Here is a 115,343-nt window from a genome sequence, read left to right as displayed (position 1 = left end):
ACTGGCTGCGATGTCTGTGGTGTCGGTTCTGCACGCTGTCCTTGACTCACTGGCTGCGATGTCTGTGGTATCGGTTCTGCACGCTGTCCTTGACTCACTGGCTGCGATGTCTGTGGTGTCGGTTCTGCACGCTGTCCTTGACTCACTGGCTGCGATGTCTGTGGTGTCGGTTCTACACGCTGTCCTTGACTCACTGGCTGCGATGTCTGTGGTGTCGGTTCTGCACGCTGTCCTTGACTCACTGGCTGCGATGTCTGTGGTGTCGGTTCTACACGCTGTCCTTGACTCACTGGCTGCGATGTCTGTGGTGTCGGTTCTACACGTTGCCCTTGACTCACTGGCTGCGATGTCTGTGGTGTCGGTTCTGCACGCTGTCCTTGACTCACTGGCTGCGATGTCTGTGGTGTCGGTTCTACACGCTGTCCTTGACTCACTGGCTGCGATGTCTGTGGTGTCGGTTCTACACGCTGTCCTTGACTCACTGGCTGCGATGTCTGTGGTGTCGGTTCTACACGTTGCCCTTGACTCACTGGCTGCGATGTCTGTGGTGTCGGTTCTACACGCTGTCCTTGACTCACTGGCTGCGATGTCGGCTCTACATTCTGGCCTTGGGCCTCCTGCTGCTGAGTTTGTGTTACCTGTTGCTGTACCTGTTGCTCACGGTTCTGCTGGCCGGCTTGCTGCTGGCGAACGGCTTCGGCGGCAACTTGCTGATCCCTGAGTTGCATCAGTGCCGATTGCTCGGCTGTTTCCTGCTCGCGAATCAGTTGCTCACCATTACGTCCAACGTGAACCGCTTCAGCTTTGCGTCGCTGACCACCCTGTCGTTCAGCCTCAACTTGCCGAGCCGCACCAGTCTGTTGCCTTGCAGCCAACGCCTCATCGCTTGCCATGATTTGTGCCGTTTTATCAGCTGTTTCGGCCTGAGTATATGCTGCCTGAGCCTGCACAGCTTGTGCCTGCTGCTTTTCTACTGACTGCTGTTCAGCGTCTTCAGAAGCAGTTTCAAGCAATCGACCGTCTTGTTCCAGCTCAGGGTCAACAACACCACTTGGCTGTTCCGACTCGATGACCGACGCATCCGGCAATTGCTCGCCCGTCGGTGGCAAGACTGTGCCAGCTTCGGCCTCAACCCTTGCCTCCTGATAGGCCTGTAGCGAACCGTTGAAATGAAAATGAAAACCGCCCCCCTTCATCGGGCTAACCGGAGCAACCGCCCCGCCAGCTGTTGGACTCAGCGATTGTCCAATGCCGCCCAGACCCAGTAACAGAGGGGATGAAGGAGATGGTTGTGTGATTGCCATGAGAGGTTCCTGCATACAAGGTTACAGGGAACAAGCAATTTAAATGCCAAAGTCAGATAAAGCGAGGACGACCATGTTGCGAGCGCTCATCAATATCCCGTTGCAGCTTGCGCTCCTGCTCCTGCTCCTCATCCTCACGCGCCTTTCGAATCAGCCGCTCAATCCCTTTCTGGCGAGCATAAACCTGCTGCCAGTAAGCACGCACCTGTTGCAGCTGTTCTCGCGCCTGTTTCAGCGCATGCTCCTGCTCGGAGATGGTCGTATTGATCTTATGCATGAACGCCTGCTGAGTATGCAATGCACCGATACTCAGGCCCTGCTGGCCACTGGTCGTAAACTGCTGCTGATATTCACGCAGGTAGGTTTGCAGCTGGGCGATACCGGCTTCCCCCTGACTCACCCGCTTCTGGGCATCCGCCAGAAAGCGGTCAGCTTCCTTGCGCTTGCGCTCGGCAACAGAAAGCACTACCTGTAATCGATCCGATCGTTTCGCTGCCATGCGTCACTGCCTCCTATGGGGTACGCCGCAGGGTTTGCGGCTGGCCAGGCTGATTCTTGGGCTGTGGCGGAGGCGACATCACCATCGCCAGTTCCTGTACGCTGCGCTGCATTGGCATCGGTTCATCCATTCCCTGCTGCAGGTAGGCACGAATGGCAGGCAGCATGTCGACCGCACGATCGGTTTCAGGATCACTGCCGCGCGCATAGGCCCCAACCGAGATCAGGTCCGCATTCTGCTGATAGCGCGAGTACAACCGCTTGAATTGCAATGCCAAGTTCAACTGACTGTTGTCCACGATCTGTGGCATGGCACGGCTGATCGAGGCCTCAATATCCAGCGCGGGATAATGCCCCTGCTCCGCCAGCGTACGAGACAGTACAAAGTGCCCGTCCAGTATGGCGCGCGCCGAATCAGCCACCGGGTCCTGCTGGTCATCACCCTCAGTCAGTACAGTGTAGAAGGCTGTGATGGAGCCCCCTCCTGTTTCACCGTTGCCCGCACGCTCTACCAACTTGGGCAACTTGGCAAATACCGATGGTGGATACCCTTTGGTGGCGGGAGGCTCACCCACAGCCAGCGCGATCTCTCGCTGCGCCTGGGCATAGCGGGTCAAAGAGTCCATCAGCAGTAATACGTTACACCCCTGTGCACGGAAATATTCGGCAATACGGGTGGTAAGCTGGGCCGCGCGCAGACGCATCAGTGGCGAGTCATCCGCTGGCGAGGCAACCACCACCGAACGTGCCATGCCTTCGGCACCCAGACTGTGATCAATGAATTCACGCACCTCACGACCACGCTCACCGATCAAACCCACAACAGTAATTTCTGCTTCGGTAAAGCGAGTCATCATGCCAAGCAGCACCGATTTGCCTACACCGCTGCCGGCGAACAAACCCAGACGCTGACCTCGACCCACCGTCAGCAAACCATTGATAGCACGTATCCCGACATCCAGAGTCTGTTCAATCGGGTGTCGATGCAACGGGTTGATGCTTTCGCCGGCCAACGTCACCATGTCGTCGGGCTTGAGTGGTCCCTTTCCGTCCAGCGGACGGCCAATACCGTCAATCACTCGGCCGAGCAGACCGAATCCCACCGGCACCAGACTGGCCCCTACACGCGGACGAACCGCTGCACCGGGGGCCAGTCCGTCCACACTATCCAGTGGCATGAGGTAGATACGATCACCGGCAAAGCCAACCACTTCAGCCTCGACACTGCCATCGCCCTGCAGATCCACCATACAATAGTCGCCCAGAGCCACTTTCAGCCCAACTGCTTCCAGAGTAAGGCCTATCAACCTCGTCACCTGCCCCTCAACACCGGGGCGAGGCGGCTCATAATCAACCTGCAGATAACGTTCAAGACGGTGATTCAGGTCCGGCAAGGCGGGCTCCGGTGATCAGTTGGAATTGGCGTCAGGTGTACTGATAAGGCGCGCCAGCAGCTGCTCGGCCACCTGTGCAAAACGTTCTTCAGTGCGATAGTCGACGCGACAACTGCCACTTTCAACGATACAGCTGCCTGCTGCAAGACCTTCGTCTGATTTGAGCTGAAGCCTACTGTCATCCAGCAGTGGCTCCAGGGCTGCAAGCTGGTCAGGATTAACCCGCACCAGGATTTCGCCACTGGCTCTTGGCAGCTGATCCAGCGCCTCATGGACGCTGCGAGCAAGCAGTTCAACTCGTTGACTCAGCTCAGCCTTAACCGCCGCCTCCGAAAGAGCCACCACCAGTTTCACAATGGTAGATTCAAGTTCTTCACGCTGCTGTTCGATCGGTTGCTGTAACTGCTCAAGCAAGGCGTCAAGCCTCTCCAGCCTAGCCTTAATCTCGACCTGACCCGCTTCCAGCCCCTGAGCAAGCCCCTGCTCATAGCCTTCCTTTTGCCCCTGTTCACGGCCTTCGCTCAACCCTTCGGCATGACCTTCCCGTCGCGCCTCCTCACAGATCTCTTCCCACTGTGACAGCGTCAATTTTTCGGCAAATATCTCCTCTTCAACCACGGAGACATCGACATCTTCAAGCGGAGCCTTCGGCTTACGGGCCAGCGCCTGAACAACCGGCGCTTCCACGCCAACATCGGGCGGCAGCCAACGTTCGAGGCTAGCCACATCAGCGGCACGAATACGGACAGGAGCATCCTGTTTCATCAGATCATCTCTTCGCCGGAGCCACCCAGCATGATTTCACCCTCATCGGCCAAACGACGAGCCACGTTGAGAATCTCCTTCTGAGCATCCTCAACTTCAGACACCCGCACCGGGCCCTTGGCCTCAAGGTCATCACGCAACAGCTCGGAGGCACGCTTGGACATGTTCTTGAAAATCTTTTCCTGCAGAGCAGTATCGGCCCCCTTGAGCGCCAACACCAGACTGTCGGTGGAAATTTCGCGCAGAATCACCTGAATGCCGCGATCGTCGACATCGATCAGATTCTCGAACACGAACATAAGATCCGAAATTTCACTTGCCAGCCCTTCATCATTCTCTTTAATGCCTTCCAGCAGTTCAGCTTCAAGACTGGTCTCGATGTAGTTCATGATATTCGCAGCTGAACGCACGCCGCCCAGAGTGCGCGACTGACTGGCCTTGCTGCCGGCAAACTGGGTTTCAAACATGTCGTTCAGTTCCTGCAGGGCCTGCGGCTGAATACGATCCAACGCCGCGATGCGCATGAGGATGTCCAACCGCACCTTTTCATCGAAGTAAGTCAACACGACTGCTGCCTGGTCCGGATCGAGGTAGGCAACCACCACCGCCTGAATCTGGGGATGCTCATAGCGCAGCACTTCGGCAACCTGACGCGGATCCATCCAGCGCAGGGTATCCAGCCCAGAAGTATTGGTGCTGAAAAGGATACGGTCGATCAATGTCTTGGCTTTTTCTTCGCCCAATGCTTGATTCAGCATGGCACGGATATAGCGATCGTTATTGATGCCGATGCCGGTCTGGTCACTGACGACATGCATGAAATCGGCAACGACCGACTCGACCCGCGATTGGGGCACATTATCCAGCTGGGTCATCGCCTCGCCGATACGCTGCACTTCCTTGGGGCCCAAGTGCTTAAGAATCTCGGCTGCATCTGACTCGCCCAGGCTGATCAGCAGAATGGCCGCTTTCTGGATGTCCGTGAGATCACTATCATCGCTCATGATCGATCACCCACTGCCGAACGGCCTGCGCCACTTTCTCCGGATCCTCTGCGACCATGCTCCTGATCGCATTGAGCTGATAGTCAAAGCTTTCATTGGGTGTCGGCATGACACCACGATCGGAGCTACCGAGTGTCACCTTGTCATCTGCCACTCCGGCGCCATCCAACCCTTCAAGATCTGCCGATATTTCACCGGCCGGTCCCAGCGTTGCCACTTCACGCCCCTTACCTGCATCCGCTAGGCTGCGCAGAATCGGGCGCAATACACCCAAAATCAGCAGCAGCACAAACAGCCCCGCCATCAGCTGCTTCATCAGATCCCAAAACCAGTCCTCCTGCCAAAAGGAAGACTCTTCAACTTCAAATTGCTCAGGGGGCACGAAGGGTGAGTTGACCACTGTGACGCTGTCACCGCGCAGTGCCGAGAAGCCCACGGCATTGCGTACCAGTACCTGCAGCCGCTCAAGTTCAGCCTCAGTCCATGGCGTGCGCACGGTTTCACCGGACTCGGGGTTGATAGTCTGAAGATCATCCACCACAACCGCAACACTCAGGCGTTTCACCACACCGGATTGATGTCGTGTATAACTGAGGGTACGGTCCAGCTCGTAGTTGCGCACGGCCTGCTCACGGCTTGAACCCGAGCGTGCGGCGCCACCACGTGCGGCAGCATTGGCATCCATCTCCTCGGGAACTGAGTTGGGTCCGGGCGGCTGGTTGGAGAGCGCCCCCGGAACCCCCTGAGCGAGATCACCACTGGCGCGGTTTTCTTCCAATGTCTGCTCGCTGCGCAACGCCGGCAGATCTGGATTGTATATCTCGTCTGCCTGTTCAACTTCGGTAAAATCGATATCGGTCGACACTTCAGCCCGGAAGTTGCCCAACCCAACAACCGGTTGGAGGATACTGTTGACCCGGTTAAGCAGGGTCTCTTCAATGCTGCGGGTGTACTCGAGCTGTTTTGCCGCCAGCACCACATCCTGGTCCTGGCTGCGTGTGTTGAGCAGACGCCCTTTCTGATCAACTACCGTGACATCATCCACCGCCAGCTCAGGAATACTGGACGCCACCAGATTGGCGATCGCGGCCACCTGATCCCGCTCCAGCGTGCGCCCGGAAAACATTTCGATAAATACAGAGGCACGCGGCTTGCGCTGATCACGTACAAAAACAGACTCTTTCGGCAACGCGAGATGAACACGGGCAGAACGTACCGCAAGCAGGCTGCTGATGGTACGCGCCAACTCGCCTTCCAGCCCACGGCGGAAGCGAGCATTCTCCATGAACTGACTGGTCCCCAGCCCCTGTTCCTGTTCCAGCAGCTCAAAGCCTACCGTCTTGTCAGCGGTAAAACCTTCAGCGGCCAGTTTTAGCCGCGCTTGATGCACATGCTCCTGCGGCACAAGAATTGCCCGGCCGTCAGCGTCAAACTTGTACGGCATGTTATACAGCCGTAACTGTTCAATCACTTCATTGGCATCGGAAAAGTTGAGATTGGAAAACAGCACCCGATAATCCGGCTTCTGTGACCAGAGCACAACGGCAAAGCCGATGGCGATGCTGGCAGCCAGCCCCACCATCAGACCCAGCTGGCGCAGGATTCCCAGGCTGTTAAAGCCGGTCATCAAACTGCCCTTGCTGTTAAGTTGTGCCGGTGTGTTATCCATTCAACCCTGACCGTGTAAAACCTGAAAACATTAAATCGGCATCTTCATGACATCTTCATACGCCGTTACCAAACGATTACGCACCTGAGTCATAGCCTGAAACGAGACCGAAGACTTCTGAGCCTGAATCATGACCTGCGGCAGATCCACGCCAGGATCGCCCCGCTCATACGCTTCACGCAGCCGTGATGCTTCCGACTGGTGTTCATTGACCTTATCCACAGCCCCTTTGAGCAGCGTCGCAAAACTGTTGCTTTCGGTCTTGCTGATCCCCGGCGCACCAATACCTTCGGCCCTAAGATCCAGCATTTCGACCGGACGCGGCCCCTGCTGCACCTCTGACTTGATCGCGCGCATCTGTGACAGAAGGCTGTTGATATCAGCTCGTTCAATCATGCAGAGCTTCCTCCCGGACGGCAATATTTTGACATTATAGAGACTAACCCTCCCGCTTCAAGCTGCAATCACGCCAGAGTTGACAATATCCTGACGCCAATTGAGCCTGACAAGGGTCATGCTGTTACTGCTTAACTCTATAATGCAAAAAGCGGGCCATATAGCCCGCCGGGGAACCTGACGTTAATGCATGCCCTAGTATCGTCCTTCTGGCGATTCACCGTAGCGCAGCCGTACATACATCAGCGCTACCGTGATGGCATCTCCCAAAGCTGTGTGCCGCTCAAGGATGGGAATATCCAGTTTGCCTGCAATGGTGTCAAAGCGCAGGTCGATATTACCCCCCACATGCTTCCACTTGATGATGTCGTGATAGACGTGGGAAAGCTCAACAGCCTTGTTGGGCAGGCCGAAACCGTACTTGGGGCGGATAAACTTGTCCAGCATGCGAATATCAAAATTGACGTAGTAACCGAGAATGGGACGATTGCCGACGAATTCGAGCACCTTTTCCAGAGCCTCGTCCAGCTCGATGCCATCCGCCAGATCGCTGGCTCTGATCTTGTGGATTTTGATGGAATCACCGCTGAGGCTGGCCGGAGGCTTCAATTTAAGGTCGAGACGCTCACTGGTAATCACTTTACGCCCTTTGATGCGCACAGCTCCGATCGACAGTATTTCGGCCTTTTTCACATCAAGACTGGTGGTTTCACAGTCAAGTGACACGACTTCGTCACCCTTGTAGGCTTCGAACAGATGCGCCCAGGGCCCTTCCCTGTGCTCACGTTTCTCTTTCAGACGCCGTATTGAGCGCGGAATGATCATCTACATCAGCCTCCCAGGTGGTAACGCATTGTCAGGTGCTTTTTGAACCCTTTCACCACATGCAAGGCATCACGCAGCAGTTCCCGCTCAAGCTTGTTCAGCTGCTGCAGGTCGATCATGTTTGGGGTTGGATCGGCTCCATCAGGACTTTCTTCGGCACGGCGGATCTGCTGCCGCAGACGCAGCTGAATAAACAGCGCCAGCGCTTCCGATAAATCACGGCCATGCTGTTCCTGCATCTGGCCACTTTCCATCAGCGCCTCAATGCGCTGGAAAGTATTCGTCTTGAGGATGCGCTGTTCAAGCGCGATGGTACGGACACCATGCACAATGGGGAAAATCCCGCCTTTCTTGATATCCAGCTGCCCCTTGTCCTTGAGGTTGCCGAAGAAGGTAAGTGGCGTATCAAACCCAATCGCGGCACGGGCAAAATGCGAGAAAAACACATCATTATTCCGCAGGTGACGCAGGAACCAGTTACGCGCCACCTTGAACAGCGCCTCGTTACCCGCTACCGGCTTGGCATCAACCGCAATGGCCAGGTTCATCTGTGCACTGCCTTCACAGGTGTCGGCCCAATCACTGAGCTTCTGAGTCCAGTCACCCACCGAATTGACCCATTCGGGATTGGACACCATGATGTTACCTGGACAAGGCGGAAAGCCGAATGAGATCAGAGTCTCGCTGAACTGCTGCATGCATTGCTGCATTTCAGGCCAGGCCAGATTGTCACGAAATATAAGCGCGTTATCCTGATCGGTTTTCATGATCTGCTCGGCACGCCCCTCCGACCCCATCACGATCAAGCAGACGTGCGGCTGCATGTCCGCAGGGACGATCAGATCGAACAGCTTGGCAATAATGCGCCCGTTCATGGCCGCCAGTAGATCCATGGTAAAACGAATCTTGACGCCGGTAGAGATCAACGCCTTGATCAGCTCATTCAGGCCCTGTGCGGCCTCACGCAACTGGTCGATGCTGGCTGCACGCTCGATGCGCAAGCCAATCACATGGGAATGGCTGGAGAAGTAGCTGAGCACATCGGTCAGCTCGACAATACCCACCATATCCTGACCATCCATCACGACTACACGCTCAATCTGCTGCTGAGTCATCATCACAAGCGCGTTAAACAGGTAGTCCTCATGGTCAATGGCGATCAATCGATAACTGGCGATATCGGACACATCCGTTTCCAGTGGCAGCTGCTTCAGCACGACTGCGTCCAGCAGATCAGTCCCGGTTACCATGCCATAACGACCACCCTTGCGTGCCAGTACACAGTCCGCTTTATGGCTTCGCATAAGCTCGGTTGCAGCACGAATGCTGGTCCCTTGCTCTACCACCAACGGCTCACGAACAGTGGCATCGGTGATTTTGGCCAGCATGAACTCAGCCATGTCCTGATTACTGCCATGCTGAGCGACAATCTCACGCTTTACCGCCAGGTTCTGCTGGAAGTAATCGGCAAACTGGGCATTGGTCGCCATCAAGTCCAGCAGTGTTCGTGTCGGCAGGATATGACAAATGGTTTCCTCTTCCGCCACGAAATTATGGATCGCCTTGCCTCTCAGTGCCGACCAGCCGCCGAAGTAGTCTTCGTTCTCATAGTGTACGAACACATGCTGAGTTCTTTTTTCGCCATCCTCGGCAACCGCTTCACTCTCGCTGACTCGGCCTTTCAGCACCACATGCAGGCCGTCTGGCACTTCACCTGCCTGGATGACGGTTTCGCCTTTCTGGAAATAGGCGATATCCAGGTTGGCACGCAGCAGCGTTTGCTCCTCCTCATTCAGCAGGCTGAAAGGGATGTTATCGATCTTGAACGAGTTGGGCATTTTTTACTCCTGCAGCTCGAGACAAAGGCGGGGCCGACTCATGCAAAACACATAAGCCCACATAAGCACAATCATGAGAAAAGCAGGGCCTTCCTGAGAAAACCAGAAGTCAGGTGGGGTGTTTGAAAGACGGGCTTGATGCTGCTCATCGATAAAGACAGTGCCACATCCATACAAGGCAGCAAGACAGATGACCACACCGGTAAGACTAATTCTGAGGTTCTCGCGCCAACTTGCCTTGGCGCCTTCTTTACCTGAATACATGACACCACTCTGTTGTTGTTATATCCGGTGAAAGCCTGTGGGCTTATCCACTGAATCTAACAAACACAGGTGGCTAAATATGCCCCGACTTTAGTCGGAGCGGTTCGTTGTGCCAAGGTCAGCTCAGGGCTGGCACAGCATCTGATATACCTGCTTCCCTCTGGCAATCTGCTCTGCAGGCGAAGCCATCGGCCGCCCCTCCTCATCCAGCTTAACCACTTCACGGTTATCACAGTTGAGCAGATACCCCTGAGGATGCGCCTGAGTTACATGGTGCTTCTCGAACCGATACAACACAAACCTGACCACCTGTTCACCCGTTTCAAGAGTTCGGCTGTCGGCATTGGTTACATCCAGTGCAGTAAAGGCGGTTTCCAGAGGAACCAGATAGGTCCACGGGCGCCACACCATACTGTCCGTTTCGGTTTCGATCACAGCAGTACCTTCAGGCAACCTGGACTTGATCAGATCCAGTGCGCTGTATTCAATATAAATCTGGTAGGCCAGCATACCAGCACCTGCAAAAGCAGGAATGATCCACTTGGGGAGTTTTTTTCGGCTCAGCATACGCAGGATGAGCGCTACCCCCGCGGCACCGAGACCGGCAAACGCTGTTGCAACCAGATTCCAGATCATACTTCTCACTTCCTGAAAAAAGTCGGGCTTCCAGTTGGAAGCCCGATTTGGATCAACCCTTGTCAGACATCTGCTGTCTGTACTCAGGCAGTATTATGCTCAGTGGTCAACCGCAGCGCCAGCACCTTTCGGGTAACGCACGCTTTCTACCAGTTCCTGAATCTCAACCGGCGGCTCTTCAGTCATGTGAGACACAGCGAAGGCAACCACGAAGTTGATCATCGCACCCACCGCACCGAAGGACAGCGGAGAGATGCCCAGAATCCAGTTATCCGGAGTGTTGGCCAGAGTGTTGGTTTCCGGGATGAAGAACCAGCCCAGGAAGGTGAAGATGTACACCAGAGTACTCAGCAGACCAGCCAGCATACCGGCAACTGCACCCTTGTTATTCACCCGCTTGGAGAAGATACCCATCATCAGGGCAGGGAAGATGGACGCAGCTGCGATACCGAACGCCAGTGCTACCGTCTGCGCCGCAAACCCTGGCGGGTTCAGACCCAGATAGGTTGCTACCAGAATCGCTACAGCCATGGAGATACGGGCAGCCATCAATTCACCCTTATCGGTGATATTCGGGTTGATCATGGTTTTGATCAGGTCGTGCGATACGGCAGAGGAGATCGCCAGCAGCAAGCCTGCTGCAGTCGACAGTGCCGCTGCAATACCACCGGCCGCAATCAGACCGATAACCCAACCCGGCAGCTGTGCAATTTCAGGGTTTGCCAGTACCAGGATGTCATTGTTTACGGTCAGCTCGTTACCGTTCCAGCCACGCGCCTGCTCAACGGGTGCAAAGTCATCGCCCGCTTTGGCATTGTAGAACTGGATGCGACCGTCACTGTTCTTGTCTTCAAACTTGATCAGACCGGTTTCTTCCCAGGTTTTCACCCAGTCAGGACGCTCTGCGTACTCGATGGCCGGTTCAGTCGGGCCACTCGGGTAAACGGTGTTGATCAGGTTCAGACGCGCCATGGAAGCAACCGCCGGAGCCGTCAGGTACAGCAGCGCGATGAAGATCAGTGCCCAGCCAGCAGACCAGCGTGCATCAGCCACCTTCGGTACAGTGAAGAAGCGGATGATAACGTGCGGTAGACCTGCAGTACCGATCATCAGAGACAGCGTGAACAGAACCATGTTCAGCTTGTTGTCCACATCAGCGGTGTAATCACGGAAGCCCAGTTCACGAACCACTTCGTCCAGCTTGGTCAGCAGCGGCATGCCGGACTCGACATGGTCACCGAACATACCGAACATCGGAATAGGGTTGCCGGTCAACTGCAGGGAGATGAACACGGCCGGAATGGTGTAGGCGATGATCAGTACCACGTACTGAGCCACCTGGGTGTAGGTGATACCCTTCATGCCACCGAATACGGCGTAGAAGAATACAACCGCCGCCGCAATCCAGATACCGGCTGTGCTGCTCACTTCCAGGAAGCGAGAGAAGGCAACACCGGCACCGGTCATCTGACCGATTACGTAGGTAACCGACGCCACGATCAGGCAGATTACCGCCACCAGGCGCGCACCACGACTGTAGAAGCGATCGCCAATGAAGTCAGGTACGGTGAACTTGCCGAATTTGCGCAGGTACGGGGCCAGCAGCATCGCCAGCAGTACATAACCACCAGTCCACCCCATCAGGAAGGAGGAGTTGACATAACCTGCAGACAGCAGACCCGCCATGGAGATAAAGGAGGCAGCTGACATCCAGTCAGCAGCGGTCGCCATACCGTTGGCAACCGGGTGAACACCCCCGCCTGCAACGTAGAACTCTTTGGTAGAACCGGCACGGGCCCAGATGGCGATGCCGAAGTAGAGTGCAAAGGATGCACCTACGAAGATCAAGTTAATTGCAAACTGACTCATACTGGCTTACTCCTCCAGACCCATCTCTTTATCGAGCTTGTTCATTCTCCAGGCGTAGTGGAAGATGATGCCGATAAAGGTAAGGATGGAGCCCTGCTGGGCAAACCAGAAGCCGAGGTCAGCGCCACCGACCGGAATGCCGGACAGCACGCCACGGAACAGGATGCCGCAGCCATAGGACACAAGGGCCCACACGACCAGGCTTCCCAGGATCAGACGAAGGTTCGTCGACCAGTATTGAGCAGCTTTGGATTTATCATCTGCCATGTTGTTTCTCCGTTTTCTTGTTATTGGAGCCGAGAGTAATTCCAGAGTGATCTTGCAGAAAGAACGCACGGAATAAAAGCCCCGACTTTAGTAGAACACTGTATTCCCTGCCGTACCCGAACAAAAATAACATCGAAGAATCAGCATGTTACAAAAACATTCAAAAAACATGATCCGTGGCATGTAATACAATGGTCACAGGCCTTTGGTCCGCTCTGGTGTCCGTAACGGTGCCGACACAAGACTTAGGCGCTACACTAGCCGCCTGATCCACTTGCAAGCGAGATTCGACATGCTATCCGGCTGGACCATCATCCTGATTTCATTGGCCTACTTGGGCCTGCTGTTTGCCATCGCCTACTTTGGTGACAAAAGCAGTGCCGGCAAACAGTGGGCCAGCAACCCGGTCATTTACTCGCTTTCCCTCGCCGTCTACTGCTCCAGTTGGACCTTTTACGGGGCGGTTGGCCGCGCCGTTTCTACCGGTTGGGAATTCGTCGCCACCTACCTGGGGCCAATTCTGGTATTTCTGCTGGCAATGCGTGTCATCGAAAAGGTGTTCACCGTCAGCAAGCAGCAAAACATCACCACCATCGCCGACTTCATCTCTTCACGCTATGGCAAAAGCCAAAGTCTCGCGGTACTGGTGACGCTGATCGCGGTCATGGGGACCATTCCCTATATCGCCCTGCAGTTGAAGGCGGTAGCGATCAGTTACAACGCACTGGCGCCGGGGGCTACCGAAGCCATGAGCAAGGGCAGTGACACCGCCCTGTTTGTTGCACTGTTGATGGCGGTGTTTGCCATTCTGTTCGGCACCCGGCACATCGACGCAACTGAACACCACGAAGGACTGGTGCTGGCGGTGGCGTTTGAATCACTGGTCAAACTTGCCGCGTTTGTCGCGGTCGGGCTGTTCGTGATCTTCGGCATTTTTGACGGTTTTCAGGACCTGGCCTGGCAGGTGCAGACACAGCTGCGCGACAACCAGAATTTCAGCAACCCGCTTACCACCGGTTTTCTCACCGAGGTGGTTCTGGCCTGCGCGGCAGCCATCTGCCTGCCGCGTCAATTTCATGTCAGCATTGTGGAAAACACCCGACGTCGCAACCTGTACACCGCCCGTTGGCTGTTCCCGCTCTATCTGTTGATACTGGGCCTGTTTGTACTGCCGATCGCCACCGGTGGCATGATCTTTTTCAACGGCAGTAATGTTGATGCCGACACCTATGTACTGATGCTGCCACTTGCAGAGGGCTCGGGCTACCTGGCCACCTTCGCCTTTATTGGTGGACTGTCGGCGGCCACCAGCATGGTGATCGTGGCCAGCATCACGCTGGCTACCATGGTATGTAACGATATCGTAATGCCGCTGCTGTTCCGCATCTCATGGCTGCGCCTGTCACAATCCCGTGATCTGGGCGCCCTGCTGCTGCGTGTGCGGCGCATCACCATCATCTGCCTGTTACTGATGGGCTACTTCTACTACCGCATCCTGGGCGAACAGGGGCCGCTGGCCTCCTTCGGCCTGCTGGCATTCGTGGCAGCGATCCAGTTCCTGCCAGCCATCATCGGCGGCATCTACTGGCGCAGCGGCAACCGCTACGGTGTGCTGGCAGGGCTCAGCGCCGGCTTTCTGCTTTGGGTCTACACTCTGGTGCTGCCGACCCTCAACTCGGCCCGATTGATTCCGGTTGAATGGCTGCCCCAGGTCAGTGACAGCAACGGTTTACTCAACCCAACCGCCCTGCTTGGCCTGAATGGACTCGACCCATTGACGCACGGTGTGATCTGGAGCCTGGGCGTCAACATCCTGCTGTTTGTGCTGGTCTCACGCTTCACCAGCATCCGCCTGGTTGACCGGATTCAGGCCAGCGCCTTCGTGAACACCTCTGCCAAGGGCATTGCCGACCCATCACGCCATTTCGGGCAAGTGACCGTTGGCGATTTGCAGATGTTGAGCGAGCGTTTTCTGGGCATGAGCCGCACCCGCCAAGCGTTCAGCAGTTTTGGGCAGGGCCGGGGGGAAGGGCCGCCAATGGCAGCCGAAAAGGCGACGCCCGAACTGATCCAGCATACTGAGCGCCTGCTGTCGGGTGCCATCGGTGCTTCATCGGCCCGTATCGTCATGGATTCAACCCTGCGCGGTCGCGAGATGGAGATCGGCGATGTCGTCACCATTGTGGATGAAGCCTCGCAGGCTCTGCGCTTCAACCGCTCGCTGCTGCAGTCCACCATCGAGAACATCAGCCTCGGTATCAGCGTAGTGGACCAGCAGATGCGACTGGTCGCCTGGAACCGCCCCTACGTGGAGATGTTCAGCTACCCGGAAGGGCTGATCTGTGTCGGCCGCCCGATTGAAGAGGTGTTCCGTTATAACGCCATCAAGGGTGAATACGGGCTGGGAGATGTTGAGCATCAGGTCAGAATGCGACTGGACTCAATCCGCTCCGGCGCACCCCACAGCTACGAGCGCTATCGCCCGGATGGCACGGTGCTCGAGGTGCGTGGCAACCCGATGCCCAATGGCGGTTACGTCAACACCTACATGGACATCACCGAGCACAAGCGGATCGAGGAGGCACTGCGCGAGAGCGAGCAGAATATCCGCATCTACACCGACAACGTGCCGGTATTGATCGCCTATCTCGACCCGGAATGCCGCTTTCTGTTTATAAACAAGGCCTATGCGGATGCCTTTGGCCTCGATCGGCACAATATTGCCGGCGTACATTGCCTTCAGGCCCTGCCGGAAGAGGAGTACATCAACCGGCGTCACTATATTGACGCTGCACTGCGAGGTGAGCGACAGCGCTTTGAAACCCGCCTGCCCACACAGGGCGACAGCATCCGTTTTGCCGAGGTGACCTACATCCCTCATATTGGTGAATACGGCGATGTTCTGGGCTACTTCACGCTGTATCAGGACATCACCGAGCGTCGCAAGGCAGAGCAGGCACTGCAAGAGACCAACGAGAACCTGGAACAGCGCGTGCGTGAGCGTACCCATGCACTGTCAGTCGTCAACAAGGAACTGCGCAAGGAGAACACCATCCGCGCCCTGATGGAAGATGAACTGCGCCAGGCCAAGTCCGATGCAGAAGCCGCCAACCTGGGCAAGACCCGCTTCCTGGCCGCCGCCAGCCATGACCTGCTGCAACCGCTCAATGCCGCACGCCTGTTCAGCTCTGCCCTGGCGCAGCAAAGTCACAGCCGCGAGACCAGCCAGCTGGTGGAAAATCTTGACGGCTCACTCAAGGCGGCGGAAGAACTGATCACCGCCATTCTGGATATATCCAAGCTGGATGCCGGTGCACTGGAACCGACACTGACCCACTTCTCACTGGAGTACCTGTTCCAGACTCTGAATACCGAGTTCAGCGTGCTGGCAAAGGAGAAAGGCTTTGCGTTCCACAGCGTCAATTGCCATCAGGTAGTGTATTCCGACCAGACTCTTCTTCGCCGCATCATGCAGAACTTTCTGTCCAACGCCATGCGCTACACCGCCAGCGGCAAGGTGCTGATGGGGGCACGACGCGAGGGCCAGCAGCTGCGGCTTGAAGTTTGGGATACCGGTGTTGGTATTCCCGATAATAAGCTGCGCGAGGTGTTTGAGGAGTTCAAGCGGATCGACAACCCCAAACACAGTCAGGTGAAGGGGCTGGGACTGGGGCTTGCAATTACCGACCGTATCGCCCGCATGTTGGGGCATCAGCTCAAGGTTCGTTCCTGGCCGGGTCAGGGCACAGTATTCAGCATTACTCTGCCACTGGGGGATGCCTCACTGGCACAGAAACCCAAGCCCGAGCAACGTGGCTGGATACGCAGTAAGGGACTCAACGGCATCAAGGTACTGGTGATCGACAACGAACCCAAAATTCTGGAAGGGATGAGTGCACTGCTGCAGGGTTGGTCCTGTGATGTAGTGACCGCTCTCTCAGGCGATGAAGCGGTTGCCGTCACACTGGAACGCAGCTGGGTACCGGATATCGTGCTGGCGGACTACCACTTGGGCGAGACCGAGACCGGGGTCATGGCACTGCGCCAACTGGCCGTACTTGAGGGCCAGCCTGCCGAGGCAGAATACTTCTCGCCTGCTATTGTGATCACCGCGGATCGCACTGACGAAGTGCGTGACGAGATCGACACGGCTCAGGCACAGCTTCTGACCAAGCCAATCAAGCCGGCGGCACTGCGTGCGATGATCAACAAGATCATCGCTACCCTGAGGGCGGAAAAGGACTGAAAAAAGAAGCATGACCCGGGCCGTTATGGCGCCCGGGAAAAGGTGGAATCAGACTTCGGTTTTGGGCGGCTCAACGCCCAGACGCTGGGCCGCAATAACCGCTTGAGTACGGCTATGCACTCCAAGCTTGCGTAGAATGGCAGTCACGTGTGCCTTGATGGTCGCTTCCGACACACTCAGCTCGTAGGCGATCTGCTTGTTCAAGAGCCCTTCGGTCAACATGGTCAGAACGCGGAACTGCTGCGGTGTCAGGGAGGCAAGCGCCGCCGCAAACTGCTGATCCTCTTCGCTCACATCGCCCATGTTCTCGGTCAGCTCCTGTGGCAACCACTCTTCACCTTCCAATACGGCAGTAATCGCCTCGGAAATGATTTCCAGTGGTGCGGACTTGGGGATAAATCCGGACGCACCGTAATCGATGGCACGTTTCATAACATGCGGCTGTTCACTGCCGGATACCACGACCACCGGCACGCCAGGGTGCTGGCCACGAAGAAACACCAGTCCGGAAAAGCCATGTGTACCCGGCATGTGGATATCCAGCAGCACCAAATCAGCATCGCCGTGTTGTTCGACCTTCTCCTGCACCGCCGCCAGACTGTCGGCTTCGACAATCTCGACACCGGGTACCGCCTGGGTCACCGCTTGTCGCAGCGCTGCGCGAAATAGCGGATGGTCGTCAGCAATAATGATCTTTTGTGCCAGTTGCATGCATCGTCTCCCTCGTTCCTTGGCCCGCTTAAGAGTAGCCGAAGTTGTCGAATGTTGTGCCAATCAGTCAAATAGGGGGCCTTTACTTGGGGGCAATAATACCACCTCATTGTCGACAGTGCTGCACCAAGCTGCGAGTTTGTCGCCAATCCCCAAACAAAAACGCCCGCCGGGTGAGCGGCGGGCGTTTCAATGGCTGTTACCCTGCCGGGCGTTGATCAGCCCTTACGGTTCATGCGGTGCTCAATCAGATCATCCACCACGGTCGGGTCGGCCAGGGTGGAGGTGTCACCGAGCGCACCGAAATCGTCCTCGGCGATCTTGCGCAGAATACGGCGCATGATCTTGCCTGAACGGGTCTTCGGCATGCCCGGCGCAAACTGGATCAGGTCCGGCGATGCGATCGGGCCGATCTCGGAACGAACCCAGTTGCGCAGCTCTTTCATCAGCTCGTCGCTCGCATCGAAGCCGCTCTGCAGGGTGACATACACATAGATACCCTGACCCTTAAGATCATGCGGGTAACCGACAACAGCGGCCTCGGCAACAGCCGGGTGAGCAACCAGTGCGGACTCGACTTCGGCAGTACCCATGCGGTGGCCGGAGACGTTGATAACGTCATCCACGCGACCGGTGATCCAGTAATAACCGTCTTCATCACGGCGAGCGCCGTCACCGGTGGTGTAGACACCCTTGAAGGTGCTGAAGTAGGTCTGAATGAAGCGCTCGTGATCACCCCAGATGGAGCGGCTCTGGCCCGGCCAGGAGTCCTTGATCACCAGGTTGCCTTCACCGGCACCCTCGATCTCCTTGCCTTCACCATCGACCAGCGCCGGCTGTACGCCGAAGAACGGACGGGTGGCGGAACCCGGCTTGGTCGGAGTCGCACCCGGCAGCGGCACGATCATGATGCCGCCGGTTTCGGTCTGCCACCAGGTATCCACGATCGGGCACTTGCCCTTGCCGAATACGCGGTGGTACCAGGTCCAGGCTTCGGGGTTGATCGGCTCGCCCACCGAGCCCAGCAGCTTCAGGCTGGACAGGTCGGAGTCGCCCAGTACGTCTTCACCCTGCTGCATCAGCGCACGGATGGCAGTCGGGGCGGTGTAGAACTGATTGACCTTGTGCTTTTCGATCACACGACCGAAACGGCTGTTGTCCGGGTAGCTCGGCACACCCTCGAACATCAGCGTGGTGGCACCGTTAGCCAGCGGGCCGTAGATGATGTAGCTGTGGCCGGTAACCCAACCCACGTCAGCGGTACACCAGTACACATCACCTTCGTGGTAGTCGAAGATGTACTGATGGGTCATGGAAGCATACACCATGTAACCGCCAGTCGTGTGCTTCAGGCCCTTGGGCGCACCGGTGGAGCCGGAGGTGTACAGGATGAACAGCGGTGCTTCGGCATTCATCGGCTCGGCCGGGCAGTCATCCGACTGTTCAGCAACAGCGCTTTCGTACCAAACGTCACGGCTGTCGTTCCAGGCTACATCCTTGTCGACACGCTTGACCACAAATACGGTTTCGATCAGGTTACCGGCTTCGTGGTGATCCAGTGCCTTGTCCACATTTTCTTTCAGCGGCACAACCTTGCCACCGCGCAGAGAGTAGTTGGAGGTGATCACAACCTTGGACTTGGCACCCTCAATACGGGCAGCAACGGCTTCCGGCGAGAAACCACCGAAGACGATGGAGTGCACCGCACCGATACGAGCACAGGCCAGCATGGCAACAGCCGCTTCCGGGATCATCGGCATGTACAGGGTCACCACGTCACCCTTCTGCACACCCTTGGCCTTCAGTGCGTTGGCAAAGCGGCAGACACGGGCATGCAGGTCGCGGTAGGTGATCTTTTCGTCTTCGCTCGGGTCGTCGCCTTCCCAGATGATCGCGACCTGATCGCCACGGGTTTCCAGGTGGCGGTCAAGGCAGTTGTAGGAGGCGTTCAGTTCGCCGTCTTCGTACCATTTGATATCGACAGTGTGCGGATCAAACGTGGTGTTTTTAACCTTGGTGTATGGTTTGAACCAGTCCAGGCGCTTGCCCTGCTCGCCCCAGAAGGCTTCCGGGTCGTTGATCGACTGCTCATACATCGCCTGATATTTATCGTCATCGGCATGCGCCTTGGCAGCAAAAGCCGGATCGACCGGATATACGTTCTGTTCACTCATCGTGATGCCCTTAGCTTGCGTTTTGTTTTTATAACGTGGAACGCCGCACTTATTTATAGTCGCTATTGTCGGCGCGATCGAGTTGATTAATGAGAGGTTATACCGAAGCCACTCGGGTCCCCTGAATTAGACATTGGTCTACTCGGATACCGACAAAAGTCATATACTACACAGTAAGCGTGCACTTACTTACCTGACAGCAATGACTCCAGATCAATTCCCTCTTCTCGCATTCGCGCCAGCTTGTATCGCAGCGTGCGTGGACTGATGCCCAATTTTTCAGCAGCATCCTTTCGGCTGCCTGAGGTGGCGCGCAGGGCCTCTACGATCAGTTGATACTCATGCTGTTTCAGGTCTTTGCCCAACAAGCCCTCGGCCAGGTCCATTTCAGGCTCGTCTGTCTCCGCGGGCAAACTGTCTGACGGGGCTGGCTGTGCAGCCCCATTACGCAACGGTATTGCAGCACTTCCCAGATGCAGATCAGCGGCCGTAATCCGGTTGCCGGCCTGAAGAATCAGCGCACGCTGGATTACATTATCCAGCTCACGCACATTGCCCGGCCAGTGATGCTCGCACAAACTGCTGGCGGCGGTCGGGTCCAGCGATGCCAGGTTGCGACCCATCTTGCGGCAGTGATGTTTGAGCAGGCGCTCGGCCAGCGGGCGGATATCTTCCGGTCGTTCACGCAGCGGCTGCCACTGCAGCGGGAACACGTTCAGACGGTAGTAGAGATCCTCACGGAACTTTCCCTCCGCCACGGTCTTTTCCAGCTGGCGGTTACTGGTGGCCAGCAGGCGCACATCCAGCGGGATTACCTTGCGCCCACCAATACGCTCCACCTCCTGCTCCTGCAACACTCGCAACAGCTTGGCCTGCAGCCCCAGATCCATTTCGCTGATCTCATCCAACAGCAGCGTACCGCCGTTGGCCTGTTCAAACTTGCCGGGCTGGCTGCTGATGGCACCGGTGAAAGCGCCCTTTTCATGGCCGAACAGAGTTGCTTCCAGCATGCTCTCGGGAATGGCGGCGCAGTTGATGGCGATAAACGGCTTGTCGGCACGGGGCGAGTGATTGTGGATATATCGTGCCAGCACCTCCTTGCCGGTACCGGACTCACCGGTGATCAGTACGGTAGAGTCGGTTGCGGCCACCCGTTGCGCCAGCTGCAGCAACTGGCGACTGCCCGGAGCTTCAGCCACGGGTTCGTCGTACTGCGCCGTCAGCAGGCCCTGCGCATGGGTGCGGATAAGATCAATCAGCTGTTGCGGCTCAAAGGGTTTCATCAGGTAGTCAGCGGCGCCGTTGCGGATCGCGTCCACCGCCCGCTCCACCTGACCATAGGCGGTAATAAGGGCCACCGGCAATGAGGGGGTCTGCTGCTTCAGATGGGCCAGCAGTTGATGGCCGTCCATACCGGGCATGTTCACATCAGAGATCACCATATCCACACTGTCCCGCTTCAGCAACGCCAGCGCGTCCTCACCACTGCCGGCTTCCAGATAGTGGATATCCGCCAGTGCCAGTGTATCGGTAATCGCCTCGCGCAGGTCGATATCATCCTCAACAATCAAGACTTTTACACTCATGCCGACTCCTGTGCGGTGGAATTGATCAGGGGCAGACGGAAGCTCGCACGGGTGCCGACACCCGGTGTCGAAGCCAAAGCAAACTCGCCATGATGCGCTCTTGCCATCACCTGAGCGATGGCAAGGCCAAGCCCCGTGCCATGTGATTTGGTAGTGTAGAAGGGCTCCTGCGCCCGCTTCAGTGTAGCGGCATCCATGCCCGGGCCAGCATCAATCACTTCAAGCAGTAGTCTGTCTCCCTCTTGGGCCAGACGCAGCGTGAGCTCAGAGCCCTCTTCGCAGGCCTGCAGGGCGTTGTTAACCAGATTGAGCACTGCCCCAAGCAGGGCTTCGAGATTGCACTGGATCACCGCATCAGGTGCTTCGTTGATGCAATCACAATCTGCATCGTGCTGGCTCAAAGGCTGATCCAGCAAGTCTTCCAACCTTGCCATCAAGGTACGGCCATCAACACGGTCTTCCAATCGGGTTTCACCGCGGGCGAAGATCAACATGTCACGCACCTGCTGCTCCAGGTGAGTCAGGCGCGATTTAACCTTGCCGGCAAAGCGGATCCGCTTGTCATCATCCAGCTGCGGTGCCATCAAGTGGCTGGCGTAGAGCAGTGCCGCCGACAGCGGTGTGCGCACTTGATGCGCCAGCGAGGCCATCATCCGTCCCATTTCCGACAGCCGCTGGTAATGGTGCAGCTGCTCCTGCAGCGTACGGGTGTGGGTCTGGTCGGTGATAAACACCAGCTGGCCCGGTTCGCCATCCAATGCCTGTGTCGACAGACTTACACGGCGGCCGTTCTTCAGCGATACCTCATGGCCATCGTCTGGCCTCGGTGCAAAACACTGATTGATCACCTCCAGCCAGGTTTTATTGGCCAACTCTATCCCCAGCAACAGCACCGCAGCCGGGTTGAATTCGATAATACGTCCGGTTTGACCGATAACCAGCACTCCGCCGGGCATGCGATCAATCAGGCGGCGCAGGCGCTCAAGGGCCACCCTGTCGGCCTGAAGTGCAGACACCTGACGTTCAAGTTCGGCGATCCGTTGTTGCAGCTGTTGGTGTTCAGTCACTGGCGTTCAATCCCGTATTTGCGCATTTTTTCCACCAGTGTGGTACGCCGAATCTGCAGCAGGCGCGCCGCTTTCGATACTACCTGATCGGTCGCATCAAGTGCCTGATGGATCAAGCGTTGCTCATGGGATTCCAGCCAGGCCTTGAGATCAACCCCCTCGGCAGGCAGTGCCTCAACAGCGGCAACTTCGGCGGATACGACAGGTTGCTCTGTATCGACCTGCAGCGGCAGCTCAGGTCGTGCATAACGTTCTGGGTCCGGCTCTTCAATATGGCGAAATTTGGGCGGCAGCTCCGACACCCCGATCACACCACCAGGGTGAATGATACTGAGCCGTTCAACCAGATTGGCCAGCTCCCTTACGTTGCCCGGCCAAGGGTGCAGGCGCAGGGACTCCAGCGCGGCCGGATGGAACTGCAGCCGGCCGGAGCCGGTCTCATCCAATTGCTGACTCAGATTATTGATCAGCAGTGGCAGATCCTCCAGTCGGTCGCGCAGTGCCGGCATTTCGATGGGGAATACATTGAGGCGGTAATACAGATCTTCGCGGAACTGCCCATCCTGAATCATCAGCTCCAGGTTCTTGTGGGTCGCGGTAACGATGCGCACATCCACTTCCAGTGTTTTGCTGCCCCCCACCCGCTCAAACTGCCTCTCCTGCAACACACGCAGCAGCTTGACCTGCATCGGCAGCGGCATGTCACCGATTTCGTCCAGAAACAGCGTACCGCCGTTGGCCAGCTCAAACCGACCGGGTCGGCTGGAGATAGCACCGGTAAACGCCCCTTTCTCATGACCGAACAGCTCACTTTCGAGCAGCTCGGATGGAATGGCGCCACAGTTGACCGGCACAAAAGGCCCGTCACGGCGCGGCGAATGCTCATGCAGGCAACGCGCCACCACCTCCTTGCCGGTACCGGACTCACCGGTAATCAGGACACTGATATCACGTGGTGCCACCTGAGCAATAAGGTGCCGGATTTCGCGAATGGGCGCACTCTGGCCGACAAAACCCGGCATATCCGGCAGTGCACGCGGCTCAGTTATGCCACGCTCACGCAGAAGGGCACATTGATGCAGCCAATCCAGTAACTGTGGATAACGATAAGGCTGCGCCAGCACACCCAGAATACCGGACTGCGCAAATGCAGCCTGATCCAGCTCCGGCCAGTCACAGGTCAACAGCTTAGGGATAACCGGCCCCCGATCCAGCTCGGCGACCAGCTTATTCAGCGCAATTGGCAGACTGCTCTCACCAATCAACACTACCCCCACCGAGTCCAGCGCAAATGCCCTGCTCTGCTGTAGCCAGCTTACAAAGTCAAAAACATGACACTCAAGCTCGATAAACTGCAAACAGGCACGCAAGGTCTCACGCCTGTCAGCATCGTCATCGATGATCAGAGCCTGGAAAGGAGGCTGGTCAGAAACTCCACTGTTGGTTATGCTCATGGGGGTGTCCGGGCATTGTCAGGATTCTGACAATCTACCGAATAGAGAGAGGATGTCAATAGATTGACGAAGCAGGTAAAAAGGATGACAGCTTCTAATTACCTCCGCGTTAGCTCATCACTGGCTGGCAAGTACCGCCAGTTCTTTTTCTACCCTTGTGGCCAGTTCCTGACAGAGGCGCTTCACTTCAGCACCATCCTCACCTTCAACCATAACCCTCACCACCGGCTCGGTACCCGATGGGCGCAGCAGTACACGCCCACGACTGCCCAGCTCGAACTCAGTGGCTGCTACAGCCTCCTGCACCGGCGCGACCTGACTCAGGTCAGGCCGACCCGGCATGGAAACATTGATCATGACTTGCGGCATTTTGTGCATACCGGCCTTTAATTCATGCAGAGACTGGCCGTGTTCCTGTATCGCTTTCAGAACCTGAAGCGCCGCAACCAGTCCATCGCCAGTAGTGGTCAGGTTGCCGCACACGATATGGCCCGAGCTTTCACCACCGAGGACCCAGCCATGCTGCTGCATCTGCTCGATCACGTAGCGATCACCGACCTTGGCTCTGACAAAAGGCACATCCAGCTGCGCGAGCGCCTGCTCCAGACCAAAATTCGACATCAGTGTGCCAACCACACCCCCACTCAAAGCCTGTTGCTGCAGCAGGCTCCGCGTGATAATAAACAGAATTTCATCACCATCAACCAGCTCACCGCGATGATCCACCAGCATCAGGCGGTCACCATCACCATCCAGTGCCACACCCAAGTCAGCCTCTTCGGCCATCACCACTTTTTGCAGCCGTGTCGTGTCGGTAGCACCACAGGCTTCATTGATATTGACCCCGTCAGGCGAAGACGCAATCTCAATCACCTCGGCACCAAGCTCCGCCAGCACTTTTGGTGCCACGTGATAGGTCGCGCCATTGGCACAATCGAGAATGATTTTGAGCCCCCTGAGATTCAGGTTGCCGCTGACAGTCCCTTTACAGAATTCTATGTAGCGCCCTGCCGCATCATCAACACGACGAACCTTGCCCAAGTCGACGGACGGCACTGTCGTCATGGACAGATCCATTTGTGCCTCAATCGCACGCTCAATGCTGTCCGGCAGTTTGGTGCCATCGCCGGAAAAGAACTTGATGCCGTTATCGGAATAGACATTGTGCGAGGCACTGATCACAATTCCGGCGTTTGCCCTGAAAGTTCGGGTGAGGTAGGCAATCGCAGGTGTAGGCATGGGACCGGTGAGCAGCACATCCACCCCCGCCGCTGACAACCCGGCCTCAAGTGCAGACTCGAACATGTAACCTGAAATACGCGTATCCTTCCCAATCAGGATTTTGCTTCGCCCTTCACGGGCAAAAACACAGCCCGCCGCCCAACCCAGTTTGAGAACAAAATCAGGCGTGATCGGGAACTGGCCTACCTCACCACGAATACCATCGGTTCCAAAATACTTCCTGCTCACCGGTCACACTCCTGCCGTTTCGTTAAGAACCGCTTCGGTCATTCGCACCACATCTACCGTAGGCGCCACATCATGAACGCGGATAATTTTTGCCCCCTTGCCAACCGCCAGTGCGACAGTAGCCAGACTGCCGTAGAGACGCTGATCCACCGGCCTGCCAAGTGCCTGCCCTACCATCGATTTACGGGAGGTCCCCACCAAAAGCGGTGCACCGAGCGCCTGCAGTCGCTGCATCCGATTCAACAGCTCAAGATTATGCTCAAGTGTCTTACCAAAACCAAATCCGGGGTCCAGCACTATCCGATCATCCGAGATGCCTGCCTCTCGACAACGCTGGAGCTGAAACTGTAAAAAATGCTCCACTTCCTCCGTCACATCACGATAATGTGGCCTCAGCTGCATGGTAGCCGGGCTGCTGCCCTGCATGTGCATGACGCAGAGTGCCAGATCAGACGCAACTGCCACCTCAAAAGCCCCCGGTCGCGAGAACGAACGCACATCATTGAGCAGATGCGCACCGGCACTTGCGGCAGCCTGCATCACTTCAGGCGCACTGGTATCGACTGAGAGCACCACATCCAACTCGCGTGACAGCCTCTCCACCACCGGTACGACTCTTTCCAGCTCTTCCTGAACCGGTACCGGTTCAGCGCCGGGACGAGTTGATTCACCCCCGATATCGATCAGGGTTGCGCCCTGATTTACCATCTGCGCAGCTTTCTGTAGCGCGCGTTCAACCGAGAGATGCTGTGCTTCATAGACGCTGCCACCATCCGAAAATGAGTCGGGTGTGACGTTAAGAATCCCCATCACCTGCGCCCGCGCCAGATCCAGCGTGCGACCGGCACATTTCAAAACCGCCATAGCTGTTAAATCCTGCAACTGAAACAAAAAAGGCCAGCGCGCACGCCAGCCTTTATATAATACCAGAGCCCCGACTTCAGCGATCATCCTCGCGGCGCGGCCTTTCCTGATCATCCTGATTCGGAGCCTGCGTGTCATCATCGACACCTGCATCCCCTGTGCCGACATCCGCCTCGTCGCTTGCCTCATCCAGCTGCGACTGCTCACGAGTCTTGCGCTCTTCCATATCACGCTCGGCCTGATCAGCTCGCTCCTGGGCCTCAACCCAGCCATCCGGCGGAGTTACCTCCTGCCGCGCCATCAACTGATCCAGCTGCACTGCACCGATGGTTTCGTACTTCATCAATGCCTGAGCCATGGCATCCAGAATATCGCGATTATCTTCAAGCGTCTTTTTCGCGCGGGCATAGCATTCATCGATGATCGTCTTCACTTCAGCATCGATGCGACGCTGAGTTTCTTCCGACATCGGTTTGGCACCCTGCCCCATGCCACGACCAAACGGATCATCATCTTCATCACCGTACAGCAGCGGGCCAAGATTTTCACTCAGACCCCAGCGAGTCACCATGTTACGTGCCAGAGAAGTGGCTTTCTGAATATCGTTGGAGGCACCGGTGGTCACACCCTCCTTGCCCAGCGTCATCTCCTCTGCCAGACGACCGCCATACAGCGAACAGATCTGGGAAATGATCCACTGCCGGCTGTGACTGTAACGATCCTCTTCCGGCAGGAACATGGTGACGCCCAGCGCACGTCCACGCGGAATGATCGACACTTTGTATACAGGATCGTGCTCCGGCATTACACGGCCAATAATGGCATGACCTGCCTCATGATAGGCCGTATTCAGGCGCTCCTTATAGGACATCACCATGGATTTGCGCTCAGCACCCATCATGATTTTGTCCTTAGCCTGCTCGAATTGCTCCATGCCGACCGTACGACGGTTGTTGCGCGCTGCAAACAACGCTGCCTCGTTGACCAGGTTGGCCAAGTCAGCACCAGAGAAGCCGGGCGTACCGCGCGCAATCAATTCAGGTTTAACGTCATCACCCAGCGGCACCTTGCGCATATGTACTTTCAAAATCTGTTCACGACCGCGGATATCCGGCAGACCTACATGCACCTGGCGGTCAAAACGGCCGGGGCGCAACAACGCAGGGTCAAGCACATCGGGGCGGTTAGTGGCTGCAATTACGATAATGCCTTCGGTACCCTCAAAGCCGTCCATCTCGACCAGCAACTGGTTCAACGTCTGCTCGCGCTCATCGTTGCCACCACCCATACCAACACCACGGTGACGACCTACGGCATCAATCTCATCGATGAATATGATGCAGGGGGCATGCTTTTTGGCCTGCTCGAACATGTCACGCACACGCGAGGCACCTACACCCACAAACATTTCCACAAAGTCAGAACCGGAAATACTGAAGAAAGGTACGCGCGCCTCACCTGCGATTGCCTTGGCCAACAGGGTTTTACCGGTACCAGGAGACCCTGCCATCAGCACACCGCGCGGGATATGCCCCCCCAGGCGCTGGAACTTGCCGGGATCACGCAGGTAATCGACAAGCTCTTTCACCTCTTCCTTAGCTTCCTCAACACCCGCCACATCATCAAACGTGGTCTTGACCTGATCTTCGCTCATCATGCGTGCCTTGGACTTGCCGAACGACATGGGCCCACCCTTGCCGCCACCGCCGCCCTGCATCTGGCGCATGAAAAACATGAATACGGCAATAATCACCAGGATCGGGAAAGAGGCGACCAACAACTGGGTCCAGATGCTCTGCCGCTCCGGCTGCTTGCCTTCGATCACCACATTATGTTGCAGCAGGTCATCGATAAGCTTGGGATCCTGTACAGCCGGCCGCACGGTCTCGAAACGCTCCCCATTACTGCGTTGCCCAATGATGGTATAGCCATCGATGGTGACCTTGGATACACGGTCAGCCTGAACCTCAGCAACAAAGTCTGAATAACTCAGCTTTCCGGCATCACTCTCGGCACTGAAATTGTTGAAGACTGTGAGCAGGACTGCTGCTATCACCAGCCACAACACCAGATTTTTTGCCATATCGTTCAATGGATCACCCTCTGTTCACTCAATTCTGTCGGCCATACTGATTGCCACTTTCAACCAATCGGTACCGCCCTGCAACCTGTTTATCGTTTTACGCGTGCAAACCCTGTTCCGAGCAGGCAGCAACATGAAATCCTATTAACTTCCTTCGATTCGCCAAATCGAAAAATGTTCCTTAGCGCCCTCTCGGCAACATCACCGTCAGGCGAGACCGAAGCGCTACTCAGGCCGGCATGACTCAGGTAAAATACCTCTTTATCTGATCAAACGGGATCCATCCCCGAATCAAGAGGCACCATATTCTAGTATGAGCTTGACGCCTGAGCAAAAGAAGCACTTCCGCACCCTGGGTCATAACCTGAACCCGATCGTTATGGTGGCCGGCAAGGGGCTGTCCGAAAACATTCAGCTTGAAGTGGATCGTGCCCTTGAAGACCACGAACTTATCAAGGTGAAGTTCTCCGTTGGAGATCGCGACATCAAGCGCCAACTGGTGCGCGAACTGTGCGATATCGTGGAAGCAGAACTGGTACAGCAGATCGGCAACATTGCCCTACTGTATCGACCTTCACGCGACCCCAACCCCAAACTGTCCAATTTACTGCGCTGAACCGCAGCCAAAAAAAACCGCCGACACCCGGCGGTTTTTTTATTTCAGCTGACTAGATATGCTCTACCGCTGCAATTTCATACTCGATCATGCTGGAAGGGGTCTGCACAGCTGCAATATCCCCCTCCATTTTACCCACCAGCGCTCGCGCGATGGGTGAGTTGACCGAAATCTTGCCATCCCTGATGCTGGCTTCGTCGTCACCTACAATCTGGTAACGCACTTCCTCTTCGGTTTCGATATTAATCAGCCCCACGGTGGTGCCGAAAATCACCTTACCTGTATGCGGAATGGCCGTAACATCAATCACCTGAGCCTGAGACAATTTGTACTCAAGCTCACGGATGCGACCTTCTATGAAGCCCTGCTGCTCGCGGGCGGCGTGGTACTCGGCATTTTCTTTCAGGTCGCCATGTTCACGCGCTTCAGCGATGGCCGCAATCACCGCGGGACGCTGGACCGACTTGAGGTCGGCCAGCTCTTCACGCAGTTTTTTTTCACCGGCAACCGTCATCGGAACCCGTTTCATTCTGCTACTCCTGCGTGCACGTCCTGCAGACGACGCACGGTTTTCTCTTCGCCATACTTCAGCGCTTCAGCGGTCGCTGCGGCCCCTGCCAGTGTTGTGGTATAGGGAACCTTGTGCTGCAGCGCCGAACGGCGAATTTCAGCGGAATCGGCAATCGCCTTGCGCCCCTCGGTCGTATTGATCACGTACACGACTTCGCCGTTCTTGATCATATCCACGATATTGGGACGACCTTCCGCCACCTTATTCACCCGCGCCACGGTCAGCCCCGCCTCTTCCAGAAGAGCAGCGGTACCCGCCGTTGCCACCAGGGAGAAGCCCAGTGCCGCCAGATCCTTGGCTACCGGCACGACTGCAGTCTTGTCCACGTCACGTACGGAAATGAACGCCTTGCCACTGGTTGATGGCATTTTCTCACCGGCACCAATCTGCGCTTTCATGAACGCTTCGCCGAAGGTGGCTCCGGTACCCATGACTTCACCGGTCGACTTCATCTCCGGGCCAAGGATCGGGTCCACGCCCGGGAACTTGTTGAACGGGAACACAGCTTCTTTCACGTTGAAGAACTTCGGTACGATCTCCTCGGTGAAACCCAGTTCCTGCAGGGTTCTGCCGGTCATCACCAGCGCCGCGATCTTGGCCAGCGATACTCCGATGCACTTGGAAACAAACGGTACGGTACGAGAAGCACGCGGATTCACCTCGATGACGTAAATTTCGCCATCCTGATAGGCCAACTGCACGTTCATCAGACCGACCACGCCCAGTTCCAGTGCCATCTTGCGGACCATCTCACGCATTTCGTCCTGCACATCGGCCGCCAGGCTGTACGGAGGCAGCGAACAAGCCGAGTCACCAGAGTGAACACCCGCCTGCTCGATATGCTGCATGATGGCACCGATGACGACGGTTTTGCCGTCGCTGACGGCATCGATATCGACCTCAACCGCGGCATTCAAGAAATGGTCCAGCAACACCGGAGCATCGTTGGAGACCTGCACCGCAGTGGTCATGTAGCGACGCAGCTCGTCCTCCTTGTAGACGATTTCCATGGCACGACCACCCAACACGTAGGAGGGACGCACCACCAGCGGGTAACCGATCTTGCCGGCGCCAACGATCGCCTCTTCCAGGCTACGCACGGTGGCGTTTTCCGGCTGTTTCAGACCCAGTCGCTTGAGCATCTGCTGGAACTGTTCACGGTCTTCGGCACGGTCGATCGCTTCCGGGCTGGTACCAATTATCGGTACACCGGCCTGCTCCAGCGCTACCGCCAGTTTCAGCGGCGTCTGACCACCGTACTGCACGATCACACCCTTGGGCTTCTCGACATGAACGATTTCAAGCACGTCTTCGAGGGTAATCGGCTCAAAGAACAGGCGATCGGAGGTATCATAGTCGGTGGAGACGGTTTCCGGGTTACAGTTGACCATAATGGTCTCATAACCGTCTTCACGCGCCGCCAGCGCTGCATGTACGCAGCAATAGTCAAACTCGATACCCTGGCCGATACGGTTCGGGCCACCACCGATCACCATGATCTTCTCACGGTCGGACGGGTTGGCTTCGCACTCTTCCTCATAGGTGGAGTACATGTAGGCGGTGTCGGTGGCAAACTCGGCGGCACAGGTATCCACGCGCTTGAACACCGGGCGTACACCCAGGCTTTGACGCTGCTTGCGGAACGACTTTTCACTCACACCCAACAGTTGCGCCAGGCGTGCATCGGAGAAGCCCTTGCGCTTGAGGCGGAAGATCTGACCCTTGTCCAGATCGCTCAGCGCGGTTTCGGACACGCGCTGCTCATCCTTGATGATGTCTTCGATCTGTACCAGGAACCAGGGATCCACGCCGCTCAGCTTGTAGATTTCATCCACGCTCATGCCGAGACGGAAAGCGTCACCGATGTACCAGATACGCTCAGCACCCGGCTGGGTCAGTTCACGCACGATATCGTCACGCGCGTCTTCGGCATTCAGATCCACGATCGGATCGAAGCCGGTAGCACCGACTTCAAGCCCGCGCAGGGCTTTCTGCAGTGACTCCTGCTGAGTACGGCCGATCGCCATCACCTCGCCCACGGACTTCATCTGAGTCGTCAGACGGCTGTTGGCCTGCGGGAACTTTTCAAAGGTGAAACGCGGAATCTTGGTGACAACATAATCGATGGACGGCTCGAACGATGCCGGGGTGCGGCCACCGGTAATATCATTCTGCAGCTCATCCAGGGTGTAACCTACCGCCAGCTTGGCCGCGATCTTGGCGATCGGGAAGCCGGTGGCCTTGGATGCCAGGGCGGAAGAGCGCGACACACGGGGGTTCATCTCGATCACAACGACACGGCCAGTTTCCGGGTCCACGCCGAACTGCACGTTGGAGCCACCGGTTTCGACACCGATCTCACGCAGTACCGCGATCGATGCGTTACGCATGATCTGGTACTCTTTGTCGGTCAGGGTCTGAGCCGGGGCCACGGTAATGGAGTCACCGGTATGCACGCCCATGGCGTCAAAGTTCTCGATCGAGCAGACGATGATGCAATTGTCGTTCTTGTCGCGAACAACCTCCATCTCGTACTCTTTCCAGCCGATCAGGGATTCGTCGATCAGCAGCTCTTTGGTCGGCGACAGATCCAGACCGCGCTCACAGATCTCGATGTACTCTTCGCGGTTGTAGGCGATACCGCCACCGGAGCCTCCCATGGTAAAGGAGGGACGGATGATGGCCGGGAAGCCGATGGAGTCCAGCACCTGCAACGCTTCTTCCATGCTGTGCGCGATGGCGGAGCGCGGGCACTCAAGGCCGATGTTCTTCATCGCCTTATCGAAACGCTCACGGTCTTCCGCCTTGTCGATGGCATCCTGGGTCGCACCGATCATCTCGACGCCGAATTCGGCCAGCACACCTTCGCGGTCCAGGTCCAGCGCACAGTTCAGTGCAGTCTGGCCGCCCATGGTCGGCAGCAGTGCATCCGGGCGCTCTTTTTCGATGATCTTGGCAACGGTCTTCCAGTTGATCGGCTCGATGTAGGTCGCATCCGCCATGGCCGGGTCGGTCATGATGGTCGCCGGGTTGGAGTTCACCAGAATGACACGGTAACCCTCTTCACGCAGCGCCTTGCACGCCTGGGCTCCGGAGTAGTCGAATTCGCAGGCCTGTCCGATCACGATCGGGCCCGCACCAAGGATGAGAATACTGTTTATGTCCGTACGTTTTGGCATCTGTCTTAACCGGTCGTCTCTGTTGCTGTCACTGACTTGTCAGGGCGGATTCAGGCCTGCTGGCGCGCTTGCATCTGCTCGATAAAACGATCGAACAGAGGCGCGACATCATGCGGGCCGGGACTGGCTTCAGGGTGCCCCTGGAAGCTGAACGCAGGCACGTCCGTGCGCTCGATCCCCTGCAGTGTACCGTCGAACAGGGATTTATGGGTTGCACGCAGATTGGCCGGCAGCGAGGCCTCGTCTACGGCAAAACCGTGGTTCTGGCTGGTGATCATCACACGGGCGCTGTCCAGATCCTGCACCGGGTGGTTGGCACCGTGGTGACCATGGTTCATTTTCAGCGTTTTGGCACCGGAGGCCAGCGCCAGCAGCTGATGCCCCAGGCAGATACCGAATACCGGCACGCCACTGCTCAGAATCTCGCCGATCGCCGTAATGGCGTAATCGCAGGGTTCAGGGTCGCCGGGGCCGTTGGACAGGAACACGCCATCCGGATTCAGCGCCAGCACCTCTGCAGCGGGAGTCTGGGCCGGAACAACGGTCAGGCGACAGCCACGCTCGACCAGCATCCGCAGGATGTTGAGTTTCACACCGAAGTCGTAGGCCACAACATGGAACGGCAGCTCGGCATCAGTTTTATCCTGATGGCCTTCGCCCAGCTTCCATGTAGTGGAGCTCCAGTCGTAACGCTCGGTCACGCTGACCTCTTTTGCCAGATCCATGCCCTTCAGACCCGGGAACGCACGTGCGGCTTCCAGGGCCTTATTTTCGTCCAGATTTTCACCGGCCATGACACAGCCGTTCTGCGAGCCCTTCTCACGCAGAATGCGGGTCAGGCGACGGGTATCGATATCGGCGATACCGACAATGTTATTGGCCTTAAGGTACTGGTCCAGCGACTGTTCCGAACGGAAGTTGCTCGCCACCAGCGGCAGATCACGGATCACCAGGCCGGCGGCCCATGTGCGATCGGATTCGGCATCTTCCGCGTTGGCACCGGTGTTTCCGATGTGTGGGTAGGTCAGGGTCACAATCTGGCGGCAGTAGGAAGGATCGGTCAGGATCTCCTGATATCCGGTCATGGAGGTGTTAAACACCACCTCACCACTGGACTCACCATCGGCGCCAATTGCTATTCCCCTGAAAATGCTGCCGTCTTCAAGGGCTAGAATGGCTGGTCGCGTCAATTGAACCTCCCCGCGCATGCGCTGCATAATCTGGACAGTTGGATAGGATACGTGCAAAAAAGCGAGGCAAAACACGATGTTTACCTCGCTTTCATATGTCTGGCTGTGTTCCGCCTGCATTCGTAGCAGGTTAAACGCCAGTATTCTAGACGATCAGCGCTCTGGAGTCCACGCGAAAAGCCCCTTAGAGGGCCTGTGTGGCGGGTCCGAATCACAACGAACAGGAGCAGACCTGCCCTGCCCCCCAATCGTGAGCCGACACTTTTGTGAATAAAAATCAGCAAGATACTTGACGCGTCAGTTACAGACTGGTTGAATAGGCGCCTCTTCTAGCCCAGATAGCTCAGTCGGTAGAGCAGGGGATTGAAAATCCCCGTGTCGGCGGTTCGATTCCGTCTCTGGGCACCAAATTCCGAAAGGCCTGCATGCAAATGCAGGCCTTTTTCGTTTACAGCCCTGCCTGCCGACCTATCAACTGCATGAATGCAGCCGTCGCTGCCGTATCCGGCCGCTGCCGATGGCGCAGAATATACAGTGGCCGACGGATACTGCGCTGCGGAACCAGCCTCACCAGCTCGCCACTTTGAAGCGAACGTCCCACCACCTGCAGCGATAGACAGCTTACACCCAAACCAGCCAGTACGGCGTGATGAATCGCCTCGGAGCTCCCCAGCTCCAGCCTGACACTGCTTGCCGTGAGTTCAGGGAACTCCCCCTCTACCACACTGCGCGTGCCCGAGCCTTTTTCTCGCATGATCCAGGGCATCTGCTCCAGCGTCACAGCGGCTTCAGTCCAACCGCCAGCGGCCGATGCCACCACAACCATCTCATCATCCTGCCAATGGGTCAGCTCCAGATCTGGATGCCGCGCCTGTCCTTCCACCAACCCAATATCCAGCTCACAACGCGCCACACGTCCTGCAATCACTTCGGTGTTAGCGACCTCAACTCGACGACAGGGTTGCTCAACACCACCCCGCCCCAATAATTGCGGCAGCATGTAGTTGCCGATAGTGGTACTGGCTCCGACTGCCAGCCGCCCCTGAGTACTGGAAAACAACTCATCCAGCTCACATGCCTGCGCCATCAGCAACTGTGCCCTTGGCTGCAGTCGTCGGCCCGCCTCATTCAGTACCAATCGCTTGCCGACACGGTCAAACAGCCGCACACCCAGGCGCTGCTCCAGCTCGGCCAGCGCATTACTGATGGCTGACTGTGACAGCGCCACCTGCGCCGCAGCTTGCGTAGTTGATCCCTTGGCAGCAATGGCCAGGAAAATTTCCAGCTGGCGAAGAGAGATCATCTTTTTTACCTATTTTTATGGTAGATATTATATAAATTACTCCTTTTACTAATACATTGCAGCTCTATAAGGTAGCCAGCCCAGCCAAGAGGTCTCGCTGCCATGTTTGTTACTCTGCTCAGTCGACATTATCTATTTACAGGCCTGGCACTGGCCTTTTTTCTAACATTGACCGCCCTGTCGCTGGTCCAAATGCCGCTGCCAATATTCCCCCTGCTGGGTCCACTGACACTGGCCATGTTACTGGGTATGGCAGCAGGCCACTGCAGCCGTTCGGATTTCACCCAGCAGGCCGAACGCGGCCTGCAATTTTCCCGTCACTACCTGCTGCGAGCTGGCATTATCCTCTATGGACTGCGCATCAGCCTGGATGACCTCAGCACTGCCGGTTGGGGGGCTCTGCTGATTGATGCAATTGTGGTCACGACCATCCTGCTCACGGCGGCCTGGGCCGGGGTGCGCTGGTTTCGACTCGACGTACCGACAGCCCTGCTGATCGGCGCCGGCAGCGCCATTTGTGGTGCTGCTGCCGTTCTGGCCACGGCGCCAGCCCTGCGCGCGCGCAACCAGGCCGTACCTGTCGCCATTGCAACGGTTGTATTGTTTGGGTCAGCGGCCATGCTGCTGTACCCCTGGCTGTTTACACAAACCTGGGTAATGACGCTGCTTGATGGTTCGGCACGGGACTTTGGCCGCCTTGTTGGGGCCACTACACATGAGGTCGCACAGGTTACCGCCATAGCCGCTACGTTACCTGCGGATGGCGCTCACACGGCTGTGGTTACCAAGCTGATGCGTGTGATGCTGCTGGTACCGGTTCTGCTGGTTCTGAGTCGTCTGTTTCAGCATCGGACAGAGAACAGCGAAACACCGAGCCTGACCATCCCCTGGTTTGCGCTGGTTTTCATGCTGCTGCCGCTGGTGAACAGTCTTGAGCTGATACCAGCCGCCATACTGACATGGCTCCACCAGCTGGACCAGCTGCTGCTGGGGATGGCGATGACCGCTCTGGGATTTGCAACCCGGATCAGTGCGATTCGGGCTGCCGGCTGGCGCCCACTGGCGCTGGGCGCTCTGCTGTTTGTGTTGCTGCTGACAGGGGGTGCCCTGCTGACGCTGTTGATCAGCTGAAGGCGCGGGCCGCTTCGATCCTGTTCTGTGCTCCCTGCAACTCACTCTGGGCACTTTCAGACCCCTCGGCGCAAAATTCAAGATCGGTCAGGCGACCGTTCTTAAGGCTGTAAATCCAGCCATGCACACTCAGCTCCTGACCACGATTCCATGCATCCTGCACCACAGTAGTGTTACAGACGTTATAGGCCTGCTCAATCACGTTCAGCTCGCACAACTGATCGATCTGCTGCGGCGTATCCTTCCAGACACCGACCAGCGCACGGTGCTTGTAGTACACATCGCGAATATTGCGCAGCCAGTTGTCAATCAGACCATGTGGCCGCTGCTCCATCGCGGCGCGCACACCACCACAACCATAGTGCCCCACCACCATTACATGCTTCACCTTCAGTACCTCCACTGCGTACTGCAGCACAGACAGGCAATTCATGTCGGTATGCACCACGATATTGGAGACATTACGGTGAACAAACAGCTCGCCGGGCAACAGATCAACGATCTCGTTGGCCGGAACACGACTGTCGGAGCAGCCGATCCAGAGGTACTCGGGCGCTTGCTGACTGGCCAGCGTGGGAAAGAACTGAGGGTCCTGCTCCCGGATGCGATCAGACCAGTTGCGGTTATTGGTAAAAAGCGTCGACAGTTTCTTCATGTTTTTTCAATCCGCAGATACAACACAGGCAACGGTGTATCACACCGCTGCCTGTCAGACTCGCACAACAGGGAGGTGGGTTAGCGGTGATACTGGGCACTCAACTCGTGCACCGCATCCACAAACACCTTGGCACTTTCCGGATCAACAAACTGATGAATGCCGTGCCCCAGGTTGAACACATGACCATTGCCAGAACCAAAGCGCTGCAAAATATCCGCCACCTCGGCGCGAATACGATCAGCCGGCGCATACAGCACGCTTGGGTCCATATTGCCCTGCAGCGCAATACGGTCACCAACGCGGCGACGGGCATCATCGATATTGGTGGTCCAATCCAGGCCCAAAGCATCGGCACCTGCTTCGGCCATCACTTCAAGCCACTGCCCGCCATTTTTGGTGAATAGAATCACCGGCACACGACGGCCTTCGTGTTCACGAATCAGGCCATCAACGATCTGCTTCATGTATTTGAGCGAAAATTCCTGATACATGGGGCCGCTGAGCACACCACCCCAGGTATCGAAGATCTGTACCGCCTGAGCGCCACTGCGGATCTGCTCATTCAAGTAGGTAGTTACCGACTGCGCCAGCTTGTCCAGCAGCGCATGCATCACCTCGGGCGTGGCATACATCATCTGCTTGATATGGCGGAAATCCTTGCTGGAACCGCCCTCAACCATGTAAGTCGCCAGCGTCCAGGGGCTGCCGGAAAAACCGATCAGCGGTACACGACCGGACAGAGCGCCACGAATCTCTTTCACGGCTGCCATGACGTAGTCCAGATCGGTGGCGGCATCGGGGATCGGCAGCTCGGCCACATCCTTCTCGGTTCGGATGATCTTCTTGAAACGCGGGCCTTCACCCTGCTCAAAGTAGAGCCCCAGACCCATGGCATCGGGGATAGTGAGGATATCGGAAAACAGGATGGCCGCATCCAGATCGTAACGCTCCAACGGCTGCAGTGTCACTTCACAGGCCAGCTCACGATTTTTGCACAGACTCAGAAAGTCTCCGGCCTGCGCCCGGGTGGCACGGTATTCCGGCAGATATCGCCCTGCCTGTCGCATCATCCAGACCGGTGTCACATCGACCGGCTCACGCAGCAGCGCCCGCAGGAAGCGATCATTTTTCAGTTCAGCCATCGCGCTCTCAATCCTGTTCGCAGTTAATTCAAGGGGCCTATTGTAACCGTTAAAAGGCACAAATGCGCATGGACCTGATCACATCCATCCAATTGCACCGGACAATAACTGGTCTATGGTTAACCCATACTCCATTGACCACGGCAATGACGGCACTCACATGAACCGATCGACACAACTGATCAGCCTGCCCAGTTCGGCAGACCAACACGACCATCATTACCACCAACTGGTTTTTGGGCTTGAAGGCGAAACGGAATTTGAGCTGGTAGGCCACAGCCGAGAAGTCAGCATCGGCCATGGCTGCCTGGTTCCCTGCTCGACCGAGCATATTTTCAGCGGACTGGGCGACAACCGCATTCTGGTCGTCAATCTGCCGGCATACAGTGAAGACCGTCAGCAGCAGGAGCGTGTCGAGCAGCTGTTCCGCAGTGCACGCTACTTCAACTGCCCACCGCAATTGCAGTTGCTCTTGCGCACCCTCAGCCGCGAGGTAGAAAGCAGCCCCGAAGACTCGCTGCTGCTTGAAGCCTGCAGCAACACACTGCTGTGCTCATTGCAGCGTCAGCTGGAATACCTTCCTCTGCCACAGCCTCGCGGCATGGCGGGACGACTCAACCTTGAGCTGCTGGATGATTACCTTGAACTGCATATTGAAAGGCGCATCAGCGTAGCCGAATTGGCAGGCCTGTTTTGTCTCAGCAGCAGCCAGTTTTTTGCCCGCTTCAAAACTGAAACAGGTCGCACACCGCAGGAATACGTCAGCGAGTACAGGCTGCGAGCTGTGCGCAGCGCCCTGGAAAACTCCGCGGCACCCATTGCACAACTTGCAGGGCGTTTCGGGTTTTGCAGCCAGAGCGCGTTGACTCGCGCATTCAGCCAGCGCTTCCAGATTTCACCGGCGCATTATCGGCGCCAACACGGCCAGGCTCTGCCGGAGGATTTGGCAAAACAAGCATAGATTCAGACAAGACCTCTCCGCACAGCCTGTTATTAAATGCAGTTCGAGTGGGTAATCCTGCCCTCTTGAACGGCCGCGACTGACGATACGGCCTGCGTGTTGCAGCCCGCCATCAGCGGAGAAGAGTTGAGGAAAAGTCTATGTTCAAAGCGATTGATGCCCTGCATCCGGGATACATCGAGCAGCCATTGGAAACGCTCCAGGCGCAGATCTCCCCGCTTTATGCCATCGACGAGGGCCAATGGCTGCGTGAGCTGATGCCACTCGCCGAGCCGACCCGCGATCAGATCAGCAGCACCGAAGCCACCGCCACCCGCCTGATTGAGCAGGTGCGTGCCGATGATGGCGCCATCCATATGATCGATGCCCTGTTGCTGGAATACAGTCTGGACACCCGCGAAGGAATCCTGTTGATGTGTCTGGCTGAAGCACTGATGCGGGTACCTGACGCCGAGACAGCCGACGCCCTGATCCGCGACAAGCTCAGTGTCGCCGACTGGAAAAGCCACCTTAAGCATTCGGACTCCGTACTGGTCAACGCTTCCACTTGGGGTCTGTTGCTGACCGGCAAGGTCGTAACGCTGGACGAACGCGAAGACGGCACACCGTCCGGTGTCATCAACCGTCTGGTCAATCGCCTCGGCGAGCCTCTGATCCGCAAGGTCATGCAACAGGCGATGAAGATCATGGGGCATCAGTTCGTACTCGGCCGCGATATCGATGAAGCCATGAAACGCGGCAGCGACTTTCGCCAAAAGGGCTACACCTATTCCTTCGACATGCTCGGCGAAGCGGCACTGACCCGAGCCGATGCAGCCAAATACCTGAACGATTACAGCAACGCCATCAATTTTGTCGGCAACTATCAGGACAAAAAAGCCAAGGGACCCAAGCCCAGCGTATCGATCAAACTGTCCGCCCTGCACCCTCGCTACGAGCCCGGCCAGGAAGAGCAGGTTATGCAGCAACTGTTCGAGACTGTGCTCAAGCTGATTCGTCAGGCACGGGCACTGGATGTCGCGATCACCATCGATGCCGAAGAGGCCGACCGACTTGAGCTGTCGCTGGAACTGTTCCAGAAGCTGTATCAACATCCTGACTGCCAGGGCTGGGGCGGCTTCGGACTGGTTGTGCAGGCTTACTCCAAGCGAGCGCTGCCGGTGCTCGTCTGGCTAGCCGCACTGGCGAAACAGCAAGGCGACCTGATACCGCTTCGCCTGGTCAAGGGCGCCTACTGGGACTCTGAAATCAAGCTGTGCCAGCAGAAAGGTCTTGACGGTTACCCGGTCTACACCCGCAAGGAGGCCACCGACGTATCCTATTTGGCCTGCGCGCGCTTTCTGCTCAGCAACCACGTCAAAGGCCTGATCTGGCCACAGTTTGCCAGCCACAATGCACACACCGTTGCGGCCATCATGACCGAAGCGCAGCACAATCAGTTCGAATTCCAGCGCTTGCATGGCATGGGTGATGCTCTGTATGACCGAGTACTGGAACAGGCTGGTGTTGCGGTACGCATCTACGCACCGGTTGGCAATCACAAAGACCTGCTGCCCTATCTGGTGCGTCGCCTGCTGGAAAACGGCGCCAACAGTTCATTCGTACACCGACTGGTTGATGCTCGCTGCCCTATCAGCGATCTGGTAGAGCACCCCTGGCAGACCCTGAACAAGCGTGATCCGCTGCATAACCCACGCATCCCGCTGCCACGTCACATCTACGGTGACAAGCGCCTGAACTCACGCGGCCCGAACATCGATATTGCCGCTGAATGGCAACCGTTCAGTGCCGACATTCAACGTTGGCTCAACCACCAGTGGCAGGGAGGGCCGATCATCAATGGCCAGCGCCTGACGACCGGCACCGAAATTCAGGTAAAAGCACCCTATGATCACCGCATCAGCGCCGGCCAGGTATACTTTGCCGACAGCACCTGCGTAGAACAGGCGATTGCCGCCGCACAGGACGGCGTTCAATCATGGCAACAAACCCCGGTGGGGGTCCGCACACAGGCATTGATGCGACTGGGAGATTTGCTGGAAGAGCATCTGGCTGAGCTGGTTGCCCTGTGCCATCAGGAAGCGGGCAAAACCATCCAGGACGGGATTGACGAAGTGCGTGAAGCGGTGGACTTCTGCCGCTATTACAGCCTGCAGGCCGACCAGCTCTTCAGCACCCCTCTTGAGCGCACCCTCGCCGACGGCAGCCACTGCCAAATGATCCGCAACGGCCGGGGTGTGTTTGTCTGTATCAGCCCCTGGAACTTCCCGCTGGCCATTTTCCTCGGCCAGATTACAGCTGCACTGGCTGCCGGCAACACGGTCATCGCCAAGCCCGCCGAACAGACCAGTCTGATCGCAAGCCGTGCCATCGAACTGATGCTTGAAGCCGGTATCCCCGGCAGCGCCATTCAACTGCTGCCCGGCGATGGCGCCACGGTCGGCGCCCCCCTGACAAGCGATCCTCGCATCGCCGGTGTCGCCTTTACCGGTTCCACCGAAACCGCTCGGCTGATCAATCGCGCTCTGGCCGGATGCAATGCCGAACCGGTCCCGCTGATTGCCGAGACCGGCGGCCAAAATGCCATGATCATTGACTCGACGTCACTGCCCGAACAGGTGGTGAAGGATGCCGTGCAGTCCGCTTTCGTATCGGCAGGTCAGCGCTGTTCGGCTCTGCGCGTACTCTGTGTACAGAGCGATATCGCCGATCGCATCATCGACCTGCTGCAGGGTGCCATGGCCGAGCTGAAAACCGGCAATCCCTGCTTGCACCGCACCGATGTCGGTCCTGTCATTGATGCCGAAGCGCAGCAGGGGTTGCTGAGCTATATCGATCAGATGCAGAGCCATGCCAAACTGCTGGCTCAGACGCCGCTGCACGCAGACGCGGATCAGGGCACCTTCGTACCGCCCACTGCTTTTGAGATCGACTCCATCGAACGACTGGGCCGCGAGCAATTCGGTCCGATCATGCACCTGGTACGCTATAAAGCCCGTGACCTGGACAGGCTGATCGATCAAATCAACCACTGCGGCTATGGTCTCACGCTCGGCATTCACAGTCGTAACGAAGGTACTGCAGCACATATCGAGTCGCGTGCACGCGTCGGCAATACCTACATCAACCGCAACCAGGTCGGCGCCACCGTCGGCGTACAACCGTTCGGCGGGCAAGGTCTGTCCGGTACGGGTCCAAAGGCCGGTGGCCCGCACTATCTGCTACGCTTTACTCAACTGGCTACGGCAGCCACGCCCAAGGCGGAGGAAGAATGATGCACACCACCGATACACTGGATATTCAGGCAACCGCCATCTGGGAAGCATGGAACCGCCGTGGCTTTGCCGACCGCTGCCAACTGCTGGGACCGATACTGGAACAGCTGCCGGCACATGCCGAAGCGGCTGCCACCGTACGCCTGGCTAAGCAATTACTGCAGGATGCCGCGGCTTTGGAGCCTGTTATCGCCCTGCCAGGACCGACCGGCGAATCCAATGAACTGTACCTCACCGGACGCGGTGTGGTGCTGGTCTTGGGTAACGAACATAGCACACACTCCCTGATCACTTGCCAACTGCTGGCAGCACTGGCCTGCGGTAACGCCGTGGCCCTGCACTGGCCCGAGCAGGCAGAGTGGTCAAGCGCCCTGGTGGATGCCTGCCACCAGTCCGGTGTGCCCAAAGGCGCATTGGTGCTCAGCGAAGCGACCTCTTCCAAGGATCTGCTGCAAACACCAGACCTGCGACTGGTGATCAGCAGCGGAACGCCCGAGCAAATCATTGCACTCAACCGCACCTTGGCTGCTCAAGATGGTGTACTGATTCAACTGGTGGCCGAAACCGATACCACCAACTGCCCCCAGCTCGTAAGTCCTGATTTCCTGTTACGGCTGGTCACGGAAAAAACCCGTACCATTAACACCACCGCTGTCGGCGGCAATGCAACCCTGCTTGAGCTGGGCAGCAGTGCCGTGTGACGTGTAATCCCCATGTGGTGCGTACTGCACCGAATGTGGGGCTCAATGACCACTCCCGGCTTCTCTGAACCACCGGCACGGGAGTGGCGCAAATAACAGAACCCCCATCCGGGGATTGCAGAGAGGCTTTTTGCATGATTGAAAGCAGCTATGCCGTTTACGGCACCTTTATCGTTTATCTCATCCTGATGCTGGGCATAGGCCTTTACGCCTATCGTCGCACGGCAAGTTCATCCGACTACTTCCTCGGTGGGCGCTCTCTCGGGCCTTGGCCGGCGGCACTGTCTGCCGGCGCTTCCGACATGAGTGGCTGGCTGCTGCTGGGGCTTCCCGGCTATGCCTTCACCTCAGGACTTGAATCACTTTGGCTTGCCGGCGGCCTGCTGTTGGGTACCTGGGCCAACTGGCGCTTTACAGCTCAACGCCTGCGCACCTACAGCATCGAAGCGGGTGACGCCCTGACGTTGCCCGAGTACTTTGCCAACCGTTTCTGTGACAACACTCGCTTGATCCAGATTATATCCGCCTTTTTTGTACTGCTGTTTTTCCTGTTCTATACCAGCTCCGGCCTGGTCGCCGGCGGCAAACTGTTCGAGACCGTATTTGGGCTTGAATACAGCACGGCACTGATCGTAGGCACCATCTGTATCGTCTCCTACACTCTGTTCGGCGGCTTCCTGGCGGTATCCTGGACCGATTTGGTTCAAGGTTTGCTGATGGCTGCAGCCCTTATGATCGTTCCCATCGCGGTAATTCAGGCTGACGGTGGCTTTGGCGCCATGTGGAGTTCCGTTGAGGCACGCAATCCTGAGCTGTTAACCCTGTTCAACGGGACCGACGGAGAAGCCCTTGGCTTCATTGCGATCATCTCTCTGGCTGCCTGGGGTCTGGGCTATTTTGGTCAGCCCCACATCCTTGCCCGTTTCGCTGCCTGTCGCAGCAACAGGGACATCAACACAGCGCGTCGCATCGCCGTGGGATGGACGGGGCTGTCGATGGCTGGGGCCATTCTGGTCGGCCTGGCAGGCATGGTCTATGTTGAAGCCGAGCTCGGCGGTGTACTGCAAGACGGCGAGACCATTTTCATGCTGCTGGTGAACGCCATCTTCCATCCGATCATCGCCGGTATTCTGCTGGCCGCCATTCTGGCCGCGATCATGAGTACCGCAGATTCCCAGCTGCTGGTTTCCTCCTCCGCACTGGCTGAAGACTTCTACAAGCAACTGCTGCGCAAGAACGCATCACAGAAAGAAATCGTCATGGTCGGCCGTCTTGCGGTAATCGGCCTGTCGTTTGTTGCCATGATGCTGGCGTTCGATCCAGACAGTACCGTACTGGGGCTGGTTTCCTATGCCTGGGCAGGCTTTGGTGCGGCGTTCGGCCCTGCACTGCTGATCAGCTTGTACTGGAAGAACATGACCCGTAACGGCGCACTGGCCGGTATCGTGATCGGTGCCGTAACCGTTGTTGTCTGGAAACAGCTCAGCGGCGGTCTGTTCGACATGTACGAAATTGTACCGGGCATTGTTTTTGCCACTGTTGGGATCTTTGTTGTATCGAAGCTGAGCAGCCAGCCTGACGAAGAGATCCAGGCCCAGCATCAGCGCATGCTGAAAAATCTGTAGGAAGGGCTAGAGATAAAGAGTCTAAACCCACTCCAGCACCCGGGGAACTGGTTGCCGGAGTGGGTAGACCGTAAACACCCGTGAGCGTGGATGTTGAGAAAAACCAGCCACCTGGCGGTGGCTGGAAGCCGAAGTGTATTACAACAGAATGTGAATTACACCCGCAAAAACATCTTCAAATAACCAAACAATGACACTTCCTGCCGCAATACCCATGGTATTGGCCAACATGTCCAGCCAACAGAAACCGCTACCCCAGTAGTGATCCCAGCACTCCTTTGCCAAACCGATCAACACAACCACAAGGGCCGCCCCCCATATTTGCAACACCAGAGCCGCTACAAGCATAAGGACAAGGCTGTAAAAGAAGTGTTGCCTCTTGTCATACTCCTGACTGTGCTTGATCAAGGCGCGGCAAAAGAAAACCAGCTGCGTCATTGATTCTCCTGCCTTTCACACATGTTTCGATAAAGCTGGAGATAACGTGATGCCATTTCTTGCGCAGTGAACATTCCCAGAAAACGAGCATATCCAGCAAAACCCATTTTCCTACAAAGCGACGGATCGTCATGCAAGCGACGCATCGCCTCCGCCAGCGCCAAACTATCTGCTGGTGGTACAATCAAGCCCGTCACATCGGCCTGATTGACATAACTGGTACCGGTTTCAATCTCACAAGTGATAAGTGGGAGTCGCATCATTTGAGCCTCAAGCAAGCTGATACCAAAAGCCTCAGAGCGAACATGAGAGGGAAATACGAATATTTGCGCTAATGATAGCAAAGCGACCTTTTCTTCCTCACTGACCTCAGTAATAAAGTGAATATTAGACGCTCCTGAAGCTTCATGCCGTAGTTGCGGCTCCATCTCACCCCGACCAGCAATGACAACCGGTATCCCGGTTTCTCGTGCCGCATTTATCAGATAGCTGAGCCCCTTGTAGTAACGAAGAGCCCCCAAGAACAGGCAAAAGCCTTCTCCAACCTGCTCCCTCAGTCGCGCCTGAACCTGTGGATAAACCGGTGGGTAAGTAAGAGGGTTCACACCCAGAGGAATCACATCGACCTGGCGGTCGAGCGTCTTCAACAGCATGCTGCTTTGCACATAGTTGGGAGAGGTTGCTACCACAGTGTCAACCGAACGCAAAAACTTGCGAGCCAAAGGCGTGTAAAGAAGATTGAAGAATCGCTGGCGCACCACATCGCTGTGGTATGTCACTACCGCAGGTGGCATTCTGCGACGAAGCCTTGCCGACAAATAGAGCAGGTCTTGAAGGGGGAATGGGTGGTGGAAATGTAGTATGTTCGCCCAATCAAGCAATTGCTTGAATTGGCGAAGATAGTTGACGCTGAAAGGCATGGAGGCAAGGGTGGTCATTTGGGGGCAAAAATAGACCTCTGCCCCGCAAGGCCACTGCTCCACACGTAGCTCACTTGCCTTCGTGCAAACCAGAACTCGATGCCTAACCCCCTGCACACTGGAGTAACGCGATATGTTTTGGATCACAACACCAACACCGCCAATATCCTCCGGCGGTGCGGACTTGTAGAGATGAAGAACGTTCAACAATCAGCCTGCCGTGTTGGCCGCATATTCAACGCTTCGCACTTCCAACAATGCATTCACGCGCTCTAGATCTTCCTCATTCAGGGTTCCACTCCAACGCTTCAGCACGGTGTAACTGAGCAAAAAACTATATTGTGCTTCGAGTAGATCACGCTGAGCACTGTACTGTTCACGGGCACGATCCAACACATCAACTGCATTGTTGATACCAAAGGTAAAGCTTTTCTCAGCCGCTTCTCTGGCTTTAACTGCAGAACTCAGTGCGAGGCGTGCAGCAGACACCTTTGCCAAAGAAGACTCCGTGTTAAGGAAAGCCGTTCTTACTTCCCGCAACACCTGGCGTCTAGCTTGCTCAAGCTCCTGCTGGGCAATAACCATACTCTCATACGCCGCATTGCTTCGGGCCTGAGTGGAGCCGCCAGAAAACAGGGGGATCTGTACGCTTATCGCAGCCACGTTAGACTCTGTCTCACCTGACTGCGAATTTTCATAGCCAATGTTGCTTTTCTGGCTTGAAAGCTGCAAAGACACCTTTGGCATATGTCCCCCAAACGCCTCTTTCTGGCCACGACGCTGTGCTTCAACAGCCGCCAACCGAGCTTGCATAAGAGGGTTCGTTGCCAAGGCCTGATCGCGCCAGTACTCATGTGTTTTAAGGTCAAAAGCTTCAAGATTGGGTTGCGAAGCCAAACGCTCAAGCTGCTCATATACGGGGCGGCCAATGACCTCGCCCAACCCTTCACGTGCTACCCAGATACGGTTTTCTGCCTCAATCTCATCGGATTTAAGGCGATCAAGCCGCGCCTCGACTTCAAGCTTTTCAGTTATTGAGGCCAACTGACGGTCATATAATGAATTGATTCGCTCAAGGTTCCTTTCAACCACACGCTTTTCAGCCTGTATCAACTCCAGAGAGTCCTGGGCCGCAAGGACATCAAAGTAACGCTGCACCAGGTCAGCAGTCGCACCCTGAATATCGTTTTCACCTTGCGCTTCCGCCTGCTCGCTCAAGGCACGGGAGCGCTGAAAGCTCTGCCAGACGGGCGAGTCATACAACACCTGAGTGATGGAGGCCGAGTAGCGCTCACCGCTGTAATTGGTATCTGTCATACCCGACACATAGTTCGTTCGCGTCAGACGCGCATCGGCATTCATTTGAGGCAACAGGCGCCCCAAGGCTTCGCGTTGCTGGTGACCCGCTCGCCGTGCAGCCGCTTGGGCTGCCAGTATGCGTGGGTCTTGGCTCTGCGCCTGCTGATATAGTTGCAACAGATCAGACGCACCACTGGTGGCCTCCTCGGTATCTGCAGCAGCAGCCTGTTCCTCCGCCTGCACCGCAGGCAGGAAAGGTAACGGAGCAGCCATCAACAGCACCAGTGAGCAGCGTCCCAACAGCCCGCCTATTTGTCGCATATAATTCAGTCCTCTATAAATGAGCGAGCGAAGGCATTGGTTGCCGGCTGTACCAGATATTCAAGCAATGTCCGCTCGCCAGTATTGATAAGCACTTCAGCCGGCATACCCGGAATAAGCAACAGGGGGCCCAACAGTTCACGCCCCTTGTTTGTCAGCTCAACGCGTGCCAGATAATAAGGCATCCCGGTTTCTTCATTGGTCAGGCGATCAGCCGATATATGTGTCACCTCACCTTCAATCACAGGTGTAGTCGCCTGCTTAAACGCACTGAAGCGCACATCTGCCAACTTACCGATGCTGACTCGATCGATATCAATAGGAGACACCTGTGCTTCTATAATCAGATCAGAAGCGGCAGGTACAATATCCAGGATCGGGTCGCCAGATCTGACAACGCCACCCACCGTGTGAACTTTCATACCCAGCACCATGCCGGCTTCAGGTGCACGCACCACCGTACGCTCTACACGGTCAGTCAAGGCACGTTCACGCTCGCGAAGATCAAACAACTTCGACTGCACTTCAGATAGCTGATTCACCACCTCGGTGTGGAAATCCTTTTTCAACTGCAGAATTTGCAGCTCCGTTTCTCCTCGACGCATTTTTGCCTGTGCAATATTGGAGCGATTATCGGCCATTTCACCTTCAAGCTCAGACACTCTCCGCTCCAGATCACGTAGGCGTTGCTTATCGACAAAGCCATCACTCAGCAACTCTGATAGGTCACGCACTTCATCACGGTAAGACTTCATTAATTCATCCTTACTGCGGATGATGGCTTGAAGACCGCGTACCTGCTCATCAATCTGAGTCATGCGCTGCTCCAGCACACCGATTTCGCCCAGATGTGAATTCATGCGTGCCGTAAAGACCTGACTCTCACTCAATACCGCTTCTTCGACACGCGGATCGTTGCGAGCAAAACTATCGGGAAAGGCAATTTCTTCGCGCCCGTCACGCTCAGCCTGCAGGCGAGCCTCTTGTGCCAAGGCCGCTATCATTTGCCCTTTGACGATCCCAAGCTCCGCCTGTGTCTGGGTATCATCAAGCACCAGCAACACTTCACCCGCAGTTACCTGATCACCGTCACGAACCATGATTTCATTCACGATTCCACCTTCAAGGTGCTGAATCGTTTTACGGTACGTTTTTACGGTGACGACGCCAGGTGCCAAGGCCGCACTATCAAGAGGCGCCACGGCGGCCCAGGTACCAAACATGCCAAACGTCACAAACAGAATTAACAACCCTATCAGGCGCGGTGCCTTATCGGAAACATCCAACTCGAACTGGCCTTCACGTATGGCTTTCAGCTTTTCTGCACTCATGCTTCAATCCCTTAGGCCGGTCGGGCTACCGCTGTTGTCGGTAACGGTTTCGCTGCTTTATTAAGGTCCGCAAGAACTTGATCTTTCGGCCCAAACATCAATATGGCTCCCTCTTTCATGACCATCAGTTTCTGCACGTGTGACAGTACACTCGCACGATGGGTAATTACAAAAACGGTCACCCCTGCCTGCCTCAGCTTTTCCAGCGCCTGAGCCAATGCGGCCTCACCTTGATCATCAAGATTTGAGTTTGGCTCATCCAACACAACAAGTTTCGGGTTGCCGTACAGGGCTCGGGCTAAGCCTATTCGTTGACGCTGCCCTCCAGACAGCATCCCTCCGGTGGCACCAATGACGGTATCATAGCCTTCTGGTAACTGAAGAATAAGCTCATGCACCCCTGCAGTGCGTGCTGCGCGTACCACCTCATCAGAATCCACCTCACCAAACCGTGCAATATTTTCGCTGATAGTACCGTCAAACAGTTCAATATCCTGTGGCAGATAACCGATGTGCGGCCCCAGTTCATCACGTTTCCAATTAAAAATATCAGCCCCATCCAGCCGCATCTTGCCACCGATAGTTGGCCAAATTCCTAATATTGCACGCACAAGTGTGGATTTGCCTGCAGCACTCGGGCCGATAATCCCTACCATATCACCGGGTTCAACTGAAAACGTGACGCCCTTGACAACCGGCGTTCGAGTTCCTGGGGGGGCAATCATTACATTTTCTGCGCTCACCGCACCAACAGGCTCGGGCAGTGACATGCGCTCCGGTTCCTGAGCTATCTTGCCTAGAATGTCATTCAGGCGATGATATTGAGAACGCGCGCCAACAAACTGTTTCCAAACCCCTATCATTTGATCAATAGGAGCCAAGGCCCGGCCCAAAAGGATTGAACCTGCAATCATAAGCCCTGGGGAAATCTCCTGCTGAACGGCCAAATAGGCACCTAAACCCAAAACAAGCGACTGTACAATAAGGCGTATTGTTTTTGAAAGAGAGGTCAATATACCGGCTCTATCACTTGCGATGCCTTGTAACGCCAATACCTTGTGATTTTTCTCCTGCCAGCGATCACGTATACGCCCAAGCATTCCCATGGACTCAACCACCTCAGCGTTGCGCAGGTTCTTGCTGGTAAACTGAGTGGCGGCCATATTTTCACGATTGGCCTCGTTCAGCATTTTGCTGGTGACCTTTTCGTTAATGACCGCGATAGTTGACAGGATAATCACTGCAATAATCGCCATCACCCCAAACCAGGGGTGGAACATGAACATGATAGCGATATAAATAGGCACCCAAGGGGCGTCAAAAAAAGCAAACAGTCCGTTTCCGGTAAGAAACTGTCTTAACCCGGTCATATCACTTAGCGGCTGGGCACTGGCTTGCATGCCACCTGACGCCAGAGCCTGTTTGAAACTTGCATCATAGAGGCGATTGCCAAGCAAGGTATCCATCCGCGTACTGACTCGTACCATGATGCGCGAGCGTACCCACTCAAGCCCACCCATGGTGACCATCAACAGTATCATCACCAGCGTCAACATCACCAAAGTCGGGATACTGCCGCTTGTTACAACTCGGTCGTATACCTGCAACATATAGAAGGCTGGTACTAACATCAGCAGGTTGATAAACATGCTGAACAGACCCACACTGAAGAAACTGGCGCGACAGGCATGTAGCACCGCTTCCAGATCCGTGCGTTTTTTCTCCATGTAAACCACTCCAAAAGCCTAGAGGCTTGACTACCCGTGATTACCCGTTAGCGACCGATATCAAAACGCCACTTCACTCTGAATTCATGAAATTCGAAGTAGAACTGGCCCATTCGCTCTGGGCCCATCATTAAAAACGTGGCCGATACTACCACAGCATCATGCACACTGACACCTCACAGCCGGGCTAACACAAGCTCTACAGTACTGAGGCTATGTACCTCGTACAAAACCAAGAAACCGAGCAGATGCTCGGTTTTCAGGATACGGCCAAAGCCCGGCAAAGCCGGTTGATGATTTACTCAACAGCCGTGGTGTTGTGCTCTTCTGCCGGAATTTGTGACCAGCCTTCAGCGATCTCAGCAATCAGACCAGACACTTCCTTGACCTTGGCAATATCGTTGTTGCGGTTGGCTTCTATCAGTGCGCGCAGCATATAGTCGTAAAGGCCATCCAAGTTTTCAGCCACTTCGCCGCCTTTTTCAAGATCGAGCGAGCCTTTGAGGTTAACGATGATTTCACAGGCCTTGTTAATCTGAGTGGTGCGCAGCTGAATATCCTTACGCTCAATTGCGCCGTTCGCTTTTGCCAACGCCTCAAGTGTGCCACGGAACAGCATGCTGATCAGCTGGTGAGGGCTGGCAGAGGCTACCGCCGCATTCAAATCAACGCTTTTGTACTGACTCAGGGCCTTGTTGTTCATTCAGTCGCTCTACTCTATCGGAAAACGGTTTAGGGCTGCACTCAGTTACTTCTGTGCTGTAAACGGCAGTCGGTCAAGAATACCATCAAGCGAGTTGCCGGTGGTATTCAGGCTACTGATAATGCGCTCCATTGCCAGAAACTGGGCGCTGATACGAGTTTCATACTGTTCCATACGGCGATCAAGATCTTCTCGGTCCGTGGAAACCTTATCCAGCTGCTTGTCGATATTTTCTTCACGGGTAGCAATGGCGCCATCTCGGGCGAGGAACTGATCAATCAAATTGGTCAACTGACCGCCCATACCGCGTGAAAAGCCGATTGTGAACTCACCTTCGGCAGCCGCTCCTGGCCTTATGGACAGGTTCAGTCCGTAGGCATCAGACCCAAGCTCGGGCAGTAATACATTACCGGCACCAAAGGCAGCTACGCCATCGATTGTGCCCTGAACATCACGACCAGCCGTAGCCGTCAACGTTGAGCCTGCGCCAAGCCCTACATCATCCATGGCGGCACTTTGCTCACTCAAACTCACCTTTGACCCAGCACCATACTCGCGTGATGTAAAGGTAAACTGGCCAGTGTCGGCATCGAAACCGACATCAACCCTGGCGTTGACCGCCTTGAGTTTCTCATCACCATTGATCAATGATTGCAGATCAGAACGCATTGATTCAGCGTCTGTGTAGATCCCGCTCAGGGCGATTTCATTACTGACCGTGCCATCAACACTGATTTTGAAGGTATAACCTCCGCCACTGGTATCCAGCGGGTTATCGAAGAGAGTGCCAACGCTGCCGCCAGCAAGTGATCCCTTGGCAGGGTCCTGTGTGATCTCAACCTGATAACTGCCGGGTACCGTGTTGCCGATCCGCGTACCCATACCCACATCAACGAAACTGTTGCTGGAAGAGGCCTTCTGCGCGAAGAGATCACCGACCAGATCAAAGTTATCGCTCATGGCCGAGCTGAATTCTTTTTCGTTAATGGAAAGCGAACCATCCAGTTCGGTACGTATGCCCAGATTGGTCAGGGCCGTAAAGCCGGATTCGACACCATTAACCTCAGCGCCCACCATACCCCGCAGCTGGCTGATAAGAGCCTTGGCGGTACCATCAGTGGCCAGGTCACCGCGCACCGTATTGTTGTCTTCGTCTTTGCTGTAACCCGTGAGATTCTTCGCAGTGGTCAGGAAGCTGTTATAGGCTTCGACAAAATCACGAATAGACTGCTCAGCCACAGCCTTATCGGCATCGACTGAAAAGTTGACGACTTCACCGTTACTGGGCTTGTTGATTGTGAAGTCAAACCCTTCGATGACATCATCAATGGTATTGGTGTCTCGACGCACCTCAAGGCCATTGATTTCAAGCACAGCATCGCTGGCGGCCTGTGTTTGCAGGGCACCGGTGCCGGCAATAGCCGCTGCCTGATTGTACTCAAAACCTTCAAGGCCGGTTGCCCCATCTGATGCGGTGATCTGCATGGCATTACTGCCACCGGACGGGGCGCTGAGCATCAACTGGTATTGGCCATCAACATTCATCACACTGGCCTGAACACCACTGTCACTCTTGTTGATTTTGTCTGCCAGCGTCTGCAGTGAGTCTGACGCATCAACCGTGACATTCAATGCCGCACGGGCATCGTTGACCTGGAACTGGTCCGGGTCGTTGCCGGAGTAGCTCCATTCGCCAAACTGAATACTCAGCTCACCCGTGGCCCCCAGCGGTGACTTCGGGTCAGCGCTGTTACCCATTACCAAAGACTGGGCCTTGGCCACACTCATCACTTCGATCTGGTAGCTACCGGTTTGCGCGCCTGCCGCCAAGGAGTTGGGCGTGATAACGCCGGTTTCAGGGAAGGCAACCGAGCGCGCGTTAAAGGTGTCACTGTTACCCAGAGGCGCCAGCACCCCCTGAAAATCAGAGAGCGCGCTTTTGAGTGTGCCGTACGCTGAAATTTCAGCTTCGAGCTTTTCCTGCCGAACATCAAGCCGCTGTTCTTTGGGCGCGCGCTCGATCTGAGTCAGCTGGGATACCAGGCTGGTCGTATCAATCCCTGAACCACCACCAAGTGACGAGATAATATTAGACATGAGGGCCTCCCTGGGTTGCGCTTAGGCGGTACAGTGTAGCAGAGACCTGAGTGTGCTTTCAGGCCTTCTCGTCAAAGATCAGGCCAACCATACCTTCAAGAAATTCAGAGAATTTCAGGGTTTCTTCAGTAGGTATCTGGCGCACCACTTCTTCGGTTTCCAGATCCATAACCTTGATCACCACCCTGTCGGCGGTGTCATCAACGGAAAATCTGAGCGAGCGGTTACCGCTCTGCATCAGCTCGTTCATCTTCTCGACAGCTGCCTGCAGCTTTTCAGGGGATACCTCAGGCTTTTCAGCCTGCTGAGCCTGTTGCACAGTATTCGTCGCTGCATTCAGCGTTGGCACGGGCGCAGCCGCATTGGCTGAGGCGGAGTCAGGCAGCTGACGGGAAGATGCGCTTGACTGTTGTGACTGGGCATTTGCATTAATGCCGGAGGTTTCGATACTCATTACCCTTACCTCTTGTTCAAAAAGGCCGCCCCGGCGGGGCAGCCTTACTCATTAAGGATAGACCCTAATGCTTACTGCAGCAGTGAGAGTACCTGCTGCGGTGCGGCGTTGGCCTGGGCCAGCATTGCTGTACCGGCCTGCTGCAGCACCTGGGCACGGCTCAGGTTTGCAGATTCCTTGGCGAAGTCGGCATCTTCTACCCGTGAGCGTGCAGCGGATACGTTCTCGGAGATGCTGGACAGGTTGTTGATAGTGAAGTCCAGACGGTTGCTTACCGCACCGAGGTCGCCACGAGTCGAGTTGATGGTATCCAGCGCGTTATCGATGATACCGATCGCCTTCTGAGCGCCCGCTACAGTTGAAATATCGATGCTGTTAACTGCTGCGCCGAATTTACCTGCTGCTGTGGCATTTGCGTCAAGAAGACCTGTAGCAAGTGCACCATTCGCAGTCACATCTACACTAATTGGCGCGCCGCTATCTGAAGTCAGCTTGACTCCACCAAGTGTATCTGCCACATCGGTACCAGCAGCCAATCCGGCACCAAGGACTGCAGCAAAAGCTGCACCATTATCACTTGCACCAGAAGCATCACCAAAAGTGACCGAAGCGACATCCCCCTCTAAGCGAAGAAAATCGCCTTCTACAACTGCAGTAATCCCAGTTTGATCAGTTACCGCATTAATCTGAGCAGCTGTCGTGGATATCTTTGCATCCGCTCCTGCAGCAACAGTCACACCATTAATTGTGAATGCAGCAGCAGTACCAGCACCTGTTGAGTTAGTGGCTGTATCAATTTCTATAGAGGTGAAGGCACTTGCCTTAACTCCAGTATCTTCACTTACTTCATTGATGGCTTTGATGTTATCCGCCAAGGAAGCAGAGTCCGATGCACCCACGGAGACGCCATTGATTTTAACGTCACCAGCAGCCAGAGCTGTGGCGCCATCCCATGCTGCACCTTCAATGACTCCGCCAACGTTGTTCTCACGGAATCCAAATTCAGCAAGTGTTGAAGTGCTACCAGTTGTGCCTCGTTCAACAGTGATATCTTCACCGTTGTCAGACGACAACGCGATTGATGCGGTCTGGGCACCTACTGGAAGAGTACCAACATTTGCAGTAGCACCAGCAGAAGTCAACTCAATGCTAGTTACATTCTCTGCAGATATAGAAAGCTTACCATCAACAAGGCTTGCGGAAATCAAACCACCGCCTTGCTCATTGAGCTTATCCGCCACTTCTTGCATTGTTTCAGTGCCAGTAATCTGAACCTGAGCGGCTGTACCATCTAGCTTCACGAGATCAACCGTGAGGGTATCTGTTCCTTCAACAAGAACACCTGTTCCTACCGTAGTAGTGGTTGCTTCAGCATAAGTTGATGCTGTAACACCACTTACATTTGTATTGATTTTATCAATCAGCTCACCCAACGTATCTGTGCCGCCAGTCCAAGTCTCGCCAATACCCAGTACAGATTGACCATTAATCATGACTGAATTATTGGTCAGAGCAGTTGTCTGTGCTGCCAAGGTATTTTGCCCCCCCATAACATCGGCACTTGTAGACCCCATACCCAAAGTTTTCGCATCCATAGCCTGGATTTGGAAACTGATGGTTTCGTTGGCTTCAGAGCCCACCTGCAAGGATGTTTCACCCAGCGAGCCGTCCAAAATTTTCTGTCCGTTAAAGGCAGTTGTCTCAGAGATACGGTTGAGTTCTTCAGTCAGCTGCTTCACCTCAGCGTTCAGAGTAGAGCGGTTACCTTCAGAGTAGGTTCCGTTCGCAGACTGAATGGACAGTTCACGCATACGCTGCAGGATGTTGGTAGACTCTTCCAGCGCGCCCTCGGCGGTCTGGATCAGAGAGATTCCGTCGTTGGCGTTACGCACTGCCTGGTCCAGACCACGCACCTGAGAGGTCATACGGTTGGCGATGGCCAGACCTGCCGCGTCGTCGGCAGCCGAGTTGATGCGCTTACCGCTGGTCAGACGCTCCATAGAGGTGTTCAGTTCATTGCTGGATTTTGTCAGCTGATTCTGAGCATTCAGCGACATGATGTTTGAGTTGATTACCATTGCCATGAGTGTTTCTCCTCGATAGCGGTCTGTCTGACCGGCTGTATGCAAATCGTTGCTAAAACTGGGCGGTTGATCCGCTTGTGCTTACTTTATCGACCCACTCGGTACAAACTTTAGGGCTAAATTTGTATGTGCCGTACCGGGTGCTTGTGTTGCTTTATCGGCACGTTCAGACTGGGCATTAGCATTTTTGTGAGGTAACGCGAATGGATAAAATCATGGAGCTGTCGCTGCAACTGCTACAGGTCACCGAGGCGCTGCAATCCAAAGTTGAAGGCGGCGACCTGGCCGAGGTGGAGTCACTACAGCTACAACGTGCCGAACTTGTAGCCGAGCTGGATATTGAAAGCCAGAAGCCCTGGCCACGCGATGTATTGGTTGGGTGCCAAGGCCTTATTAAACAGGCTCAACTGCTTGAGGAGAGCATTCTCAAGCAGTTGAGTGCACAGCGTAAAGAGGTGGGGGAAGAGCACAGCAAGCTGCAGTTGAGCAAACAGGCGCGCAAGGCCTATGACCGGTTCAGTTGAGCCTTAACGTTTCCGGTTTTAACGTATGTAATTGAACAGACTCAGATCCTGAATTTTGGCAAAACTGGCATAGGCGGCTTCTAGGGCAAGCTTGCGTTTGGTCAGTTCTGTTCCAGCTGCAGCGTAGTCCAAATCCTGCACAGATGAGAGAGTACCCTCGGTCATCAATTTGAAGTCCGTATTGGTCATTTCAGCATCATCCAGCGTATTAAGGCGCGACCCGAGCGTAGCCGTGGCTTCAGACAGCCGCTCCTGTGACAGGCTGATCTGATCCAGGGTTTTCGCAAAACGTTCTTGCAGCTCAGTTTGCGCCTGCGCATTACCCACTACCGGCTCACGCATAAGCGCAATGGTATCGAGCAGGGTGTTCAATATGTTGGATGGCGGCTGGGAAAAACCGAGTTTCAGCTCTGATGTCGGCGGCGTATCCACAACAAAGGTTGCGACCGTGGCGTCAGTCACCGTTGTCAGGTCAATATCAAACGACACTGGGGGCGGACCCGCAAGATTGACTGTTTGCAACGGTGAGGCGGAGGGAAGACCCGTTACGCTTGTCAGCGTATTGCCAGCCTGATCCGTCACGGTGTATGCGTATTCATCGCTATCAGCGTCATAGGCCATATCCAGCCTAATATCGCCAGTTGTCTCGCGCATCAACTCCAGGAAGTCCGGTTCGGATGAAATTGTGCCTGCGCCAACCGCCGCGGCACCCTCTCCCTGAATGGCAAGCGCGGACGGATCAGGAGAAACAGGCTCGACCAAGTCCAGTACCAACCTGGCACCCGGCAGCTCTATTTCAGGAACAGCGCCGTTAGTGAATTCGACATTTTGCAACGGGTTACCCGACGCATCCTTCACCACGTTTCCCGCACTGTCACGCAAGGTATATATATTAACGGTAGCACTCGTGACACTGTCGACATATTGATCGACTTCAACACTGATATCACCGGTTTGTCGCATCAATGCCGCAAAGGCATCAGGGTCGGTCACGGTCAGGTTTTCCGGGTCAAAACTGGTCTGCAAACTGCCGGTTGCCCGCAGGCTTGGCTCATCAATCACCGATTCAAACAGGAACTGGCCCGAGTCTGACGAGCGAATGTACAGCTCGCTGGAGACCTGGATCTGGCGGGTAGTCGCATCGCCCTGGAAAACATAGCGATTACCTTGTTGTGTGTAGGTCTGTACTTGTCCCTGTGAGCCCGAAAAGAGATACTCTCCTTTTGCGTCACGCGTATTCATCAGACCGGCCATGTAGCCAACCAGCTCTTCCAGTTCGTACGAAATAATTTGGCGATCCGCATCACCCAATGTGCCGTTAGCTGCCTGCAAAACCAATCCACGGGCGCGGTCAGAGGCAGTATTCAGGTCATCCAGTGTTGTACCTTCCAGCTCCAGCCTACGACGGGAAGCGTCAATATTGCTCTGGAACATCTTCAACTGCGCCAGTTCACGCTGCAACCCCACAACTCGGCTCGCTCCGACAGGGTCTTCCGCCAGACTGGTGAATTTTTTACCGCTGGATATCTTGTTCTGGATCTCCAGCAATGACGTCTGGTTCTCCATCATGTTACGGTTGGCGCTGGTAAAGATCTGCCCTGTTGAAATACGCATAACTACCTCCTCACAGCTCCGATCAAGCTGTCAAAAATACTCTGGTAGGTTGAAATAAGCTGGGCCGCTGCCGAGTATGCCTGCTGGTACTTCACCAGGTTGGCCGCTTCTTCGTCCAGGTTCACACCGGCGACGCTTTGCAGTGCGTTTTCACTGGCGGTCAGCACGGATTTACTCGACGCGAAGGAAATATTAGCGCTGCTGGCCTGAGTTCCCACTTTGGCGAGAAGCTGGCCATAAGTATCTTGATAACTGAAACCATTTACCAAAGTCTGGCTTTGCAGGTCAGACATTGCCAAGGCATTACTGTTATCTGAGTAGCCATCGGTGTTGAACTCAATGGTAAACCGATCACCCGGGTTGGGCTGATTATTGAACGTCAACTCATAGTCATCCCGGGCGATTACAATGGGCTCACCTTCGACATACACCAGATTTTCCATCGATTCGTATATCTCCGGCATACCGGACGCAACGTTACTATAAACGGAGTAGGTGATGTTGCCGTCTGCATCTGGTGCATTGAAGACAATCTCCAACGGCAACTCTGCATTGCCAGTGCGAAGATTCGATGTTGGCAGAGAAGAGGTCAGGGAGATATTGGCAAGCTCAGCATTACCAGTATTGGTACTGGCAGGTTCCACACGCAAGGGGGAGGCAAGGGCGAGCAAGCGTGGGTTGGTAATTTCGGTTCCCATCAGACGGCCGCCCGAGCGTGTCGGTTGTATCAGGTAACTGTCGCCAATGCCCGCATCCCCCGCCAAGGTAAACGTTACGCCATCAAGGCTGACACTCAAACGGTCATTGGCTGAATCTCTGTAGAATGTGCCACTTTGATCCAACCCATTAGCCACCAACAACTCATCCATGTTTGCTGACTCGAAGCGCTGCCCATCACTCAAGCGTGTTATTCGGAAAGTATCAATTCCAGTGACTTCAAACCTGTAGTCACTTCCCGTCAGCGCTTTCACGTCGTAAAAACCAACGTTTGCAGATGTATCCTGGTTCTGATTTTCAGCATGAGCGGTTACTTCACCCTGCCTGAACGGGGTAAACAGGTCATTGCCCATATCACCGTTAAGGTCCATCCCTTTGCGGTGCTGCTCATTCATCGTTTCTGAAAAAACGATCGCCATACGCCCTACCTCGTTCAAGGTAGGCTGAAGGACATTGTCGCGGTAGTTGACCAATCCACCAATTGCACCGTTACCCAGCTGATCAGTAACCAAAGAACGCGTACCCGAGCGGTTTGTCATCCAGATGGCAAGCTGTGTGGGGTCTTCTGCACTGATACCTACTTCAAGCTTAGCCGCGCTGCTGCCAACAACCAAAGGCTGTCCCGTTCCGATCATCACGTTGTAGCTGTCACCCTGATCCGCGATAACACTGGTCGTCACATAACCTGATAACTCTTTAACCAGCAAGTCACGCTTGTCCTGCAATTCATTCGCGTTCTGACCTGATGCCTGCAAGGTCCCGATTTGAACATTCAACGCAGCAATGTTTTCCGTGATCGCGTTAACGGTCTGCACCATGCTGCGAATCTCTGTGTTCACTAATTCAGACTGGGTACGCAGCTTGCTATCAAAATCATTGAATGAGTTCGCCAATGAAGCCGCTTCGGCCAGAAACAGCTCGCGATTAGCAATAAACAGCGGGTCATCTACGACCTGCTGCAGAGAGGAGAAATAACTGTCCATAGAGGACGAAAGACTCGTGGAGTCAGACACCAGCATGGAATCCAGCTGAGTTATCTTAGCAGAGTATGCTTCATTGCTTTTGTAGAACGAGGTATCGGCCCAAACCTGCCTGATCAGAAATTGATCGGTCATCCGCTTGATGTCCTTTACCGCTACACCCAATATTGGAGGGTCCTGCGTCCCCATCTGGATGGTTTGACGGCTGTAGCCGTCGGTATTGACGTTGGCGATATTTTGGCCGACATACGACAACGCTGTCTGATTGGCGTTGAGTGCCTGAACACCAATATTGAGGATACTTGAACTCATCTCGTTTCTCCCAGGCGGAGCAACCGCACCGGCTTATCTGTAACGTATGTGTATCGGCCAACAATCAGCCTTCTTTAGTGCCACGGCCCAAACCGGCCAGCAGGTCACCGCTGAAAATACGTTCTATCTTGTTGGCATATTCAGGATCGGTGGCATAACCGGCGTTGTGCAGTTCACGTACAAAGCGGGTCGGGTCTGCACCCTGCTCCAGCGCCTGTTGATATCGCGGGTTGCTGCGCAAAAAATCAACGTAATCGGTGAAGCTGTCTGCATAGCTGTCATAGGCACGGAAGCGGGCCTGTTCCTTCTCGGGTACACCGCCACGGTATTCCAGCGTTTGTACCTGCGCGGTATCACCTTCCCAGCTGCGGTGTGCCTTGATATTGAACAGGTTACGGCTGCTCTCACCGCTTGTTGCATCACGGGTGATGAACTTGCCCCAGCCGGTTTCAAGCGCGGCCTGCGCCAGCAGAACATTAGGGTTTACACCCAACTCTTTTCCCGCCTGCTCGGCCAGTGGCATCAGTTTTTCAATGAACTCGGCTGGCGTTTCAAATCGGGCTGGCAGGGTTTCTTTCACAGCTGCGGTTTCGGAGCCTGCCTTGTCCTGATCAGTCAGTTCCTGGGTTACAGGTTGAATCGTATCGCTGTTGTCTTCCTGCTCAGACTCGCTGGCTAATGGTGCACGGTAGTTGCCAGACGGTGTTTGCGGCAGCGGCCCGCCACCGAAGGCGCGTGACAGCATCTGCTCAGTCATCGACTGCTGGTCACCTTTTTCTTCATCTTGCCCCGGTGCCACGACAGGCGCGTGTTGCTGACTCAGCTGTTTGACGATGATATCGGCCAGCCCGATGCTGTCCTTTTTCGACAGATCCAGCGTCAGCTGCTGGTCAAACATCTCCTGATAAAACTTTACGTCACCGGAGTTGAACGGGCTGTCTGACGCCAACACGTCACTGGCCTGGCGCATGCTTTTGAGCATCATGTTCATGAACAGTTGCTCAAACTCCTGCGCGACACCTTTCAGGGCGGCTTGTTGGTCATTGCCAGCCTGAGTTTTCAGCTTTTGCAGCTGGTTCAGGTCAGTAAAAAGCGCCGCTTGTGAAGGTGTAAGCCTGCCGCTGTCGATCGCCATATCAGATCACCACCAGTTCAGCCTTGAGCGCACCGGATTGTTTGAGCGCTTCAAGAATCGCCATCAGATCACCGGGCGCTGCCCCCACCTGATTGACCGCTTCAACGATGTCGCTCAGGGTTGCACCTGGCGCAAACTCGAACATGCGGCCCGAGCCTTCTTCAATCTCAATCTCGGTACGCGGTGTCACCACGGTATTACCACCGCCAAGCACATTGGGCTGGGCAACATCCAAATTTTCGGTAATGGCAACGGTCAGACCACCATGAGTGATGGCCACCGGCGATACCCGCACGTTCTGACCGATGATGATGGTGCCGGTACGGGAGTTGATGATGACCCTGGCTGTTTCTTCACCGGGCTGGACTTCGAGGTTCTCCAACACAGAAAGGAACGAGACCCGCTGTGACGGATCGCGCGGAGCTCGCACACGAACAGAGGCTGCATCGAGTGCCTGTGCCATATCAGGCCCCAGCAGGTTATTGATCTGCTCGGCCACTCGACGAGCGGTAGTAAAGTCCGGATGGTTGAGGTTGAACATCAAGCTGTCACCCTGTGCAAACGCATTGGGCACTGTGCGCTCAACAGTCGCACCGTTGGGAATCCGCCCGACACTGGGCACGTTCAGAGACAGGCGCGAGCCGTCACTGCCCTGTACACCGAAACCGGACACCACCAGGTTACCCTGTGCTATGGCATAGACATTGCCGTCAGCACCCTTGAGCGGCGCCATCAACAGACTGCCGCCACGCAGGCTTTTGGCATCACCAATGGTGGAAACGGTGACATCAATCGGCTGACCCGGTTTGGCAAAAGGAGGCAAGTCCGCATGGATCGCGACTGCTGCAATATTCTTTGATTTCGGGTCAACATTGGGAGGAATCGCCACGCCGAAATTGTTCAGCATGTTACGGAATGTCTGTGAGGTAAAACTGGTTTTGTCACCAGTACCGTCAAGCCCCACTACCAGACCATAGCCCACCAGCTGGTTGGTACGCACACCCGCTACGCTGGTGATATCCTTCAGCCGTTCAGCCTGCACAGGAGCAGCCAGCAGGGCCGACAGAGACAGTAACAGCAATCCAAGTCGAAACATTTTATTCATGGTGTTCTCCTTAGAAGCTCTTAAAATGGCCACAACGGACTGATAAAGAAGCGTGCCAACCAACCCATAACGTTTGCGTCATGAGTGGCACCGGTGCCGCTGTAGGTAATGCGAGCATCAGCAAGGCGTGTAGACTCGATACTGTTGTCAGGTCCAATATCCTGTGGCCGCACCAGACCACTCACGCGGATATATTCATCCCCCTGATTCAGAGTCAGCCATTTTTCACCGCGAACCAGCATGGTACCGTTGGGCATCAACTGATGAATGGTCACGGTAATATTGCCACTGAGGCTGTTACGCATATCGGAATTACCCGTGCCCTCAAAACCGCTGTTGCTGTTCATGGAAGCACTGAGAGGGTTGCCGAACAGGGTCAGATCCTGACCCAATACGTTGGGTACACCAATACCGATATTGGTGGTTTTGTCGGTATCGGTTGATGAGCTTTTAGAAGACTGGGTGCGCTCCGTCAGGACCACCGTGATAATGTCACCCACACGATGCGCACGCCCGTCGCTGTACAGATCCATTCCGGTGCCCGCCTGATAGATAGAGCCATTCACCGGTTTGGGTTGCTGCATCTGCGCGGGCTGAATTGGCGCATAATAGGGATTGTCCGGCTTGGGGGCCTTATTGACACATCCCGTCAGCAGCACCAAGCCAAACAATGGCCACAGTCGCAAAAGTCTGGTCATCATTATGTTCACCTTAGCCTGTCATTAGAGCTGCTGGCTGACATAGGACAGCATCTCGTCTGCGGTCGAGATCACTTTGGAGTTCATCTCATAGGCGCGCTGGGTGGTGATCATATCCACAAGCTCTTCGACCGCATTCACATTCGAGCCTTCAAGCATCCCCTGCTTGATGATGCCGCGTCCCTCTTCTCCGGCAAGGCCAACAATCGGCGCACCGCTTGCAGCCGTTTCAATGTACAGGTTCTGGCCTGTTGCCTGCAGCCCCTGGGGGTTAACAAAATCGGCCAATTCCAGCTGTCCCAACTCTTGAGGGTTGGGATCACCCGCTACCGTTACACTCACGGTGCCATCATTGCCCACCGAAAAATTGGTTACCTGGTCCGGCAGGGTGATTGCAGGTTCAACCAGGTAGCCTTCTGAAGTGACCAGACGGTTCTCGCCATCAAGGTGCAACTCGCCATTGCGGGTATAGGCGATGTCACCATTGGGCATGGCAACTTGTAAAAAACCACGACCATTGATTGCCACGTCAAAAGGCTGGTCAGTGATCTGCATGTCACCCGTATGGAACAGCTTCTGGGTACTGACGGTGCGGACACCGCTGCCCAGCTGCAGGCCGGAAGGCAGCATTGAATCTTCACCGGTAGCCGCACCGGGCTGACGGCGAACTTGATACAACAAGTCCTCAAATTCCAGCCGGTCTTTCTTGAAACCAACGGTACTGACGTTAGCCAGATTGTTGGAAATCACCTTGAGCTGAGTGTCCTGTGCGCTCAGACCGGTTTTAGCAACATGCAAAGCACCGTGCATCGGTTATTCTCCTGTGATTCAGCTCATTGAAAGCACTTCTGCTGCTGCAGATGAGTTCTCTTCAGCCGTTTTCATCATTTTCACTTGCATCTCAAACTGTCGCTGAAGACTGATCATAGAGGTCAGTTCAGAGATGGCATTCACGTTGCTGGACTCAAGATAGCCAGCACGCACTTGTACATTCGGATTGGCAGCCAGCGGCACATCGTTATCCGTGTGCATGAAACCATCGCGCCCTTTAAACAACTGACCCTGTTCTGGCTGCACCAGTTTGATTTGATCCACCAAGGCAATTTCGACCGCATTCTCACCGATCGGACGGATGGTGACCGTGCCATCGTTACCAATGGTTATGTTCTCGGCGGGCGGAATCACAATCGGCCCACCACCAGCCCCGATCACCGGCAAGCCGCTGCCTGTCACCAGCTGGTTGGCGGCATTGATCTGCAGTGATCCGTTGCGGGTGTACACTTCGTTGCCGTCCGGCCCCTGAACGGCAAGCCAGCCATCACCGGCAACCGCCACATCCAGATCACGCCCCGTTTGCATCAGTGTGCCACTATCAAGATCCGTGCCGGGCCGCTCACTCATGGAGTAAACGCGAGACTCATAACCTTCACCCAGCACACGCATGGCGCGGGCCTGCTCGAAATCACTCTTGAAGCCGGTGGTCGTCGCATTGGCCAGGTTATTGGCGTGGGCCTGCTGCGCGTACATGTTCTCACGCGCGCCGGTCATGGCAACATACAGCACTTTATCCATTGTTTGCTCCGGTAAAACCTTGCCGTTTGAACTGGCTTTACCCTATAACAAGCAAACTGCGTGCCATAAACGAGAAAGCCGGGCATAAGCCCGGCCTGAATAACATGCAATAATGCAGCTGGTTAGGGTTAGATCTGCAAAATAGCCTGAGTCACTGTGTTGAGGGTTTCCAGTGTTTTGGAGTTAGCCTGGAAGTTACGCTGCCCCTCAATGAGCTTGACCAGTTCAGCAGACAAGTCCACGTTTGACTGCTCAAGGGCAGCAGAGCGAAGCGTACCGTTCAGACCGGTACCTGGCGGGTTAAGCACCGGATCACCGGAAGACAATGTTTGTACCCACTCAGTATTACCGGCATTCTGCAAGCCATCCTGGTTCTCAAAGGTCGCAACGGCAACAATACCCAACTCCGCCAACTGACCATTACTGAAACTGGCGACCATTCGACCATCTTCTGAGAAGGTCACACCGATCAAATCGCCCTTGGTATAGCCATCCTGTGAACGCTTATTCACAATCGATTCGGAGCCAAACTGGGACGAGCCACTGAGATCAAGCTGTACACCCTTGAGATTATCTACATCGGAGTCCAACAGGGCATCTTGAGGATTCGCAGGGTCGGCACCCAGAATAGTGATTGTCGGTGCCTTACCCGCGTTGGAAACATTTCCGCCGTTAACTGATTCCAACACCCCTGTTGTTGTGTTAAAGCTCACCAATATCGGGCCAGGTGCTGTCGGCGTAGCAGGATCTTCCACCAGCGAGCCAGGATCACGTATTTTACCTAGATTCAGCTGATCATTGTCATTAAGGTATGCATATGTGCGATATACACCAATATAGCTGTTATCGCCCTTCTGCAACTCTTGCAGGTCCACCTTCCCTGTTGCTGTATCAAGCCCCAAAAACGGTGCATTCGCCAAGGTGCCTGATACTACCGGGAAGTCCAATATATCGTTATCAACGTCACCTTGTTTAGCCTGCCATTTTATTTCAATTCTATCCTGCAAAGAGTTGTATGAAACAGATTCAAGACCAGGATTCGCATCGATTATTTCTTGCTCAAAACTGGTAATGGTTGCAATAGCACCCTCATACGTCAACTCACTTTTAAGAGTGATGTCTACGCTACCAAAGCTGATAACAAATGTTTCACCCAACTGGTTACCATCAACGCCCGCTGTAAACTTTGTAGGATCCAGCTGGAACGATTGAATCTCATTAGAATCTCTAAATGATTCAGATGCAGGTAGAGTATTATCCACCTCTTTACCGGCCACTTCCACGACAAAATCACCATATTCGGTATATTCTGCATGTGTTTCAAACGAAACCTGACCTGTCGTACCATTCAACACCAGCGTATCCAGATCGATTCGGGGATCACCGCCATTCGCAAAGGTTTCTTTCAGTTTACTCTTGGACTCATCCGTCAGCTGGTAATATACATTGTTGCTGTCATCCAGAATCGGGGCTGTTACATCCCAATATAGTTTTTCTCGATCATTCGCATCTTGCAGAGAGGTAACTGTTGCAGCGCCGCCAGTACCGTTCATTGCCAACTCAAAACCTGACAGCTTTACAGCACTGCCACCCGTACCGAATACTGCGTCTGTCGCTACAGCAGGAGGAACCGCAACGGTATCAACTGTTGCTGCCGTGAACGAACCCGCTCCATCGTCGAGTGCAAACCGATAGGATTCTCGAATAGCCTGCTGTTCTGCAAAGTAAAATCGAATGCTTTGCTCATTCCCCAAGCTATCGAATGTACCGACTGTGGTCGACCATGTATAGGAGTTAGGATTTACCTTATTGAAGACTTTTTCATTATTCGAGGCGTCATCATTTTCATCAATATTGAAAGACAACTCAATTTTTTCAGTCGCTTTAGGTGGACTTTGCTTCTGCGACACTGAAAGATCTTGCAGCGGCAAAATGTTGCCCTGTGGATCAAGCCCAAAGCCTTGTAGCCGCTTGTTATTTTTACTAACAATATAGCCTTCTTTATCCAGCTCAAATGCGCCAGCACGTGTATAAGATATGCTACCGCTACTATCTTTCAGCTGGAAAAAACCTGATCCATTAATAGCCAAATCCAGGTTACTATTCGTAAACTCAATAGTACCCCCACTAAAATCTTGGGCTATATCGCTCACAGTAACACCAGAACCCGGCGTATTACTCGACCCTGCACCCACAACTGCTGTTGCATATATATCACCAAACTCTGTTCGGGAGCCTTTAAACCCGACGGTGCTCGCATTAGCAATGTTATTACCGGCCACATCCAGCATTGTGGTGGATGCCTTCAGGCCAGTGACGGCCGTATTAAAACCTGCCATTTTTGTTACCTCACTTAACCGAGCTGCTTCACTTCATTCATATCGATGGCACCAATGGCGGTATTGACTTTCATACCAATCCCATTTTGCCCCAAAGTGACGCTGTTGATATTGAACCCCATATAGGTCGCTACTTCTTCGTATTCACCATCGGCGCTGCTGGCTGCTTCAGCCACAATACGATAGTTGCCAGCCGGTACATTCTCGCCTGCCTGCCAAACAAAGTTATGATCCCCAGGGGGCTGCGCGCCCATACTGACACGGTCGACGCGCTTACCACTGCCATCATAAATAGAGATGCGTATATCGCTGGAGCTGACATCAGTGCTCACGAGACCATCAACCAGCCCCCCCTGCTGGGGCAGCTGAGCAATGTCTGTATTCACAAACGCACGCTGACCCACCATGGATGAGGCCTGCAGCGCCGCCTGACTGCTGATCAGTGTACTGCTCATGGTTTCCATGGTTTTGGAAAGGTTTTGAATACTTTCTACGTTGCTCAATGTAGAGATCTGCTGCATAAAATCGCTGGTCTCTGCAGGACTAGTCGGATCTTGGTTTTGCAACTGTGCAATCAGCAGCTTCATAAACATTTGACGGTCTTCAGAAACAGAGTCAGTCGCCGTGGATTGAGACTGGTTCTTCTGATTGATCTGATCGTAGATGTTGTTACTGCCGACGCCGTTTACATTGCTCATGGCGTTATCCTCTTACTGACCTTATTGCCCCAGCGTCAGCGTACGCTGAAGCATCTGTTTGGCCGTATTCATAATATCGGCGTTGATCTGGAACGAGCGCGAGGCTGAAATCATATCCGCCATCTCTTCCACCACATTTACGTTCGGGTACCAGATATACCCGTTTTCATCGGCCATCGGGTGATTCGGTTCGTACGCCATGCGCAGGGGCGAATCGCTTTCAATGATCCCTTTAACATCAACACCTTGGCCCGGCACCAATGTCTGCAGGTGATCAGGCAGGTGTTCAGTCTGAGCTTCCTTGAGTGCAAACACCGGCTTGCGGGCGCGGTAGGTTTCCGCTTCGCTGGAACTGATGCTTTCCGCATTAGCCATGTTACTGGCGGTGGTGTTAAGCCGCACTGTTTGCGCTGTCATGGCGGAGCCCGCGATGTTGAAAACGTTACTCAACGACATGTTTATTCACCCTTGATTGCACGTGTCAGCCCCTGGAACTTGCTGTTCAGAAACTGAAAGGACGCTTGATAACGGAGCGCATTGTCTGTGTAGCGAGCCATCTCTTCCTGGGTCTCTACCGTATTGCCATCTACTGACGGCTGGTTCGGAATACGAAACATCAGGTCAGCCGCGGCATCCGGTGACAAAAACTCGGATTGATGACCGGATGCCGTTTTCTTCAACGACAGATTGGCGCCAGCGGTTTCACCTTCGAGCACGGCACTAAAATCCAGATCACGGGCCTTGTAGTTGGGCGTATCCGCATTGGCAATATTGTTGGCCAGCACCTCAGCCCGTCGCGCTCTGAGTATCAGGGCGTTTTCATGAATCCCCAGTGCTGAGTCAAAGTTGATCGCCATTGCCGCTTATCCGTTACAGGTTGCTATATCTGTAATTAAGCAAGCAACGTGCCAGTAGCGAAAAAACCCGTGATGGGTGGCTTTGGGAAAGTTCGGACAGTTTCAGGGAGGCAATATACAGCGGCAAGCGGCAAGGCTGTACCGCTACAAATAGTGCCGAGCGGCAAAGGGCGGCAAGACTGCCGCTCAGTTTTCAGATTGCCTGGTAGATAATACCGGGGCGGCAGTGGATCATTTTATACAAGTCAGACAGGCCTGAGAGAGACTCGGAAGCACCCAGCAGCAGATACCCCCCCGGGCGCAGCTGCTTGTGCATTTTGCGCAGAATTTCGAGTTTTACGTCTGACGAGAAGTAGATCAGCACATTGCGGCAAAAAATCAGATCAAACTGCCCCAGTGAACTGTAAGGCCCAAGCAGGTTGAGGCTTTGAAAGCGCACCCGGCTCTTGATGTGGGGTTTGATACCCCAGCTACCGGTGGGTGATGACTCAAAGTAGCGGTGCAGCCGCTCCTGAGACAGACCACGCCCCAACGCCAGCATTTCATATTCACCTCGTCGTGCCTGATCCAGCACTGTGGTGGAAATATCAGTCGCCAGTATTTCTTCGCCGGACGAAAAAGCCCCGGCATGACTCTGTTTGAACTCGTCAATCACCATACTGATGGAGTACGGCTCCTGCCCGGTGGAGCAGGCCGCAGACCAGATTCGCAGCTTCTGAAAGCGACTTTTCTCATGCAGCTCAGGCAGAAGCTTATTACGCAAGATTTCGTAGGGATGAATATCACGAAACCAGAGGGTTTCGTTGGTGGTCATGGCGTCGATTACCTGTTCTTTCAGGCTGTTGCCACCCGCTCTGCCAAGACGTGCCACCAGCTCACTGAGGCTTGAACAGCCTTGCTGCTGCATGATCTTGCCCAAGCGGCTTTGGACCAGGTACTGCTTGTGTTCAGCCAGCAGAATGCCGCAGCTTTTTTCAAGAAAGCTGCTGAACTCACGGAATTCCGCTGGTGTAATACTAAAGCTGCTGCTCACCCGGAGACGCTCCCCGTCAGCCTTGTTCGACCTGACGGATACGGTTGACTACCACTCCGGCCAGATCGTTCGGGTTGAATTTGGCCAGGAAACCGTCGGCCCCTACCTTTTTCACCATCGATACATTGAAACCGCCGCTCAGTGAAGTGTGCAGCACCACATGCAGTTTAGACATGCGCTGGTCTTCACGGATCATGGAGGTCAGGGTGTAGCCGTCCATTTCAGGCATTTCGATATCAGAAATCACCATCAGGAAAAAGCTTTCAACATCCACCCCTTTTTCGACCAACCCTTTCAACAGATCAAGCGCCTGACGCCCATTGTTGGCAATCGAAACCTTCACGCCAAGGTCTTCCAGGCTGCGCTGCATCTGATTGCGCGCCACGGCCGAATCATCGACGATCAGAACGTGGCGCTGGCGCGCGCGGGCGCGATCATCCTGAGTCGCTACTTCATCGCTGACATCAGTGGACATCGGGTACAGGTCCGCGAGGATCTGTTCTACATCCAGAATCTCAACCAGCTTGCCTTCGTACTCGAAAACAGCCGTCAGGTAATTCTCGTTACCGATCTCTTTCGGCGGGGCCATGATCTGGTCCCACTGAGTATTCAGGATACGGTCAACCTTGCGCACCATGAAGGCAAGCGTACGGCGGTTATACTCGGCCACAATCAGGAAGGTTTTGGGCAGATCTTCTTCCGGGATCGGCCTGCGACCAATCGCTTCAGACAGATCAAGTACCGGGATGGTTTCGCCGCGGATATGCGCCATCCCCTTGATTGCACTGGTCTGGCGCGGCACCTCAGTCAGATCCGGACACTGCAGCACTTCTCGTACCTTGAATACGTTAATGCCGTAGCGCTGATTGGTTTCCAGCCCGAAAAGCAACAGTTCAAGACGGTTCTGACCGACCATCTGCGTGCGCAGGTTTACAGTATCCAGGATCCCTGACATGATTTAACCAACCCCGAGGTCGCTAACAATGAGTTTCGCCCGGCTTCGAAAGCCAGGACACCCGCGTGAATAATATCAATTTAACACCAGTTGCCACTGTTTTTGCCATAGTCTGCATCCTGATGCTGCCTTTTTCGGCCTCTGCCGATGATACCGCAGCACGGATCAACTTGCAGGTGACTGAAGCCATTAAACAACACTTGTTGTCTAAAGTACCAGACAGCCGGGTCGAGGTCAGCCTGAACCCAGTCAATCAGCACCTGCAACTCGCACCCTGTGAAGCTCCCGTTCATGTAACACTGCCCTTCCACAGTGGTGAGCGCATCACCGCAAAAGCCAGTTGCAGCACACCACGCTGGAGCCTTTTTGTCACCGGCCGAGTGAAGCAGTATAAAGCGATTGTGGTCGCTGCAACGCCAATCGTCAAAGGCAGCCGTATAAGCGCCGGAAAATTGCAGCTGCGGGAGCGCGATATTGCCAGTTTGTCAGGTGATTATTTTTACCGTCAGCAGGATGTCGTCGGAAGTCAGGCCCGCATCAGTATCAGCGCCGACACTCCGATCACCCCCCGCATGCTGACTCAGGCAAACGCCGTCAGCCGAGGCGATCCGGTGATAATCGAGGCATCCCGAGGCGGCGCTGTCATCCGTACCGAAGGGACTGCACGCGAAGACGGACGTATTGGCGACATAATCGATGTCATCAACAATCGCTCAGAGCGACAAATCCGTGCACGTGTAGAAGGCGGCGGTTTGGTTCGCGTTCCATGATCTCCGGTTAGCAGCCACTGGCCTGTTCCGCTATACTGCCGATTAGTTCACTAATGTAAAAAACCTTAAAGTTTTACTCAGGGCGACCGATACCCTTGCATAGAACTGATTGCGAGGTAATTTAAAATGGCTATCGATTTTCCCGGCCTGTCTCCCGCCCAGTCGGCAGGCAACCGAGGTAAAGTCAGTGAGCAGCAGACCCAGGCCACCGGCAACAACACCGGAAACAAGCCTGCAGACAATACACCTGCTCGGAGCGACGACACTGTACGTATCAGTGATACAGCGCAAGCGCTGCAGCGCTCTGTGGGCGAAAACAGCGGAAACGCAGATGTGGACAGCGACCGTGTCGCTCAGATCAAGGCAGCCATCGAAGATGGCTCCTACAAGATCGATAATGAGCGTATCGCCGACCGTATGCTGCAGCTTGACAGTTTACTCGGCTGATAACTGATGACTGACCAGCCCGTCAAGGATATCAGTATCCAGTTTGGCGCCCTGATCGACCAAGGCACTGCACTATTGTCACAGCTGCAGATACTGCTCGACACAGAACTCACTGCGCTTGAGACGCGCGATCTTGAACAGCTCAAACAAAGCAACCAGCAGAAACAGGAATGCCTGCTGGGACTTGATCGCAACATTCGTGAGCGCAACGATCTGCTGACAAAGCTTCAGGTTGAAACCAACCGCGATGCTGTCATTGTCTTCATCCGTACCCTGCCAGCACCCGCCAGCGAACTGCTGGAGCAGGCATGGCAGCGCCTGGAACAGTCACTGGAACAGGTACGCGTGCTAAATCAGCGCAACGAGCAGACGTTGGTACGCAGTAAACAAAATACTGACCAACTGCTGGCATTACTGCAGGGGCATGCCCAAGGCAACTCCATTTATGACCAGAAAGGTGACAAGGGTCGCTACGAAGGTCAACGCAGGCTGGGTAAAGCCTAGAAAATTTGGACTGCTGGCGGTAGAATCCACAGCCTTGAAATGCCTCAGTAGCTCAGTTGTATAGAGCAGCCCCCTCCTAAGGGGCAGGTCGCAGGTTAGAGTCCTGCCTGGGGCACCAATCAAATCAATACGTTACACGCCAACCACATCTCAAAACACCTTCAAAATACGTCCTAACCGCCCAGCGGCCCACCAAGCGGCCCACCACTTAGCACATGCTTAACCTTGGGCATCACTCCGTTACCGCACGTACGTGCAAATGGAGACCTAGGCGGGTGATTATGTTGCCACTACTCTGTTTCGCTTTTTGAAGAATGAGGGATCCATGCTCTGAGTACGCTATCGATGACTTTCAATTAATCTACAGATGGCGTGACGCTGCACGGCTCTTGAATGATATGACAAGTTGCCTGCCTAACCTCTTTGAACGAACTATCTATTCGCAATCGCAAATGATTCTTAAGTGTCATTCTCGTTAGCGAGGTGGCCTTCCATGGCTATATTTGATTGGCTCAAAGTGTCTATATGTACGCTATTAGTACATTCGCTTGGACTTACGCACTGCGAATGCAGAGGGTCTACCACCCTGGGATTCAGTCTTGGCAATGCCCAGAATGTTCAGCCAGTTCTCTTTTCCAAGTGCAGTAATCATCAGCCTCAGGGTTCGGATGAAGTCCCGCTGTGTTGACTCCGCATAGTCCTTCATGAACTCATTTTTGGCCCAGGAAAAGTGTTTACACTTCAACTGCCACTCATACCGCACCTCCGGATAGCGGGCCTCAATTGCATCCAGAATGCGCTGCATACGGCTCTGATGTTTTTGAATGGTAATAGCTTCTGCCTTCACCTGCTTTTTCACTCCGTCAATTGTTTTAGTAACTTCCACATCCTTGATATTATTTCCAAGTTTTTTGATAACCATATCCTGAATCAGTGACTTCACCCGCTGTTGCAGCACCCAGCACTGAAGACGACCTCGCTCTTTAACACAGCTCGATCTTATCTAACGTGTACCGGGTTAATCTACGCCACTGCAGCATCGATCATGCTTCTCACCGCAGTATTTCGTCTCGATTCTGTCTGCAGGCCAAGGCATACCCTGCCATGCATGGCGCTCGGGCGTGTGGCTATTTTGAATGGCTGTAAATCCGACAGTCCGGATCAGGCCAGCCCGTAGACGCGACTGAATGCCCCGAAACCGGGACAATGTCGTCCGAAGCGCAGGTGGAGACGACGACCGCTGCTGACTAAGCGACAGGCCATATACATCAGTTCCTGAATCACGGTTTTCAGCCGCCGACGCTTGGCCGGATGACGCACCGGTGCATCCGGCCCCAATAGCGCGTTCTGTCCCATCCAACGCAGTATGTTGTAGCCCAGTACGGCAAAGGCTATGACCAGGTCGTTGGTATCGAACTTCCCTGACGGCAAACGTTCGAGATCCAGATCAGTCTTGAACTCACTGTGGAACTGTTCGCTGGTGGCGTGATCCTGGTAGAGCGCAATGACCTTGGCGTTATCTGCTGCGTCCGATGTGAGTGAAGTCGTCCAGCCCTCCAGGCTGACCTCCGGCTCCAAAAACAGCTGTCCTGAACTGTCACTCTGGCGCACCGTCACCTTGACGATCAGGCGGTCGTCCGTGCCATCCAGCGGTTCGCTTACCAGCGTTTCCATTTTGCCCGGTCGGGTATGGCACCAAAGTGCGCCGGCCGCATGAGCCTTGTCGACCCAGGCCAGTCCATCTTGTGAGCGGGGGTTCCACTTAATCAGGTAGTCTGCCCCGTGCGCACGGAAGTACCCCCGGTTCTCGGCGGCATCATGGGCGCTGTCAAGACGTACCAGTAGCGGTGCATCGGTCAGCTCTCGGACTCGAGGCAGCACCCGGTCGAGGGTGTGAATAAACTCTTTATTGGCATGTTGGTTACCCGGTCGCAGCTCACAGCCCAGACACCAGCCCTCCGTGCCCAGGTAGGCCGCGATGGGGGCATAACCGTCATGCCCCTTGTAGGTATAGGCCACGCCCTCTTTTTTACTGTTGCTGTTGTCCATGGGAAACACGTCCATATCCAGTGGCACGTGCCCGGTGGTGAGTGTGCCGATAGGCACCGAAGCGTTACACAGAAACTCGACGCTGGCCTCATCCAATAACGGGATCAGTGCGCGGGCATCTTCATCAAAGCGCTGACGCAGCCGGGCCGATGAAGGTGATTGCTTGATGCCCATGGCCGCTTTGAAGAAGGGATCATGGCGTGCGTGCTCGACCGCTTCGAAGTCGCTCTTGCCAAGGCAAATCAACCCCAGGTAGGTACGGATGAGGTCGATGTTGGCGATGCCATGGCGCTTGACGATGGAGCGCGAGGTCTTAGCCAGAGAGGTCATCCTGTTCACGCTGTGCCCAACCAGCGCCAGACCACCGTGGGGTGTGATAATCTCGGTTTTTGACTGTTCAAGCTTGAAGGTACGCATAGTCAGATATCACTGTCTGGGTGAATCGAGAATGGCGTCCATATTACCGCCGCAGGCCGCGTGGTTACAGTGTTGTAGAGGTGTGAGTGGGGTTGTAAGTCACGGAATCAGGCATATATCACCTCTTTATCCAACATATGCTCGTGCAACACCAATTCGGTTATGACCCGCAGCTCGTGCTACAGCCTCATACCCCTTCCGAAGCAACGCTTCATTTTCAAGCGTTGACTTGTCACGAACAGGGGCTTTTAGTCCAGTCACTGCTTCAAACAACTCAATCATAAAATAGGTCCTCACCTCACGAATATTTACAACTCCGTATTCTTTCAAAAGTCTACGCATACGTTTTACAACGGTATTCACAAAACCAATCAAGGTTTCATTGTCAGCCAACAGGTTTTTTGAACCTTTTGGTCTTACTGACAACGCATATTCCAACGCCTCTTTTCCTTGTTCAGTCACTCGGATCTGTCGATCAGGTGATTTCCTGCCACCCTTTGTCCCGTCAATAACATTCACATAACCTGTTTTCTGGTATTCATTCCACCAACGGTCAAGGTTCGCCAAAATGCCTTCACGTAGACGCAGGCCGAAAAAACGAACCAACTTCAAGAGTGCGACTGCTCGCTTTTCTCCTCTAGCCTCCATGATTTCAATCGCTTCCTGAATCGATGCATCATTCATATCCGGCGTTTTTTCTCGGACATATGAACGCGCCTCAAAAAAATCAGATGCGACTATTTTCACGGCTTTATCACGGCGGAATGCCGTCATCACCACATTGAACGAGCTGACCAGATTGTGTGCGTAACTCAAACTGATTTTTCCGGCATCGAGCAGACTGACGAGGTGATTTGCATAAGCCTCTGCATGCTCTTCCCCGACTTGACGCACATCCTGGATGCCATACTGCTCCAGAAAATTGGCAAACTTTCTGAAGCGGCTTACATGAGTTGCCCTGGTTTTGTAATGCCCGCCACCGTAATACAGGTTCAACACTACAACCACTGCGAACATGATGGTTCTGCCCAGCCCAAAATTGCGCTTCTGCCCACGGCGACGCTTGTTGTTCCTAGCCATAACCAACTCCAAAGATGATAAAAATGAAAAATAGTGATTTGTGCGCCCAGTGTCTGGTCCAAACCTGGGGGACGGCCAAAACACCCGCGCACTGTTGCCGTCCCCCGTCATAGACCAGTCAGTGGGAGCCCCATCAGGGCAGCGGCAACGCGTCGAATCACTCACGACATTTACTCCTCATCAAAATGTGTATATCGAACGATCCCCCATACACATGCGGGGTGAGGCTGGTGCTGCTACGCCAGCAGACACCAGTAAGAAGGCCAAAATTCTGAGATGACACCTCAGACATACCCGCCTGGTAGCAGGCAAAACCGTAGTTTAGTCCGGGTTTAGTCTCGACTGTTTTTCTGGAGTGCACGTAATACCTGGCTTACAGCCCATCAACACAACTCATCTCATTTCCAAGGGCTACTGAAAAAAAAGGTGTTGGCAGCCGTTGGGATGGGTTGGTCAGGGTGATGCTTTCACGCTAGGCACTGCAATTTTTCCAATCGCGAACAGCGAAAAGCTGATGCGTCAGCCACAAAGTGACTGTACAGATTGGAGGTGGAACGATTCAGATTTGTACATTTCGGGTGGGAACCCAGAGAAATTTTGGCCCGTTGTCAGGGGTACTGCCGTGCAATACTGTGCAGTGCAGATATCGTACTGACTAGGCCTATAGATTTGATTCAGTGCAGACGGACTTATCTCCGGACACACCGAAACAGAGGGAATTTCAGAAATGGAATTTATATTGCTGGGTATTTAAGCAGTTCAGCGTCCCCTGCCGCTCACGGTGCATACCGTGGGCGATGAGTAATCGGAAAATATCAGTGTCGCACAACCGTTGCAAGTCTCGCCTGCTAAAAATTTTCAATCAAGCGACCTTTCAATGTAAGAGTTCTTGGCAGCAGTAGATAAATAGTATTCTATACACACATAACATCTCCAACATCAGAGTTATGTGTGTATAGAACTTTTATTTCATCAACACCACTCAAAAGCACTCTTAATCATGGTAATGTTATTCAAACCAGATTAATCACTCGGTCAGCGCCTTAAGCAGCGCATCCCTAGCATCCTGATAAAACTGTATGTCGATTTTAGTGGCCATATCATCTGAAAGGTCATATAGCTGTCGTCTGGCTGTCACTGGCATCAACAGGGTACTAGCGCCTTTTTCCACTGCTAGTTCTGCAATATTCACGGCATTACTAATCGGTTCAATTGAGCCACCCAGATTAATCTCACCGACCACAATAAGGCCGCCTTTCACGGATTTCTTCAACATACTGCTGCACATGGAAATTAATGCTGCGACACCCAGTTTGGAACCTTTTTTAGCTGCATCAAAGGCTCGGAGCTGAACGGTAAACTCATGTGATCGTGGATCTCGATCACCAATTAACTGCTGCGCACGTGCATAAAGATTTTGCTCAGCATATCGCATGGATTCTTTAAATGCTGCCGGTGCCGGATTATTCAGAATCTTCACACCGGAGCCTGGGCCTTCGTTCACTTCGATACGATAAAGCCCAGCGTTGTCATCAAAGTCTGTGCCACCTTCGCTGATTGTCCAGATCTGACCCGGTTCAAGCGGGTCATCACCAATTTCGTTATCGGCACGCAACTCGGGTGTTGCCACGAACTTTTCGATACCGTCATCACCGATAAAATAACTGAAATGAGTATTACGAAACTCGGCAGCGCCCACTCGCTTCTGCTGCTCTTTTACTCGGCGACGAACTTCCAGCGCCAAACGTGTTGCCCACTCTAGATCCTCATCAGATACTGGCATATCAGCGTCGGGATACATTAATTTCAGCAGACCCGATACCGTTTTATTTACCGCATTGGTATCACGTCCACTCAACGCTCCACCTAAATGCACACGGTTTTGCATGGCCGCCACACGGCTTTGGAAACGCAGGCGGCTCATACACTCGGAAAAGAAATCGCTGACCAAACCAAAATGATCAGTCGTCAGATCCTTGCTCATCTTGGGTACATCCCAACCGGGCAGATAGCAGTGGATACGATCCATCCAGGCGGTGTCATCGCGCATCTCCTGTGGCAATGGACCGAACAGATGGCCTACTCGCTGTTGATGCTCCACATCCACATCGAAGTTACCCACAAACACCATGGAGCCATCGGCACGGATGCTCTCCTTGCCACGGCTGAACTCGCCGGATTCCATGTAGCCCTTCATGATGTTGATCCCTTCCTTGCTATCAAAAGAGATCCCGCTGACTTCATCGAAGCAGACCACATCGTACTGACAGACCAGACCCCGCTGGCCAGAGGCGTTGTTGACGAACATTTTGGCAATGGTCGCCTTGCCGCCCGAGATCAGGTGCGCATAGGGCGATACCTGCTGGAACAGATGGCTCTTACCGGTACCGCGTGGGCCAAGTTCAACCAGGTTATAGTTGCGCTCCACAAAGGGCACCATACGCAGCAGGATGGAGTCTTTGGCACGGTCAGACAGCGCCTCGGACTCGAGACCGATGGAGCGGATCAGGAAATCCCGCCATTGATGGCTATCAAAGTGGCTACGGGCTTCTGCCATCACGTCCAACACATTACGCTTGGACATCTGGATTGGGCGCAGCTCGGCGATACCGAAGGCATTGCCTTTCTCTTCGGCAATGACAGAGTCGTACTCCAGCGTCACTTCGGCGTAAAAACCACCTGTCAGCAAGCGTTCATTGTCATCGACGATTTTGTCAGCAATACGGACTCGGTTGAGGTTCAGGCTGGGCAAGGATGCAAGGTAACCGCCCTCCTTTTCAACAAAACGGACACTGACGATATCGATCAGCTTGGCAGCCCCCTTCTTGTAAGCCCGGGCCTTGAACAGCTCTTCCTCGCCGGCACGCACCGTGCGGGATGCCAACTGGCGCTGAACAATCTCCAGGCCTTCCTCGATCTCGTCAGGGTCTGTCGAGGCACAGTAGCGTCCCAACATGAACTCGACCACATAGGTCGGCACCGGAAACTGGCGGGCAAAGGTACGTACCAGGTCCTTACGCACGATGTAGCCTTCAAAAAACTCAGCGGCTTTGTTGTCCAGAGCATCCAGTTCCACGTATCTCTCTCCTAACCTTATTCATCACCGACCAGGGTCGGTTTTTTCGCCAGTACGTTGCCGCCGTCATCCAGTAGTACCAGTACCGCTGTCATGCCTTCAAAGTCATCGTCCACCATCAGGCTGCATTTACCGCCCTTGAGGGGTTTACGCTTACAGATCTCGGAATCGGCATCCGCTGCCTGGGTTCTCAGAACTGCGACCACACCCTCAGCATCAGTTTCGGCCTGCACCTTACAGGTCAACCCCAACCAACGCAGGTCTGACAATGTTGCACTCACACTTGGAACGGGCTGAACTTGCTGGTTACTACTGAGCTCGATGACGGGGGTCAGACACTCCTGCAAGCTCAAGCCGCCATGGTCATAATGCTGCCCAGCCTTAAAACTGCTGATCCCCGGCGCCATAGCGATACTGACATTACCGTTCCAGTACCAACCCAGCTGCAGATAGCCGGTATCCACCGTATCCTTGATCACGGCGCAACGGCCCCAGCGGGTATCGGTCAGGTGCTTGGTCAGATCCACCTTATACATGGTAGCGGGTGTCAGCACCCAACCATGATCGGTCACGATACGGATCTTGCGCCATCCGGCCGCCAACAGTTCATCCACACGCTCAACAATTTCTTCCAGCAGCGTATCGATGCGAGCCGCCAGCTTCAGACCTTTAACGTGGCCTTCCTTGTCAATATCACCACTCTGCACCCAGGCATTAGTTGATGGGTCGCCGGACTCGCCCTCTTCCAGATACACCCAGCCCTTTTCCTTCAGGTATTTCTTCAGGTAGTAGGCCGAAAAATCCTTATCATCCTCCAGCAAACTGGGTTCAAAGTCGCGATCCGTTACCCGGCCGGTCAGCCTGTCATGAACAGGGGTCACTGCTGCCTTAGCCGTCGCGGTCACCGATGGCAACGCCGCCCAGTTCGAGGACAGTTTGATATCCGCTTTGGACACCAGCATCTGCACCAGCCGTTGAGCGATGTCATAGCGCAGGCCATCCACAAAGAAGACCACCTCGCCACCCGGTGCATAAGCAGCCGTGGCTTCGTTCACCTGACCAATTCCGGGATAGCCCTTTGCCTTCACCAGACTCTGGAAATTGCGCGTGACTTCATCCAGCCACGGGGTGTAGATCAGCGCCAGCAGTTGTTGCACCAGAGCCTGCTGTCCGTTGGACAGTGGACTGGCCAAGGCTTTGAGTGCCAAGTCATCCACCTGCCAATACTTCCGGCGGTAAAGGTCAGCCATCTCCTCGGCATCGATACCGGAAAACACCTGCTGTGTGCGTTCGGCAATCTGACTCAGATATTCCAGCACACCTGCCAGCGGTGCGTGGCCCAGCTGAGACCAGATCCAGTTACGACGCTCAGAATGATGCTGTTCAAGTCGCTGTAATTGTTGGCGTGCATCAGCTGAATTCAGAGTCAGCAGCTGGTTTAAATCCTGCTCCAGCCGCTGTTCTTCATCCGCATTGATCGCAGGATAACTGGCACCATCTGCGGCAAGGTCAGGCTGCACCTTCATCAAAAGATCAGGCAAATTGGGGTAATGATGACAGGACTCGGCATACCGCTGCCAAACGCTCTCCCATACACCCTGACGCTGACACAGTAACTCCGCAGCCGTCAGTTCGCCGTCACGCTCGGGGCTGAAGTGATATTCAGTCTCGCAGATGCCCACCAGGGCCTGCCAACGGGGCGCATCCCAGCGTTCACGGCATACTTTGCTGTCATTCATCCAGCTAAGCAGGTCACGCACCGGATCACTGGACACCAGCTTATTGAAGTCCGGCGCCTCCAGGCGGCGGTTGGCCAGCTCGTCTCGTTCGCTTTCCAGTATTTCGGTGAGCACCCGCAACATCGCCTGTTGCGACTTGTCATCCTTGGCCACATCCAGACCGGCACCGCCGTTGGCTGAGATCAGGAAAGCATTGACCGTCCAGTCACGGCCAGTGTTGTTGTAGATCCACCAGCAGCCGCGATACTGCAATTCAGCCAAAGGCTTGAGCACATCGGGGCAGTCCGTAATCGCACGAAGATCGCGGCGTTCTACACCTGGCAGATACAGGATCGGAGTACGATCCTGCGGCAGCTGCACCTCGGGCAATACACCTTCGATTACACATTTGATCCAGATGGCCGGCCCACGCTTCTGCTCGGGGGCGTAGTCGCCCAGCACCACCAGTTCAGGCATGGCAGCCTGCAGCAGTGGCAAGGCAGATTCCCACTGGCGCTGCTTGTCAGTCCAGAGGATAACGCTCGGTGCCATTTGGATATTGGAGTTATAGGCGGCGCTGGCACGAACTTCCTCCGCCAGCAGATCGATCAGTTTCATAGCAGTCCCTGGCGGTTCGCTTCGTACCAAACGAAGGGTGAACGCTGTCTCAAAAATTCAGCGGTATAAAAGTTCTGGATATAATCTGAGAAGTGGCGAGCCCGCACTTCTCGACAGCCCCCATCATCCAGTTTAAGCCTTGTGATCGTGGCATCTACATCCGACATAAGAGCTGGCGGCAGGTCGGGATTGGGATAGATATGTCCCGAGACCAACTCCAGGCGAAAGAGCCCATCTTCGATCAGGAAAGGATCGAGTACATCCTTATAGTCGTTTTTACGGCTATTCATACGTGAGCAAGCCAAACGATAGTTCGACCACTCATAGGCTTGATCCGGTCGCTCCGACTTGGCAACAAAGTGGTCAACCGAGCCCGCCCCCGTAATGCGCTCAAAGTGGATCGCGAGGTAAGCGCAAATGCCACCAAACCGGTCATACAGATCCGGCAGGCAGTTACGCCAATAGGGACGTAACTTGACCCCTTCGGGCAGCGGCTGACTCAGATCTATGCCTGACTCACTCAAATAACGCAGCCCTTTTTGGCGCACCTGGCGGTCAAACTCCGCTGGCTCCGGCTGGGGGACGACATGCAGCATCTCAGAGCCACCCTTTCTTTTCAGCCACAAAACGCCAGCGCATCCAGAACGGATCTGTATCACTCAATACTTCGCGCAGTTTTGCATCCAAAGCCTTGGCATCCTGCGCATCAAAGCTGTCATCACTGAGCGCCTCTGAAGCCTGTGTCAGTGCTACCTCGGCCTCTTTTGAGCGGGCACTCTCAAGATCAAAGGCCTCACTGGTCAGCCAGCTGGACGCATCACCTTGGCGCGTAAAAGGCCGCTGCCGCAGCTTCACCTCTCCCTGCTCCAAGTCCAGATCAAACCAGGCATCCTGTGAAGGATCGAACACAGGCTCGACGGATGCCATGATCAGCGGCGAATGGGTAGCGGTAATCAACTGCACATCAGGACGCCGAATAAGCTGCTCCATGACAGACAACAGCGCCGGAATGATGCTGCGCTGCCAGCTGGGGTGCAGATGCGACTCTACTTCATCGATCAGAAAGACCACCTGATGGGTCGGATCTTCCTGCAGCAAGTCGGCGGCTTTGCGATGCTCTTCCCAGGCCCATACCAAAAAATAAGCCAGCGCGATGATACGGCGGATACCGGATGATGCATGGACGACTGGAACATCTTGGCCATAGGGCATACGGATCGTCGGAATATCGCGTGCTTCATCTAGGCTGATACGGGTCAGGTCGCCCGGTTGCAGCTCTTCCTTATCAGAGGGCGACAACACCTTCAGCACCTTGACCAAATGCCTGAACGCTGCACCTTTCTCCTTCTGCCAGGTTGCCCAGTCTTGCACCAGGCCATTACACAAAACCGTGCCGTCCTCAGCTTTCAGGCCATGCCACACTTCGTCCGGCGCAAACACATACGCGGGACGGCGCTCCTGTACATCGATGCCATTGCGGGTCTGCCAATAATTCCGAGACGGATCCCAGACCGCAAAACTACCATCTGTCATGGCATAGAGCACCAGACCGGGATTCGCCGGACGACCAGCATTACCTGTCCAAGCTTCCTCCCTGCGCTGATAGGTGCTTTCGTAGCTAACCTCTTTAACCTTGCCCGAGAAGGAAAAGCTGATAGACGAGTCACCCTTGCGCTGAGGCTGTACCTTTTTCCCCACGGTCAGCTTGGGGTTGATTTCAGACGGCCACTTACGGGTCATCGACCACCAGGCGATATCCAGCAGAAAGCTTTTACCCAGGCCATTATCCCCTGTAATCAGATTAAGGCGCTGACCGAACTCCAACTCCATGGATGGAGCCGGGCCGACATTAGTCAATTTCAGTTCTTTAAACACCGTTAACCTCCGACACCAGGGATTGCTTCCAACTCTTTCAACCAACCATCGAAAAGCGCGCACTTTTCACGCATGGCATTCAACCCGACCTCCAATGCAGCAATACTGCCCATCAAAGGTTTCTCGTAGCCGAAGATCAGCTGCTCAAGACGTTTGCTCGGGGCCGTGTTAGGGCTGTTATTGATGTGCTCAGGACTGGGAAAGCCTTCACGGATGGCGATGAGCTGCTGGCCAATCTGAGGCATGTCCATCCCCCTGGCTAGGGCTTCAGGATCACTGAACAGCAGCGCTTCAAACTCATACATCTGCACATAAGGGATAAAACGGCGCATGGCATCCTGACCCAATAGTCGTGTTAGCTCCTCTGTCATCTTGGCTTTCATGACAGATGCTTTTTCAGCCACATCGGCACTCTCGTCCACATCGTTTTTGCCTGGGAAGCTCGGCGGCAGGCCATAGAAGTCAAAAAACGTGGTGCAGTATGCGGTTTTCTCCTGCAGCAAGCGGTTTTCGACATCTGACTTGAGACGCTCAAACTTGAAGTTTCCGCCCTTGTGACCGGGCTTGCCCACTAACGCGGGCACCAGCCAGATATCTTTGTGCATGAACACCGGCTGCAGCAACTCGTTCACGAACATCTCTTCAGTTTGCCCTTCACAAATCACATGCACCCGAATCATCGTGAAGGCCTCCCGCCCAGCACGTTTTTCTCCCACAGCTCACCGACTGTGTAATCGTCCAGCCAGCGCTCAAAGTCGGACTCATCCAGACGTTTGAAAACAGAAGCGCCCTGCTCGCGCTCAACCACAATCAGATCATCAATTTCAAATTCGTTCAGCAGCGGGACGGACTGGGTTGAGATGATGACCTGGGTACGCTTCGCCGCAGAACGTACCAAAGCGCCCAACAAGGTGATCGCATAGGGGTGAAGCCCCAGCTCGGGTTCATCGATGATGATGGTAGACGGCAGACGCGGCTGCATCAGTGCCGTTACCAGGCAGATAAAGCGAATAGAGCCATCCGACAACTGACTGGGCCAAAGTGAATAGTCACTGCCCTGCTGCTTCCACAGCATACGCACCTGCTGCTCTTCACTCGGCAGAGTTATGGGCTTGAGTACGAAGTCATCAAAGAAGGGCACCGCCAGCCGAACGGTTTTGCGAATCTGGCTATAGACCTCTGGCTTTTCACTCTGCAGTCGATACAAAAAAGCCGCCAGGTTGGAGGCGTCCATGCGCAGGAATTCGTTGTCGTGCACGGCGCACAGGCGCTTAACCCCCGCCGTATCGCTGGTATCGTGAAAGTGATAGACCTTCCAGCCGGAAATGGCGCCATAGCAGAACTCTGCCACCGAGGCCCCATCACCGAATTTCATGCGCTCTTTTAGCTTGGATTCTGCATGGCCTGTGCCAAGGTTTTTGTCGGTTGGCCCATAGTAAGCGCCGGCAAAGTAAATGCGTTCTTTGGTAAAGGTGAAACTCTCGTCTGTGTTGGGCTCAAGCACCAACTCGTATTCGTTATCACCAAAGCAAACCAGAGTTTCCAGGCTGGATGTTTCCTTGACCCCGTAACTCAGAATGCGATCCGCACCGCCCTGCTTGCTTGCCCATACCTGCAGACGCCCTTCTACCAGCTCGGAGAGCATCCGGAAATAGGAAACAAAATTACTCTTCCCTGAGCCATTGGCGCCGATCAGCACGTTCAGGTTGGACAGGCTCAAACCGTCCATCTTTCGAATAGACTTGAAGCCACTGATGGACAGGGTTCGGATCGCACTCATTTTTATATCGCCACTTTATCCAGATACCTGTGATTTTAGAGGATACGCCGCCAACACTTCAGCAACCAGCACCTCGATCATTGCCTCGGGCCGATCAAACGTCCTGTGGTTTTGCATGACTGGCCAGCTACATCCGCAACCTGTCAGCCCCGGCTGCTATTCCACCCGCTCAACCTTCAACTCCGCAATCTGCTGTGCAGTATCCAGGTAGTCTGCCAGGTAGGCTTCAAAGGTGAAGTCTCGCTTTTCTATCTGCTCGATGAAATCCATGATCCATTCACCGGTTTTGTGCTGGTAGCCATCCATCTTCGACTCAGGGGCCATCACGCCCACGGGGTGGCTGGCGTAGTCCGACAGTACATTCAGTGCAGCGTAGCCGTGCTCCCCCATTTTCACGAAGTAATCACTGGTGCGGTCGGCAATGGCGTTGCGAAACTCGATTAGCTCTTCGGCACGTTTGCGTTTGATCTCCGCCTCTGGCGGCAGGCGCAGATCAAATACCTTGCAAGTCAGCGGCAACATCCACTTGGCCGGCACGTGGTAACGCTGCAGGTTACGCAACTGGGAGACAAACAGCCGCTCCAGCTCATGGATACCGGCCAGGTTCTCTTCCCAGCGCTTCATCGCGTCTTCCAACTGCCGGGTATGCGCAAAGCTGATCTCGACGCTTTTGCTGCCGAATATCACACCGTTCAGACAGATCCAGCGGCAAAAGCCGATCTCAAAGCGCAGGCGGTGGGTACGGTTGTAACTGTTGGTGATGCGTACAAAGGGCGTCCAGCGGTCTTTTTCCCAGGGTTCGAACTCACTCTTGGTATGAATCAGGTCGATATGGCAGAAAGACCGGGTTTTGGGCATGGTCACATTCAGGCACTGCATATCCTTCATGGAGGTCATCTTGAACACCGTCCGCATGGCATCCGCCGCCAGGTTATAGGCCTCCTGGTTGGTGATCAGCCGATAGCTGTCTGTTACTACCGCAAAGGTAAGATTCTTATCGGTATCCACGACCGCCTGATGCCGGGGCAGCTGTTCATAAGCTGTATGATCGAACAGATCTTGCCTACCCTCCGAAGTCTGGATAAATACAGGCTTCATCGCCACCGGGAAAAACGCCTGCGTGACATCCTTTTCTTTCCAGCTGCGTTTCATCTGTTCAGCTCCTTGCCGCTTGCTTCTCTGCCAATGTCAGATGGTGTTCGTTGATGCGGTCGCCTTCTTTGCCGCCGTATTCAAGGCCCAGGTGGTACCAGGGGGCTGAGGGAACATCTTTGCCGCGGTCCTTGGTCCATTTGATACTGGTAGGCTTCACACGCAGAATGCCCGCGCCTTTTTTGCCCAGGTCTTTGGCCAGCAGGAAGGGGCGGATGTTGAGGCGCACGCCGTCGTTAAGATCGGGGTTCCAGCCGATAGGCTGTTCTGCCAGCGGTTTCCAGCGCACGAAGATATCGTAGGGCTTTTCACCTTCGAGGATCTTTTCCAGCTCGGCTTTCAGGGTTTCGGCTGCGGCGAGGCGGATATCGGCACCGTCTTCGCCGTTGGCCACGCCCGCTTGCTGGGTGCGGATCCAGTCGCCCAGATAGGTGTAGATCAGGCGCTCCAGCCCGGCCTTGTCCAGCTGGTGGTAGTTGACCAGGGCGCTGAAGCCGTCTTTCAGGCCATCCCACACATGCCAAATAAAGGGCCGGTGCTGGAACATCTTGCAGTGTTGCTCGAAGAACTTATCGCGCAGCCAGAGGCTGAGGGATTTGCTGCCGACGGCATCGAGCAGGCGGTTTTTCAGCGGAGTGGTCCAGGCATCGCCATAGGCGGCTTGCAGCAGGGCTTCCAGGCGCTGGTCGGCGGCCTTTTCGCCGCGCACCGGCGGCAAGCAGACAATGCCGTCGTCATCGATAAAACCGGCCAAAGACTGGCAACGCTCGACCCATTCTCGCTGTTCAACGGCCAGTTCCATTTCTGGGTCCAGCTCTGCCGGCCAACGGTAGCCGAGCAGGCGGGCGACGGCGACTTGCAGTACGCTGTCATCGACGCGCAGTTCGTCATGGGCGGTCCATTTGCTGTCTTCGTCCCAGATGACCGAACCACAAGGGTGGCCGTGGAAGGTCCATTGGGTAGGGTCGTTGGTGTAAGGCTGGGGTAGGCCGTTGGGGTATTTTTCTTCGGCGGTTTTGGCCCAATACTCAAAGTCGAATGGAATCTTAACCAGAGTTGAGTTCGTCACCATCAATTTTTGATCAATTTGTCTTACTAGATCAACAAAGTCAGGTGACTCAGAAAAAGACTTCAAACATTCGAGATTGCTCTTTTTCTTGGGAATCAAAGTAGCTACTGATTTATCGAACAACTGACCTCTGTAGTCGGCGGTTCTTAAATTTCTTATAAGAGATATGGCAACCCCATTTTTACCCCAAGCATCTCGACCACGGTAATCTTGATTATGACCTTGCTTTCGCTCTGCATCTGACATCCCGTGTACACGCTTTCTTGCACTATCCCAGCTGACAATTGACTCCAAACCTGTCGGAGAAGAATCGCTTTGAGACGCAGTCTGTAAAAAAGACCAAAAACTCGTGAGTTTAGGAATCTCAGGGAACAGCCGTACGTAGTGAGGTGCATCACATGTACCTAAACCCAGTATTGAAGATGCGTACATTTCCAAAAGAGGTAGATCGCTAGCTTGCCCTAAACTGACTCTTGCATCCGGATTCCCCAACTGCCTCCCCTGATCCACACTCTTCACGTCATCCACCAACAACCCCGCCGCCTTCTCTGCCGCCGTACGCGGTTCGGACACATCCACCCCACGAATCCAATTGCTCTGCTCGCCAGTGTTCAGCAGATCCACCGACTGGCCTGCGGCATTGCCACGGCTCAGGGTGATCAGAGCTACGAAGGCCCCCGCAGCCGCTGAGGATTCAAATGCCCCTTCACCCATTCGCGCAATCAAATGCCAGCTATCGTTCTGCAACAGCTTTTCGCGGAACTTGCGGTAGCTGGTAAGGAACAACCAGTTCTGTGGCAGCACAATACTGGCGGTGCCACCCTGCTCACAGAACTCCAGGCAGCGGTCGAGAAACACCGTGGCCAGATCATTCTTGGCTTCGGGGTAATGGGTTTCACAGTAGTCTTTGAGGGTGTCGTGCTGTTTGCCGCGCGCCAGGTAAGGCACGTTGGTGATCACCCAGGTGTACTGGCCTGCCAGCAGCTCGGCGGCTTTGGCCAAACCCTGGGCGACAATGCCCGCTTCGACGCGGTTATTGATTTCAGAGCTGCCCGTTTCCGCTGCTTCCTGTTGCTGTGTTTGTTCCTGCGAGAGTGCCTCACCCAGCAGTTGCTGCAGTTCGCTCCACTGGGCGATCTGCGCGGCCTTGCTGCGGCGCGGGTTGATCAGGCTGCCCAACACAGGGGCATCTTTAAAGGTCTGGTACATCCAGTCCAGGGCGATGGTCAGGTTCTGCTTGCCCGCCTTGCGACTCAGTTCCTTCCACTCCTCCTTAGCGGCGGTAATGGAGAGGCCACTACAGGCCAGATGCAGCTCCGGCAGGCTGCGATAGCCACCGGCATCCGGGAAGCGCCAGGCTTCCAGTGCCACGGCAAAGGCGGCCAGCTCGACGCAGCGCTGGTCCAGCTCCAGGCCGTGGAGGTTCTCGCTGAGCACCTTGTCAATGGCCTGGCGGGCGTTGAGCTGTTCGGCCTGCATGCGCATGGGGACCAGCATCAGGAAGGCAGCGACCAGGAAATGGCCGGAGCCGCAGCAGGGGTCGAGGGCTTTAAGTTCGCTTAGGCGTTTAGGCCAGGCGTCGAAGGTGCCGGAGGCGGGTTGCCATTGCTGGCTTTTTTCATCCTTCACAAAGCGCAGGTAACTAAGTGGTACGCCAGGAATGGCGGCTTTGTCGCGCAGCTCCTGTTCGCTTTGAGCGGTTTGCCAGTCGTGGTCGGTGAGTCGTTGGCCTGCCCACCAGGCGCCCAGGCTGTTATCCAGCAGGAAGCTGACCATATAGGGCTCAGTAAACAGCTGGGTGACGGGCGAGAGTTCGTCGGCGCCAATCTTGACCTCGGAATCGTTCACCTCTTTTTTGCGCTTGCTTTGCCAGAACTGATACACCCAGCCCAAACTATCCTGGGCCTGGAAGGTCGCCGGGGCTAAGCCAGTAACCAGCTGTTCCAGTGTGCGTTGATGTTCCGGTGCCAGCTCCAGCTCGAACACCGGGGAGTCGATCCGGAAAATCTGCGGCAGCATCTTGGAGGCCAGCACCCCGGCCAGCTCCCAGCCGGTGGTGCAGCGGGCTTCCAGTTCATCGCGGGCGATATCCGGCTCCTGTACCAACTCGTTACACTCCGCCAGGGTCAGCGGCGTGTGCTCGTCGTACATCAACAGTTGGTTCTGCTCCAGAAAACGGGCAAACAGCATGCGGTGCCAGTGTTCGTAGGCGACTTCCGTCACCAATTTGCGGATGCTCTGCTGGCCGTTATCTTGTTTGCTATCCCCCAGCTGGCGGCCATGGGCACGCAGGCGGTTACGCAAGTTGCGCTGGGCATCGCTCAGGTAGTCGGCGGGTTTGGCATCGCTTACGCTCAGGCGGGTCAGTGCCTGAGTCGCCGCCTGTTCCGCCACTTCGCGGGCTTTGCCCACGGTGGTTTCCAGCGCCTTACGCAGGGTGCGATCCAGTGGCTGACGGGTGTTGTTGAACATATTCATCAGAATGTCGCTCTCTAAAAGATCCCGTTTAGAAGGTCACGGGGCCTTCGTTGAGTTTATCGAGTACCTGCTGTTTAACCTGTTCCAGCCAGGCGTCCAGATCCGCTTCGGATTCAAAGGTGGTTTTGGGCAGGTTGATCCGTTGCAGCTTGGGCTGTAGTAGTTCCACCGCTTCCACACGGGCGCTGTCGAACTTGCCGGTCAGGGAGTCGGTGCGTTCGCTCCAGAGTTCCAGACTAACCTCGTTCAGACTGTCGATAATGGCTTCAGCATCGTTGAGTGCAGGCTCATCCAGCGTCAGCAGGTTACGTTTGCCGAGAATGGCGGTTTGCTGGGTGTCGCTCAACTGCTGCCAGTAGCTGTCGGCCTGAAGCTGAGTCAGACAGTCGGCATGACGGGCCAGGTATGCCTGGATATGGAACTGGATCGCCTCGCGCAGCTTGGTTTCCAACTGCTGAATCAGCGCGCTGATGGGGTTGGGATCATCCAGCAGCGCGCGCTGATCGATAATGGCATCCACTTCAACCTGAATCGGGCCATGGAACGCCATGCCACGGCTCAGGTTGAGCAGGTCCTGCAGTTGCGCCCACTCAGGGCGGCGCGCTTCGATGCGCTGGGCAATATGGCTCCAATCTTTGATCGCCTGCTTGAGCCCATCCTGCTCGTCCAGTGCATACTTGAGCTGGGCATTGCCGGACTGACGTGCCAGTTCATCAAACAAACGGGTATCCGGCTTGGCGGGCAGCGGTGCTTCGCCACCGGCTTTGTGCGCCAGTTCGCGCCCCTTCTCTGCCAGCAGCGGCAGTTTGGCGGCTTCTTCACCCGGCTCGTTCTGAATACCACAGGCGGTGAGTACGCCACGGATCTTAATCAGATCCACCGGGCGGATGGTGATGCTTTCCGGCTCGAAGTCGGTTTGGGTGATTTGCTTGCGCTCCAGCTTGGTCACCTGAACCGGATTTTTGCGCGCATCCTTCGCTTTCAGAATACCGCTGGCCAGCAACACAAAGAGCGCACCGTCGATGGCATCCTGGGGCCACCCATAGGGCGCCGCGGAGAAATGCTCACGGATTTCACTGCCCTTTTTGGATACCCCGATGTAACGCTTGATTGCGGCGCAGACCGGATGTTTTTCCGGCTCGTCACTATAGCCCACCGCTTCCAGAGCGTTCTGACCACCCTCTTTGGCCGCACGCTCAAACACCTTGCCCCAACCGGCGTGATCAGCCGCATCAAATTCACGATAGAGTCGAATCAGCGAGGCGCGTGCAGCGGTTTCTACCCGCTCGGTAATGCTGTTGCCGTCCACCTCGTTGCCGCCGGCCTGAAGCACCTGCACGCCATCAAAGATTTCACGCAGCAGGGTTTTAACCTGCTTCTGGGCATCACGGTAACGGGTTTCCATGGCGCTGCGGGCGTCTTTGCCGGCATCAGTGTTGGGAATGCCACGCTTATCGAGTGTCGCCTGAGCGGCATGTTCGGCCACGATGGCGTTGTTCAACTCGGAACGGTTGCGCGCCGGTACGAAGATGAAGATGGTGGGTTCGCTGGGGTTGCGACTACGGGCGTCGCTGAGGAAGCTCTTTTCATCGACACTCCAGCCATCCTGTACCCAGGCATAGATCTTTTCACTGGCATCACGGGGCAGTTCAGGGTCAAAACAGGCCTGCACGGTGCGGGGTTCTTTGCAGTTACCCTGGGTCAAGCGGACCTGAGCGATCTGTTGGCGCAGTTCTTTATGCAGCAGGTCAACCCGGATGTTTTCGATGCGTTGCGGGTTACCGCGCAGGTCAGCTTCTTCCTGGCGCAGAGTGTCGTACCACTGGGCGCTTTCCTGAGTCTGCAGGCGGTACTCAGTCCCTACCTGGGTTTCCATCGGCATTAACAAGCCGTCATCGGCCAGGGCCTGCAGCAGTTTCGGGACCTGGTTGCGTATCCCTTCCTTGCCGTTGTTGAGGTCATCAATCAACAGGTCGGCCAGCATATCGGCGGTGGCGCGCACGCCGCAGTCGGCGGTGGGGTCGGTCGGCAGCTTACCGATCAGCAGCACCAGCGCCAGAATGCGGGATTTAAGCTGATCATCGGCATCACCTGCGGAAAAGCGACCGATTGTTTCGGATATCTCTTTGGAGATCACACCGGTTTGCAACAAGCTGACAGCGATCTGATCGTAGATAAAGTCAGCCGGTACAACGTGGCCCAGCGGCTCCTCGGCAGTGGACTTGGCGGCTTCATGGATCACTTTGAGCTGATTACGCAGCTGTGACACGGTGCCGGTGGTATCGACAATACGCAGCACTTTTTCCCAGAAGCGGCGGCGCACCGGCAACAGCGGGTAATCGGCCAGCAACACCTTCTCGTCGTCACGGTGGTGTTCAATTTTGGTCCCACGCAGCTGGCGAGAGATTTCACCCAGGTGGTTGGTGAGTACCGCATCCAACTCGGATCGGGCCGAGGCCTTTTTCTGCAAGATCACCTTGCGGATCACCGATTCCACATCGGTGTCAGACAGCTGGATCGGAATCTGAAAACGGCCCATCAAACGCTGCAGGTTGGGCATGCCGGATAGCGCGCTCTGACCGGTGGCGACAAACAGCAGCTTGTTCTCGAAGGTGGAGTGCTTGCAGCAGGTCTCGACCACTTCCTGTACGTGGTGCGCTTTTTCAGCGTCATTGCCCACGTATTGCTGCACCTCATCAAGCACGACCAGGGTCAACGGGAACTGGCCATTTTGCGCCAGTGCATCGTGGATGGCATCCACCATCTGCTGGTTGGTGACATCGTTCACCTTCGGGTACTGCATTTTCAGCAGCTGACGCATCTCTTTAACATCGCTGGCCAGGGTATCGTCGGCCTGCATCAGGGCACGGGCGATGCTGCGGGAGACGTACAGGTCTTCCAGCTCGTCTTCCCACACATCGTCGTCGGCTTCCACCTGTGCCTTGACCTGCTCCAGAATGCCCTCTTTTTTCAGCCAGAGGACAAACCGGGCCTGATGGTATTGTTCCGGCAGGCCGGCGGATTTGAAGATGATGTTGAGCAGTGCCAGACGTACATTGTTGTTGGCCCCTGAACCGAGCGTACCGGAAGCAGCATGCAGACCACCGTGACGGCTGGCGGCAATGCTCAGCTCTTGGAAGTAGTCCTTGATCTCTTGCGGCAGGTCAGCAATGTCACGGGCGCTGACACCATCCGCAAACGGCTGGTTGGTCCAAAGCGCACGCAGCATTTTGGCCAGGTGGGATTTACCGGAACCGAAGAAGCCGGAGATCCAGACGCCCGGCTGCTCATGACCACCGCCCAGATTACGCAGGTAGGCCGAGAGGATTTTGCCCAGTCCCGCTTCGTATTCACCGTCACAGACGAAGGTTTGCAGCTCGTAGCGCAGGGTTTTCAGCGCCTGTGCTGATTGGTCGTCCTTTACTTCGGCGACACCGTTGTTCTCCAGCCGGTTCTGCTGGGGGTCCAATTGGTAAATATCGCGGTTCAGCATCCTGTGCGTGCTCCCTGTGTCTGTTTCTCGGCGTCTGTGACGCGAATCTTTAAATGCGTACTTAATGCTGATCAGTTGTCTGCGGTAATCGCTGTGGCCTGGTAACCCCAGCCATCGCGGGCGTCCAGCAGACGGTAACCGTTGTCGATATACTCGCCCGGAAAAAGCACCAGCAATCGGCCTGGAACATGGGCGGCCAGTTGTTTGACGAAATCCGATACTGAGGCGAAGCCAAACAGGGTGCCGCAGCCGACCAGAGTCACCAAAGTGTTTTCATCCGCTTCAGACTGAATCTGTGCCGCCAGCTTTTCTACCGATTGGCGAACAAAGGTTTTGTACTTCGGCTCCAGATCTTCGGGGTCTTCGAAGTAGTCCTCGCGGTACTTCTGCGCGGCCATCCATTCCGGAAACAGGCGAGTGATATCCAGCTCCAGCCAGGTATGCCCTGCACTTTCGGTGGCCAGACGGAACTCTTCTACCCGTGCTCGCAACTTGAGTTCATCTTCTTTGTGGTAAACAGCAAAGAGCACGCGCTGCTCATCAGCAAGCCCTTTCATCCAGGGGATGTTGATGAAACCGGCGTAGCTTTTGATCAGACGGTTCAGTCGATTACTCATACAGCCAGGCCTCTTCATCCTTGGTCAGACAATCGGGAAAGGTGATTTCAACCACTTCGCTGGAGTGCTTGAAGCGCAGCAGCCCGCTGTGACTGGCTTGGCGGGCCAGCTCCAACAGACGCTCGGTACGGCACTCCAGTATGCGCGTCCATTCAGTATTGAACAGACGGTTGCCCGACAGCCCCTGCAAATAGCCCATGAACAGCGCAAAGGCCACATTCACGGGGCGGATATCCGGGTCGGTACGGTGTTTTTTGCTGCGGCCCTGCAAAAATCCCGCATGGGTCCAGGTGCCGTTGACGTTCTGCGCAATGGATCGAAGCGTGGCCGGGCTGTAGCGATCGGGGCACTGCTCGGCGAATACCTGCTCCATCTCCTCCCGAGGTAACCACTGGCCTGGCTCTAATTGCAGGATTTTGTTCATCGAGATGCGCAGCAAGGGGTCACGGGCCAGCCCCATCTGGCAGGCCAACAGGGTTCGGGCCTGTTCGTCCGATTCCCAAAAGCGGCGGAATACACGAAACAGCGGAATCGCGGTATCCATGCCGTAGAGATCCACCAGATGCCGCCACGTCAGTTTGCGGGCCTTTTCAGTGGGCTTATGCAGCACGTTGAACAGCTCCACATCTTCCTGATACTGGGCAGCTGTGGCATCCATAGTGCGACCGTGAAACAGCTCGGTGATTTCAGACAGCATCATGGTCCGGCTGGCATGGGCACCGTTACGGCCAAACTTGAAACCGAATTTCTGCTGGGCTTCGGTCGAGATCATGGACGGTGTATCTCCTGGAGAAAACCGGGGGCAATGGAAAGGTTTGCTTGGCGGGAAACGCTGGCTGGATTGATAAGTGCCAGCTGGTACTCATCCGGCGAAAGGCTCGCGTTCAGACTGCAATCCACTCCCCAACGGCGCAGCAGGTAACCAGCGGTGGCTGCTTTAAGGTTTACTTTTAGGGACTCACCGGGTGCCAAGCCGTAATCCAGCTCGATGGCACGTTTGTGCGCGGCTGCCGGGTGCGGCGCCAGCTCTACGGCCAGGCAACGATTCCACTCTACATCCTGCTGGATGCTTTCTATCGCCGGATCAGTGGCGCTGTTCAGTTCATCGGCCTGAATGATGCGCGTCAAAACAAAATCACGGAACTGGGCATGGGTGCGACAGAAGGCCCGCACATGCCAGCGCAACCCCGTGTTCACCAGGCTATGTGGCACAATCTCCCGCTCGGACTCGCCACTGCTGGCGGATACATAACGGATTTTGATGGCTCTGGTTGCGTAAAGCGCACGTGACACGGCTGCCAGAATATCGAGATCAGGCTGGTTCAATGCAGGCGCGACGTCTACCAGAATCGGCTGTTCACAGGGTTCCTGCCCTACCGCCTGGCCATGGCTCAGCGTCTGTAGCGTGTGCTCGCGGTCGTAGGTAAACAATGGCTGGAATTGAGCAGTACGACGATACACCTTGTCGCGGTGATCATAATCCAGGTTACCCGGCGCCAGCTCGCGGTAGAGGGTGAAATCACGGGTGGCGTTGGACAGTGCTATGCCAAAACGGTGAGCCAGGTCCTGACGTGTCACCTGACCACGAAAACGCGCCAGAAAATCGATCTGCCACAGGCGTTCACGCTGGTTGGGTGAAGCAGTATTGGCTGCCATCGTTGGCATGGGGTGCTGTCCTTGGGCTGCTGTGTCATCGTTTGGTGGTCATAAAAATGATGATAGCAACCTGCTGTGGATAAAACCACCCAGGTTCTGTTTCATTCAAGCCGGGAGCGCAGCGGATGGGCTACCCCCGGCAAGCCGTTACGCTGTCTTTTTCAGGCCCTGCGGGACAGAGGCAATTCAACCACTTTGGTCAGTATGAAATGCTCGGGCTGCGCGTCCCGAACGCAGACATACCCGCTTACTTCCTGATGGTAAAACGATAAAGGTGGCCGCCATTCTTTCGTGAACGAATGGACAGTATCCTGCTCATCCAAGGACTGTTTGAACTTGACCCAGACGGGGTGTAGATGGCCAAAAGGCAGCTCGGGTGCTGCATGCAGAGGGTCTGTGACCATTTCCCGTTGTTCTATCTCCTGGATCGTTAGCTGTTCGAGCACGTCTTCTGCTGCCACAGTGAGTTGCTCTTCACCGTCATCATCGAGCCGACGTTCAAATCGTCTTTTGTCACGGATGTTTATGATGATCAGTAACGGCCATGCCGTAACAACAAAGAGTATGGCCAAAAGTGGTGCCAGAATGTCTTCGAGAAAAGAGAACGGCTGCCCTTCTCTCGCTTTGTCCATTGCGGCGGTGATGGTGTCATTCAGCTCGTTCTTACGTGGCCTCAGTTTGTGCAGAACCCAGACGGATAGCCCATAGACCACACCGACAACCAGATAGCCGTAGAGGTAATTCATTCCTGTTTACCCCCTGCATCACCTTGCTGAAACACCGTCATGGCTGCCGGTGAATAGCCTTCAGTTGCCCCTTCGGGTGCAGTGCCATTGTGGATAACTTGCCTGCTGACGACGACGCCCCGATCAAGCGTTAACATCAGGTCTTGCTCATACTGACTACCGAAGCCTCCATGGACGTACTCCAGCAGCTTCCCTCTTGGAATTCTGATCGTACCGCTGTACCAATGCGCAAAGGCACGCTCAGCGTAATCGGGAAACAGGTCTTTCTGAGTGATGGTCCGGCCGCCAGGTCCCGTTCCCTGCAAGCCTACAAGATACAGCCGGTCATCGATAATCTCCCAGCTTGCCCGATACCCCCGCCACAGCGCCGAGCATGTTGCATGGAATTCAGGCTTTTCACCGCCCAATTCGAAATACTGCTCCAAGGGCGTGGCCATCATTGGCACTTGCTCACCGTCCAGCTGCAGGCTTTCACTGATTTGAGCCGTCATGGAATCTCCTTTTCTCGTTGGTCTATCTGGCTGGATCAGCACCCAGAGAGATGACACATCAGCCCGATGCGGGGTTGCCGCTTTCAGCCACCCTTCGAAACAAACAGAATAGCCGTTTTTTGGTAGTATGGCGTTTTTACAGCCGCCCTCTGCAAGAAGGGTGATCTGTTACCTGCCGCCTGCATGGACACCTTCAACAGATGAACTTCTGGCCGGTAGCACGTTATTTTTGCCAACGATATCAGGGAACGAACACATGGCAATGAAAGGTCGCATCAAAAAATGGAACGCCGACAAGGGCTTTGGTTTTATTCAGCCGCTGGAAGGCGGTGATGATCTGTTTTTCCATGTCAGCGCCATGCGCGACCGCAGTCTGCTGCCTCAGGTTAACCAGCTGGTTACCTATGAGCCTGGTACCGATAAGGACAACCGTCCCCGTGCCGACTCTGTTGTTTTAGCCGGCACCAGTGTGCGGCGGCAGCGAAACAGTCAACACTCCAGTAGCCATGTAGTCATACCGGTGCTCGCGCTGTTTGTTGTACTGGGAGTGGCGGCGATGATCGGCCTGTTACCCTGGCAACTCCCGCTACTCATGGGGGCGCTGAGCATTTGGACGTTTATCGTCTACGCCATGGACAAGGCAGCAGCCAAGGCCGATCGGCGCCGTACCCCTGAATCGACGCTGCATATGCTGGCGCTGTTGGGTGGCTGGCCGGGAGCGTTGTGTGCGCAGAGTTTGTTGCGTCATAAGTCTGTGAAAGCAGCCTTTCGAACCACCTTTTGGTGGACGGTGGCGCTTAATCTGGGACTGATGGGGTTTCTGGTCAGTGAGCCTGGGCGTCAGCTGTGGCAGCCGCTGCTGAGGTGGTGAATAGCGTCAACCTGCGACCAGCCAAGTTCAAATTCCAGCGGTACAGCTGCTAGCTGTCACTCACCTTTCAGGAGGCGTGTGCGGAAGATCCTCTGACTGCAGCCACCGGAATTTTCACAACAAGATGGCACAGGCTGAAGATGTAATGGTTGGCGACTCCGAAACTGTTCCGAAACATGTCTCTACTGTCTAATTAGTACCTGTCAAAATCTGTCAGAAAATCGCATACTCAGAACTTCTTACGAGTATATTAGGAGATTGCGATGCAGATTAAAGCTGCCATTACCCGCCAGCAACATGCTGCTTTTGAGCTGGAAAATGTCGAGCTGGCATCACCTAAGGCCAGCGAAGTTCTTGTTCGCATCGTCGCCACCGGTGTCTGTCACACTGATGCCGTTGCACGTGACCTTGGCATTTCTCCCTATCCGCTTGTACTGGGACACGAAGGCGCCGGCATTGTTGAAAGCGTGGGCGAACAGGTTAGCGACCTGGTACCGGGTGACCATGTTGTGCTGTCGTTCGCCCATTGCGGCAGTTGCGGTAACTGCCTGACTGGCCACCCGACTGTTTGTGACACTTTCAATGACTTAAACTTCGGCGGCAGCGCTGATGATGGCAGTCACCGCCTGAGTCAGGATGGTCAGGCACTGGGTACTTTCTTTGGGCAATCTTCATTTGCAACCCATGCCGTAGTGCATCAACGCAATGCAGTCAAAGTCGACCCTGAAGTCGATCTGGCCCTACTGGGCCCACTGGGATGTGGCATTCAGACCGGTGCCGGTACTGTACTCAATCGCCTGAAGCCTGAGTTTGGCAGCAGTCTGGTTGTCTACGGCTGTGGTGCCGTCGGCCTTAGCGCTGTAATGGCAGCGAAAATTGCCGGTTGTCAGCACATTATTGCAGTGGATGTGCATGAAAGTCGCCTTGCACTGGCGAAAGAGCTGGGGGCGACGGCTGTGCTCAATGGCCGCGAAGTTGATACGGTAGCCGAAGTGCGCGCACTGACAGACGGCGGCAGCCACTACGCTATTGAAACTACGGGTGTCCCGGCCGTTGTGCGTCAGTCACTGCAGGCTCTGCGACCTTTGGGCGTAAGTGCAATCGTGGGCGTGACCCCGGAAGTGACCTTGGACATTCACAATGATCTGATGGCCGAAGGCAAGTCGATGATCGGCGTGATCGAAGGTGATTCGGTGCCGCGCGTTTTCATTCCTCAGCTGGTTGCCTACTACAAGGCTGGTCAGTTCCCCTTCGACAAACTCGTCAAATTCTATGAATTTGATGCAATCAACCAAGCGTTCGAAGACTCGGCCAGCGGCGAGACCATCAAGCCAGTGCTGAAAATTGGTTGATAGTCTGAAGCGAGCTGCAAAAACAAGCTCTGGCGGATGACTGAATACCAAGAGCAGCGGGTCATTGAGGTGATCTGCTGCTCTGCGCTTTTCTGGCAAGTTGAGCCTCTATGTTCATGCTGGATACGCGAGCCTTATCACTGTGCATCTTACACCTGACGTTGTGTTGAGCACTGCGGTCAGCAGGGCTATTGTCATGGGTGCCCAGCTTCGAATCAGTGTTCCGCTGACTCTGAAATGCTTGTCGTTCAGTAGCATGTGCCCTGTTACTCAGAGTACAGGAAATGGCCCTTAGCGGACATTATGTAACATGTCAGTTTCCTTTGAAGCCGGAGTACGCCAGCCTTATTTACGACGCTGTGGATATTCTTCTCAGTTCAAAAACCATGTTAGCGAGCCAAAACCCTAGCCTTCCAGCATATAAAGAACTACGACCTATCAGAACTATTTCCCGGCCGCCAACAAGGCAGCGGTCCAACGTCCCTTTAGTACGGCGTCCTGCACTAATTCTTCAACAAGCTGGGCAATCTTTTCCGAAAGAAAAGAGGAGCTGTTGTTACTGCGTTCAGCCAGATACAGGGTTCGCACCGGCTCAGGGTTAATGATTCGCCGCGCAACCAGTTCACCTCTTTGAAGCTGATCTGCAACCAGCACCTGAGGAGCAACCGTACAACCGATAGCAGCCTCAAGAGCACCGATCGTCGCCGCCACAGAAGCAAGGCGCACACTACTGGCTCTCTCCAGCGAGTGGAGCAACTGCGGCTTATCCATCAAAGCACGAGAAAATGTGCCGCTTGATAATAGCATCAGTGGATATTCTGTCAGGTCTCTGAATTCCAGCGGATCTGGTGCGTCACCCAGCAGGCTGGGATGGCCGATGAAGTAGAGCTGTTCATCCAACAGTGGTTTCTGTCGGATACGATCATCCTGTGGTGGGTTGTAAAGAAGTGAGAACTCGCACTGCTCCGTCACAAGGTGATCAAACCCTATCCCTGATAGAGCTTCCTTCAAAATGAGGGTCACTGAAGGATAGCGCTCACGCACAGCCCTCATAAGCTCGACACCAATGACCTTGATTACACTGTATGGCATACCCACTGTGATCTCACCGGACAGTACCTTACCACCATTCTTGACATCATCTTCTGCCATTCGCAAACGAATAAAAATATCGATGGCATGTTCGTATAGGCGCTCTCCGGCAGCGGTCGGATCCATGCCACGCGAGCGGCGTTTGAACAGAGGTGTACCCAATTCATCTTCTAACCGCGCCAAATGATGGCTCACCGCTGACTGAGCCACACTACAGTGGTCTGCCGCATGTGAGAGGTTTCTGAGTTCATAGATAGCTACGAAGTATTTTAGCTGACGCAGGTCCATCGTTCTATTTTTTAGATTGAAGTGTTAGGAATAATATATTTTTAAGATTCTATATATGAGGCTATAACTTGTCCATCAGTCAATTGGAGACAGGTATGAATAACAATAAGCCACTTTCTGGAGTCCGCGTCGTCGAAATGAGCCATATGATCATGGGCCCGTCCTGTGCCATGTTCTTAGCCTTTATGGGGGCAGAGGTCATCAAGATCGAACCTCCCGAGGGTGACAAAACCCGTAACCTTACCGGCATGGGCCGAGGCTTTTTCCCGACCTTCAATCGCGGTAAAAAATCCGTGACCCTTGACCTCAAGAGTGAATCTGATCGCGCCCAGTTGCATCAACTGCTGGATGGCGCTGATGTCTTCATCGAGAATTTCCGTGATCAGTCACTGGAAAAAATGGGACTCTCTCCGGCTCAACTGCAGGCTCAATACCCATCGTTGATTATTGCCTCCTGCAAGGGCTTTCTGCATGGACCCTACGAAAATCGGACCGCTATGGACGAAGTAGTTCAAATGATGACCGGCATGGCATACATGACCGGACCGACTGGCCGTCCACTGCGCATAGGCTCCTCAGCCAACGATATTATGGGGGGGCTGTTCGGAGCCTTTGCCGTGGTGTCCACCCTACTGGCACGGCAGCATGATGGTAAGGGCCACTCTCTTCGCATTGGCCTATTTGAGAATTGCCTATTCCTGGTTGCGCAACACATGGTGCAGTTTGATCTTGAAGGCACCGAAGAGCCACCGATGCCCGAGCGCAATTTTTCCTGGCCTGTGTATGACATTTTCGACACAGCTACTGGCAAGCAAATCTTTATCGGTGCAGTCACCGAGGGACAATGGCGGGCCCTTTGCAGGGTGTTGGGCCTTAGTGAGCTACTTGAAGATGAGCGACTACAAAATCGCCCGGACCAGATCCAAGCACGTAGCTGGACCATTCCGCTGATTGCCAAGGCTGTTTCTGCCCAGTCATTCGAGTACCTAGCCACAGCATTAGAGGAACAAGGACTACCATTCTCCCCGATTTCCCGCCCGGCGGAAATGTATCAAGACCCCCACGTAAATCGTCCTAACGGCCTGTTTGAATCGCATGCACAGGGTCGTACTTTTAGAGCACCGGGATTACCGGTAGAGATCGATGGCAACCCCTTCTTGCCCGATAACCTTGACCTGCCAGAGATCGGTCAGCACAACGCCGAGTTTTTCACCGCAGGCAGCAGCACAATCAAAAAGGGACAGACAGCATGAGCCGTGTTGAAAAACTATATCCAAAACAAAAGGTCATTGTGCGTGAAGTCGGCCTGCGTGACGGTATTCAAATGGCTGAGATGTATCCGAGTACCGAGCAGAAAAAGCGCTGGATCAAGGCAGAATATGATGCCGGGATTCGCCATTTCGAAGTCGGCTCGTTCCTGCCGGCAAGCCGTTTCCCCCAATTTGCGGATGTGCGCGAGATCATCGCCTATACGCACAGTCTGCCTGGTGCGGTGGCCATCGCTCTGGTCCTGAACGAGCGCGGTATCGAAGACGCCCTGAAAGCTGATGCTGATGAACTTACCGTTGTCATGTCTGCCACGGAAGAACACAACCAGGCCAACGCTCGTCGCAGCCGTGAGGATAGCATCAAGGCGATACGACATGCTGTAGAACTGCGTGACCGATTTAACCCGAACACTGTTGTCAACGCAGGCATTTCGATGGCATTTGGCTGTTCCATCGCAGGTCACGTAGACCCGGATGAAGTGGCCCGCATTGCCGAGGCATGCCTTGAAGCAGGAGCCGATACTGTCGGCGTTGCCGATACGGTTGGCTATGGTGGTCCTGCTGAAGTGGCCGCCGTGTGTGAGCGCATGACCCTTCTTCTGTCCGGCAGACCCTATGTCGTTCATCTGCACAACACTCGCGGCACAGGCTTGGCCAATGCCGCAGCCGCACTCAAGGCAGGTGCCACCATTTTTGATGCGTCCCTGGGTGGACTCGGCGGCTGTCCCTTCGCACCCGGCGCAACCGGCAATGTGGTAATTGAAGATCTGGTCTACTTGACCGAGAAGATGGGCTTTGCAACCGGAATCGATATCAATCAACTAGTTCAGGCACGTGCGCTGATTCAGGAAAGCATGCCCAATGAGCCCGTATATGGCGATATTGCCAAATCGGGGTTGCCCAAAAATTTCACATACAGTTCATAACCTTCGGTCCTGACAGGGCCAGCAGAATAACCATACACGATAATAAAATCAGGAGCGTAACCATGAAAACAACAATAACCGCATCCCTGCTGAGCGCCTCATTCCTGTTCTCTGGGACAGCACTTGCTGCTGATACTATGCGCTGCGCACACCAGTTCCCACCTACCCATAGCATCGGCATGGCAATCGATAAATGGGCAAAAGAAATCGAAGCTCAATCCAAGGGCGAACTAAAAGTTGAAGTTTACCCGGCCAACAGCCTGGTCTCCACAAAAGAAGTCATTCCAGCGGTCGCCAAGGGTGATATAGAGTGTGGCTTTGCCCTCAACTTCGGCTGGGGGCGAACCATGCCAGCCATGCTGGTAACCACTGCGCCCTTCGCTTTCAGTGACATGGAGGTCTGGAAAAAATGGCCCACATCGGAGGCTGCCCAATTCCTGGAGAACAAACTGGAAGATAAGGGATTAAAAAATCTGACTTGGATGTTCCAGACCAATACATCTGTTCTCACCTCAAACGGCAAACATCTCAAGGCACCTGCCGATTTTCAGGGCATCAAAATCCGGGGGCTCGTGCCACCGTTTAATGCCGGTCTGGAGAAGATGGGAGCATCCCCAGTTTCCATGTCCGGCGGCGATGTTTACCAAGCGCTGTCCACAGGTGTCATTGATGCGGCCATCACCGATATCGCTGCGGCAGTCAGCCGCAAGTATTACGAAGTACAAGACCATATGACCGTACTGCCAATTATCTCGGTGTATGCTCATGGTTTTGCCAATCCACGCTGGTACAACACGCTCTCGGCCGAGAACCGGAGAGTTCTGGATGAAGCCGGCCTTAAAGCATCTGAGTGGGCTATCGAGCTTTCCACCGAGGCGATGGGACAAGCCCCTGACCAGTTACGTGAAAAGGGAGTTAACTTGCACTTTGCATCACCTGAAGAGCAAAAGGCTATTGCCGAAGTCATGCTACCGGCGTTTAACGAGTCTTTCTCCAAGTGGGCGGGTGACGACACCGATGAGTTAATCGAGCTAATTGACAAACTTCAGTAACCGCCAGGGTGATCACGGACATGAACATGCTATTCATTGTGTTGCGTGTATTACCCCGTTTGGGAGGGGCGCTTAGCGCCCTTCTCATCCTAGTGGTATTTACACTGATCAGCTATGCCGTTCTGATGCGGTACTTTCTAAATGCCCCGCTTACCTGGTCAGATGAAATGATCGGCTATTTGATGGTCGCGATGGCATTTCTGGGCTTGAGCTCGGTGCTTCTGGATGACCGGCACATTGCTATCGACCTGCTGACGCCTCGCTTTCCGCCCACCATTCAGAAGATCTGCAGCCTGCTGGGCTACGCCGTAGTGTTTGCGGTAGCCGTTATATTTCTGGACGCCTCCTGGGAAACCTTGATGTTTAATCGTGATTTTGGTCTCTACTCGGTCGGTGAGCTCGATGCTCCGATTTGGGTAACACAAGTCCCCATGGCAATCGGCTCGGCACTGTTAGCGCTGGCTGCGGCCACCCGTTTCTTAGAACGTCTGCTCAATCAGACACCGGAGAAACGATCATGACAACGATTCTGATTTTTGCCGGACTTTTGGTGTTACTACTGGCGGGAGTTCCTATCTTTGCGGCCCTCGCTGCTACCGGTATCGCTGTTCTTGCATTATTTGGGGAGAACATCGGCGCTATCGGTGACACACTCTATGCCACCATGGACAAAAGCATTTTAGCGACCATTCCGCTGTTTGTATTCATGGCACAGGTTATGATCAGAGGGCATGTGATTGATGACCTTTACCAGTTTGCACACAACCTGATCGGCCATATCAAAGGTGGGCTGGGTGTAGCCACAGTTATGTCCTGCACCATTTTTGCTTCAATTTCCGGTTCCTCTGTCGCTACTGCACTTTCGATCGGTTCCAGCGCCATTCCTCAGATGGAGAAATATGGCTATCGTCGTCGCTCCGCTTTGGGTGTGGTTGCCGCCGGTGGTACCTTGGGTATTCTGATCCCACCATCAGGCCCTATGATTCTTTACTCCATCGTGACCGACGCTTCAATCGGTGCACTGTTCCTTGCCGGCCTTGTACCCGGGCTTATGATCGCATTGATGTTTTCGGCTTACTGCATCGTCAGCGCTTACCGGGGAAAAATGTCCTCCCCCAATTACCCAGGACATGCAAAGGTTCTGCAAAGCGCTAAAAAAGCGTTCTGGGCCTTGATGATGCCACCATTTGTGATGGGTGGAATCTATCTGGGTGTCTTCACGCCAGGCGAAGCTGCCGCTGCAGGCTCTCTTTATGCTCTGCTGGTAGCAACTTTTATCTATCGGCGTTTCAAGTTCAAAGAACTCAGGCAGTCGTTGATGGAAACCATGCACGTTTCTTTGATGGTCTTTGCCATCATCATGGGAGCACATGTGTTTGGTCATGCCATCACCATTATCCGTTTACCGGCGGAGATTGCTGAGTGGGTTATCAGTGTCGGCTTCTCTAAATGGGGCTTTATCCTGATGGTCATGGCCATTATCTTTGTAATGGGCATGTTTCTGGAGTCAATTGCCATCATCCTGATCACAACGCCCATTCTGCTTCCGGCCATGCTGGCGCTAGATATTGACCTGATCTGGTATGGGGTACTGCTGATGGTAAACCTGGAACTGGCTATGATCACACCACCGGTGGGCATGAACCTGTTTGTCATCAAAGGAATCACACAAGCACCACTGTCTGAGGTCATTTCAGGCTCAGTGCCCTATGTTTTTCTGATGCTGACAGGACTGGCACTACTGATACTGGTTCCCGAAATTGCGACCTTCTTGCCGTATGGTGCAGGCTATGGTCAATAACCTGAGTCAACACCTTTGGCGCCTCTCTATCGGCCAGCACTGGTCGAGAAGCATTCGTGGTATCGCCATTCCACCGCCCTTCTTTTCAGTACACGACTGACAACCAGCCTGGGCTGCAATCTAGGCTGGTGCATCTACTGTCCTGACCCAAGCCATTTTTCCATATCACCCCTGCGTCCACGCACAGGGATAGGTATGTCTTGGGTCCTGAAAAGAATCATTTGAAAAGGTAACCAGTCATGGAACGAATGACCGGCGGTGAAGCTATTATTAAATCTGTGATTGCAAATGGAGTGGATACCATTTTTGGTATCCCAGGCGCCCAGATCTACCCCCTTTTTGACGGTATCTATAAGCAGAAGCTCAACTTGATAGTTCCACGCCATGAGCAGGCGGCCGCCTACATGGCGATGGGTTATGCCAAATCATCCGGCAAGACCGGTACCTTTGCCGTAGTACCTGGCCCCGGCATTCTGAATACGACGGCAGCGCTCTGCACCGCAATGGGCAACTGCAGCCCAGTCGTTGGCCTGACCGGCCAAATCCCCAGCAGCTTCCTGGGCAAGGGACGCGGCCATCTGCACGAACTGAAAGACCAGGCTGGCACGCTGAAATCAATCATCAAGGATGCCTTTAGCATTGCCGACCCCCGGCAAACCGCCACAATCGTTAATCAGGCCTATGCTTCGGCGGCAGAAGGTCGACCGGGGCCGGTCACTCTAGAGATGTGCTGGGATACCATGGCGGCCCAGCACGAATTCGATCCTCCTGCCCCCCCTGCAACGGTTGCACATGCAACCGATATGGATCCAGATCATCTCAAGTCAGCCATCCGCATGATCGCCCAGGCACGCAACCCGATGATAATGTGCGGCGCAGGTGCCCTGCATGCGGCCGAAGAGGTCCAGGCACTGGCCGAACTGCTCAACGCACCGGTCACCGCCTTTCGAAGCGGCCGTGGTGTCGTGGCGGAAGACCACCCTCTGGGCCTGTCCGCCGTGGCGGCGCGTCAGTTGTGGGACGACTGTGATCTCCTCATCGGTATCGGCTCTCGACTGGAAATGCCCTACATGCGCTGGGGTAATTACATGCAGTATGAGTCCAAGCCTTCAAGCGGCCCAAAACTGATCCGCATCGATATTGACCCGGCACAAATGGAAACCTTCGCACCCGATATCGGTATCCTCGGCGACTCAGCTCATGTTTGTCGCCAGCTCGTTGACCAGCTGCAAAATCAAGTTTCACCCAATCCTGATCGCCTGGAGGAAATTGCACGTGCCAAAGCCGTTGCTTGGCATGCACTGCAAAAGGTACAGCCACAGATGGCCTACCTGGATGTGATCCGCCAAGTACTGCCGCGCGACGGTTTCTATGTACCTGAATTATCTCAGATGGGCTTCACAACCTGGGTGGGCGGCTTGCCGGTGTATCAGCCACGCACCTACGTCGAAGGTGGCTATCAAGGCACACTCGGCTTCGGATTCCCAACAGCGCTTGGTGTTAAGGTCGCCAATCCAGACAAGGCGGTGGTCTCGGTCAGTGGTGACGGCGGCTTCATGTTCGGCGTACAGGAGTTGATGACCGCCGCTGAGTTCAACATTGGCCTGGTCAGCATCGTCGTGAATAATCGTTCTTACGGGAACGTTCGCCGTGATCAGGAACTGGGGTATGGGTCGCGTTTCAGTGGTTCCGAACTGGCAACACCGGATTTCGTCAAATTAGCTGAAAGCTTCGGTGTACAGGGCTATCGCATCTGTACCCCTGCGCAGCTGAAGCCAGTGCTGGCCAAGTGTATTGAGTTGGATAAGCCTTGCTTAATCGAAGTTCAGTCCGAGCGCGGTCAAGAAAGCTCTCCCTGGGAGTTTATCCATCCGCAAGGTTGTTTGTGAGTAAAACTACTATAGGGAAACCAACATGAAACACTATCCCATGATCATCAATGGCCACGCCATTGACAGTCATGACAGACTGTCAATCGTCAACCCGGCAACCAGTGAGGTGTTTGCGACCTGCGCCCGAGCCAGTGAACACCATGTCGATACCGCCGTCCACGCCGCTAAAATGGCTTTTACAGATTGGTCTATTCGCCCTGACCAAGAGCGCAAGGCACTGATACATGAACTCGGCGCGTTGATCGAAGAGCACAAGGATGAATTGATTGAATTGGTAGTATGTGAAACCGGCAAACCGGTTGTCGGTTTGGGCGGCGTGGGCGCCACCATGGAGGTAATGGGGGCCTCGATCTGGTCACACGTTACTGCTGACATCAATCTGCCGGATGAGATCATTCAGGACGATGAAACAGCCTATGTGGCCGTCACTCGCAAGCCGCTGGGCGTAGTTGCTTCGGTTACTCCCTGGAACTGGCCCCTGCTAATTGCCATCTGGCATCTGATTGCCGCCATTCGGGCCGGTAATACCGTGGTGATCAAACCATCGGAGCTGACCCCACTAACGACCGCTCGTTTCGTGCAACTCGCCAATAGCGTACTCCCTCCTGGTGTACTCAATATTGTCATGGGCGCCGGCGATATTGGCCAGCGACTCACGTCAGCACCGGCCGTCAACAAGGTGGTTTTCACCGGCTCAACCGCCACCGGCAAACGCATTATGGCCGCCGCGTCCAACAGTCTGAAGCGATTGGTACTTGAGTTGGGTGGCAATGATGCCGCCATTGTGCTTCCGGGCAGCAACCTCGACCGCATCGCCAGTGATATTTTCGCCGCTGCCTTCCATAATAATGGCCAAACCTGTGCCTGCCTGAAGCGGCTCTATGTGCATGAAAGCCAATACGGTGCTCTTTGTGAGCGCTTGGTGGCTGTTGCCAGGGGCCTCAAGATAGGTAATGGGCTAAATCCGGACATAGAGCTAGGCCCGATTCAGAATGAAGCACAGCGCACAATCGTTGAAAACCTGGTTGCTGCGGCTACCCGTGAAGGCGGCCAGATCCTGTGTGGCGGCAAACGCATCGAAGGGCTTGGGTATTTCTATGAACCAACGCTGGTGGCTGGACTGACTAACGGCTGTGAGCTGGTTGATCAGGAGCAGTTCGGCCCGGTTCTGCCCATTATTTCCTACCCATCCATTAAAGAAGCCATCAGGCTCGCGAACGATAGCCCAAATGGGCTGGGTGGTTCCGTGTGGGGTGATGATCTCGCACAAGCCGAAGAGGTCGGGCGCCAATTGGAATGTGGTACCGTCTGGATCAATGGCCACGGCGGGGTGCAACCGGATGCACCTTTCGGTGGCGTTAAAGAGTCAGGTTTTGGAGTTGAATTTGGTCGCTTTGGCCTTGAAGAATGTACCTCAATCCAGACCGTCAAGATTCATCGTCAATAGTTGAAAAAGGCCTGCTAAGTGTACCTGCAGGCCTTTTAGTTAATCTCTAGAAAGCACAAGCAGGTTTTTTTCAGCATGGCTACATATGAATACGACGGTCAACGTCCCACGATAGACAAAACTGCCTATGTCCACGAACAGGTCACCTTGATCGGTCAGGTCACGCTCGCTCCCGGTGCCAGCGTCTGGCCACAGGCGGTATTGCGCGCCGACAATGAGCCAATCCGCATCGGCGCCGGCAGTAACGTGCAAGACGGTGCCGTACTGCACACCGATCCGGGCTTTCCGCTCCAGGTGGGTGACGGCGTCACCATCGGTCACCAGGCGATGCTGCACGGCTGCACCATCGGCGACAACTCGCTGGTCGGCATTCAGGCCGTGGTATTGAACGGCGCCAGAATCGGCAAGAATTGCCTGGTCGGCGCTGGCGCGCTGGTGACCGAAGGCAAGGAGTTCCCGGATAATTCGCTGATTCTGGGCAGCCCAGCCAAGGTGGTTCGCCAGCTCAGTGACGAGGCGATCGAAGCGTTACGCGCCAACGCCCTGTCCTATGTTGGCAAGGCGCGCGAGTACCCGACCAAGCTGAAACGGATAGACTGAAGCCTTTAAACGGTTATTTGTTGTCGAACTAAACGAAGATGCTCAAGAGGTTGTTCGCGCTTCGACTTGACGCTATTACAACCTCTCAGCACACCCGATTTTGGCCCATTGCGGACATTGGGTGTGCTTTACCACTGCGCAGTGATCGGCACAGATTGACGTAAGTGCTTCTGTCAGAACGCATGCTCAACCAATATCTGCGAATTTTTACAGACCCGGGAAATTATGTATGTTTCGCCGTGTTTTTTCTTTTTTCGCTCAATAGATATATGGGTGGTGTTGAGCCTTAGAAGCGTATCTAACAAATTCTGCCGCTGTTTTCCTCCCGTTCCTCGACGACAAAACTTAAGTATGTCGCTAATGTGAGGGTGGAATACGCGGCTTGGAAATTCACCGCCATCTTTTTTGTAACGGTTCATTGACTCTGTTAGATGAGATATAGCCATCAACACCAAATCGTAGTCCCAGATAGTAGCCATCCCTGCAGAGCCTGAACGTACTTCGACAAAGCCATCTGACAGGTCGTATCGGATAAGGCTGTTTGCTCTATTGTTGCGTTTAGAGAGACGGAAAACAGCTACATCCATTATGTTTCTGCTGTCACGGGTGCCTACGTCATAAAGTTGAGGAATGAAAAAGTCTGCTTGGTGATCCCCAGGAGGGGGGCGCCGCAATTTTGATGTGTGTTTTTGATCCATCTCATCCGGCCTGTCGCCCTCAAGGAAATCTTCAATATTGTTATCAAATTGCTTTGCCATAAACACGCCTCATGAGACCAAATAGATGAGTATTAACTCATTTGAGTTTATACTCATCCTCAAGATATCCTTGTATTAGTGTAACTATTCAGTTGGCTTGATTTAAAAAGTTTTCGGATTATCGCTTGGCGCTGCCATGAAGGTCGGCAAACGTCCTTCGAACAACAGTGTCAACGCCTCGGAACCACTCAGGTTTTGCTTGCGCGCCGTCGACAGATAGCTGCGCACACGACAGAAGATCTGTGCCCCATCCATCGAGCGGAAGCAGCCAGAGATCTTCTGCTGCACCTTGAGCATACGGATATCACGCTCGCCTTGGTTGTTCGTAAAGGGGACCGCCGGATCGTCCAGAAAGCGCAAAACATCTGCCTCATAGTCGCGCAACCGCTCCAGCAGGTTGCGCGCCCGAGAGCGTTTGAGCCGACCACGCTTGCCCTGCCGTTGGTTTTCATCCGGTGGCGGACACTCGTCTTCCGCTTTTTTGAGGCATTGCCGGTAGGCCTTTCGCCACCCTTCTGCCTTTTCAGGCGGCAGGCTGCCGCCCGCACTCTTAACGGCATCCTCCATGGTGCACAACAGGGTTTGCATGCGCTGCGCCCAGGTCTGTTTGTCCTGCTCCCAGGCGCGCTGAAGCTCGCGCAGATGGTGGGCATTACAGAGCGCATGCCGGCACTGATAGCGGTAGTACGGTTTCCAGTGGTCATGACAAAGCACGCCGTGGAAGCGCGGCAGGATACCGATGGCCTCCATCGCCTCGTGACCCCGGTGAGCATGGGGCGCCAGCCAGGTCAGGTCATCATTCGAGGCGCAATGCAGCCAGCGGCGTTGGCCACCGATGTTGATGCTGGTTTCATCGGCGTGAATCAGCACCGACTCGGCCAGACGGTCCTTAACCCAGTGCTCGAAGCCCTCAGCTTTGTCGAAAGCGTCTTGGTTGAAGTTGAACAGCGACCCTGCGCTGAGCGGGATACCAACCTGATCCTCAAAGTATTCGCGGACACGTTCGTAGGGCAGCAGCTGGTACTGCGACAGATACACCGCATGCGCTTTCAAGCGGGGACCATACTGCACCGGACGATCAACACCGGCCGGGAATGGCGCTGTGACGCGTTGCCCCTGTTCGTTCTCCAGGATCTCGGCCTGGTACTCGGTCACGAAGCGGCTGATATCCAGATCGAAGACCTGACGCTTTTCATAGCCGACCACGCGGAATGCGCTGCCCTTAGGCAGGGTGCGCCGGTCGACCTTCACGGTCTTGATCGCATCCGGCTCCTCGACCCGTTGCAGCGTCTTGCCAATACGGCCAGGCTGTCCGCCCGGTTTACGCTCACCTTTACTGCGGCTCTTCTTGGGCCGGTTCGGATCCTGGGAGGGCGGCGTACTGCTGTTGGTACTGTTCGTGTTGAGCCGGCCGGTCATCATCTGGATCAGCACCATCATCATCTCAATGGCTGCGCGCAGAGATGGCGAGAGTGTCTTGTCGTCCTGGAGCTGTTGTCTGACGTTCGCCAAGATGGCGTCGACATCCATATTGCTGATCTTCATGAGCCTGAGTATCGTCGATTGATGGCCTATTATCGCACGACTTTTTCAGGTCAAATTTTTCGCTTTGTGTGCGGATCTGAGCAACTTTTACATTGCTCCCACGCTCCGAGACATAGAGCTCCGCCAGACGCCACAGAGTGGCGGTACGGCACCTTGAGGCAGGCTTTAAAGCGAAATACCGACTGTCACTGGACTGGGAGATATTTTGACAAAAAACCTGTCAAGAACTTTTTGCAGGAACTTGAGCTGAATAGTTACGCTAATTGTTATATTTTGTATGACAGCGGGTGTCAATGTTTGTGTGGTTTTGATGGAGGGTGGTTTTGGGTGAGGACGATAGTCAGAATTTGGATTTCGGAAAAATTTTGTACTGGGGCCACGGGAATTCAGATGATAAGTGCGACTTATGGTTGAGCTGGAAAGGTGGCCAACTGCCGAAGATGGTACGCTTCAGCTCGCCAAAGCCAAAATAAGTATCACGGGTTCTGCCCCCGTTACTGCGAACACTTCTGAGCGTTCATAATGGTAGAGTTAGTTGATCTTTTTTGGGCAAGGCTTGGTTGACGTTAAAGCCTGAAAGCAGCCTTGGAAACCGGTTTGAGGCGAGCGCTTCTCGGCATGTTTGGTTAGCGTAGTCATGATTTCTCTCCTTGCAGGGCCGGGATACTTTGGCCACACGCTTTCGGTCGGGGTTAAATGTCGAAGACCTCTCTGATTACAGTCCATTCCTCGGGTTGGTATTCCTGCATACAGAGGGTGAGCAGCTCCCTCGCGTCTAAATCCAAACTATCCGCCACTGGTAATACCTTCGAAATGGGCAGCTTCGTTCTGCCCTGTTTAATCATGGTGATCATGTTCGGATTATCGAAGCCGATGTCACGGGCGATCTCTACCTGCGATTTTGGACTGCTATTGATGACGCCTGTCAGAAAACGCGCAATTCTGGAGTCGTTTACGAACTTCACGGCTTTAGATCTCATGTCGGAATCGTCCCTGGTATTGACCATGATGGTTTCCGGGGAGCTCTGCAGCCCCACCGGAACATCGCTATCAGCGCTGAGCGGCATATGCCTTGATCTTGCTCTTCACACTGACCCTTGCGGCATCCAGCGCATCAGCATTCGTTCTGGAAGAAAGGTCATTCCGATCCTTTTCCTCACAGAAGTACTTGATGCGTTCTGCATTGGCACCGGAGGGGTGAGGGATACCACTCAGAATCTGCTCTGATTTGAGCAAACCCATGCCTGCCAGGTGTTGCAGGGCCGCGTCTGGTTTGGGGCCCAGAGGGATGTAGAGCGTATCGGACCCAAGCTCCATCACCTCGTCTTTGAGGTGCGTTTCAACCTGATAACGAAGCTCAAACTCTTTCAGCATCAGTGGGTTGCCAGTGTAGTTCTGACCACGGAAAAATACAGGATTACGCAGGGCCGAGGTGTAGTGAACAAGGTCAGCGTGTTCACCGAACAACGCCGAGCAGCTGGTCAGTCCCAGCGCAGTGTGTAGCCCTACATGGTCGAGCATTTTCACTAGCGATGTGCGCATGGGGCCGGCAAAGCTGGCGGTTGCCTTAGCCAGGCGAAGCGCATCCTCTCTTGTTTTGCCTTCATTCAGCGCACGGGCAAAGGTGTTCAGGGCTATTTCAGCCTGTTGAGCACCCGGAGTGATGCCGCACAGTACAACCTTGGCGTGTTCGTTGACGTGTTCAAACGGTGCGTAATAGGTAGCCAGCTCCCCCTGCTCTGAAATCTTCAGGAAATCAGGTAGTGACTTGCCTTCAAAACGGGGGCCGTATTCAGCGATTTTCCGTGTAAGCATACTTTCAGTCTCTGTCTCTTCTCGTAGGGGAGCGTAAGCGTTTTTCTTCTGCAACCACTGCAGCGCAACTTCATATTCAACAAACACTGTCTGCGACAACCTGTTCCCGTCCCGATCGGTCACGTTCTCAAGGTGGACTGTTGTCAGGTCACCATGTGCTCCGGTGGCGTTTCGGACACTGGATACCCGCTGCCCGGTGAGGGTCGCCAGATCATCCAGTGTGAGTGCTTTCAGTGAGGCCCCTGATGAATCTCGATAGAGAACTTCTTCAAAATCCAATGCGTAACAAAGTTCGGCCTGATTCAGGAGCTCTTGCAAAGGATTCTGGTCTATCAGGGCCCACTTCGGCATGAAAACCCGTGTGTGGCACGCCTCAGCTTCTTTAGGTCTGAGCTCCATTGCGCAACCCAGTATCTCAATGGCATGACCGATTTCATCAAGGCCATTGCTCGCAAGGAGCGGTGTTGGGATTTGGCGCTGTTTCACATACGTTTCTAGTGATGTGATACAGCCTCCCAGGTAGCACAAACCGTTCTCAACGTAATCTCGCATCGCTTCCACCAGCTCATCGCCCATTTGCTCTAGTGCACTGACTGCATAACCCATACCCACCTCCATTTAAAAACCAAGTTTTCGAACTATATATCCGAATTTTTAATATATCAATAATAAACTAAAAATTTCTATGAAGATCTCCGCCCGAAAAGATACCTGCCGTTAAGGGTATTGGGTTAATGTGTTCTAAACTGAGCTGCCCAGAAACGCTGGGCTAATGGCGTTTGTGAGTGTAAATCGGGTATCACCTATACAGACAGAAACATGGAGGTTGCATGGAAGCAGCAATCAGCAAAGCTCTCGAACCGGGACATTGGCATGATGAGCAGCAGGTGGACCTGCGGAGATGGATCGAGCTGAATCAGCAGCACAGAGTTCTGATCAGTCAGATACACAGCGGGCAGGGTGTTGGTCACGACCTGAGCCGAAAGCTAGACCTGATTTGGCACGAGAAGGCGGTTCTGGCCGACCGGCTGCTATCAGCTATAACATCACGGATGTCGGGATAAGCGATGGCCCTGCACGGCATACAACGCACTCGTGCGTCCTATACTTCGAAACAGCGGGTGACTGTCCTGTACTCAGGCAGGCTCAGGGCTACAGTAGGTCGCCCCGGTATCGATCAGCGCGGCCGGGTGGGAGTTTTATCTTGAAACGCCCGTCAACTACGAGGATGAATGCGGGATACCAATCCATCACGAAATGCTGCCTGGGTACTCCGATATCCGTGATTGCTGCTCTCGATGATTTGGACTTTCTCTGTGATATAGACCCACTCATAAGACTCAACAACGGGATCACCGACAACAACCAACAAGGCTCCTTCCCAGTCCATAGGATCCGTCAGCACCGCTGTCGGCTGGTTGTAGCGCCAGGAACGCTTTGCGCACTCGGCAAGAATTCGCATACTGCTCATGGCATCAATCACTCAGACACCAGGCTAAGCGACTCTGTAGCCAGACCCAAAATAATCACAGCGCAATCAGCCTGAATTCACAATGGCGTCGGGGTACATCGCTGACAGCGTTGCACCCCGACCACCAAGTAACATCGAGTTCACCAGATTAACGCCAATTTTGAAATGAAAGTCCCTGCATTGCTCAAGCGCGTCATATGTCCGATATCGGGAACCGCTGTGGGTTAAGTAGTCAATAAAGCCTTCCCCTTGCTCACTGCCGACAACAGAGGATGTGAGCACCCAGTCATCAGGGTCAAACCGGCCAACATTATCTTTCACGACGGTCGCCCGAATACGCACGACAGGATCACCGCTGGCTGGATACAGGTTGAAGAACTCAAGCCTTCGTATTTCACACGTCACAAATGTATTCATGGCTACACCCATCAGTTCGTTCGTGCAATCGAAGCAAAACACCAGTCCATACAGGACAGCAGG

At 54.7% G+C, this 115,343-nt stretch carries 96 protein-coding genes and 2 tRNA genes (2 of these 98 only partly in view); 24 read left to right on the top strand and 74 right to left on the bottom strand.

Annotation, left to right across the window (positions count from 1 at the left end; all coding sequences use genetic code 11):
• The 13 genes from CFI10_RS02775 to CFI10_RS02715 form a co-directional block, all read right to left on the bottom strand.
• A protein-coding gene (locus CFI10_RS02775; protein WP_206839109.1) for a flagellar hook-length control protein FliK crosses the window boundary here: on the bottom strand, nt 1-1,304 show its start. 1,540 nt of this gene lie to the left of the window's left edge; 1,304 of the gene's 2,844 nt are visible here — the first part of the coding sequence; its start codon is at nt 1,302-1,304; its stop codon lies off the left edge, out of view.
• 52 nt (nt 1,305-1,356) lie between these two features.
• A complete protein-coding gene (gene fliJ, locus CFI10_RS02770) occupies nt 1,357-1,803 on the bottom strand; it encodes a flagellar export protein FliJ (RefSeq protein ID WP_206839106.1) in 447 nt (148 codons plus the stop codon).
• A 13-nt stretch (nt 1,804-1,816) separates the two neighbouring features.
• Nucleotides 1,817-3,196, bottom strand: coding sequence for a flagellar protein export ATPase FliI (gene fliI / locus CFI10_RS02765; protein ID WP_206839104.1), 1,380 nt, complete (start codon nt 3,194-3,196; stop codon nt 1,817-1,819).
• Nucleotides 3,197-3,211: 15 nt separating this feature from the next.
• Entirely contained in the window at nt 3,212-3,961 is a 750-nt protein-coding gene (locus CFI10_RS02760; protein WP_206839101.1) for a flagellar assembly protein FliH, read from the bottom strand.
• The gene (fliG, locus tag CFI10_RS02755) at nt 3,961-4,965 is read right to left on the bottom strand and encodes a flagellar motor switch protein FliG (protein WP_091822444.1); all 1,005 of its coding nucleotides are present in this window, start codon (nt 4,963-4,965) and stop codon (nt 3,961-3,963) included. The genes CFI10_RS02760 and fliG overlap by 1 nt, the downstream gene beginning before the upstream one ends.
• The gene (fliF, locus tag CFI10_RS02750) at nt 4,955-6,634 is read right to left on the bottom strand and encodes a flagellar basal-body MS-ring/collar protein FliF (protein ID WP_206839099.1); all 1,680 of its coding nucleotides are present in this window, start codon (nt 6,632-6,634) and stop codon (nt 4,955-4,957) included. The genes fliG and fliF overlap by 11 nt, the downstream gene beginning before the upstream one ends.
• Before the next feature lie 30 nt (nt 6,635-6,664).
• A complete protein-coding gene (fliE, locus tag CFI10_RS02745) occupies nt 6,665-7,030 on the bottom strand; it encodes a flagellar hook-basal body complex protein FliE (protein ID WP_091822449.1) in 366 nt (121 codons plus the stop codon).
• Nucleotides 7,031-7,225: 195 nt separating this feature from the next.
• Nucleotides 7,226-7,855, bottom strand: coding sequence for a 3'-5' exonuclease (locus tag CFI10_RS02740; protein WP_091822451.1), 630 nt, complete (start codon nt 7,853-7,855; stop codon nt 7,226-7,228).
• A gap of 5 nt (nt 7,856-7,860) precedes the next feature.
• Entirely contained in the window at nt 7,861-9,693 is a 1,833-nt protein-coding gene (locus CFI10_RS02735) for a DUF294 nucleotidyltransferase-like domain-containing protein (protein ID WP_206839097.1), read from the bottom strand.
• A 3-nt stretch (nt 9,694-9,696) separates the two neighbouring features.
• Nucleotides 9,697-9,957: a sodium/substrate symporter small subunit gene (locus tag CFI10_RS02730; RefSeq protein WP_206839095.1), complete on the bottom strand. Its 261-nt coding sequence runs from the start codon at nt 9,955-9,957 to the stop codon at nt 9,697-9,699.
• 123 nt (nt 9,958-10,080) lie between these two features.
• Complete coding sequence (locus CFI10_RS02725; RefSeq protein WP_091822459.1) at nt 10,081-10,593, bottom strand: hypothetical protein; 513 nt, start codon at nt 10,591-10,593, stop codon at nt 10,081-10,083.
• Nucleotides 10,594-10,692: 99 nt separating this feature from the next.
• Nucleotides 10,693-12,462: a sodium:solute symporter family protein gene (locus CFI10_RS02720; RefSeq protein ID WP_206839093.1), complete on the bottom strand. Its 1,770-nt coding sequence runs from the start codon at nt 12,460-12,462 to the stop codon at nt 10,693-10,695.
• Nucleotides 12,463-12,468: 6 nt separating this feature from the next.
• On the bottom strand, nt 12,469-12,729 hold the full coding sequence (locus tag CFI10_RS02715; RefSeq protein WP_206839091.1) for a DUF4212 domain-containing protein: 261 nt from the start codon (nt 12,727-12,729) through the stop codon (nt 12,469-12,471).
• 274 nt (nt 12,730-13,003) lie between these two features.
• On the opposite strand from CFI10_RS02715, the gene CFI10_RS02710 reads away from it, so the two are divergent.
• On the top strand, nt 13,004-16,975 hold the full coding sequence (locus CFI10_RS02710) for a hybrid sensor histidine kinase/response regulator (RefSeq protein ID WP_425270429.1): 3,972 nt from the start codon (nt 13,004-13,006) through the stop codon (nt 16,973-16,975).
• A 48-nt stretch (nt 16,976-17,023) separates the two neighbouring features.
• Here CFI10_RS02710 and CFI10_RS02705 read toward each other — a convergent pair whose 3' ends face one another.
• The 8 genes from CFI10_RS02705 to ftsH all read right to left on the bottom strand — a co-directional run bounded on the left by CFI10_RS02705 (nt 17,024) and on the right by ftsH (nt 28,384).
• On the bottom strand, nt 17,024-17,686 hold the full coding sequence (locus CFI10_RS02705; protein WP_091822470.1) for a response regulator: 663 nt from the start codon (nt 17,684-17,686) through the stop codon (nt 17,024-17,026).
• Between the two features lie 218 nt (nt 17,687-17,904).
• Nucleotides 17,905-19,860 carry an acetate--CoA ligase gene (acs, locus tag CFI10_RS02700; protein WP_206839089.1) on the bottom strand — a complete coding sequence of 652 codons (1,956 nt, stop codon included), beginning with the start codon at nt 19,858-19,860 and terminating at the stop codon, nt 17,905-17,907.
• A gap of 185 nt (nt 19,861-20,045) precedes the next feature.
• Nucleotides 20,046-21,446 carry a sigma-54-dependent transcriptional regulator gene (locus CFI10_RS02695; protein WP_206839086.1) on the bottom strand — a complete coding sequence of 467 codons (1,401 nt, stop codon included), beginning with the start codon at nt 21,444-21,446 and terminating at the stop codon, nt 20,046-20,048.
• Nucleotides 21,443-22,513, bottom strand: a complete 1,071-nt coding sequence (locus CFI10_RS02690; protein WP_206839085.1) for a sensor histidine kinase — start codon at nt 22,511-22,513, stop codon at nt 21,443-21,445. The genes CFI10_RS02695 and CFI10_RS02690 overlap by 4 nt, the downstream gene beginning before the upstream one ends.
• On the bottom strand, nt 22,510-23,967 hold the full coding sequence (locus tag CFI10_RS02685; RefSeq protein ID WP_091822482.1) for a sigma-54 dependent transcriptional regulator: 1,458 nt from the start codon (nt 23,965-23,967) through the stop codon (nt 22,510-22,512). The genes CFI10_RS02690 and CFI10_RS02685 overlap by 4 nt, the downstream gene beginning before the upstream one ends.
• 117 nt (nt 23,968-24,084) lie before the next feature.
• Complete coding sequence (glmM, locus tag CFI10_RS02680; RefSeq protein ID WP_206839083.1) at nt 24,085-25,437, bottom strand: phosphoglucosamine mutase; 1,353 nt, start codon at nt 25,435-25,437, stop codon at nt 24,085-24,087.
• 3 nt (nt 25,438-25,440) lie between these two features.
• Nucleotides 25,441-26,301 (bottom strand): dihydropteroate synthase, encoded by an 861-nt coding sequence (gene folP, locus CFI10_RS02675; protein ID WP_206839081.1) that lies wholly within the window; start codon nt 26,299-26,301, stop codon nt 25,441-25,443.
• A gap of 76 nt (nt 26,302-26,377) precedes the next feature.
• Nucleotides 26,378-28,384, bottom strand: a complete 2,007-nt coding sequence (gene ftsH, locus CFI10_RS02670) for an ATP-dependent zinc metalloprotease FtsH (RefSeq protein WP_206839079.1) — start codon at nt 28,382-28,384, stop codon at nt 26,378-26,380.
• 313 nt (nt 28,385-28,697) lie between these two features.
• Here ftsH and CFI10_RS02665 point away from each other — a divergent pair, with 313 nt between their 5' ends.
• Entirely contained in the window at nt 28,698-29,000 is a 303-nt protein-coding gene (locus CFI10_RS02665; protein ID WP_091827663.1) for a YhbY family RNA-binding protein, read from the top strand.
• Nucleotides 29,001-29,052: 52 nt separating this feature from the next.
• Here the strand turns inward: CFI10_RS02665 and greA are convergent, their stop codons facing one another.
• From greA to carA, 3 genes are read right to left on the bottom strand one after another with little or no spacing between them, the layout of a single operon-like run.
• Nucleotides 29,053-29,529: a transcription elongation factor GreA gene (gene greA, locus CFI10_RS02660; RefSeq protein ID WP_206839071.1), complete on the bottom strand. Its 477-nt coding sequence runs from the start codon at nt 29,527-29,529 to the stop codon at nt 29,053-29,055.
• Nucleotides 29,526-32,750 (bottom strand): carbamoyl-phosphate synthase large subunit, encoded by a 3,225-nt coding sequence (carB, locus tag CFI10_RS02655; protein ID WP_206839069.1) that lies wholly within the window; start codon nt 32,748-32,750, stop codon nt 29,526-29,528. Before carB ends, greA begins: the two co-directional genes overlap by 4 nt.
• A gap of 50 nt (nt 32,751-32,800) precedes the next feature.
• Complete coding sequence (gene carA, locus CFI10_RS02650) at nt 32,801-33,940, bottom strand: glutamine-hydrolyzing carbamoyl-phosphate synthase small subunit (protein ID WP_206841860.1); 1,140 nt, start codon at nt 33,938-33,940, stop codon at nt 32,801-32,803.
• 332 nt (nt 33,941-34,272) lie between these two features.
• Here carA and CFI10_RS02645 point away from each other — a divergent pair.
• Nucleotides 34,273-34,348: transfer RNA gene (locus tag CFI10_RS02645), tRNA-Phe, on the top strand.
• Nucleotides 34,349-34,388: 40 nt separating this feature from the next.
• Here CFI10_RS02645 and CFI10_RS02640 read toward each other — a convergent pair.
• The gene (locus CFI10_RS02640; RefSeq protein ID WP_206839060.1) at nt 34,389-35,243 is read right to left on the bottom strand and encodes a LysR substrate-binding domain-containing protein; all 855 of its coding nucleotides are present in this window, start codon (nt 35,241-35,243) and stop codon (nt 34,389-34,391) included.
• A gap of 102 nt (nt 35,244-35,345) precedes the next feature.
• On the opposite strand from CFI10_RS02640, the gene CFI10_RS02635 reads away from it, so the two are divergent.
• Nucleotides 35,346-36,374 (top strand): YeiH family protein, encoded by a 1,029-nt coding sequence (locus CFI10_RS02635; protein ID WP_206839052.1) that lies wholly within the window; start codon nt 35,346-35,348, stop codon nt 36,372-36,374.
• Here CFI10_RS02635 and can read toward each other — a convergent pair.
• Together can and hemE are read right to left on the bottom strand one after the other, a co-directional pair.
• The gene (gene can / locus CFI10_RS02630; protein WP_206839051.1) at nt 36,367-37,029 is read right to left on the bottom strand and encodes a carbonate dehydratase; all 663 of its coding nucleotides are present in this window, start codon (nt 37,027-37,029) and stop codon (nt 36,367-36,369) included. The genes CFI10_RS02635 and can overlap by 8 nt on opposite strands.
• Before the next feature lie 80 nt (nt 37,030-37,109).
• The gene (gene hemE, locus CFI10_RS02625) at nt 37,110-38,174 is read right to left on the bottom strand and encodes a uroporphyrinogen decarboxylase (protein WP_091827669.1); all 1,065 of its coding nucleotides are present in this window, start codon (nt 38,172-38,174) and stop codon (nt 37,110-37,112) included.
• A 115-nt stretch (nt 38,175-38,289) separates the two neighbouring features.
• Between hemE and CFI10_RS02620 the strand changes: the two genes are divergently transcribed.
• The 4 genes from CFI10_RS02620 (at nt 38,290) to putP (ending at nt 44,736) form a co-directional block, all read left to right on the top strand.
• Nucleotides 38,290-39,135, top strand: a complete 846-nt coding sequence (locus tag CFI10_RS02620) for an AraC family transcriptional regulator (protein WP_206839049.1) — start codon at nt 38,290-38,292, stop codon at nt 39,133-39,135.
• A 140-nt stretch (nt 39,136-39,275) separates the two neighbouring features.
• Nucleotides 39,276-42,410, top strand: a complete 3,135-nt coding sequence (gene putA / locus CFI10_RS02615) for a bifunctional proline dehydrogenase/L-glutamate gamma-semialdehyde dehydrogenase PutA (RefSeq protein ID WP_206839047.1) — start codon at nt 39,276-39,278, stop codon at nt 42,408-42,410.
• Entirely contained in the window at nt 42,407-43,111 is a 705-nt protein-coding gene (locus CFI10_RS02610; protein WP_206839044.1) for an aldehyde dehydrogenase family protein, read from the top strand. The genes putA and CFI10_RS02610 overlap by 4 nt, the downstream gene beginning before the upstream one ends.
• A gap of 134 nt (nt 43,112-43,245) precedes the next feature.
• Nucleotides 43,246-44,736 (top strand): sodium/proline symporter PutP, encoded by a 1,491-nt coding sequence (putP, locus tag CFI10_RS02605; RefSeq protein ID WP_206839042.1) that lies wholly within the window; start codon nt 43,246-43,248, stop codon nt 44,734-44,736.
• A 138-nt stretch (nt 44,737-44,874) separates the two neighbouring features.
• On the opposite strand, the gene CFI10_RS02600 is transcribed toward putP, so the two are convergent.
• The 9 genes from CFI10_RS02600 to CFI10_RS02560 form a co-directional block, all read right to left on the bottom strand.
• Nucleotides 44,875-45,174 carry a hypothetical protein gene (locus tag CFI10_RS02600; protein WP_206839027.1) on the bottom strand — a complete coding sequence of 100 codons (300 nt, stop codon included), beginning with the start codon at nt 45,172-45,174 and terminating at the stop codon, nt 44,875-44,877.
• Complete coding sequence (locus CFI10_RS02595; protein ID WP_206839019.1) at nt 45,171-46,301, bottom strand: glycosyltransferase; 1,131 nt, start codon at nt 46,299-46,301, stop codon at nt 45,171-45,173. The genes CFI10_RS02600 and CFI10_RS02595 overlap by 4 nt, the downstream gene beginning before the upstream one ends.
• A gap of 3 nt (nt 46,302-46,304) precedes the next feature.
• Complete coding sequence (locus tag CFI10_RS02590; RefSeq protein WP_206839016.1) at nt 46,305-47,714, bottom strand: TolC family outer membrane protein; 1,410 nt, start codon at nt 47,712-47,714, stop codon at nt 46,305-46,307.
• Nucleotides 47,715-47,719: 5 nt separating this feature from the next.
• Nucleotides 47,720-49,045, bottom strand: coding sequence for an HlyD family type I secretion periplasmic adaptor subunit (locus CFI10_RS02585; protein ID WP_206839006.1), 1,326 nt, complete (start codon nt 49,043-49,045; stop codon nt 47,720-47,722).
• Nucleotides 49,046-49,056: 11 nt separating this feature from the next.
• The gene (locus tag CFI10_RS02580; protein ID WP_206839003.1) at nt 49,057-50,772 is read right to left on the bottom strand and encodes a type I secretion system permease/ATPase; all 1,716 of its coding nucleotides are present in this window, start codon (nt 50,770-50,772) and stop codon (nt 49,057-49,059) included.
• 298 nt (nt 50,773-51,070) lie between these two features.
• Entirely contained in the window at nt 51,071-51,475 is a 405-nt protein-coding gene (fliS, locus tag CFI10_RS02575; RefSeq protein ID WP_206839001.1) for a flagellar export chaperone FliS, read from the bottom strand.
• A 45-nt stretch (nt 51,476-51,520) separates the two neighbouring features.
• Complete coding sequence (gene fliD, locus CFI10_RS02570) at nt 51,521-53,572, bottom strand: flagellar filament capping protein FliD (protein WP_206838999.1); 2,052 nt, start codon at nt 53,570-53,572, stop codon at nt 51,521-51,523.
• 58 nt (nt 53,573-53,630) lie between these two features.
• Nucleotides 53,631-54,026 (bottom strand): flagellar protein FlaG, encoded by a 396-nt coding sequence (locus tag CFI10_RS02565; RefSeq protein WP_206838990.1) that lies wholly within the window; start codon nt 54,024-54,026, stop codon nt 53,631-53,633.
• Between the two features lie 71 nt (nt 54,027-54,097).
• Nucleotides 54,098-56,110 carry a flagellin N-terminal helical domain-containing protein gene (locus tag CFI10_RS02560; protein ID WP_206838987.1) on the bottom strand — a complete coding sequence of 671 codons (2,013 nt, stop codon included), beginning with the start codon at nt 56,108-56,110 and terminating at the stop codon, nt 54,098-54,100.
• Nucleotides 56,111-56,313: 203 nt separating this feature from the next.
• Here CFI10_RS02560 and fliT point away from each other — a divergent pair, with 203 nt between their 5' ends.
• The gene (fliT, locus tag CFI10_RS02555; protein ID WP_206838985.1) at nt 56,314-56,634 is read left to right on the top strand and encodes a flagellar protein FliT; all 321 of its coding nucleotides are present in this window, start codon (nt 56,314-56,316) and stop codon (nt 56,632-56,634) included.
• An 18-nt stretch (nt 56,635-56,652) separates the two neighbouring features.
• Here fliT and flgL read toward each other — a convergent pair whose 3' ends face one another.
• The 13 genes from flgL to CFI10_RS02485 form a co-directional block, all read right to left on the bottom strand.
• Entirely contained in the window at nt 56,653-58,248 is a 1,596-nt protein-coding gene (flgL, locus tag CFI10_RS02550; RefSeq protein WP_206838984.1) for a flagellar hook-associated protein FlgL, read from the bottom strand.
• A gap of 2 nt (nt 58,249-58,250) precedes the next feature.
• The gene (gene flgK, locus CFI10_RS02545) at nt 58,251-60,257 is read right to left on the bottom strand and encodes a flagellar hook-associated protein FlgK (RefSeq protein ID WP_206838983.1); all 2,007 of its coding nucleotides are present in this window, start codon (nt 60,255-60,257) and stop codon (nt 58,251-58,253) included.
• Between the two features lie 64 nt (nt 60,258-60,321).
• A complete protein-coding gene (gene flgJ, locus CFI10_RS02540; RefSeq protein WP_206838982.1) occupies nt 60,322-61,392 on the bottom strand; it encodes a flagellar assembly peptidoglycan hydrolase FlgJ in 1,071 nt (356 codons plus the stop codon).
• Nucleotide 61,393: 1 nt separating this feature from the next.
• On the bottom strand, nt 61,394-62,488 hold the full coding sequence (locus CFI10_RS02535; RefSeq protein ID WP_277987751.1) for a flagellar basal body P-ring protein FlgI: 1,095 nt from the start codon (nt 62,486-62,488) through the stop codon (nt 61,394-61,396).
• Between the two features lie 29 nt (nt 62,489-62,517).
• Nucleotides 62,518-63,198: a flagellar basal body L-ring protein FlgH gene (flgH, locus tag CFI10_RS02530; protein WP_341868543.1), complete on the bottom strand. Its 681-nt coding sequence runs from the start codon at nt 63,196-63,198 to the stop codon at nt 62,518-62,520.
• Between the two features lie 21 nt (nt 63,199-63,219).
• Nucleotides 63,220-64,005 carry a flagellar basal-body rod protein FlgG gene (gene flgG, locus CFI10_RS02525; RefSeq protein WP_206838980.1) on the bottom strand — a complete coding sequence of 262 codons (786 nt, stop codon included), beginning with the start codon at nt 64,003-64,005 and terminating at the stop codon, nt 63,220-63,222.
• A gap of 18 nt (nt 64,006-64,023) precedes the next feature.
• A complete protein-coding gene (gene flgF, locus CFI10_RS02520; RefSeq protein WP_206838979.1) occupies nt 64,024-64,767 on the bottom strand; it encodes a flagellar basal-body rod protein FlgF in 744 nt (247 codons plus the stop codon).
• Nucleotides 64,768-64,895: 128 nt separating this feature from the next.
• Nucleotides 64,896-67,106: a flagellar hook-basal body complex protein gene (locus tag CFI10_RS19125; protein WP_242530084.1), complete on the bottom strand. Its 2,211-nt coding sequence runs from the start codon at nt 67,104-67,106 to the stop codon at nt 64,896-64,898.
• Nucleotides 67,107-67,120: 14 nt separating this feature from the next.
• On the bottom strand, nt 67,121-67,804 hold the full coding sequence (locus CFI10_RS02505) for a flagellar hook capping FlgD N-terminal domain-containing protein (RefSeq protein ID WP_206838978.1): 684 nt from the start codon (nt 67,802-67,804) through the stop codon (nt 67,121-67,123).
• A 21-nt stretch (nt 67,805-67,825) separates the two neighbouring features.
• Nucleotides 67,826-68,260 carry a flagellar basal body rod protein FlgC gene (flgC, locus tag CFI10_RS02500; protein WP_091822552.1) on the bottom strand — a complete coding sequence of 145 codons (435 nt, stop codon included), beginning with the start codon at nt 68,258-68,260 and terminating at the stop codon, nt 67,826-67,828.
• Nucleotides 68,261-68,262: 2 nt separating this feature from the next.
• Nucleotides 68,263-68,661, bottom strand: coding sequence for a flagellar basal body rod protein FlgB (gene flgB / locus CFI10_RS02495; protein WP_206838977.1), 399 nt, complete (start codon nt 68,659-68,661; stop codon nt 68,263-68,265).
• Nucleotides 68,662-68,854: 193 nt separating this feature from the next.
• Nucleotides 68,855-69,694, bottom strand: a complete 840-nt coding sequence (locus tag CFI10_RS02490) for a CheR family methyltransferase (RefSeq protein ID WP_091822558.1) — start codon at nt 69,692-69,694, stop codon at nt 68,855-68,857.
• Between the two features lie 16 nt (nt 69,695-69,710).
• A complete protein-coding gene (locus CFI10_RS02485) occupies nt 69,711-70,649 on the bottom strand; it encodes a chemotaxis protein CheV (protein WP_206838975.1) in 939 nt (312 codons plus the stop codon).
• A gap of 65 nt (nt 70,650-70,714) precedes the next feature.
• Between CFI10_RS02485 and flgA the strand changes: the two genes are divergently transcribed.
• The 4 genes from flgA to CFI10_RS02465 all read left to right on the top strand — a co-directional run bounded on the left by flgA (nt 70,715) and on the right by CFI10_RS02465 (nt 72,488).
• On the top strand, nt 70,715-71,419 hold the full coding sequence (gene flgA / locus CFI10_RS02480) for a flagellar basal body P-ring formation chaperone FlgA (RefSeq protein ID WP_206838972.1): 705 nt from the start codon (nt 70,715-70,717) through the stop codon (nt 71,417-71,419).
• Nucleotides 71,420-71,545: 126 nt separating this feature from the next.
• On the top strand, nt 71,546-71,866 hold the full coding sequence (gene flgM / locus CFI10_RS02475; RefSeq protein WP_206838970.1) for a flagellar biosynthesis anti-sigma factor FlgM: 321 nt from the start codon (nt 71,546-71,548) through the stop codon (nt 71,864-71,866).
• A 6-nt stretch (nt 71,867-71,872) separates the two neighbouring features.
• Nucleotides 71,873-72,370: a flagella synthesis protein FlgN gene (locus tag CFI10_RS02470; protein WP_206838966.1), complete on the top strand. Its 498-nt coding sequence runs from the start codon at nt 71,873-71,875 to the stop codon at nt 72,368-72,370.
• A 41-nt stretch (nt 72,371-72,411) separates the two neighbouring features.
• Nucleotides 72,412-72,488, top strand: a tRNA-Arg gene (locus CFI10_RS02465).
• 417 nt (nt 72,489-72,905) lie between these two features.
• On the opposite strand, the gene CFI10_RS02460 is transcribed toward CFI10_RS02465, so the two are convergent.
• From CFI10_RS02460 to CFI10_RS02380, 17 genes are all read right to left on the bottom strand, one after another.
• Nucleotides 72,906-73,313 carry a hypothetical protein gene (locus tag CFI10_RS02460; RefSeq protein WP_206838965.1) on the bottom strand — a complete coding sequence of 136 codons (408 nt, stop codon included), beginning with the start codon at nt 73,311-73,313 and terminating at the stop codon, nt 72,906-72,908.
• A 218-nt stretch (nt 73,314-73,531) separates the two neighbouring features.
• A complete protein-coding gene (locus CFI10_RS02455; protein ID WP_206834329.1) occupies nt 73,532-74,836 on the bottom strand; it encodes an IS1380 family transposase in 1,305 nt (434 codons plus the stop codon).
• A 126-nt stretch (nt 74,837-74,962) separates the two neighbouring features.
• The gene (locus tag CFI10_RS02450) at nt 74,963-75,916 is read right to left on the bottom strand and encodes an integrase domain-containing protein (protein WP_206838962.1); all 954 of its coding nucleotides are present in this window, start codon (nt 75,914-75,916) and stop codon (nt 74,963-74,965) included.
• Nucleotides 75,917-76,943: 1,027 nt separating this feature from the next.
• Nucleotides 76,944-78,992, bottom strand: coding sequence for a protease Lon-related BREX system protein BrxL (gene brxL, locus CFI10_RS02445; protein ID WP_206838961.1), 2,049 nt, complete (start codon nt 78,990-78,992; stop codon nt 76,944-76,946).
• 17 nt (nt 78,993-79,009) lie between these two features.
• Nucleotides 79,010-81,328: a BREX-1 system phosphatase PglZ type B gene (gene pglZ / locus CFI10_RS02440; RefSeq protein WP_206838951.1), complete on the bottom strand. Its 2,319-nt coding sequence runs from the start codon at nt 81,326-81,328 to the stop codon at nt 79,010-79,012.
• Entirely contained in the window at nt 81,325-81,924 is a 600-nt protein-coding gene (locus tag CFI10_RS02435; protein ID WP_206838941.1) for an HNH endonuclease family protein, read from the bottom strand. Before CFI10_RS02435 ends, pglZ begins: the two co-directional genes overlap by 4 nt.
• A gap of 1 nt (nt 81,925) precedes the next feature.
• The gene (locus CFI10_RS02430) at nt 81,926-83,203 is read right to left on the bottom strand and encodes an AAA family ATPase (RefSeq protein WP_277987740.1); all 1,278 of its coding nucleotides are present in this window, start codon (nt 83,201-83,203) and stop codon (nt 81,926-81,928) included.
• 2 nt (nt 83,204-83,205) lie between these two features.
• Entirely contained in the window at nt 83,206-83,883 is a 678-nt protein-coding gene (locus CFI10_RS02425) for a DUF4276 family protein (RefSeq protein ID WP_206838937.1), read from the bottom strand.
• On the bottom strand, nt 83,880-84,983 hold the full coding sequence (locus CFI10_RS02420) for an AAA family ATPase (RefSeq protein ID WP_206838936.1): 1,104 nt from the start codon (nt 84,981-84,983) through the stop codon (nt 83,880-83,882). The genes CFI10_RS02425 and CFI10_RS02420 overlap by 4 nt, the downstream gene beginning before the upstream one ends.
• Before the next feature lie 156 nt (nt 84,984-85,139).
• Nucleotides 85,140-86,135, bottom strand: coding sequence for a DUF932 domain-containing protein (locus CFI10_RS02415; protein WP_206838934.1), 996 nt, complete (start codon nt 86,133-86,135; stop codon nt 85,140-85,142).
• A gap of 4 nt (nt 86,136-86,139) precedes the next feature.
• The gene (locus tag CFI10_RS02410) at nt 86,140-89,682 is read right to left on the bottom strand and encodes an Eco57I restriction-modification methylase domain-containing protein (protein ID WP_206838932.1); all 3,543 of its coding nucleotides are present in this window, start codon (nt 89,680-89,682) and stop codon (nt 86,140-86,142) included.
• Nucleotides 89,683-89,710: 28 nt separating this feature from the next.
• Entirely contained in the window at nt 89,711-93,175 is a 3,465-nt protein-coding gene (gene brxC, locus CFI10_RS02405; protein ID WP_206838922.1) for a BREX system P-loop protein BrxC, read from the bottom strand.
• A gap of 71 nt (nt 93,176-93,246) precedes the next feature.
• Nucleotides 93,247-93,792: a BREX protein BrxB domain-containing protein gene (locus CFI10_RS02400; RefSeq protein ID WP_206838913.1), complete on the bottom strand. Its 546-nt coding sequence runs from the start codon at nt 93,790-93,792 to the stop codon at nt 93,247-93,249.
• Nucleotides 93,785-94,564, bottom strand: a complete 780-nt coding sequence (locus tag CFI10_RS02395) for a hypothetical protein (protein ID WP_206838911.1) — start codon at nt 94,562-94,564, stop codon at nt 93,785-93,787. Before CFI10_RS02395 ends, CFI10_RS02400 begins: the two co-directional genes overlap by 8 nt.
• Nucleotides 94,561-95,457 carry a helix-turn-helix transcriptional regulator gene (locus tag CFI10_RS02390; protein WP_206838909.1) on the bottom strand — a complete coding sequence of 299 codons (897 nt, stop codon included), beginning with the start codon at nt 95,455-95,457 and terminating at the stop codon, nt 94,561-94,563. The genes CFI10_RS02395 and CFI10_RS02390 overlap by 4 nt, the downstream gene beginning before the upstream one ends.
• A 152-nt stretch (nt 95,458-95,609) precedes the next feature.
• Nucleotides 95,610-96,194 (bottom strand): hypothetical protein, encoded by a 585-nt coding sequence (locus CFI10_RS02385; protein ID WP_206838900.1) that lies wholly within the window; start codon nt 96,192-96,194, stop codon nt 95,610-95,612.
• Complete coding sequence (locus CFI10_RS02380; protein WP_206838898.1) at nt 96,191-96,685, bottom strand: hypothetical protein; 495 nt, start codon at nt 96,683-96,685, stop codon at nt 96,191-96,193. The genes CFI10_RS02385 and CFI10_RS02380 overlap by 4 nt, the downstream gene beginning before the upstream one ends.
• 256 nt (nt 96,686-96,941) lie before the next feature.
• Here CFI10_RS02380 and CFI10_RS19120 point away from each other — a divergent pair, with 256 nt between their 5' ends.
• On the top strand, nt 96,942-97,556 hold the full coding sequence (locus CFI10_RS19120) for a cold shock and DUF1294 domain-containing protein (protein ID WP_242530083.1): 615 nt from the start codon (nt 96,942-96,944) through the stop codon (nt 97,554-97,556).
• 263 nt (nt 97,557-97,819) lie between these two features.
• Nucleotides 97,820-98,908, top strand: a complete 1,089-nt coding sequence (locus CFI10_RS02365) for an NAD(P)-dependent alcohol dehydrogenase (protein ID WP_206838896.1) — start codon at nt 97,820-97,822, stop codon at nt 98,906-98,908.
• A gap of 444 nt (nt 98,909-99,352) precedes the next feature.
• On the opposite strand, the gene CFI10_RS02360 is transcribed toward CFI10_RS02365, so the two are convergent.
• Nucleotides 99,353-100,288, bottom strand: coding sequence for a LysR family transcriptional regulator (locus CFI10_RS02360; RefSeq protein WP_206838894.1), 936 nt, complete (start codon nt 100,286-100,288; stop codon nt 99,353-99,355).
• A 95-nt stretch (nt 100,289-100,383) separates the two neighbouring features.
• On the opposite strand from CFI10_RS02360, the gene CFI10_RS02355 reads away from it, so the two are divergent.
• The 8 genes from CFI10_RS02355 to CFI10_RS02320 all read left to right on the top strand — a co-directional run bounded on the left by CFI10_RS02355 (nt 100,384) and on the right by CFI10_RS02320 (nt 109,274).
• The gene (locus CFI10_RS02355) at nt 100,384-101,541 is read left to right on the top strand and encodes a CaiB/BaiF CoA transferase family protein (RefSeq protein WP_206838892.1); all 1,158 of its coding nucleotides are present in this window, start codon (nt 100,384-100,386) and stop codon (nt 101,539-101,541) included.
• A complete protein-coding gene (locus tag CFI10_RS02350) occupies nt 101,538-102,482 on the top strand; it encodes a hydroxymethylglutaryl-CoA lyase (protein ID WP_206838890.1) in 945 nt (314 codons plus the stop codon). Before CFI10_RS02355 ends, CFI10_RS02350 begins: the two co-directional genes overlap by 4 nt.
• A 62-nt stretch (nt 102,483-102,544) precedes the next feature.
• Entirely contained in the window at nt 102,545-103,534 is a 990-nt protein-coding gene (gene dctP, locus CFI10_RS02345) for a TRAP transporter substrate-binding protein DctP (RefSeq protein ID WP_206838887.1), read from the top strand.
• Nucleotides 103,535-103,554: 20 nt separating this feature from the next.
• Nucleotides 103,555-104,055, top strand: a complete 501-nt coding sequence (locus tag CFI10_RS02340) for a TRAP transporter small permease (RefSeq protein WP_206838877.1) — start codon at nt 103,555-103,557, stop codon at nt 104,053-104,055.
• Nucleotides 104,052-105,335 (top strand): TRAP transporter large permease, encoded by a 1,284-nt coding sequence (locus CFI10_RS02335; protein WP_206838867.1) that lies wholly within the window; start codon nt 104,052-104,054, stop codon nt 105,333-105,335. Before CFI10_RS02340 ends, CFI10_RS02335 begins: the two co-directional genes overlap by 4 nt.
• A 239-nt stretch (nt 105,336-105,574) precedes the next feature.
• The gene (locus CFI10_RS02330) at nt 105,575-107,224 is read left to right on the top strand and encodes a thiamine pyrophosphate-dependent enzyme (RefSeq protein WP_206838865.1); all 1,650 of its coding nucleotides are present in this window, start codon (nt 105,575-105,577) and stop codon (nt 107,222-107,224) included.
• A 25-nt stretch (nt 107,225-107,249) separates the two neighbouring features.
• On the top strand, nt 107,250-108,674 hold the full coding sequence (locus CFI10_RS02325; RefSeq protein ID WP_206838863.1) for an aldehyde dehydrogenase family protein: 1,425 nt from the start codon (nt 107,250-107,252) through the stop codon (nt 108,672-108,674).
• 75 nt (nt 108,675-108,749) lie between these two features.
• On the top strand, nt 108,750-109,274 hold the full coding sequence (locus CFI10_RS02320; RefSeq protein WP_206838860.1) for a gamma carbonic anhydrase family protein: 525 nt from the start codon (nt 108,750-108,752) through the stop codon (nt 109,272-109,274).
• A gap of 173 nt (nt 109,275-109,447) precedes the next feature.
• On the opposite strand, the gene CFI10_RS02315 is transcribed toward CFI10_RS02320, so the two are convergent.
• The 4 genes from CFI10_RS02315 to CFI10_RS02300 form a co-directional block, all read right to left on the bottom strand.
• Nucleotides 109,448-110,032, bottom strand: a complete 585-nt coding sequence (locus tag CFI10_RS02315; RefSeq protein ID WP_206838858.1) for a replication initiator protein A — start codon at nt 110,030-110,032, stop codon at nt 109,448-109,450.
• 102 nt (nt 110,033-110,134) lie between these two features.
• Nucleotides 110,135-111,577, bottom strand: a complete 1,443-nt coding sequence (gene tnpC, locus CFI10_RS02310) for an IS66 family transposase (protein WP_206834310.1) — start codon at nt 111,575-111,577, stop codon at nt 110,135-110,137.
• A 692-nt stretch (nt 111,578-112,269) separates the two neighbouring features.
• Nucleotides 112,270-112,644, bottom strand: coding sequence for a hypothetical protein (locus CFI10_RS02305; RefSeq protein WP_206838857.1), 375 nt, complete (start codon nt 112,642-112,644; stop codon nt 112,270-112,272).
• Nucleotides 112,628-113,998, bottom strand: a complete 1,371-nt coding sequence (locus CFI10_RS02300; RefSeq protein WP_206838855.1) for a hypothetical protein — start codon at nt 113,996-113,998, stop codon at nt 112,628-112,630. The genes CFI10_RS02305 and CFI10_RS02300 overlap by 17 nt, the downstream gene beginning before the upstream one ends.
• 224 nt (nt 113,999-114,222) lie before the next feature.
• Here CFI10_RS02300 and CFI10_RS02295 point away from each other — a divergent pair, with 224 nt between their 5' ends.
• Nucleotides 114,223-114,456 carry a hypothetical protein gene (locus tag CFI10_RS02295; RefSeq protein WP_206838853.1) on the top strand — a complete coding sequence of 78 codons (234 nt, stop codon included), beginning with the start codon at nt 114,223-114,225 and terminating at the stop codon, nt 114,454-114,456.
• Between the two features lie 152 nt (nt 114,457-114,608).
• Here CFI10_RS02295 and CFI10_RS02290 read toward each other — a convergent pair whose 3' ends face one another.
• The 3 genes in view from CFI10_RS02290 to CFI10_RS02280 are tightly spaced (at most 54 nt apart) and all read right to left on the bottom strand, a layout consistent with a single transcriptional unit that may run on beyond the window.
• A complete protein-coding gene (locus CFI10_RS02290; RefSeq protein WP_206838851.1) occupies nt 114,609-114,875 on the bottom strand; it encodes a hypothetical protein in 267 nt (88 codons plus the stop codon).
• A 54-nt stretch (nt 114,876-114,929) separates the two neighbouring features.
• Nucleotides 114,930-115,280 carry a hypothetical protein gene (locus tag CFI10_RS02285; protein WP_206838849.1) on the bottom strand — a complete coding sequence of 117 codons (351 nt, stop codon included), beginning with the start codon at nt 115,278-115,280 and terminating at the stop codon, nt 114,930-114,932.
• An 11-nt stretch (nt 115,281-115,291) separates the two neighbouring features.
• A protein-coding gene (locus tag CFI10_RS02280; protein WP_206838847.1) for a 3'-5' exonuclease crosses the window boundary here: on the bottom strand, nt 115,292-115,343 show its final stretch. The gene runs 539 nt beyond the window's last position; 52 of the gene's 591 nt are visible here — the last part of the coding sequence; its start codon lies off the right edge, out of view; its stop codon occupies nt 115,292-115,294.

The sequence above is a fragment of the Marinobacterium iners genome (genome assembly GCF_017310015.1).
In the GTDB taxonomy this organism is placed as follows: Bacteria; Pseudomonadota; Gammaproteobacteria; order Pseudomonadales; family Balneatricaceae; genus Marinobacterium; species Marinobacterium iners.
This window is presented reverse-complemented; position numbering and strand designations above follow the sequence as displayed.

Coding starts and splice junctions, on each gene's coding strand:
- CFI10_RS02355 (WP_206838892.1), top strand. CDS start 100,384: ATGAATAACAATAAGCCACTTTCTGGAGTCCGCGTCGTCGAAATGAGC.
- fliD (WP_206838999.1), bottom strand. CDS start 53,572: ATGTCTAATATTATCTCGTCACTTGGTGGTGGTTCAGGGATTGATACG.
- flgM (WP_206838970.1), top strand. CDS start 71,546: ATGGCTATCGATTTTCCCGGCCTGTCTCCCGCCCAGTCGGCAGGCAAC.
- CFI10_RS02685 (WP_091822482.1), bottom strand. CDS start 23,967: ATGAGCATAACCAACAGTGGAGTTTCTGACCAGCCTCCTTTCCAGGCT.
- flgH (WP_341868543.1), bottom strand. CDS start 63,198: ATGATGACCAGACTTTTGCGACTGTGGCCATTGTTTGGCTTGGTGCTG.
- CFI10_RS02305 (WP_206838857.1), bottom strand. CDS start 112,644: ATGCCGCTCAGCGCTGATAGCGATGTTCCGGTGGGGCTGCAGAGCTCC.
- CFI10_RS02635 (WP_206839052.1), top strand. CDS start 35,346: ATGTTTGTTACTCTGCTCAGTCGACATTATCTATTTACAGGCCTGGCA.
- fliS (WP_206839001.1), bottom strand. CDS start 51,475: ATGAACAACAAGGCCCTGAGTCAGTACAAAAGCGTTGATTTGAATGCG.
- CFI10_RS19125 (WP_242530084.1), bottom strand. CDS start 67,106: ATGGCAGGTTTTAATACGGCCGTCACTGGCCTGAAGGCATCCACCACA.
- CFI10_RS02360 (WP_206838894.1), bottom strand. CDS start 100,288: ATGGACCTGCGTCAGCTAAAATACTTCGTAGCTATCTATGAACTCAGA.
- folP (WP_206839081.1), bottom strand. CDS start 26,301: ATGGCGGTTTTGAAATGTGCCGGTCGCACGCTGGATCTGGCGCGGGCG.
- CFI10_RS19120 (WP_242530083.1), top strand. CDS start 96,942: ATGGCAATGAAAGGTCGCATCAAAAAATGGAACGCCGACAAGGGCTTT.
- CFI10_RS02760 (WP_206839101.1), bottom strand. CDS start 3,961: ATGAAACAGGATGCTCCTGTCCGTATTCGTGCCGCTGATGTGGCTAGC.
- CFI10_RS02315 (WP_206838858.1), bottom strand. CDS start 110,032: ATGGCAAAGCAATTTGATAACAATATTGAAGATTTCCTTGAGGGCGAC.
- CFI10_RS02665 (WP_091827663.1), top strand. CDS start 28,698: ATGAGCTTGACGCCTGAGCAAAAGAAGCACTTCCGCACCCTGGGTCAT.
- fliG (WP_091822444.1), bottom strand. CDS start 4,965: ATGAGCGATGATAGTGATCTCACGGACATCCAGAAAGCGGCCATTCTG.
- CFI10_RS02300 (WP_206838855.1), bottom strand. CDS start 113,998: ATGGGTTATGCAGTCAGTGCACTAGAGCAAATGGGCGATGAGCTGGTG.
- CFI10_RS02585 (WP_206839006.1), bottom strand. CDS start 49,045: ATGAGTGCAGAAAAGCTGAAAGCCATACGTGAAGGCCAGTTCGAGTTG.
- CFI10_RS02600 (WP_206839027.1), bottom strand. CDS start 45,174: ATGACGCAGCTGGTTTTCTTTTGCCGCGCCTTGATCAAGCACAGTCAG.
- fliF (WP_206839099.1), bottom strand. CDS start 6,634: ATGGATAACACACCGGCACAACTTAACAGCAAGGGCAGTTTGATGACC.
- CFI10_RS02730 (WP_206839095.1), bottom strand. CDS start 9,957: ATGTATTCAGGTAAAGAAGGCGCCAAGGCAAGTTGGCGCGAGAACCTC.
- CFI10_RS02705 (WP_091822470.1), bottom strand. CDS start 17,686: ATGCAACTGGCACAAAAGATCATTATTGCTGACGACCATCCGCTATTT.
- CFI10_RS02325 (WP_206838863.1), top strand. CDS start 107,250: ATGAAACACTATCCCATGATCATCAATGGCCACGCCATTGACAGTCAT.
- fliE (WP_091822449.1), bottom strand. CDS start 7,030: ATGATTGAACGAGCTGATATCAACAGCCTTCTGTCACAGATGCGCGCG.
- CFI10_RS02560 (WP_206838987.1), bottom strand. CDS start 56,110: ATGGCAATGGTAATCAACTCAAACATCATGTCGCTGAATGCTCAGAAT.
- CFI10_RS02415 (WP_206838934.1), bottom strand. CDS start 86,135: ATGAAACGCAGCTGGAAAGAAAAGGATGTCACGCAGGCGTTTTTCCCG.
- CFI10_RS02580 (WP_206839003.1), bottom strand. CDS start 50,772: ATGGAGAAAAAACGCACGGATCTGGAAGCGGTGCTACATGCCTGTCGC.
- CFI10_RS02320 (WP_206838860.1), top strand. CDS start 108,750: ATGGCTACATATGAATACGACGGTCAACGTCCCACGATAGACAAAACT.
- CFI10_RS02385 (WP_206838900.1), bottom strand. CDS start 96,194: ATGAATTACCTCTACGGCTATCTGGTTGTCGGTGTGGTCTATGGGCTA.
- CFI10_RS02285 (WP_206838849.1), bottom strand. CDS start 115,280: ATGAATACATTTGTGACGTGTGAAATACGAAGGCTTGAGTTCTTCAAC.
- tnpC (WP_206834310.1), bottom strand. CDS start 111,577: ATGAAGATCAGCAATATGGATGTCGACGCCATCTTGGCGAACGTCAGA.
- fliT (WP_206838985.1), top strand. CDS start 56,314: ATGGATAAAATCATGGAGCTGTCGCTGCAACTGCTACAGGTCACCGAG.
- fliJ (WP_206839106.1), bottom strand. CDS start 1,803: ATGGCAGCGAAACGATCGGATCGATTACAGGTAGTGCTTTCTGTTGCC.
- dctP (WP_206838887.1), top strand. CDS start 102,545: ATGAAAACAACAATAACCGCATCCCTGCTGAGCGCCTCATTCCTGTTC.
- greA (WP_206839071.1), bottom strand. CDS start 29,529: ATGAAACGGGTTCCGATGACGGTTGCCGGTGAAAAAAAACTGCGTGAA.
- CFI10_RS02620 (WP_206839049.1), top strand. CDS start 38,290: ATGGTTAACCCATACTCCATTGACCACGGCAATGACGGCACTCACATG.
- CFI10_RS02420 (WP_206838936.1), bottom strand. CDS start 84,983: ATGAGTGCGATCCGAACCCTGTCCATCAGTGGCTTCAAGTCTATTCGA.
- CFI10_RS02380 (WP_206838898.1), bottom strand. CDS start 96,685: ATGACGGCTCAAATCAGTGAAAGCCTGCAGCTGGACGGTGAGCAAGTG.
- can (WP_206839051.1), bottom strand. CDS start 37,029: ATGAAGAAACTGTCGACGCTTTTTACCAATAACCGCAACTGGTCTGAT.
- CFI10_RS02350 (WP_206838890.1), top strand. CDS start 101,538: ATGAGCCGTGTTGAAAAACTATATCCAAAACAAAAGGTCATTGTGCGT.
- flgC (WP_091822552.1), bottom strand. CDS start 68,260: ATGTCGTTGAGTAACGTTTTCAACATCGCGGGCTCCGCCATGACAGCG.
- CFI10_RS02395 (WP_206838911.1), bottom strand. CDS start 94,564: ATGATCTCGACCGAAGCCCAGCAGAAATTCGGTTTCAAGTTTGGCCGT.
- CFI10_RS02720 (WP_206839093.1), bottom strand. CDS start 12,462: ATGAGTCAGTTTGCAATTAACTTGATCTTCGTAGGTGCATCCTTTGCA.
- brxC (WP_206838922.1), bottom strand. CDS start 93,175: ATGCTGAACCGCGATATTTACCAATTGGACCCCCAGCAGAACCGGCTG.
- CFI10_RS02470 (WP_206838966.1), top strand. CDS start 71,873: ATGACTGACCAGCCCGTCAAGGATATCAGTATCCAGTTTGGCGCCCTG.
- CFI10_RS02365 (WP_206838896.1), top strand. CDS start 97,820: ATGCAGATTAAAGCTGCCATTACCCGCCAGCAACATGCTGCTTTTGAG.
- CFI10_RS02435 (WP_206838941.1), bottom strand. CDS start 81,924: ATGCTGCATGTCGTCCCCCAGCCGGAGCCAGCGGAGTTTGACCGCCAG.
- putP (WP_206839042.1), top strand. CDS start 43,246: ATGATTGAAAGCAGCTATGCCGTTTACGGCACCTTTATCGTTTATCTC.
- CFI10_RS02335 (WP_206838867.1), top strand. CDS start 104,052: ATGACAACGATTCTGATTTTTGCCGGACTTTTGGTGTTACTACTGGCG.
- putA (WP_206839047.1), top strand. CDS start 39,276: ATGTTCAAAGCGATTGATGCCCTGCATCCGGGATACATCGAGCAGCCA.
- CFI10_RS02485 (WP_206838975.1), bottom strand. CDS start 70,649: ATGTCAGGGATCCTGGATACTGTAAACCTGCGCACGCAGATGGTCGGT.
- CFI10_RS02565 (WP_206838990.1), bottom strand. CDS start 54,026: ATGAGTATCGAAACCTCCGGCATTAATGCAAATGCCCAGTCACAACAG.
- CFI10_RS02590 (WP_206839016.1), bottom strand. CDS start 47,714: ATGCGACAAATAGGCGGGCTGTTGGGACGCTGCTCACTGGTGCTGTTG.
- CFI10_RS02340 (WP_206838877.1), top strand. CDS start 103,555: ATGAACATGCTATTCATTGTGTTGCGTGTATTACCCCGTTTGGGAGGG.
- acs (WP_206839089.1), bottom strand. CDS start 19,860: ATGAGTGAACAGAACGTATATCCGGTCGATCCGGCTTTTGCTGCCAAG.
- CFI10_RS02455 (WP_206834329.1), bottom strand. CDS start 74,836: ATGCGTACCTTCAAGCTTGAACAGTCAAAAACCGAGATTATCACACCC.
- CFI10_RS02695 (WP_206839086.1), bottom strand. CDS start 21,446: ATGAGTGTAAAAGTCTTGATTGTTGAGGATGATATCGACCTGCGCGAG.
- flgG (WP_206838980.1), bottom strand. CDS start 64,005: ATGCACGGTGCTTTGCATGTTGCTAAAACCGGTCTGAGCGCACAGGAC.
- CFI10_RS02610 (WP_206839044.1), top strand. CDS start 42,407: ATGATGCACACCACCGATACACTGGATATTCAGGCAACCGCCATCTGG.
- CFI10_RS02450 (WP_206838962.1), bottom strand. CDS start 75,916: ATGGCTAGGAACAACAAGCGTCGCCGTGGGCAGAAGCGCAATTTTGGG.
- flgB (WP_206838977.1), bottom strand. CDS start 68,661: ATGGCGATCAACTTTGACTCAGCACTGGGGATTCATGAAAACGCCCTG.
- ftsH (WP_206839079.1), bottom strand. CDS start 28,384: ATGGCAAAAAATCTGGTGTTGTGGCTGGTGATAGCAGCAGTCCTGCTC.
- CFI10_RS02425 (WP_206838937.1), bottom strand. CDS start 83,883: ATGATTCGGGTGCATGTGATTTGTGAAGGGCAAACTGAAGAGATGTTC.
- flgJ (WP_206838982.1), bottom strand. CDS start 61,392: ATGGCGATCGACAGCGGCAGGCTTACACCTTCACAAGCGGCGCTTTTT.
- hemE (WP_091827669.1), bottom strand. CDS start 38,174: ATGGCTGAACTGAAAAATGATCGCTTCCTGCGGGCGCTGCTGCGTGAG.
- CFI10_RS02715 (WP_206839091.1), bottom strand. CDS start 12,729: ATGGCAGATGATAAATCCAAAGCTGCTCAATACTGGTCGACGAACCTT.
- CFI10_RS02640 (WP_206839060.1), bottom strand. CDS start 35,243: ATGATCTCTCTTCGCCAGCTGGAAATTTTCCTGGCCATTGCTGCCAAG.
- CFI10_RS02295 (WP_206838853.1), top strand. CDS start 114,223: ATGGAAGCAGCAATCAGCAAAGCTCTCGAACCGGGACATTGGCATGAT.
- pglZ (WP_206838951.1), bottom strand. CDS start 81,328: ATGAAACTGATCGATCTGCTGGCGGAGGAAGTTCGTGCCAGCGCCGCC.
- CFI10_RS02330 (WP_206838865.1), top strand. CDS start 105,575: ATGGAACGAATGACCGGCGGTGAAGCTATTATTAAATCTGTGATTGCA.
- flgF (WP_206838979.1), bottom strand. CDS start 64,767: ATGGATAAAGTGCTGTATGTTGCCATGACCGGCGCGCGTGAGAACATG.
- CFI10_RS02505 (WP_206838978.1), bottom strand. CDS start 67,804: ATGAGCAATGTAAACGGCGTCGGCAGTAACAACATCTACGATCAGATC.
- CFI10_RS02535 (WP_277987751.1), bottom strand. CDS start 62,488: ATGTTTCGACTTGGATTGCTGTTACTGTCTCTGTCGGCCCTGCTGGCT.
- CFI10_RS02740 (WP_091822451.1), bottom strand. CDS start 7,855: ATGATCATTCCGCGCTCAATACGGCGTCTGAAAGAGAAACGTGAGCAC.
- flgK (WP_206838983.1), bottom strand. CDS start 60,257: ATGAGTTCAAGTATCCTCAATATTGGTGTTCAGGCACTCAACGCCAAT.
- CFI10_RS02725 (WP_091822459.1), bottom strand. CDS start 10,593: ATGATCTGGAATCTGGTTGCAACAGCGTTTGCCGGTCTCGGTGCCGCG.
- flgL (WP_206838984.1), bottom strand. CDS start 58,248: ATGCGTATTTCAACAGGGCAGATCTTTACCAGCGCCAACCGTAACATG.
- CFI10_RS02410 (WP_206838932.1), bottom strand. CDS start 89,682: ATGAATATGTTCAACAACACCCGTCAGCCACTGGATCGCACCCTGCGT.
- CFI10_RS02400 (WP_206838913.1), bottom strand. CDS start 93,792: ATGAGTAATCGACTGAACCGTCTGATCAAAAGCTACGCCGGTTTCATC.
- CFI10_RS02390 (WP_206838909.1), bottom strand. CDS start 95,457: ATGCCAACGATGGCAGCCAATACTGCTTCACCCAACCAGCGTGAACGC.
- carB (WP_206839069.1), bottom strand. CDS start 32,750: ATGCCAAAACGTACGGACATAAACAGTATTCTCATCCTTGGTGCGGGC.
- CFI10_RS02735 (WP_206839097.1), bottom strand. CDS start 9,693: ATGCCCAACTCGTTCAAGATCGATAACATCCCTTTCAGCCTGCTGAAT.